The following is a 115,343-nucleotide window of genomic DNA, read 5'->3' as shown; positions in this document are numbered from 1 at the left end:
CAATGAAAAGATTTCGTCCACGCGCGCAAGGTCGTGCAAGTCAAATTAACAAACGCACAAGCCATATTACAATTGTGCTATCTGAAAAGAAGGAGGGGTAATACGTGGGTCAAAAAGTTAATCCAATCGGTATGCGTATCGGTGTCATTCGTGACTGGGAATCTAAGTGGTATGCCGACAAAGAATATGCAACGTTATTGCATGAGGATATTAAAATTCGCGAATACATTGCAAAGCGTTTAGCTGATGCATCTGTATCACGTGTTGAAATTGAACGTGCTGCAAACCGCGTAAACATCACGGTCCATACTGCCAAGCCTGGAATGGTTATTGGTAAAGGTGGTAGTGAAGTTGAAGCTTTACGTAAAGCTCTAAATAAACTTACGAACAAAAGAGTTCATATTAACATTATTGAAATTAAAAGGGCTGACCTTGATGCGAAATTGGTAGCAGAAAATATTGCACGCCAATTGGAAAATCGCGTATCTTTCCGTCGTGCGCAAAAGCAAGCTATCCAACGTACGATGCGTGCAGGTGCAGATGGAATTAGAACAATGGTATCAGGCCGCCTTGGTGGAGCTGATATAGCTCGTGCTGAACATTATAGCGAAGGAACTGTTCCACTTCATACACTTCGTGCTGATATTGATTATGCTCATGCTGAAGCAGACACTACCTATGGTAAACTTGGTGTGAAAGTATGGATTTATCGTGGAGAGATCCTTCCAGAAAAGAAAAAATCTGTGGAAGGAGGAAAATAACCATGTTAATGCCTAAACGTGTTAAATATCGTCGTGAACATCGCGGTAGAATGCGTGGCCGTGCAAAAGGTGGAACGGAAGTTTCATTTGGAGATTACGGTCTACAAGCTACAGAAGCATCTTGGATTACAAGCCGCCAAATTGAAGCAGCGAGAATTGCGATGACTCGTTATATGAAACGTGGCGGTAACGTGTGGATTAAAATTTTCCCTCACAAGCCATATACAGCTAAACCTCTAGAAGTTCGGATGGGTTCCGGTAAAGGGGCACCTGAAGGATGGGTAGCGGTTGTAAAACCTGGAAAGATTATGTTTGAAATTGCTGGAGTTCCTGAAGAGGTAGCAAGAGAAGCTCTTCGTCTAGCTGCACATAAACTACCTATTAAAACGAAATTTGTAAAACGAGAAGAAATTGGTGGTGAACCAAATGAAGGCTAAAGAAATCCGTGATCTAACCACTGCCGAAATTGAACAAAACGTAAAATCCTTGAAGGAAGAATTATTTAACCTTCGCTTCCAACTAGCTACTGGGCAACTTGAAAACACTGCCCGCCTTCGCGAAGTTCGCAAATCAATTGCTCGATTGAAAACTATCGTTCGTGAAAGAGAATTAGAAGCTGAAGTTAACAATTGATAACGGAGAGGAGGTAAGCGTAAAATGAGTGAACGCAATCAGCGTAAAGTTTATACAGGACGTGTGGTTTCTGACAAAATGGATAAAACCATCACTGTTATGGTTGAAACTTACAAAAAGCATTCTTTGTACGGCAAGCGCGTTAAGTATTCTAAGAAATTCAAAGCTCATGATGAACAGAACGAAGCGAAAATCGGTGATGTAGTTCGTATTATGGAAACTCGTCCACTATCAGCTACAAAACGTTTTCGTTTAGAAGAGGTTGTTGAGAAAGCAATCATTATTTAATGACATGATTCGGATACATGCTTTCCGAAGGGAGGTAAACTAGATGATTCAACAAGAATCTAGATTGAAAGTTGCTGACAATTCTGGTGCACGTGAAGTACTTACCATCAAGGTCCTAGGTGGGTCAGGCCGTAAAACAGCTAATATTGGTGATGTGATTGTATGTACAGTCAAAAATGCAACACCAGGAGGCGTTGTCAAAAAAGGCGAAGTAGTAAAAGCTGTTATTGTTCGTACAAAAAGCGGCGCACGTCGTCCTGATGGATCTTATATTAAGTTTGATGAAAATGCCTGTGTCATTATTCGTGATGACAAAGCACCTCGCGGAACGCGTATCTTCGGACCCGTTGCACGTGAACTGCGCGAAAGAAATTTCATGAAAATCATCTCTCTGGCTCCAGAGGTTCTTTAATAAAACCATGATACGGTTACTCAAGGAGGTGCGATGCAATGCAAATTAAGTCTGGCGATAAAGTAATGGTTATCTCAGGTAAAGACAAAGGGAAAACTGGTACAGTGCTTGCTGCTTACCCTCAAAAAAGCCGCGTGCTTGTTGAAGGGGTAAATATTGTGAAAAAGCACTCTAAGCCATCACAAGAAAACCCACAAGGTGGAATTGATTCTCGTGAAGCTACGATCCATGCTTCAAATGTTATGGTGATTGATCCAAAATCAAATGAACCAACAAGAATTGGTTATAAACGTGTGACTATTAAAGGCAAGGATGGCGTTGAAAAGCAAGTAAATGTCCGTGTTTCTAAGAAATCCGGTGACATCCTTGATAAAGATGTTGAGAAAAAGATTATAAAGTAAGCAGATGAAGGGAGGTACACGACATGAACCGCCTAAAGGAAAAATTTGATAAAGATATTACTCAAGCTCTAGTGAGCAAGTTTAATTATAAATCAGTAATGGAAGTTCCTAAGATTGAAAAAATCGTCATCAACATGGGTGTTGGGGATGCTGTTCAAAATGCAAAAGTACTTGATAATGCTGTAGAGGAGCTTGGTTACATCACTGGTCAAAAACCAGTTGTGACAAAGGCTAAACACTCTATTGCGGGCTTCCGTCTACGTGAAGGAATGCCAATTGGTGCTAAGGTAACACTTCGTGGAGAGCGTATGTATGATTTCTTTGATAAATTAATTTCAGTATCTCTCCCACGTGTACGTGACTTCCGTGGAATTTCCAAGAAAGCATTTGACGGTCGCGGAAACTACACACTTGGTATTAGAGAACAGTTGATCTTCCCTGAAATTGATTATGATAAAGTAAGCAAAGTCCGCGGTATGGACATTGTAATCGTCACTACGGCGAAAACCGATGAAGAAGCGCGTGAATTATTGACTGCATTTGGAATGCCATTCCAAAAGTAATCGCTAAATAAGGGAGGCGAAAACGTGGCTAAGAAATCAATGGTCGTAAAACAGAAACGTACACCAAAGTTTAAAGTTCAAGAGTATACACGCTGTGAAAGATGTGGTCGTCCACATTCTGTCATTCGTAAATTTAAACTTTGTCGTATTTGTTTCCGTGAACTAGCATACAAAGGTCAAATTCCTGGCGTTAAAAAAGCCAGCTGGTAAGACCGATACTGGGAAGGAGGTAATTCTAAATGGTTATGACTGATCCAATTGCAGATTTGCTTACACGTATCCGCAATGCGAATATGGTACGACATGAGAAATTGGAAATTCCAGCTTCAAATATTAAAAAAGGTGTCGCTGAAATCCTTAAACAAGAAGGATTTGTTCGTGATGTAGAATACATCGAAGATAGTAAGCAAGGTATTATTCGTATTTTTCTAAAATACGGTCCAGATAATGAGCGAGTAATTACAGGTCTAAAGCGTATTAGCAAGCCCGGATTACGGGTTTATGCAAAAGCTAATGAAGTACCGAAAGTACTTAATGGTCTTGGTATTGCAATAGTCTCTACTTCTCAGGGCGTGTTAACGGATAAAGAAGCAAGAGCTAAGCAAGTAGGCGGAGAAGTACTTGCGTATGTATGGTAATAATCTTCTGAAGAACGGAGGTGCGACAGCAATATGTCTCGTATAGGGAAAAAACCAATTGAAATTCCTTCTGGCGTAACAATTGAACAAAATGGGGACACCCTGATTGTGAAAGGGCCAAAAGGTGAATTAACAAATACATTTAATTCAGATATTAGTATTAATATCGAGGGCAGTATTATTAACGTAACTCGTCCGTCTGAGTCTAAACAACACCGCTCCATGCATGGAACAACCCGTTCTCTAGTAGCGAACATGGTTGATGGTGTTTCTAAAGGCTTTGAAAAAGGTCTAGAACTTGTAGGTGTTGGTTACCGTGCACAAAAACAAGGAAATAAGCTTGTTTTGAATGTAGGATACTCACATCCAGTTGAGTTCGAACCTGAAGAGGGAACTGAGATTGAAGTTCCAAGCAACACTAAAATTATTATTAAAGGCTACAATAAAGAAAATGTTGGTGCTTTAGCTTCAAATATTCGTGCCGTTCGTCCACCTGAGCCATATAAAGGCAAGGGAATTCGTTATGAAGGCGAAATGGTTCGTCGTAAAGAGGGTAAAACCGGTAAATAATGCCGCTTAGGTACTGAAAGGAGTGACTCGTATTGATCACCAAACAAGATAAAAACAAGGTGCGTAAAAAGAGACATGCTCGCGTAAGATCAAAATTGAGTGGTACTGAATTGCGTCCGCGTTTGAACGTATATCGTTCTAATCAGAACATCTATGCACAATTGATTGACGATGAAAAAGGCGTAACATTAGCAAGTGCCTCTACCCTTGATAAAGAGCTTAATCTAAAGTCTGCTGGGGATGTAGAGGGTGCTAAGGAAGTAGGAGCACTCATTGCGAAACGCGCTTCTGATAAAGGCTATACATCAGTAGTATTTGATCGAGGCGGATATTTATATCACGGAAGAATTAAAGCATTAGCCGAGGCTGCTCGTGAAAACGGCTTGGAATTTTAATTAAGAAGGAGGGAAATCATAGATGCGACAATTCGATGCGAACAAACTTGAACTAGAAGAACGTGTTGTAACAGTTAACCGTGTAGCAAAAGTGGTTAAAGGTGGTCGTCGCTTCCGTTTTACTGCACTTGTTGTTGTAGGAGACAGAAACGGACATGTTGGCTTTGGTACTGGAAAGGCACAGGAAGTTCCTGATGCAATTCGTAAAGCTATTGAAGATGCTAAGAAGAGCATGGTAGAAGTACCTCTTGTCGGTTCGACTATTCCACATCAGATCATTGGCCGTTTTGGTGGCGGGCAAATCTTACTTAAACCAGGTAGCGAAGGTACAGGAGTTATTGCTGGCGGTCCTGTTCGTGCGGTACTTGAGCTTGCAGGAGTTGCAGATATTACATCTAAATCACTTGGTTCAAGCACACCAATTAATATGGTTCGTGCTACTATTGAAGGAATCAAAAATTTAAAACGTGCTGAAGATGTTGCGAAATTACGTAATAAAACAGTAGAAGAGCTGTTAGGCTAAGGGGGGAATTATAATGGCAAATAAATTGGCAATTACCCTTACTCGCAGTCTTATTGGTCGTACAGAGGGCCAACGTGAAACGGTTAAAGCATTAGGGCTAAAGAAGGTTAACCAAACAGTTGAACATGATGATAATGAAACTATCCGTGGCATGGTCCATAAGGTTTCTCATTTAGTTTCTGTTAAAGAACAATAATCTTACTTTTTAAAGATAAGGAGGTGCCAACGATGAAACTTCATGAACTGAAATCTGCTGATGGTTCCCGTAAAACACGTAATCGTGTTGGTCGAGGTATTGGTTCTGGAAACGGAAAAACTTCCGGCAGAGGACATAAAGGTCAAAATTCTCGGTCAGGCGGTGGTGTTCGCTTGGGATTTGAAGGTGGTCAAACTCCATTATTCCAACGTTTACCAAAGCGTGGTTTTACGAATATTAACCGTAAAGAGTTTGCTATTGTAAACTTAGATACACTTAACCGTTTTGAAGATGGTACGGAAGTAACTCCGGAACTTCTTATTGAGTCGGGAATTGTTCGAAATGAAAAGTCAGGTATTAAAATTCTTGCTAATGGCAACATCGAGAGAAAGCTCACAGTAAAAGCGAATAAATTTTCCTCTGCTGCCAAAGACGCAATTGAAGCTGCAGGCGGTAAAACTGAGGTGATCTAATTCATGTTTCAGACAATCTCCAACTTTATGCGTGTAGGTGATATTCGCAAAAAGATTTTATTCACCTTACTAATGTTAGTTGTATTTCGTTTAGGAGCTTTTATTGTAGTTCCTGGTGTAGACCCTGAAGTGTTAAAGTTTCAGGATCAGGCAAGTCTATTTGGATTCATGAACATCTTTGGTGGTGGAGCACTTCAAAACTTCTCTATCTTTGCGATGGGAATTATGCCTTATATTACTGCTTCAATCATTGTTCAATTATTGCAAATGGATGTAGTACCTAAGTTTACAGAGTGGTCAAAACAAGGTGAAATGGGACGGCGTAAGCTCGCACAATTTACGCGCTATTTCACAATTGTGCTTGCCCTTATTCAAGCTGTTGGGTTATCGTTTGGTTTCAACCAAATGACAGGTCTGCAGTTGATTAAGAATCCTAGTATAATGACTTATGCCACTATTGCAATCGTGCTTACAGCTGGAACTGCATTTTTGATGTGGCTTGGTGAGGAAATTACGGCAAAAGGGGCTGGAAATGGAATTTCCATCATTATTTTTGCTGGGATTGTTGCGGCTATTCCCACTTCTGTAAACCAAATTTATGTACAGCAGTTTGAGAATCCTGGCAGTCAACTTTTCTTGCGTATTGTTGTTTTGTTACTGCTTGTATTAGTGATCATTGCGATTGTAGTAGGAGTTGTCTTCGTTCAACAAGCATTACGTAAGATTCCTATTCAATATGCCAAAAGGGTAGATGGACGCAATCCGGCGGGAGGGCAAAATACACATTTGCCGTTAAAAGTGAATGCTGCGGGTGTAATTCCAGTTATTTTTGCAAGTGCATTTATGGTTACACCGCAAACCATTGCTACTTTTTTCTCATCCGGAAACACAGCTGGTACCATTCAGAATATCTTTGATCATACAAAGCCAATCGGAATGGTTATCTTTTTTGCTCTTATCATTGCGTTTACTTACTTTTATGCATTTGTTCAAGTGAATCCCGAAAAGGTAGCTGAAAATTTGAAAAAGCAAGGTGGTTATATACCAGGGATACGTCCAGGGAAAAACACACAAACCTATTTAACAAATGTCTTATATCGAATGACTTTTGTAGGTTCGCTTTTCCTTGCAGCGGTTTCTATATTGCCAGTCTTCTTTATAAAATTTGCTGGGTTGCCGCAATCTGTACAAATAGGTGGAACGAGTCTATTGATTGTGGTGGGAGTTGCACTTGATACAATGAAACAATTGGAAGCCCAGCTGGTGAAGCGTCACTATAAAGGCTTCATTAAATAATCGAAATGGTTTTAGGAACAAGATGTCTTTTGTTCCTGTCTCCATTTAGATGCTTGGGGGCATAACGGATGAATTTAGTTTTAATGGGTCTTCCAGGTGCCGGAAAAGGTACTCAGGCCGATAAAATTGTAGAAAAATATGGAACACCACATATTTCTACTGGGGATATGTTTCGTGCAGCAATGAATGAAGGTACAGAGCTTGGACTAAAAGCCAAATCCTTTATGGATCAAGGCGCACTTGTACCAGATGAAGTGACGATTGGTATTGTTCAAGAGCGATTGAATAAGCCGGACTGTGAAGACGGTTTTCTCTTAGATGGTTTTCCACGAACTGTTGCTCAAGCTGACGCGCTTGAGGCGATTCTTGAGAAAATCGAAAAAAAAATAGATTTTGTCATTAATATACAAGTTGACAAAGAGATCTTAATAGAGCGTCTTACAGGCCGCCGAATTTGTGAGAATTGTGGGGCTACTTATCATCTTGTATTTAATCCACCAGCGGCAGAAGGTGTTTGTGACCGTTGTGGTGGTAAATTGTACCAAAGAGCAGATGATAATGCTGAAACTGTTCAAAATCGTCTTGAAGTAAATCTTCAACAAACACAACCATTGCTTGATTTCTATCAAGCAAAAGGATATTTGAAAAATATCAATGGTCAGCAGCATATTGATCAAGTTTTCGCAGATATTGATTCTTTGCTAAAAGGTTTGGTATAATGATTATTTGCAAAACACCTCGCGAAATTGATATTATGCGAGATGCTGGAAAGATTGTTGCACTTACGTTCCAAGAACTTAAGAAATCTATTCAGCCAGGAGTTACGACGAAGGAATTGGATATGATAGCTGAGAAGTTTATTAAGGAACATGATGCCTATCCTTCTTTTAAAGGATATAACGGATTTCCAGGTAGTATTTGCACTTCTGTTAATGAAGAGCTAGTACATGGCATACCAGGGAAACGGGTGTTAGAAAAGGGCGATATAATCAGTCTTGATATTGGGGTACGATACAATGGCTATCATGGCGATTCAGCCTGGACCTATGCAGTTGGCGAAATTGATGTTGATACCCAGAAACTTCTTGATGTTACAGAAAAGTCCTTAATCATGGGCTTAAATGAGGCTAAGCCAGAGGTTCGTCTTTCTAATATATCCCATGCCATTCAAGAATACGTAGAATCTGAAGGTTATTCGATTGTTCGTGAATATGTTGGTCATGGAATTGGCCAAGATTTACATGAGGACCCAGATATCCCTCACTATGGGCCGCCCAATAAAGGCCCTCGTTTGAAACCCGGAATGGTACTTTGTGTTGAACCAATGGTAAACGCAGGAACCCGTTACGTTAAAACGTTGGCGGATAACTGGACTGTCATCACAGTCGATGGAAAAGTATGTACGCATTTTGAACATACAGTGGCCATTACAGAAACAGGTTACGAGATTTTAACTAAAATTTGAGTGCAGGTGATTTGGTTGAATGACTCTGATTCGACACCCCGAATAGGTCAAATTGTGCTTATCAATAAGGGTCGAGATGCAGGACAATTCGCGATTATCATAAATAAAGCTGATGAGAAGTTTGTTCTTATTGCTGATGGCGATCGAAGGAAATTTGATCGTCCCAAGAAGAAGAATATCCAACATCTAACACTTTACGACTATGTTTCTTCAGAAGTTCGAGACAGCTTAGCAGAGGCGGGTAGAGTTACAAACGGGAAATTGCGATGGGCACTTACCAATTTTGTAGAAGAGATTCTGGATGTTGTAGAGAAGGGAGACGGATTTAATGGCGAAGGAAGATGTAATTGAAGTGGAAGGGACTGTCGTGGATACTCTGCCAAATGCTATGTTTAAGGTAGAGTTGGAGAATGGCCATACGGTACTTGCACATGTTTCAGGCAAGATCCGCATGAATTATATTCGCATATTGCCTGGTGATAAAGTAACTGTAGAGCTTTCCCCATATGATTTGACACGCGGAAGAATCACATACCGTTTTAAATAAATCATGTACTCCGACCATAAGGAGGTTTTAAACAATGAAAGTTAGACCATCAGTCAAACCAATCTGTGAGAAATGTAAAGTTATTCGCAGAAAAGGCAAGGTCATGGTGATTTGTGAAAATCCAAAGCATAAACAAAAACAAGGATAACAAGGAGGTGCGCATTATTATGGCACGTATTGCTGGTGTAGATATTCCGCGTGAAAAGCGTGTAGTCATCGCATTAACTTACATTTTTGGAATTGGTAAAAGCACAGCTTCTAAAGTCTTAGCTGAAGCAGGTGTTTCTGAAGATACACGTGTTCGTGACTTAACTGATGATGAACTAGGTAAAATTCGTGATGTTGTCGATCGTTTGAAAGTAGAAGGAGATCTTCGTCGTGAAGTGTCCTTGAACGTGAAACGACTAATGGAAATTGGTTCATATCGTGGTCTTCGTCATCGTCGTGGTCTTCCTGTTCGTGGACAAAATACTAAGAACAATGCTCGTACACGTAAAGGTCCACGTAAAACAGTTGCAGGTAAGAAAAAATAATTGATCGTAAAGGAGGTAACAGATTAACATGGCTCGTAAAACAAAAACTAACACTCGCAAGCGTCGTGTGAAAAAGCATATAGAATCAGGTATTGCTCACATTCGTTCTACTTTTAACAATACAATTGTTACGATTACAGATACGCAAGGGAACGCGATTTCTTGGTCTTCAGCTGGTGCGCTTGGTTTTAGAGGTTCTCGTAAATCTACTCCATTTGCAGCACAAATGGCAGCAGAAACTGCAGCTAAGGTTTCAATGGAGCATGGTATGAGATCTCTTGAAGTAACAGTTAAAGGACCTGGAGCTGGACGTGAAGCTGCGATTCGTGCATTACAAGCTGCAGGACTTGAAGTAACAGCGATTAGAGATGTAACACCTGTTCCACATAACGGATGCCGTCCACCAAAACGTCGTCGTGTTTGATTCTGTATAAATAATGTATTCCTTGGATATACTGGGGTACTATATGAATTTAGACTAGTAGAATCAATTCTTCATCCAGTTGTTGCACAAACGGGAATGTAACATGGGGAATTTCGAAAATACCTTTCGAAATTTCGACGTTTTGAAGGAGGGTATATTTGAATGATCGAAATGGAAAAGCCGAAAATTGAAACAATTGAGATCAGCGATGATGCCAAATATGGAAAATTTGTTGTAGAACCCCTAGAGCGTGGATATGGAACAACTTTGGGTAACTCCTTGCGTCGTATCCTGCTATCTTCTCTCCCAGGTGCTGCCGTAACATCGATCCAAGTGGAAGGTGTACAACACGAATTCTCTACAATTGAAGGGGTAGTCGAGGATGTGACCTCTATCATCCTGAATATTAAGAAACTCGCAATGAAAGTCTATTCTGATGAAGAGAAAACATTAGAAATTGATGCTCAAGGTGAGGGTGTTGTCAAAGCTTCAGATATTTTACATGATAGTGATGTAGAAATTCTGAATCCAGATTTACACATTGCTACACTTGGAAAAAATGCTAATTTCCGTTTGCGTATGTCTGCAAAACGTGGACGCGGTTATACACCGGCTGATCAAAATAAGCGCGAAGATTTACCAATTGGCGTAATTCCAATAGATTCAATCTTTACTCCGGTTTCCAGAGTGAACTATCAAGTTGAAAACACTCGCGTGGGTCAAATGACAAACTTTGATAAATTAACTTTGGATGTTTGGACAGATGGTAGTATTGGACCGAAAGAATCTATTTCTTTAGGTGCAAAGATTTTAATGGAGCATTTAAATATCTTTGTTAATCTGACAGATGAAGCTCAAAACGCAGAAATTATGGTTGAAAAGGAAGAGGACCAAAAAGAGAAAGTCTTAGAAATGACAATTGAAGAACTCGATCTTTCTGTTCGCTCCTATAACTGCCTAAAACGTGCTGGGATTAACACTGTTCAGGAATTATCCAATAAGTCTGAAGAAGATATGATGAAAGTTCGGAATTTAGGAAGAAAATCCTTAGAGGAAGTAAAAGTAAAATTGGATGATTTAGGTCTCGGCCTACGTAAAGACGATTGATTGTTTTACACCAATTTTATAGCTCAATCTACACTAACAGGATGAATTCAACAAGGGAGGGAAAAGGAGATGTCTTATAGAAAATTAGGTCGCACTAGCTCACAACGTAAGGCGATGCTTCGTGATTTAACGACTGACTTAATTATAAGTGAACGTGTAGAAACAACTGAAGCACGTGCAAAAGAACTTCGCTCTGTTGCCGAAAAGATGATTACACTTGGCAAGCGTGGGGATTTACATGCACGCAGGCAAGCTGCTGCATATGTTCGTAATGAAATCGCGGATCAGGAAACAAAGCAAGATGCTGTACAAAAGCTATTTGCTGATATTGCACCTCGTTACGCGGATCGACAAGGCGGTTATACACGCATCATGAAACTTGGACCACGTCGTGGGGACGGGGCTCCAATGGTAATTATTGAGTTAGTTTAATACACATTTGAAAAGCGGAGAGACGTATCGCCTCTCCCTTTTTTAAAAAATAAGAAAGTATTTCTTAAGATAATGTATTTTTTTGGGTATTATAAGTATGATAACGTTGGACAATTGATAAAGCTAAAAAGGAGCGTTACGATAGGCAGAGCAATTGGCTGTCCTGTCTAGCTCATGCGCCTCCTCCTCGTGCTTCAAGAATTGGAATGGGACCTAAGAATCCTGTTTCCTGGAGTGAGGTGCAGGCTTTTTTTCTATTTCCAGATTTTTTGAATTCTATCAGAGTGTAGCGTTAGACCAAATTTTTTTGTGTTATTAGTTGAGTTGAGAGGAGTAATGGAATGGGGACAGAAAAAGAACCAGTGATCTCGATTCAAAATATTTCTTTTAAATATGAAGGTCAAGAAAGGTATGCATTAAAAGATGTTTCCTTTTCAGTAGACAAAGGGGAATGGCTTGCGATTGTTGGACACAATGGGTCAGGCAAATCAACACTTGCGAAAATTCTTAACGGCTTGCAATTTCCTGAGGCTGGTAAGGTTCTTGTCGGTGACTACCAATTGAGTGATGAAACCATTTGGGATATTCGGAGACAAATCGGTATGGTATTCCAAAACCCCGATAATCAATTTGTTGGTTCAACCGTTCAAGATGATGTGGCTTTTGGCCTAGAGAACAATGGAGTGCCATTTTTGGAGATGAAAGAACGGGTCCAAAATGGATTGGAACGTGTTTCCATGGGGGAATTTCTTGACCAAGAGCCACATCATCTTTCAGGAGGACAGAAGCAAAGAGTGGCGATTGCTGGAGTAATTGCCCTGCAGCCGCAAGTCATTATACTTGATGAAGCGACTTCTATGTTAGACCCACTTGGGCGGGAAGAAGTCCTCAAGACAATTCGCCTTTTAAAAGAAGAACAGGATTTAACTGTTATTTCCATTACACATGATTTAGAGGAAGCGGCTAAGGCGGATCGAATGATTGTAATGAATAAGGGAGAGGTATACAAGGAGGGCACTCCTGACGAGATCTTCAGGTTAGATAGGGATTTGATTGAATTAGGTTTGGACTTGCCCTTTTCGATTAAAATGGCTCAGGCGTTACGTCAAAGAGGTTTTACTTTGCCAGATAAATATTTGCCAGATGCGGAATTGGTGGAGGAATTATGGACATTACACTTCGAGAGGTAGAATATAGATATCAAATCAATACTCCATTCGAACGGCTTGCTATTCAGGAGGTTAACCTGTCCATTCCTCAGGGGATTTTTGTTGCGATTATTGGTCATACAGGTTCGGGGAAGTCTACTATTCTACAACACCTCAATGCACTCATCCAACCAACAAAAGGACAAGTAATAATTGGAGATCGTGTGATTGATGCTGAAAAGAAGGAAAAGAATTTGAAATCGATTAGACAAAAAGTAGGGATCGTTTTTCAATTTCCTGAACATCAATTATTTGAGGAAACAGTAGAAAAAGATATTTGCTTCGGACCACTGAATTTTGGAGTATCTGAGGAAGAGGCGCAGAAACGAGCTAGAACGTTAATAAAAGAAGTGGGTCTATCAGAAGAAACGTTAGGAAAATCTCCCTTTGATTTATCTGGAGGGCAGATGAGACGTGTTGCCATTGCAGGTGTACTTGCGATGGAGCCAGACGTTCTAGTTTTGGATGAACCAACCGCCGGGTTGGACCCAAGGGGCAGGACGGAAATTATGGATATGTTCTACCACTTGCATAAAGAAAAGGATTTATCGACAATCCTTGTTACGCACAGCATGGAGGATGCCTCTAAGTTTGCAGATGAAATTGTCATTATGAACCAAGGAAAAGTCGAGCAAGTGGCTGATCCAAGAACAACCTTTTCAGACCCTCAATCTTTATTAAAATTAGGACTAGATGTACCAGAGGTCGTAAAGTTTCAGTATTTATTTGAACAGAAATCTGGAGAAAAACTAGATCGAACATGTTTAACTATTGAGGAACTAGCGGAGAGCCTAAAGGAATATCAGAAACGTGGTGCTTCCTCATGATGGAAAAAATGATATTTGGACGATTCATCCCGGGAAATTCTCTACTCCATCGTCTTGATCCACGAGCAAAACTACTATTTGTATTTGGCTTTATATGTATTATCTTTTTCGCAAATAACATTGTGACGTATGGGTTAGTGCTCTTATTAGTCTTAACAATTCTTCTTATATCACAGATTAATCTTAGGTTTTTATTTAATGGTTTAAAAATGATTTTATTTTTAATTGTGTTTACCTTCTTTTTACAGCTCTTTTTTAACCATGAAGGTGATGTTTTGTTTTCAATGGGCTTTATTAAGATCCATGAAGAAGGCTTGAGACAAGGTATTTTTATTTCTTTGCGCTTCTTCCTGCTTGTGCTGATGACATCATTATTAACTTTAACAACAACGCCAATTAGCTTGACTGATGGGCTTGAAAGCTTGCTGCATCCTTTAAAAAAGCTGCGCTTTCCAGTTCATGAACTTGCGTTGATGATGTCGATATCGTTGCGTTTCATTCCTACTTTAATGGATGAAACAGACAAAATTATGAAGGCGCAAATGGCGAGAGGAGTAGACTTTTCGAGTGGTTCCTTGAAACAAAGAGTACAAGCTTTTATCCCTTTACTTGTTCCTTTGTTTGTTAGTGCCTTTAAGCGTGCTGAGGAATTAGCTACAGCAATGGAAGCAAGAGGGTATCGTGGCGGCGAAGGCCGGACGAAATATCGAGTCTTACAGTGGCAATTAAGGGACACATTGGCCGAACTGCTTTTAGTGCTACTGACAGTGATACTGATCTTATTAAGGTCGTGATTTAGGATGGGAAAGATACAACGCTATAAGGCGATAATTTCATATAATGGTTCTGCTTACTCCGGGTTTCAGATTCAACCAAATGGACGTACGATTCAAGCTGAATTGGAAAGAGCCTTAGTCAAAATGCATAAAGGTCAGATTATAAAGATATTTGGCTCTGGCCGGACAGATGCGGGGGTTCATGCTAGAGGACAGGTGATTCATTTTGATTCCCCTTTAGAGATTCCTCCAAAAAGTTTGCAGATTGGGTTAAATACGCTACTATCAGATAATTTAGTGATAGTGGATATAGAAAAGGCTGATTTAGATTTTCATGCTCGCTTTGATGCAAAAGGGAAAACATACAGATATAGAGTATATACTCAAAAATCTAAAGATCCCTTTCGTCAGCAATTTGCAACTCATTATCCATATCCTCTGGACTTGCAAAGTATCCAATTGGCAACACATCATTTGATCGGTACCTATGATTTTACCAGCTTCTGCTCAGCCAAAACAGATAGGATCAATAAGGTGCGTACGATTACCGAGATTACCTTGGAGAAGGCCGATGATGAGCTGATCTTTACGGTTACAGGAAATAGTTTTTTGCGTAATATGGTGAGGATTATCGTTGGTACGTTATTGGAGGTTGGGGCTGGAAGGAAAAAGGCTTCCGCGATACCGCAAATCCTAGAAGGCCGTGATAGGAAACTTGCAGGAAAAACAGCGCCGCCTCAAGGATTATACTTATGGAAAGTGGAATATAATGGATAGATAAGCTAGTTTTCAGTATACTTAAGTAATATCTTGACAACTTATCCAGGTGTATTTATTTTTTTCTTGACTTTATGTCTAAAAAACGATAAGATATCCTATGGTATTGTTTTAATTCCATGATAAGCCCCGGAAACTTATTATGCTGAATATAAATACGAACTTGGAATATTTAATTTAGGAGGGTAATGAATGCGTACTACGTATATGGCTAAAGCCAGCGAGATTGAACGTAAATGGTACGTGATTGACGCCGAAGGTAAAACACTAGGTCGTCTTTCTACTGAAGTTGCGTCCATCTTGCGCGGTAAGCATAAACCAACTTTTACACCGCATGTAGATACAGGTGATCACGTTATTCTAATTAACGTTGAAAAGATCGAACTAACAGGTAATAAACTAAATGATAAAATGTACTACCGTCATACAGGATATGCTGGTGGATTAAAAACAAGAACTGCATTAGAAATGCGTACAAAATATCCAGAGAAAATGTTGGAGCTTGCTATCAAAGGTATGCTTCCAAAAGGATCACTTGGACGTCAAATGTTCAAAAAATTACACGTGTATGCTGGAGCTGAGCATCCACACCAAGCACAACAACCGGAAACTTACGAGCTTCGCGGTTAATAAAGGGAGGGAAATAGATTGGCACAAGTTCAATACTATGGCACAGGTCGCCGTAAGAGTTCTGTAGCTCGCGTACGTTTAGTACCTGGTGATGGCCACATCGTAATCAACAATCGTGAAGTAGAAGACTACATCCCATTTGAAACATTGCGCGAAGTGATCAAACAACCACTTGCAGCAACTGAAACACTTGGAAGCTATAATATTCTAGTCAATGTGAATGGTGGAGGTTACACAGGACAAGCAGGAGCAATCCGTCACGGAATCGCTCGTGCACTACTACAAGTAGATCCTGAATTCCGTAGCCCACTTAAGCGTGCAGGTCTCCTAACACGTGACCCACGTATGAAAGAACGTAAGAAATACGGACTTAAAGGCGCTCGTCGCGCACCACAATTCTCAAAACGCTAGGAACCCAGTCATATCAAGGGTTACGCCCATTTGGATTTTTATACTAAATGGGCGTTTTTAAATAAAAAACAGTCAAAAAAGCGAAAGTGAATGTAATTTGATATGTAAAAACACATCGCCAATGTTTACGGTGTGTTTTTTTATTTTATCTTTTGTAAGGGAACCTTTTCTAAATTTCTTCGTTTCTATTATTAAACAACAAGTATTGAAAATAATTAGGGAACTGGAAAGGATTGTTAATATGAACAAAACAAATTTTAAACTCGATGTTTGTGCTTCTTTTATCTTTAGCGGGTGCTGTCCAATATAGTACGTGAAGAATACTTCATTAACGAGTGAGGTGCGTCGGAATCGCAAAAAAGGAAATTTCGAATAGGCTGGACAAAAATAAAACAAAATCATTTAGCCGAAAATTTATATCCTATTTTTTTGCATTTTCTTATTTCTATAGTCTTATTAGTCATGCTGAACAAAAAAGAATTTGCGGAGCATCATTTTATTTGCTTTCTTTTTTTGTGTTATATAGCTCCAATAACAGTTGGTAGTATTGTATAAAAAGAGAAAAAGCCGTTAGATCAGCCCAGGTAGGATTAGATCAATGGCTAGTTTGTATAAATTTTTCTTTTCCTGACTTGAACGATAGCCAAGCAATTCTGCATTCGCTAATGATGTAATAAAATTATATAAAAGTACCGATACATCATCAATACGCAAATCTCCCTTGAATTCCCCGCGACTTATGCCTTCCTCTAAGATATCGCTCACAATTTGAAATTCAGGTTCATACAGTTTAAGCATATGGTCATAATTCTCTTTATTAGTTGAAACAAAATATTCTTGAATGGTATTCGTAATCGGCTTTTGCAGCATGATATTATTTAAGTTCGCCCAAATATATAATTTTTTTTCAGCGGATCGCTCAGTCTTTGACATAATGCCCCAATTTCGAATAAATTCATTAGATACTTGCTGAATACAGTAAAGATACAATTCCTCCTTATTTTTAAAATGGTAATAAATCGTTCCTTTACTTAAGTTTGTTTCATTTTTTATATCAGCCATAGATGTGGCACTATAGCCTTTATGTTCGAATATTTTCGTTGCGACATCCATGATAAATTGTTTCGTATCCTCACTATTCACGCCTGCTGGTCTACTCATACTTCCTCCAACCTTTTTTAATCCTATTTTAGCTTATTAAAGCCTATTATGCCAATTAATCGGACGATCATCTACTTAATTTCAGTTAAATATTTATTTGGTTTATTATTATTTTTTTAATTGACCAATTGTCCGAATAATATTGTTTTTTTATGAAGGGAGCGATTCGTTTGAAAAATAAAGTCATTATCATTGGTGGAGGCATTGCAGGTTTAGCAATGCCATTGTTTTTGAAGAAGGCAAATATTGAAAGTGTCGTGTATGAACAAGCTAAAGCGTATGGTAAAGTCGGCGGACATTTTGTTATCCATCCAAGTGGGGTACAAATGCTTGAAATGTTAGGACTAGCTGAAGAAATCAAGAAGAATAGCCATCCATTAGCTGATTTTGCAGTACTTGATAAGGACAACAACCCTTTATTTGAAGAAATAGAATTAGAAGATGAACTTGAATTAGAAAAAATGCCATATTTGATTAATATTGCCCGTTTCAATCTAATCGATGTGCTATATAAAGAGGCGATAAAACAAGGGCTTAACATTCAGTTCGGGAAACGTTTAAAAGGATATACACAGGAAGAAGAAGGTGTAATTGTAACGTTTGAAGACGGCACTGAAGATTTTGGTTCTATTTTAATTGGAGCGGATGGTGTTCGTTCGAAAACGCGTGAGCTTTTACTCCCGTTCCCAGCAAATCCATTAAAATACTTAGGAAAAACAGGTGTGTTCGGTATGATTGAAACGGAAAAATTAGGGAAGCTTAAGGAATACTTCATAACCGATATATCCCTTATGTATTTCCATGATAACTTTATTTTCTTCGTGTCGAAGCATCACCCAATAGAAAAAGAGATTTCATGGTCGCTTATTTCAACAGAGCCACGGAAAATTGCGAAAAAGAATTTTGAAGGAAAACCATTAGAGGAATTAAAAGCAGATTTAGCCGCACGTTTTGAAGGCTGGACAATGCCGATTCAGCATTTAATAGAAGCGACAGACCATATTATCGCAAACCAGCTTTACCGCATCGACTTAATGAAGCATTACTCACATGGTCGTGTTGTATTAATAGGTGATGCCTTGCATACAGCGGATCCGAACGCAGGTATGGGAACAACTTTAGCGCTTGAAGATGCGATGTATTTAGCAAAAATGCTACGTGATTACGATTATGAGGATGCCTTTTATTACTTTGAGCATGACCGCAAGCCCCGTGCAGAGCAAGTGTTCCACAGTACAAATTTAATAAACAACTTAAAGTTTGATAACGTAGAGGATTATGCATTTTTTAATGATGTGGTAGAGACTAGCTGGGATAAGTAAAATGAAACAAACCGTTGCTGTGCTCATGTTGTTCCACTTAGCTTCATGCCAGCTGAAGACAAATATAACCGGGAATATTAGAGTATATAGCCTTTAACCGTGATTTCACTTTAAAGGCTCCTATTTTTTGAAGGATAATTAATGGAAACTTTGCAACAAGATCTCATGAATAAACCGGTAAAAAAGATATTCTTTCATTTCCTTTTCCCTGCCGTTTTTGGCATGTTACTTATGTCAGTTCACATGCTACTCTATGGTATTTTTGTCGGACATGGCGTTGGTGAAATTGGCTTAGCAGGGGGGAATCTAGCATCACCTATTTTTACAGCTATTTTAGCAATAAGTTTATGGATTGGCATTGGTGGAGCTACATACTTTTCAACTGCTGTTGGTGAAGGAGCGATTGAAAAGGCACTAAGTAGTTTAATTATATAAGTACCCTTTTAATAATTATTTGACTGATTGTCCGATTAATGTTATCATATTTTATGAAAGGAAATTAGTACGTTTATATGGGTCACCCACTTCCACTATTATTGAGATAGCAGTATAAGGCATTCGTTTGTTTTTTGTTGGTAATTTATTTATCGGTATTAGTTTTGTCTAAATGATATCTCCAATCCACCAGGAAAGTGTGCTCCGCCACTGCGATTATTCTTTGCCGAAGTTTCGGATTATTTAAGGTTTTTATTTGTATTACCGAGAATATTAGGTGTCAAAGGTATCTAGCTTTCGATGCCGATTGCCGAGTTAACAATGCTAATCGTTTTAATTATCGGGAAGCGTGTACGAAAGTAGCTGGAGGTTAATCAAAACGATTACTAACGTCGAAATGATCTTCAAACATACTTTCTTATCTTGTAATAGCAGCGTGGCTAATCGGCATGTTGCTATTTATTTCGCTTATAGCGGTAATGGTTGGCTTGAAATAAAGATTCTATAATATTTGTTGGGGTGGTTTTGTGGAGCAGGATAGTCAAAAAGAGCAATTGCCGCAAGAAAAGACACATTTTTTCTCTACGAGGTTCATCCGATTTCTTGGGGGTAAAAATTTATTATTCTTATTAATTATCACGTTGTTAGTCGGGTGCGTCATTTTTGTCTTTGATAAAATATCGTTTATTTTCCAACCGATTCAGGTACTGTTCCAAGTAGTTATTTTACCTGGAGTACTAGGAGTCATTCTTTTTTATTTGCTACGTCCCTTCCTGAGAATTTTAATGCGTTGGAAAGTGCCGAGAATATGGGCAATTATAATCATTTTCATTGGTCTTATTGGCTTGCTAACAATACTAGTATTGTTAGTGTTCCCATTCCTCCGTGATCAGTTTGCTAATTTACTGCATGAATTTCCGATTTATTTTATGTCGCTCATTGATGATGTTACTACTTTTATAAATAATTCGAGGATCAATGAATATTTGGCGAATGCCAATATAGACTATAATCTGGTGCTACAAAATCTGACAGACAATCTGACAACTATGGTTAAGGATACGGCGACCGCACTGGCAAGCAATGTTGCTACAGGGTTGACAGATTTTGTTACAACATTGACAGATATCTTGCTATCACTTGTCATCGTTCCATTCATTCTGTTCTACTTATTATGGGAAGGCAAAAAGATGCCGTACTTTATTCTTCGTCTATTCCCGCCGCGTATGCGTAAATTCGTGGACGATGTAATGGTAGATATGGATAACCAAATCAGCTCATATATCCAAGGGCAGGTTTTGGTATCGATCTGTATCGGTGTCATGGTAACAATCGGCTTTTTCATTATTAAGCTGCCTTATGCACTGCTGTTGGGCGGGCTTGCTATGATTACAAGTGTCGTTCCGTATTTAGGACCTGTTATTGCTATTACACCTGCATTGATTATAGCTATCGTCACAGATCCATTAATGGTCGTTTATGTCGGCATTGTGTGGACAATTGTACAATTGATTGAAGGGAAGTTTATTTCACCACAGATTATGGGTAAATCTTTGCATATCCATCCCATTACGATTATATTTGTTCTGCTTACAGCTGGCTCCTTGTTTGGAGTGGTCGGAGTAATTCTTGGTATTCCTTCCTATGCACTATTGAAAGTGCTTATCCAACATTTTTATCAATTATTCAAACAACGTTATAATAAGTTCCAGATAAGTCCAGCAAATCAATACGAAGATATTCACTAATCGGTAGCCAAGGCTGCCGATTTTCTATATAGGTCAAAAATTGAGGTTATAACGCTGTAAACAAAAAGAGATAGCCCCTGACTAATACAGGGGCTATCTCATAGTTAGAACGAGGATTTACTATTTTAAACCGGTTAAAAATAAATCCACCGAATGTCTAAAGGCGTTTTCTAATTGCTCTTCATTTCCTAATAAGTATTTTGTGATAGTTAAGTTTGTAAACACTGTATAGATGACTAAGACGTATTCTTCTACGTTTCTTATATTGAACTCACCATTCTCTACGCCTTCGTGAAGAATTGTTGAGAAAAATCGAATTTCTTGCTTTAGTGTATCCTCGGCTTTTAATTTGTATTCCTCTGCCCCGACTGTTGCGATGTATTCAGGGACCGTTCTTTCTAAACCATAGTCCACATCTTTCGCATAATAAGCGGCTAAAGCATACAGCTTAGCTGTGGCGCTTTGTAAATGCTTCATCTCCTGTTCTACTTCCAGTAACCACTGCTTAACAAAAAGCTCTAGTACATATAAGTACAGCTCTTCCTTGCTAGAAAAGTGCGTATAAATATTTCCTTTACTAATTCCGATAAACTTTCGGATATCTTCAATAGACGTAGCGGTATAACCTTTTTTAGAAAATAATTGAACCGCTCCGTCTACAATTTTTTGTTTTGTAATTTCACCTTGTCCAGCCGGTCTCATATTAAACACACTTTCGTTTTATTCTAAACAAATAGCATAGTATTTAATGAACAAACAGTCAAGTAACGAATAAGCAAAGTACTGTCTATTTTGCTTTTGCTGTTTTTGGTTTTGCCTTCCTTTTTGCCGCAAAATAAGCAAAGCAAATTAATAAAATGAAGCCAGCCGCTATATAAGGAAGTATAAGTCCCATATCAAATAATACACCTGCTAATGCAGCGCCTATTATTGTACCGATACTGTTGTAAGAAGAGTTTAATCCAGCTACGTAACCTTGGTCATTATCACCGGCTTGCTTTGATAAATACGTACTTGCAGCGGGTCTAAGGATGTCACAAGCACTAAAAATAATAACTGTGACAATCATGATGCCCCAATAGCTGTCCGTTAATATAAGGGCGGGAATCGATAAAGCAGTCACAAGTAAACTATATAAAATAACTTTATATTCTCCAAGTTTACCAACAAGCAAATCCATTAGTCCTAACTGAACAACGACGCCAGCAATTCCTCCAACAGTTATAATAACTGCGATTTGTGACGCACTGTATCCGTAGCCATCGTCTAAATATAAACCAAATACCGTTTCGAAATTTGATAGTGCGAAGCCTAAAGCTAATAAAACAATCAATGTTGCTACATACGGTGCTTTGATTGATTGGATCAATCCCTTGAAAATACCCACTTCATTTTCAGTATTCACTTGCTCCGCTTTCCCTTTAATTTCAGGTAGTACAAACAATGTCAGAATGGCGGCTGTACCTGCACCAGCTGCAGCTGCATAAAACGGTACCCTTGTGCCGAACTCAGCTAAAAATCCACCAATACCTGGTCCAACAATAAAGCCTGTAGAAAGAGCCGCAGCTACATAGCTCATCCCTCTTGCACGTTCACGCTCCGTCGTTAGGTCTGCCGCATACGCCATAACTGCAGGGGAAACGAAAGCAATTCCGATACCGCCTAATAAACGAGAAATATATAGCCAAGTGACATTGGATGCCACAGCAAATATTAATTCTGAAATTGCTAAAATGAGCATACCAATCACAATAATTTTTTTCCTGCCACCGCGATCTGATAATTTTCCTGCGTAAGGTGAGATTAAAAATTGTGTAACGGCAAATGCCGCAGTTAATAGCCCAGCTGTCGTGCCGTCAAGCCCTAACATATTAATATACTCTGGCATAACCGGAACAACAAGTCCAAACGCAGCCATAGCTAAAAACAGATTAAGCATTAAAAATATCATTGCCCCACGATTTCTTAATAAAAGATCCATAAAGCCTCCTGAAGTTGTGTAAGACATTACCTGCTTAGAATAGATAGAAATGAAGTTTTTCCTATTTAGTGACCGTAAGTCCCTTTAATTTTAGTTAAGTGAGCGAATGGTCAATTAATATACAACATATTATAAGGCCACTGAAAAACCATTGATTATGAGCAGTTACCGTTGATTGTAGCGGAAGGCGGCGACTCCTGGGGGATTAGCGTGACAGGTGAGATCCCGCAGGAGCGTTAATGTACAAAGACTTAATACGCGCCGTCCTGGCGCAACGTCTTCGTGATCAACTTCCTGTTGACCTGAGGAAGCTCACCGCACGCCCCCCGGAAAGCGTCCGTCTAGAGCGGAAATCGACCGTTCCATAGAATTCCCTTTATTATCAGGACTTTTTCAGCAGCCTCCATATTATTTGTGAAATAATCGTTCCTTTCGTAAATGGATGGAACAAGTATACAATTAAACTTTTAATAGAGGGGATTAAGCTTTATCCGAACGGAGATCATCAATCATATAAGTTCGAACACTTTCACCTTGTACTTGGATAAAAACCCCTGACTCATGTGATTGCGCATTTTTCTCTTTAAAGAAAAATCCTGTGATGGCATTTTCGCTCTGTTCATCTAAGTAATAACCTGACTCATCTTTATATAAATAACTAATCTCCCCTTTTTCATATTTCCAATCTTCTATTGGAAAATGGTATCTTTTCGACACTAAATGTAAGTCGATTTCTGGGAAGTTTTTCACGAAATAATTGACAACGGATCCGTACATTATTTTAAAAAGCCATGATTCCTCAAAACCACGAATGACAACTTGTGAGATTTGAAACTCCTCTTGAAATGTCTTGACCTTTTGTTTGAATTTACACTCGGAACTTATCGAACCGACGATTAAATCGATTGCCCCATAATGAAGGCTTAGTAGCGTAGCTTCTGCAATATTGAATGCAGTTTGTTCGGATAATGTCGCTTCTTCTTGTTCTTCTAACCCATAGTAAACAACAAAACGGCAACCCATCGCTTTTGCTAGTTGAGCTCCACGAACAATTGTACTCGGATTGTATAATTCCGACTCTAACAAAATAAGCAAGTGTTCATTTTTTATGTTTATCGGTTTTGTATTCATCCATTTCACCTATGTTTCTATAAATATTTCTACTTGAATTGTTGTGATTGCGAGGAAAAAATCAATCCCGATTATTATTAGTTGAAATCGAGATGGGTTTTAAGGATCTGTTCATAGCTTTTGAGGTAGAAATGATTAATCGGAATTGCTCTTCCGTCATTTCTGCATTAAGAGCATATTCAGCAAACTTTCCCTTTTGTCTATATGGCAAGCTAATTTCAACATATACTTCGTTACAACAACAAAGGTGGGTTCACAATGACAGCAAATAATCATAAATTTATCTTTTATACAATCGAAATATCAAAAGTGAAATCAATCTTTGCTTTTTATTATAATTTTAAAGCAAGTGAAGTAATATCATTAGTTGGTTCGAATGTTGGAACTGAAGTAGTAAAAAGATTTCGAGACTACAGAATCCATAAACATCGGTTATCTTAACCTATCTCTTTATTTATAATCGAAATCTTTATCCGCATGTTTTCCACTAGCCATTTTTCTATCCGATTACCCTAATAAATCTTCCGATTGTAATAAAAATAAAACTCCATAAAAATGCACCGATTCCTGCATATAAAATATACGTCTTTAATCTCATGTGTGAAACACCACAAAAATAGCATGTAACATGACGAACACCAGGTATAAAATAGCTCAGTATTATTGAGTAAGAGCCATATTTACCTATCCATTTTTCCACTTTCATAATCCGTTTTTCCTTTAAACCAATCCATTTCCCGAACCTATCAATTAATGGACGCCCTGCTTTTTTACCAATAAAATAACTAATGAACATCCCTAATAGGGAACCCGCAAAACAGGTGATAATAGAGAATGAATAGTCAAGCGTTCCTATATGTGTAAAATATCCTATTAATAGCATCAGCAATTCATCCGGTATTGGTAACCCTATTATCCCTAGCGTAAGCATAAGAAAAGCAGCAATATAGCCATACTGCAAAATTAAATCATTAACTAGCTCCATTCTTTATCTCCCTTTTATCTCCATTATTTTTAAAATGGGGAAACTTAACTCCGCTCACCATAAGATAAGCTAATAAACACGTTCCCAACGCTAAAATAACAGGATCAAATACAAAAGTCATAGCCAGTAAACAAAATGCTGCAAGTGGGGCTGGCATACCAATAAACGTTGACAACCGACTTTGTTCCACATTGAATCGAGCAAGACGAATTAAGCCACAGATGCTAAAAGAAAGCGTAGCTAATAAGCCAATTAGTGATAGTTGATATAAAGAGACAGAATAGACAAGCAATGAAGGAGCTACACAAAATGTTACAATGTCTGAAAGGGAATCTAACTCCTTCCCGAAATCTGAAACAGCATGAAACTTCCTCGCAACTGTTCCGTCCAATAAATCAAATAACATGCCTAAAATGATAAATAAAATAGCTGCATCTATATCAGAAAATAACACAGCAAAAATCGACAAGACTCCACATGTAAAATTGCTTATCGTGATAAGGTTAGGTAATAAATACAATATTTAGCAACTCCTTTTTCCTGCTAAATTTCTTCAATAAAAAATGTCTGACTTTGTAGAATCAAAGCAACTAGTAACAACTAACTTGTAGGCTAAAAAACATATCGCTCTTTCTCAAAAATATAAATGAAAGGTTTCTCTTTACGATTTTTCATGAAAGATTTCATTAGTAACCTTAATTTTATTCTTCATCATCCTTTACAAATTTAGGCCTATAAATGTTTTTTTCTTCACTGAATGTTATTATAAAGTATGGAGTAACTCCATAGTAAAGAGGGGAATAAATAAAATGAATAAAAACTTACAAGAAATATTCTCCACAGGAGAATTTGCGAATTTATTTGGCATAAAAAAGGATACGTTATTATACTACGACAAAATTGACTTATTTAAGCCGGCGGGAACACACTCAAATGGTTACCGATATTACTCTTTAAAACAATTTGATAGTTTTAATGCAATACAGTCGCTTCGTTCAGTCAACTTTTCAATAAAGGATTTAAAAAAATATTTTGAAGAACCTTCTCCAACCAAATTAAATGAACTTGCAACAAGTCAAGTTGAAAAGATAGAAACGGAAATCAAAAACCTACAGGATATACAATTTTTTCTTTCTAGGCTGAAGGATATTACAAATGAGATAGGAACAGTAAAAAAGGGAGAGATAATATTAAAAGAGTTGCCCGAGGAATCAGTTATATTTAGTTCAGCGAAAAATGTTGATTGGAATGCGCCCTTGGATGAGTTATCGGATATATTAGGGGACTTTTTAAATGAAATTGGCATAAAAGGAGTAGCCTCAAATGGCTCGGTCATTAATAAGAACAATTTTTTAAATAAAAAGTATAACAAAGCAGATTGTTTATTTTGTCACATGGAAGGACCAAACGCAATCAAAAGACCTGCTGGCATGTATGCAATTGTTTATTATCAAGGAACGTATGAAAAACTTGAATCGATTTATTCATTTTTATTAAAAGAGTTAAAAACACGTCAGCTTGCTGTAGACGGAGATGTTTTTGAAGAATATTTACTCCATTCATTGATTTCCAAAAAAGAAGAAGAATATATTACCAAAGTTAGTGTGAAAGTAAAAAAACTATAAATAAATTATAAATAATTATGCTGTGTCATTGCATGACCTTTTGACGGACCTTGTTTAGTTAGGGGCTACTGTAGACTGTATCATGGGAAGGTGATGACAAAAGCTATTTCTGGTTAATACTATATGAAGGTGATGATGAATATACGATCAATTTTAAGGTGTCAGCCCCGGAATCCTTGCTAAAGGAATAGAATAGTCATCCCTTTATATCGCAATCGTGAAAAGGTCTTGGGAAAGCCTGGATACAAAGGCGGATTGAGAAAATTACACGTTAGGATATTGAAATGAACAATAGACAACCAGCCAAACCGAAGATTTGGCTGGTTGTTCATGACTTTTACTCTAAGGCTTTATTCTTTATTTTTGGATGTTGGTTCACTATTTTGATCTTTTCCAAATGGTTCCTTGCCTTCCCCACCATTGCCGCGGTCAAATGGGTTTCCACCCATCATCCCGTTTGAATTTCCTTCTGTCACACCATCCTCGTTCAAGTAAGTCATGATAGTGGAGATTGGAAATTCAACTGATAATGTGCCCTCCTCATAATTTGCATCTTGGTACAGGCCATTCTCAGCTTCTCCTGTTAAGGCTCCACCTGAGTGGAAGGAATAAGTTTGATTTGTTTGTATATCAGGTGTACTGATCAGAATGGATTGGAATGGTTTCTCTGGGGCGATGGCCATCACTTCTGCACCTTGTTCGCCCATTACATATACAGCAGTATTTGCTTCTTGGAATTCGGCGTAGTTCATCATGATTGCTGGTTGACCTGATTCTTCAGAGATACCTTGGGCCATTCCACTACTGCCCGAAGCAATTAAAGTGCCACCTTCTAAAATAAAAGAATCCTCGTAATCAAGTGGACCATTTCCATTATCTGTCGGGCCATAAACAATGACGGTGCCGTCTGTCATTTTTATAGAAGCATTGGAATCAAGTCCATCCCCATTAGCATTGACGAGTAAGTAGCCACCATTTATTAATAATAAACCTTCATCAGTTGAGTCTTCTTCTGTTTTATTTGCTGCATCACTTTCTGGCTTTGAGTTTTGATTATTATTTTCGGTGGTGGCTGTTGTATTTTCATTTTTCTCTGATGCCGTTGGATCATTTGTTCCTGGGGGAGTCATATTTCCAAACCCGCCTGGCAAACCAAATTCATTACTTTCGACATTTATGTTTACCCCATCATCCTCGGCAACAACATGGTAGGTGCCATCATTAATTGTTATATTAATCCCTTCTATCCCTTCATAGCTTTTATCTATTGAGACATTGCCACCATTTAATAAGACATCTTGATCTCCGTGAATTCCGTCATCACCCGTAGAAATGTTGATGGTTCCACCGGAAATTGTTACGTTTTGATTACTGTGGAGTGCATCATCCAAAGAATCAATCTTTAATTGCCCTCCACTAATATAAAGATCGGTCCCGGCTTTTATTCCCTTTGTGCTAATGCTATCATCTTTAGCCGTTTCAGTCTGATCATTCTCTGGTGTTTTCTCTTGAGTAGCTGGTGAATCACCAGTTGCTCCGGATTGCGGTCGTTGATCAGTTGGAGAGTTAGGTGGTTGAAATGTATTTTCATTTGAACTATTAGGCGGTGCATCCATTTGCATGCCGGGTCCGCGTATAGTATCGCTTTCTTGAATTTGTTCCAGCACATCTGGATAATCTTGTAATATCGTTTGGATTTCCTCCATGTTTTCGGCATTTTTTAGTTTTTCCTTCAGTTCATCTGAAACATCAATCCCTGCTAAAAAGCGGTCCACCATGGATTCCATATCTTGTGGATCAAAATTTCCAGGTCCTTTGCCTCCCATATCATCTTCACTAGTTTCAATTGTTTCTGGACTGCCGCCACCAGTAGTAATCGTATATTCACCATTAGCAACCGCTACTACTTTTTCAGCTTGGATTCCATCGCCATCAGCTTTAATGGTAAGTTTGTTATTTTCAAGCGCAATATTTCCTTTTGCTTCATCTTCAGCATTGGAGGCCTTCAATCCATCGCCACCAGCGGTTAATGTCATCGTGCTATCTTTTATAGCTAATAAATCTTTTCCGACAATGCCATCATCTACAGCAGTAACATTGAATGTGCCACCAGTGACTTTTAAATCATCATTACTCTTTATGCCATCGTTAAAATTCCCTTTGATCGTCAATGTACCTGAACCATTAATAGTTAGATCATCCTTACTATAAATTGTTGCAGAGGGCTCGTCTGTAGAATCATTCTCATATACATATTCGCTGGCATCAGAAAGAGAGTTCTCTGTGTCTTTTTCTAAAGAAATAATTGTCTTATCGGCTTGTTTTATAAAGATTGGTGCACTTGTTGAAGAGTTAATTGTAGCACCGTTCAAAATTAACCGAACATTACCTGAGTCCTCTGCATTGACGATGATTTGTCCATCATCCAGAGTACCCTTTATCACATAAGTTCCGCTTGTACGGATTAAAATTTGCTTATCTTCCACAATTACGCCATCTTCACCATCAACTGTTGCCGTTGCACCTTCTAAATTAATATAGGTAAATTGCTCATCTTCCCAACTTGTATAATCGTCACTATCTTTATAGGAAACTAGCTGACTAATGATATCCTCTTGATTTTCAGTGGCTGAATTTGGATTCGCATTACAGCCACTGACTAGCAAGAGGCTGCTAATCAGTAAAGGAAAGAGGAGCTTTGTTTTTTTCTTTGCCATATTTAATCATCCTTTATTAAGCGGTAAAGTTGCCATCATAGCTTAACATTACTGCAGAATATATACCGTTCAGTTCGGAAATCGCGGATACGATATTTGACTGGTTGTCTTTGACGCGAATCTCGTAAGTTACTTCTGTTTCATAGCCTTGCATGACTGATTTGGATTTTAATGAAGCTTTCAATGTATTATCTTTCACAATGGATTCAATTTCTTCACTAGTCATTTCTTTGCCATATTTCACAACTAATAGATATGGATTCTCTATTTTGATTTTGTTGGCGAATAAGATGATGACCCCGCCAATCACAAGAGAACCTAAGACTGCTAGTAAAATGAAGCCAGCTCCACATAAAATCCCAACAATTAATGTCCAAAATAAATATACTAGGTCCATTGGATCTTTAATAGGTGTACGGAAACGAACGATTGACAAGGCTCCAACCATACCAAGTGACAAAAGAACATTTTGACTAATCCCCATAATGACGAGTGACGTTGCCAACGCCATGATAATCAAGGATATATTAAAAGAATGAGAATAAATTACTCCATTAAAGGTTTTCTTATAAACAATATAAATAAATAAACCAAGTAATAATGCAAGTCCGAGACTAAGTATCGAATCGGTTAATGAAAAAGAAGTTGTCTTTTCTAAAAAACTTGATTTAAAAATATCTGAAAAGTTTGTTGTATCCATCTATCATTCTCCTAATCTATATTTTGTTTTCCTATCATTTCCATTTCTTACCCATACATTCGACTTAATTGGTATTTTGAATAAGCCTCCTGCCTTGTATCTGACAATTGAAGTAGCAATTTGATCACTTCAGGAATATATTCATCATATTTTACTTCCAAAATAACGAGGTTATCTTCCAACACATCAACCATGGGCAAGTGCTTATTGAACATATCCGTATTTTGTAAACTGGATTGTACCTTCATATCAAAAGTAACTCGGACATTGCCATACGGATATAATAATGCTTCCCGTTCATAGTCCACAGTGGTTTTTGGTTTAACTAGGTTGTAGGCCATTTCAAAGTGTAAATCCCGAATCAGCTGCCTTTCGTCATGTTCCATCCATTGAATATTCCCAACTCGTATTTTTTCATATTCTTCCCGAGTGATATTGATCTTTGCTTTGAAGGTTAAGTTATTTCGTTTACTTTTCCTTTCTAAATTGATCGTATGATCACTCATTCCATAAATACGGACACGATATTTATCACGATTTAAAAAGCCTTCTTTTTTCTCATTCAAGCTTTTGTTATCAAAATTATCAAAGTAAGTGGATCGAATATGGTATTTTCCATTTGTTCCAGCATTTGGGTCACACTGCATAAGATGTAGTAATTTATTGCGTAAGACATAATATTCTGCCTTGGAAATAGCATGTTTCAACTCTTTACGTCCTTGCGGATTAAATGAAGTTTGAATCGGCATTATTTTGAACCTCCTGAAAATTTTCTAATGATTAGTTTTGATTAATGCCAAGTATATAGGGGAAACATGTCAGACGGATGTCAAAGGTAGAGTTAATTTCGCTCAAAAGAGTTTTTTCCGATAACTTCCTTATTAATATAATTTAGAAGAACCTTTTGGGGATTTTCCCTCAAAAGGTTCTTGATAAGTTTAATTCTTATCTTTCAATTAACGGACTATTGACTTTTTCCTAACTTATTTCTGTGATAATGTTATGGAAGAAAAAAGCGCGGTTGAGTTAAACTTATGAAAAATTAGTTTTCAGGAGGTTCGGTGCTATTGAGAATTCTTGTTGTGGAAGATGAACATGCGATTAGCCGAGTATTAAAGGCTTATTTGCAAAGGGTTGGTTATGAAGTTGTCCAAGTATATGATGGGGATGATGTATTAAAGGAATTTCGCGAATGTTATCCCGATCTTATTTTGTTAGATGTTATGTTACCAAATAAAGATGGTTGGCAAATTTTAAAAGAAATAAGAACAGAAAGCAATTGTCCTGTTATCATGCTAACAGCTCTTGGTGATGTAAATGATCGGTTGGAAGGGTTAAAAATCGGAGCAGATGATTATATAATAAAACCCTTTGTCGCTGATGAGGTGGTTGCCCGTGTAAAAGCTGTATTAAGACGTTCTCAAGCAGATAGTGATAACCCCGTGAAACGTTTTGGGTGTTTAGAAATTAATTTAAAAGCACACCAGGTGATGGTGAATAAAAAGAATATCGCGCTAACCCCCCGTGATTTATCTGTTCTGTTATTTTTAGCAGAACATCCGAACCAAACATTCACGCGCGAGCAATTAATCGAACACATCTGGGGTTGGGATTACGATGGCAGCGATCGAGCCGTTGACCTTGCAATTAAACGAATTAGAAAGGCTTTGCAAGATTGGCCAAGTACAGAAGGTAAAATTAAAACACTCCGTGGATTGGGGTATCAGTTCAGTGTTTATCAAAAATAGAAACCATAAATCTCAAAAGAGCAAACGAGTTTCGCTACGCAGATATTGGACAAGCAGATATCTATTAACATTATGTATGGGACTTATTGTCGTTGCTCTTATTTCCGCTCTTTGGATCCGTCATACTACATTGGAAAATCGATTAGGCTTGATGTCAATACTTGCAGAGAATCTGGCAGATCAGATTGTTGCGACAAATAAGCAGGCACAACATCCTCCCGATTTTTTTCAAGAGAGAGAGATAAGAACCGAATTAGGTATCAATCCTTTTACTTATATAGTTAATACAGATGGACAAATCAGCTCAAGTAATCGGCCAACAGGCCCACTAGCACAGCAATTGGAACCTTCGATATTAAAAAATAAAGATACGTTTCAGAAATTGACCATTAGGGATCAAAAGTTTTATCTCGTGAAATCCTCTATTGAAATAGATGATTCAATCATTGGCTGGGTCGTCATGATCGAGTCCAAAGATAAATTAACCCATGTTAATCAAGAATACACTCAACTGGCCATTATGATTATTAGTCTGGCACTGCTTGGTTGGGGGGCAATCTATGTATTGTCAAACCGTTTAGCAAAACCGATTAAAGATGTAGCCGAAGCGGCAAAATTTGTCGCTGATGGAAATTATCAAATCAATATCGTAAATGAAAATAAAGAAAAAGAAGTTTATGAACTGATACATTCATTTAAAGAAATGACTAAAAAATTAGAAAGGCTCGAATCCTTGCGGAAAGAGCTACTGGCCGGTGTCACGCATGAATTGAAAACACCAGTAACTTCTATTAGTGGTTTATTACAGGCACTGAAAGATGAAGTGGTTACAGGAGATGAGGCGAAAGAGTTTTTAAACATATCATTAAATGAAGCAGAGAAAATGAAAACAATGGTTGAAGACTTACTTGCCTTCAATCAATTTGCCACAAATGCAGTTCCTGTCAATAAAGCAATCCATAATATTAGTGAAGTGGTGGATGATGCTATTTTTAGTTGGCAAGTCGCTCAAAAAGAGGTAGAAATTGAAATCAGCCTATATAAACTCAGTAATCCTGTTGAGATCTCTATTGATCCCATTCGCTTTCAGCAAATTATGACAAACTTGTTAAACAATGCCAAGCAAGCGATGGGGAATAAAGGTAAAGTTGTTATTACCTTGACAGAGGAGGAGACACAAATCGTTATCGATGTTTCCGATAGAGGAAGCGGGATACCAGAAACAGAACAGCCCTTCATATTCGAACGTTTTTTCCGTGGTGAAAAGAAAAAATATAAAATTAGAGGATTAGGTCTCGGATTAGCGTTAAGCAAAATGATAGCACAGGCCCTTGGTGGTGATTTAATTTTATTAAAAAGCTCTGTAGAAGGAACAACATTACGAATCACTTTACCCAAATGAACATTGGCTGTTATTTTATGAAAAGATTTTGGCTATCGATTATTTGATTATGTGCTTGAGCTAATCGTGGAGTAAACTCGAGTTTATAGGAAATAGAAGGAACAAATTCGAGTAGGGGGAAGGTAAAAACTCTCTATTCATCGTTTTTTTTGTTATAAATTATAAAGACGGCTTTTTCCTGGATGCTCTAATCGGAAAGGCCGTTAATTTATTATTCCCATTTTTTAAATTCATTCTGGTTCCATAAATCTGCAAATATATCTGTCCATTCTTTCGCTAGCTTTTCATTGGATAATGTTATAAGCTGTTCTAAATTTTCATTGGCAGATGCTTCAGTGTAATTATAAGAGCCAGTCACAATAAGACTCTCATCGATAACAGCCATTTTCAAGTGCATTTTTCGAGATGTATTTATTTTCACGTCAATCTGATTTCGCGAAAATTCATCCAGTATTGTTGCTCTGCTATCCTTTTCTGCTTTATTAGCATCTGTGATGACTCTAACATTAACTCCACGATTATTGGCATTAAGGACAGCTTGTGCAATCTCCTTATCTTCAAAATTATATATCGCAATGTCCAAACGATCATTCGCTTCATTGATAGCTTGAAGTAGAAGCGTTTTTGGATCATTCACAAGATCACTAAAAGCAAAATTGAATTCGGTCCTTTCAAAAGAATGCGGTGAATATTCCTTCGTCAGTAAGTTTATAAGAAGAAGCATATTCACAAGCAGAGAAATTGTGAACCCCCACAAGAGTAAAGTTTTAATATTAAACAATTCAACCCCTCCTAAATGAAGCAACTAAATTCATTATAAGTGTTCAATAAGTCGAGAAGATGTCTGTATAGCAAATAAATTATAGTGTCATTTCCTATTGTAGTACTTTCCTTTTTTGCATGTAAACTTTGGTTAGTGAATGTAGTAATAGTTTTCTCTCTTTAGAGGAAAGGCAAGAATAAGCTAAAAGAGATAAAAGTATCGGCGTAGTCGACACAGAACCTTGCCTACTGGAAAGGCTCTCATCCAGCGCTCAAAGTTTCCTCTCTGCACCCTCCCTGGAGGAATGTAGGGAAAATGTTTGCGAAAAGGAATCCCATGTTCTTTAGATATAGGAATGGTCAAAATGTTTATGAACACCTAGGAAATAAGGTAAACATCCTGCCTCAAAGAACGTAAAAATACGCCTTTAAAGGCGTATAAAGTGATCGTCAGTTCGCAGAAGGTTAATATCATTGTTGCCATTGGGGTAAGCCTGCTTGAAAGTCTGTTCCAAGCAGGCTTTTTCTATTAAAAAGCTGCAAAAAAGATAGTGAATGGGACTCTATTAGATTCACCACTGTATCTTTCGGGGATTACTATTTGTTGATTTATATGCTTGTCCTTTCCTTTTGTCAGATGGGGATAGGCAGCCATGATTGCTGCTAATCTAGCACGCTCTAATCTCATCTGTATACCATTTATATAAGCACTCATCAGCAAATAGCACTAGAAGCATGTGTACGTCTTAGCCATTATCAACATCAAATTTTTTACAAGCTGCCATGTTCTATTTTCGAATTCCCCAAATTATGTCCAAACTTCAATTAATACTTATATTTTATATCACTTGCCATCTCAGCTACAATTTTGCTCCAAATCGGCTAATTTAATCATATCGTTGCCAATTTTTAATTTGATCTGTGGGACTATTTATTTACGCGGTTGCAATGTATTACTGCACTATAAACAACTGATTATTTTTGGATGTTCGTTTACTACTTTCACCTGTTCCAAATGGATTTCCGTTCATCATTCCACGTGTATTTCCTTCACTAATACTATCTTTGTTCAAGTAAGTCATTACATTAGATAAAGTAATTCAACGGATAATGGACCTTTTATCTAGTTGCGTTCTGATAAACCCCATTCACATAATCACCCGTAAAGACGCTTCCCACGCGGAAAGTGTAGATTTAATTCTCATTCTGGTGGGCCCATGACTATTGTTTGGAATTTTTTTCTGAAGGGACATTAAAATTCGCAATAATCTTTCTGAAAATAAAGGTATTAAGTGTGACTTATGTTTGAAAACCTATAATTCTAAATACAAAAGATAAAATAAATTTTATAGAAAGGCTCATTGCTAACTAGCAACATGTGTATATAAGGCGAGAGCGTGTTAATAGGATGCAAGGTTAGAAAAACAAACGAAGGACTTAGTTACCAAATAGTAAAAAGACCATAAGTCCCTTGACTTCCTTTTTTTTAGCGTCTATCATGAATGACATTAAGTGATAATGAAAATCATTATCAATTAGACTGAGAAGTTATTACTTAAAATTGGACCTGGGAAAGGAATGGGCGAATGAATGAAAAAGGGGTTGCAGGAAAAATTGCTGTTGTTACAGGTGCGGCGGGAGGCATAGGGAAATTAATTGCTGAGCGGCTTGGTGAACATGGGGCAATGATAGCAGCAATTGATAAGAATGAGGGAGAACTCGCTAGATGTATAAAAAATTTGCAGGGAAAAGGATATCAGGCTTTAGCTTTTCCAACAGATATCTGTGATTTAGATAATGTAGAAGAAGCAATTTCTTTGATAGAAGCTAAACTGGGACCGATTGAAATTTTAATAAACGTAGCGGGAGCACTGCGGTTAGGATCAATAGATGTATTGGATAAAGAGGACTGGGGTATGAGCTTTGCAGTAAACGCGACTGGTGTATTTTATGTATCACAAGTAGTCAGCAGACACATGATTCCGCGTAAGAAGGGATCTATCGTTACTATAAGCTCTAATGCGGCTCACATGCCCAGAATGGAAATGGCAGCATATGGGGCTTCTAAGGCAGCGGCAACGATGTTTACAAAATGTCTCGGGTTGGAGCTGGCACAGCATAACATTCGCTGCAATGTTGTTTCTCCCGGTTCTACTGACACAAATATGCTAAGAAAGCTTTGGAAAAATGAAGCTGGCGCACAAGAAACGCTTGCTGGAAAACTAGAGGCATACCGTCTTGGTATTCCGCTGGGGAAAATTGGAAATCCGTCAGATATTGCTGAAGCCGTACTATTTTTTGTTTCTGATCATGCATCCCATATAACGATGCACGATATGGTTGTCGATGGAGGAGCAACCTTAGGTGTTTAATATAAAGGGAGGTAAGCAGAAAATGAGTAAAACAAGTGTTACTAAAACACGATCAATGCTGGATGCATATGAGCTGGGAGATTTCTTTCTGGCATCACCGAAGCGAACAATAATGGGTAAAGGTATTTTCTCAGTTGTTGATGAAGCGCCGAAGACTAAAAAACCCATATTAGGCCTAGCTGCACGGGTGGAAGAGGCCCTTGAACAAGCAAAGCGGGCAGGACATCCATATCCGATTGCTATGGGCGCAGTCCCTTTTGACTACTCCGAATATTCCGAAATAATCATTCCTAAAGAAGTGGACTTGTCTGGACCATTAGATATCACAGTAGAACAAAGGGGAAATTTTTCCTATATGCACCCTTATGAAATGCAGCCAATTCCGGAACCAGAGGAATATATGGACGGCGTTAACCAAGGGTTAGGGGAAATTTCCTTAGGGCATATCGACAAAATTGTTGTTTCCAGAGCTTTAGATTTTAAAACTGGGGAGCAAGTAGATGTTAAACAGCTTCTAAAAAATCTTGCGCAATATAACAAACAAGGTTATACATTTGCAGTTGATTTATCGGAAGAAAAAACATTAAGTAAAAAGAAGCGAACGGCAAATGGAAAACGTACACTAATTGGCGCGAGTCCCGAACTACTCGTATCAAAAAATGGCAAAACATTATTTGCAAATCCATTGGCAGGTTCTCGTCCTCGCAGTGATGATCCGGAGGAAGATCAGCGGAGAGCATTGGAACTGCTCAATTCTGAAAAGGATTTGTATGAACATGCTGTTGTTGTCGATATGGTCAGAGAAGCACTGACTCCTTTCTGTGAAACGATTGAAGTGCCAACTTTACCATCCTTAATTAAGACGGATGCGATGTGGCATCTTTCGACTGAAATATATGGAACATTAAAGCAAGCAAATACATCTTCTTTAGAGCTTGCTATCACATTGCATCCTACGCCAGCGGTATGTGGCTACCCAACAAGTTTAGCCCGTGACGCCATCTATGAAATTGAGCCATTTGACCGGGGTTTCTTTACTGGAATGGTAGGCTGGTGTGATGCGAATGGGGATGGAGAATGGATTGTAACGATTCGTTGTGCTGAGGTGAAAGAGCGTTCTATGCGTTTATTTGCAGGAGCGGGCGTTGTAGCAGGTTCGAAAGCGGAAGAAGAATTGAATGAAACAGAGGCGAAATTCAGAACAATGTTACATGCAATGGGCATAAAAGATTGAGTGACTGATCTAGGTATATTTATTAGAAAGTAAACAGGGAGGAATACACTTTGTTAGATGGATGTCAACCATGGCCTCACGAGGTTGCGGCCTTTTATCGTGAAAACGATTGCTGGCGAGGGGAAACTTTTGGACAAATCCTTCGGGAGAGAGCTGTAATTTTCGGTGATAACATTGCGATAACAAGCAGCGAAGAACAAATAAGCTATGCACAATTGGACGAGAGAGTAGATCAATTGGCTGCAGGTTTTCAAAGACTGGGTCTTAAAAAAGACGACAGGGTCGTAATCCAAATACCAAATACAGTAGAATTTTTTGAGGTTTGTTTTGCGCTGTTCAGATTGGGTGTACTACCAGTTTTTGCAATGCCATCACATCGATATAGTGAAATTCAATATTTTTGTGAGTTTTCAGAAGCAAAAGCTTATATCATGCCAGAACAACTGTCTGGATATGATTACCATCCCATGGCTAAAAAGGTACAGGAAAATACACCAACTTTAAAGCATATTATTACACTTGGTGAATCTAAAGAATTGGAGCGGTTAGCTGATCTATATATTAATGCTGATTATATACAGCCTGATGTATACCCGGATGACATTGCCTTTCTGCAACTGTCAGGTGGAAGTACGGGTCTTTCCAAGCTGATCCCACGTACACATGATGAATATATTTACAGTTTGCGCAGAAGTAATGAAATATGCGGACTAAACGAGCACAGTGTTTACCTGGCTACTTTGCCCATTGCACATAATTACCCACTGAGTTCACCAGGCGTGTTAGGCACACTTTATGCAGGAGCAAGGATTGTACTGTCATCGGGTCCAAGTCCGGATGAGACTTTTCCTTTAATTGAAAAGGAGAAGGTTACTATTACAGCACTTGTCCCACCGATAGCAATCATTTGGTTGGAAGCTATTAAAACTCGTTCGTATGATTTTTCCAGTCTGCAAGTTATTCAAGTTGGTGGTGCGCATTTCAGTCCGGAAACGGCCCGTCGCATCCAGCCGGCATTTGTCTGCAAATTGCAGCAGGTATACGGAATGGCAGAGGGATTAGTTAATTATACGAGACTTGATGATCCAGATGAAACTATCATTCATACCCAAGGACGTCCGATGTCACCTTATGATGAGATTCGCATTGTTGACGAAGAAGATCAAGAAGTTGCATTTGGAGAAGTAGGAGAACTGTTAACCAGGGGTCCCTACACCATTCGCGGATATTATAAAGCAGAAAGATATAATGCCAATGCATTTACTTCGGATGGATTTTACCGTACAGGAGATCTCGTCAGCCTAAATGAATCAGGTAACATTGTTGTGGAAGGTCGTGCTAAAGATCAAATTAACCGTGGCGGTGAAAAGATTGCTGCAGAGGAAGTTGAAGATCATATTATGGCACATCCCAATGTCTTGGATGTCGCGGTCGTCTCCATGCCTGACAAATATTTCGTTGAACGGTCATGTGCATTTATTATTCCATATGAGAAAACACTGTCTAAAGCAAAAATTAAGGAGTTTCTGAACGAAAGAGGTATTGCAGATTTTAAGATTCCTGATCGTGTGGAAATAGTTGATACTTTTCCACAAACACCTTTTGGAAAGGTTAGTAAAAAAGCATTGCGAGAAATAATTATAAAAAAACTAGCAAACGTATAAAAATAATAGATTGTTTTCTAAATGGTTGCTGTTTATGAAGAAACATATACCCTCACAAGCAGTGCGTATACACGTAGACTTTTAGAAGAAAGACCCGAAGTGCATGAGACGCCCATAGAAAGATGAGTATGCAGGCAGCAACAACTATGCGAAAGCAACCAAATAATAAAAGAAAAGGAAGTGTTTTAATGGGTATTCCTACTATCCAATCATATCTGATGCCAAGCGTATCGGAGTTTCCGAAAAATAAAGTATCTTGGCAGGTGGATCCGGACAGGGCCGTTCTGCTTATTCATGACATGCAACATTACTTTTTAAACTTCTATAATACAGAACAATCTCCGGTAACTGAACTGGTACATCATATTGAAATGCTGAAAAGAAAGTGTAAAGAACAGAATATTCCAGTTGTTTATACAGCGCAGCCAGGAGATCAGGATCTTGCAGACAGAGCCCTCCTTACAGACTTCTGGGGTGAAGGACTTGCAGATGATCCAGCTCAAACAGATATTATTAATGCGCTCGCGCCAGAACCGAATGATCTTATCCTTACAAAATGGCGGTACAGTGCATTTAAAAAGTCAGATTTTCTGAATGTTTTACAGGAGCAAGGACGTGACCAATTAATTATTTGTGGGATATATGCACATATTGGTTGCTTAATTACAGCTGCTGAAGCATTCATGTATGATATACAGCCTTTCTTCGTGGCCGATGCAGTTGCAGACTTTTCCTTAGATGAACATACCATGGCAATGGAATATGTAGCAAAACGATGTGCTGTGACCATTTCTACGGCCGATTTAATAAGAGCACTGCAAGGGGATACGGAAGAAGAATCAGACATGAAAGACACGTTTACATTTGAAACAATTCGTAAACAAGTTGCTGAAATGCTAGATGTACGGCCAGAGGAGCTTTCAGATACAGATGATTTAATCAGTATGGGACTGGATTCGATTCGACTGATGAGCTTAGTTGAACTATGGAGACAAGACGGATTAGAAATTAATTTTATGGAACTAGCTGAGAAAAAAACATTATCTGAATGGTGGAGTTTAATAGAACGAATGAAAGCAAAAGTATAAAACTTTAGGAGGTTGCTAGCTTATGTCTAACATGATGGCGGGGCATCAATCATTAACCGGTGCACAAGCCGGAATCTGGTATGCGCAGCAGTTGGAACCGGATAACCCTATTTATAACACAGCTGAGTACGTTGAAATAAATGGCAGGCTGATTCTGGAATACTTTGAGCAGGCATTACGACAGGCAATTGAAGAAGCCGACTCGCTCCATTCCAGATTTAGAGAAGATAAATCCGGACCTTGGCAGGATATTCGTGAAAAGAGAGATTTTTCATTGCAATTTATAGATGTAAGCGGTGAGGCGAATTCTCGTCAGGCCGCCGAAGTTTGGATGACGGCTAATCTTTCTAAACCGATAGATCTGACAAAGGATATGCTGTTTAAGCAGGCGCTGCTTAAGGTTGAGGAGGATCAGTATTTCTGGTATCAGCGTATTCATCATATTGCCGCCGATGCATTTGGATTTTCCCTTATCGTACAGCGCGTTGCGGGTATCTATACATCGCTCGTACAACACGAGCCTGTTGCAGGAGATAAATTGGGGGACTTCCAAGAAGTGTTGGATGAACATGCAACATACATTACCTCAGAAAAATACATACAAGATCGTACGTTTTGGATGGAGTGTTTTAGTGATCAACCAGAGGTAGTAAGCCTTGCTGATATTTCGCCGCGATTATCTAAAGAAATTATCCATGAGACAGGCTATTTGTCTGTAGATACAATGGATCAGTTGAAACAAGTCGCGCGAGCAAACGGTGGGAATTGGTATGAGGTTATTGTAGCAGCTATTGCCATGTATATGCAAAGGTTAACGAGCAGTGAAGATGTTGTCCTCTGTTTACCGATGATGTGCCGTATGGGGACATCTTCGGTAAGGGTTCCTGCAATGGTAATGAATTTACTGCCATTACGCCTAGCGGTACGTCCTGATATGAGCTTTTCAGAGTTAATGAAGCAAGTTAATCAGGAAATGAAACAAGTTCGGGATCATCAGCATTACAGGCATGAGACGTTGCGCCGTGATCTGAAGCTGTTGGGGGAGAATCAGCGCTTATTCGGTCCACAAATTAACATGATGCCGTTTGATTATGGATTGAATTTTGGCGGGATTAGAGGGACGACACATAAGCTTCATACAGGACCAGTGGACGATCTTTCATTGAATATTTATGATCAGCGTGACGGAAAAGGTGTGAGAGTCGACCTTGACGCGAATGCTGATATTTATCAAGTACAGGAAATAGAACTTCATCTTCAGCGTATACTGTATCTAATAGAAAATATTGCTAAGACAAATGCGGATTTGGCTGTTGCTAATATAAAGACAATTTTACCAGAGGAATACGATAATGTAATCAATAATTGGAACGAGACATATCAGAGCCTTTCTTATACAACTGTAGTTGAAATGTTCACAAGTCAGGTTATGCATACACCGTCGGCTGAAGCTTTGCGATTTGAAGGAAAGAAGCTATCTTATGAAGTGTTAAATGAGCAAGTGAATCGTTTGGCACATTTGCTCGAAGAACAAGGGCTTGGCCCGGAGAAGTTTGCTGCTTTGGCATTGCCAAGATCTGAAGATATGGTCATTGCCATGTTAGCTGTTCTGAAAACTGGCGCAGCCTATTTACCAATTGACCCAGATTATCCTTCTGACCGCATTGCTTATATGCTTGAAGATGCACAGCCTGTTTGTTTGCTGACGTATGAGGAGATACAACACGATTTGCCGGAAAGTGAAGTACCAAAGCTAGTGTTGGATAATCCAGTTGTCCGAGAAAAATTAGCTGCTTATGCTTATATCGACTTTTCTTGTAAACCAGTAGCACCACAGCATCCGGCATATATAATCTATACTTCTGGTTCTACAGGGCGTCCGAAAGGGGTTGTTGTTACGGGAGAGAGCTTGGTCAACTTCCTTCTCTCTATGCAGGATAGATTTAAATTAGATGGGATGGATCGGTTGTTGGCTGTTACGACAATCGCTTTTGATATATCCGCGTTGGAAATATTCCTTCCGTTAATTAGCGGGGCAATTTGTGTTGTTGCACAGAAGGAAACGATTAAAGATCCGGCTGCGTTAGCGTATTTGATTGAAGAAAATCATATCTCAATTATGCAGGCGACACCTACACATTGGCACGCCCTTGTTACCACCAATCCAGAAAAAATACATGGACTAAGGGTACTTGTCGGTGGAGAGGCAATTGCCGCTAATTTAGTAGAAGCATTGCATGACGTTGATTGTGAAGTAACAAATCTTTATGGACCGACAGAAACAACGATATGGTCTACAGCAATTACTTTGAAATCTGAGAGAGCGGCTGTTCCTTCCGTTGGCCACCCAATTGGAAACACGCAAACTTTCATACTGGATTCCGCGTTAATGCCTGTTCCACCCGGGGCGAGTGGAGACTTATATATCGCAGGCAAAGGGCTGGCGCGAGGGTATCTTAACCGCCCGGATTTAACTGCGGAAACTTTCATCGCTAATCCATACGGCGCACCCGGAGAACGGATGTATCGCACTGGCGACATTGCTCGCTGGCGACCAGATGGATCACTGGAGTATATTGGTAGATCGGACCATCAAGTCAAAATTCGCGGTTTTAGAATAGAACTGGGAGAGATTGAAGCGGTTTTGGCAAAAGTCGCTGCAGTCAATCAGGTAGTAGTTGTGGCTAGAGAAGATCAGCCTGGAGATAAACGTGTAATTGCATATCTTGTGCCTGAGGAAGAAGAAGTTATTGATCTTATTGAACTTCGTCAAACTGCGCAAACTCAGTTGCCAGCCTACATGGTTCCGTCTGCTTTCGTAACAATAGGCACATTTCCGCTGACGCCGAATAAGAAAATTGACCGGAAAGCATTGCCGGCTCCAACCTTTGAAAAAGGTGACTATAGTCGAGAACCAAGAACACCACAAGAAGAAATTTTATGTGATTTGTTTAAACAAGTGCTGGATGTTCCACAAATAGGAATTGATGACAATTTCTTTGATCTGGGTGGCCATTCCTTGCTCGCTGCTCGATTAATGAATTATATTCGTGAAGTGTTTGAGGTTGAACTTAGCATTGGTAAGCTTTTTGAAACACCAACAGTTGCAGGTCTAGTTAAAAAGTTGGCGCAAGGGAAACAAGTGAGACCCCCTGTTAACAGGACAGAAACTAAAGACATCATTCCACTATCATTCGCACAGCGTCGATTATGGTTTCTTTATCAGTTAGAAGGACCGAGCCCGACTTATAATATTCCGGTTGTTGTTCATTTATCAGGAAAATTGGAACAAGACGCGTTGCAGAAAGCGATCATTGATGTGGTTGCTCGGCATGAATCTTTAAGAACAATTTTTCCCGAACAAGCGGGTACTGCCCGACAGCTAATATTGGATGTAGAAGCTGCCAAACCGATGCTGCATGTACATCAAATAGAAGAATCGGAATTAACCGAACGATTAAACAAGGCTGTAAAACACTGCTTTAACTTAGCTGAAGAACCTGCATTTCGCGTAGAGCTTTTTAAAGTGGGAGCGAACAAGTATGTACTGGTATTGTTGCTCCATCACATTGTTGGTGATGGCTGGTCCCTAACCCCTTTGACAGAGGACTTGAAGGCAGCGTATATTGGCCAGCTTCAGGAAGAAGGAACACAATGGTCGGACCTACCTGTACAATATGCGGATTATGCATTGTGGCAGGAAAAGTTGCTTGAAAATAAACAGGATGAGGAATGTCTGGCTGAAGTGCAGCTTGATTACTGGGTGGAAACATTAGCGGACTTGCCCAATCATTTGGAGTTGCCAACAGACTATCCACGTCCATTAGAGTCGAGCTATCAAGGAGAGACATATCATTTTACGATTGATCCAAAAATGCATCAGCAGCTGCTTCATATTTCAGCAAAGAATGGGGTCAGCTTGTTTATGACACTGCAAGCAGGGCTTACTGCTTTGTTAACTCGGCTAGGAGCGGGCACTGATATACCATTAGGAAGTCCTGTAGCTGGAAGAAATGACGATGCATTAACTGACCTCGTAGGGCTGTTTATTAACACGTTGGTATTGCGTACAGATACATCCGGTGATCCAAGCTTTAAGGAATTACTTAACAGAGTGAGGAAGGTAAATATTAATGCTTATGAAAATCAGGATCTGCCTTTTGAGCGATTAGTGGAAGCACTTAATCCTGTACGATCCAGATCAAAGCATCCATTATTCCAGATCATGCTTGCATTACAAAATACACCTAATCCAAAACTTGATTTACCTGAACTTAAGAGTGATTTGTCTATTTATAGCGTCGGAGCAGCTAAATTTGATTTTACTTTAGAATTTCGTGAACGTGTGAATGAAACAGGGGAGGCCAATGGTTTAGACGCTTTTCTTGAGTATAGCACGGATTTGTTTACTAAAGAAACGATTGTATTGATGGTAAAGCGGCTCATCCGCTTACTAGAATCTGCAGTAATGGATCCTGACCAGTCGATTGGGCGTCTGGAAATATTGGAAAAGGAAGAAAAGCAAAAATTACTTATGCATGGAAATAAGAATCAGACTGTAGTAGAAGCATGCTTACCATCACAATTTGAGAAACAAGTAATGCTTGAACCGGCAAATATAGCTCTTATCTTTGAGAATGAGCAGATGACTTATGAATCTTTAAATCAAAAGGTGAACCGGCTTGCGCATTTATTAATAGAAAATGGCGTTGGTCCGGAGCAATTTGTAGCTCTAGCCTTACCAAGATCATTTGACATGGTAATCGGCTTGCTTGGCATATTAAAAGCGGGTGCCGGTTATGTGCCACTTGATCCGAATTATCCGAGTGAACGTATTGCATTTATGATGGAAGATGCAAAGCCGGTATTGGTCATCACGAATGAGGAATATATGGACAAGCTACCTGTCGGTGATTCCATACCATGCCTTGTTTTAGATGCAAAAGAAATAAATGAAAAATTAAGTGGACAGAAGGCTACTAATCCAACAGACTTGGAACGAATACAACCATTACAGCCGCTTCATCCAGCATATATTATTTATACATCAGGGTCCACCGGTTTACCTAAGGGCGTAGTAATACCACATCAAAATGTGAATCGCTTGCTTGGATCGACAGACAATTGGTTCCAATTTAATGGGGATGATGTATGGACATTATTCCATTCCTATGCATTTGACTTTTCTGTATGGGAAATGTGGGGTGCTCTTCTGTATGGAGGAAGACTTGTCATTGTTCCACATGAGATTAGTCGTTCACCTGTTGAATTTCTACAGTTACTTGTTAACGAAAGGGTTACTGTACTAAACCAGACACCTTCTGCTTTTTATCAATTAATGCAGGCGGATAGGGAGCAGCAAAAAATTGGTCAGCAATTGAAGTTAAGATATGTCATTTTTGGCGGGGAAGCACTTGAACTCAGTCGCTTGGAAGATTGGTATACAAGACACGCAGAGGATGCGCCAAAATTGATTAATATGTATGGCATTACTGAAACGACTGTACATGTTACCTACATGGAACTTGATAAAAGTTCGGTATCTTCCCGGGCGAACAGTATCATTGGAGAAGGTATACAGGATCTTGAGATATATGTATTGGATAAGTTTTTGCAGCCCGTACCTATAGGCGTCGTAGGAGAAATGTACGTATCCGGACCCGGATTGGCACGAGGTTATATTGGAAGACCAGATTTAACTGCAGAACGATTCTTGGCAAATCCATATGGTGAAAGAGGATCAAGGATGTATCGCACAGGAGATTTAGCCTGCTGGAAAGAATACGGAATGTTAGATTACATCGGGCGTGCTGATCAGCAAGTGAAAATCAGGGGATTTAGGATTGAGTTAGGAGAGATTGAATATGTGCTTTCCGAACATCCTGACATAGGGCAGGCAGCCGTCATGAGCAGGGAAGATCACCCCGGAGATCGGCGGCTTATCGCCTATATTATTTTAAAGGCAAATGCAAATAAAGAGAATACAGATATACGGCGCTGGACCGCAAAACGTTTACCTGATTATATGGTACCTTCAGCATTTATAATAATTGATGAATTTCCATTAACCCCTAATGGAAAGTTGGATCACAAGGCATTACCTCAGCCGGATTATTCAGCCGAAGCGACTGAGCGAGGGCCAAGAACTCCTAAGGAGGAAATGCTATGTGATCTGTTTATGGAAGTACTGGATTTGCCATATGTTGGGATTAATGATGAGTTTTTTCACCTTGGTGGTCATTCCTTACTCGCTGTACAGTTAATGACACGAATTAAAGAGGCCTTCGGGATTGAATTGAGTATTGGTAATCTGTTTGAGTCGCCCACTGTTGCCGGACTCGCTGAACGATTGGAGGTAGGTGACAATAACAGTGCGCTTGATGTTCTATTACCACTTCGTACAAGTGGGATTTTTTCGCCATTATTCTGTGTCCATCCAGCTGGCGGACTAAGTTGGTGTTATGCCGGTCTTATGAAAGAATTAAGTAGAGATTATCCAATTTATGGTCTGCAGGCACGAGGAATTTCTGAACCAGAAAGGCATCCAAACTCATTAGATGAAATGGTTGCAGATTATATTGAAGAGCTGCAAAGTATCCAGCCTGAGGGACCTTATTACTTGCTTGGCTGGTCATTGGGAGGGAATATCATTCAAGCAATGGCAACAAAGCTGCAAAAGCAGGGAAAAGAAGTCGCATTAGTTGCCATGTTAGATGCATATCCAAATCATTTTCTCCCAATTAAGAAAGCTCCTGATGAGGAGGAAGCGCTCATAGCTTTACTTGCCTTGGGAGGGTATGATCCTGAAAGCTTAAGCGAGGGGCCACTTGATCTTGAACATGCAATCGAATTGTTGAGAAAAGATGGAAGTGCATTAGCAAATTTAGATGATGTTACGATAACAAACCTGAAGGAAACATATGTAAAGTCCGTTCATAATCTAAGTGAATTTGAACCAAAAACGTTCACAGGTGATATTCTCTTTTTCCGTTCGACTATTACTCCTGAATGGTTCGAGCCTATTTCTATCAGTGCATGGGATCCTTATATTAACGGCAAGATTGAAGCATACGACATTCATTGCCGTCATAAGGATATGTGCCAGCCGGAACCATTGGCAGAAATCGGAGAAATCCTGTCTAAAAAATTAAGTGAATTACATCAATATACTCTAATAGATTCGTAGAAGGAGAGATAAATGATGAGCAATCCTTTTGAAAATTCGGATGGATCTTATTTCGTTTTAATAAATGAAGAAGGCCAATATTCTCTTTGGCCAGACTTTCTTGAAATTCCAGCAGGCTGGGATAAGCCTTATGGAGCAGCTAATCGTCAAGAGTGCTTAGATTATATAACATCCCGTTGGTGTAACTTAATGCCAAATAGCTTGAAATCAGTTGAAACTATCTACAACGGGAAGTAGTAGTGGAAAAATTTTCATGTTGAGGTTGCTGTACGCGTCGTATATGTATTGGCTATGTTTATGTCAGCCTTGGATAGTACGCAGCAATAGGGAGAGTGTTTCATGTTCCTCCTCCAGCCATGGGCACAATAAATATCGGCTATCTTATCAGTCTCGCTATGTTTCTTCCAGTAGCGGGCTGGATGGGTGACCGTTTTTGGAATAAAACGTATATTTCTAAGTGCACTAGGTATATTTACCATTGCATCAGTTTTATGCGGGTTCGCGTAAAATATGTCACGTTAAACCTATTTAGACTTCTTCAAGGTAGGGGGGCAGGTTTAATTCCTCCTGTAGGAAGGGCGACACTATTTAGAACATTTTCCAATGAAGAACGGCCAAAACTATCTTGGTTACTTATTATGCTGATTGCATTTGCACCTGCACTGTGGCTGGTGATTGGTGGATTTCTCGTAAGCGTTCTTTCTTGGTGGTGGATATTTTATATAAATATTCCAATTGGACATAGCTGATGTGAAAGGAGCAAATCGGTTTGGTTGAAGTATATATTTGTAAATTACCTGAAAAAACAAGCCAAGAGGAGTTAAAAGTGCTACTTGCACAAGCATCTTATGACAGACAAAAGCGTATACGACAATTTTTCCATCTTGAAGATGCGTATCGAACAATAATAGGTGATTTGTTACTAGATAATGTATTAAAAGAACGGACAGGTGCTAGATTGAAAGATATTACTGTGGAGAAAAATGCGTACGGCAAACCATTTTTGCCTAACTACCCTCATATTCAATATAATATCTCACATTCAGGTAATTATGTTGTCTGTGCAGTACACAACCAGCATGTGGGTATTGATGTGGAAAAAGTGCAGGTGTTTGATTTATGTATGGCTAAACAGCTTTTTACCGCGTTTGAATATCGGGATATACTCAATTCAAAAAATAGAATTCTTGCATGCTATGAAATTTGGACGCTAAAAGAGAGCTATGTTAAAGCATTAGGAAAGGGACTGGCAATCCCACTTCATTCTTTTCGGGTTAGAAAATCAGACAATAACGAGATAGAGGTTGTTGATATGGATAAAAATGAGAAGGTGCTAGACTACATGTACAAACAATACACGCTGGATACTGATTATAAGCTTGCTGTATGCGCACAAGATGCAGAAAAAAGTGATTTTGTTGAATACCCTTGCGAGGTACGTTTTGATATATTAAGTGAAAGAGTAAATTAGAATTTAAGTAGGCGTTAATGGATGGCGTAGTTGTTGTTCGCCAAAGCTTATCCTCTGCACCCTCCTGGAGGCTTGTAAGGAAAATGTCTGCGAAAAAGAGCGTTAATATCGTTGTCATATCAATTTTTACAGCCTCTTCTCGAGAGAATCGGGAAGGGGTTTAACTGTATTGAATCCTTTTTTTAAAAAGTCGAGAAAATCATTGATCGTGCCTGCTATTGATCATGATGTCATTTTTCCGTGTTAATCACCTTCAAGAAGTGTCACTAATTCCCTCTTTCTAATACCAGTAAACAGTAGCGTTCTGAATAAGGCATATTCCCTAAAAGCCTAAGAAAATACCGGGCCGTATCCTTTTTTCAATGAATTACACTTTTCATCTGCGCGATGGCCAGTGGAGAAGCCAAATTGTATAGGACCTTGCATCTTGCCGCTGGTTTCATAGCACCCTGGAGTTCCTCCCTGCGATTAGCGGTTGTTGGATTTCAAATTTAAACGGAATTTAACAATGAACTCACTTTTATTTAACTTTCGGTAATTAGTATAAGGGCAGGAGGTTGTTATGATGGCTGTTAATTCAGAGTGTCTACTTGAAACAGATACTGTAGCAATGGGGGAAATAAATATGGAACATATAAACTTAACCGGCAGGCAAAGAATGAATTTTTTTGAACGGTTAACAAAGTCATCGGTTTGGCCTGCATACGTTGGTTGTATTTACATCGAATAAAAGCAATCTTGGATAGTCTGGCATACGGGGAAGGGCTATGCTGCTTTACGTAGATGGAAAGCTTTTAAAACTAATAGGCTTCATATCTAAAAAGGGAGGAGAATGTCTTTTGAGCTTAATACATGAGAAATATGTAAGGAAAGAAAAAGCTGATAAAACTTATTTGACGAAAAGATGGGGCTATGTTGCAGCCGTTGTACTGTTGCCATATGCGATTTTGAAGTCGCTTTGGGCCTGGGGATCAACAATAGGACTTACAACAAAACAAGCTGTCCAAGATCTAGCGGGGTTTGGTGATACATTACAGGAAGGGCCTGCTTTCCTAAATACGTTATATATCTTCGGAATAGACTTTACAGCAATCTTGGCAATCTTGGCATCTTTATTTGCTTTAACTTTCGTGACTTCATGGGGGGAGAAATTGCCAAAATGGTTACTGATCATAGCTGGATGGTCAGTTGGGGTGTTGACTGTGCTAATTAGCTTCTTGACAGCCCTTCAATTTTTAGGAGTACTTCCAAAAGGGCACGCTGAAGGGCTAGCCATTTGGGTATATTTGATAACGTACGGAGGGCTGTTCTTGTGGGGTGTAACTCTGTTTATGGCAACTCTGTCGTTTCAGCAAAGGGTTAGAAACAAACAATAAATAAGGAACCGGTGTAAGTGGCAGGTGGCTTTCTCTGAACGAGCCCTTTGAACGGCAAATTGAATATACCGCCTTTATTTTAAAAATATTTCATTTAAACTTAACCCATACAACGATTAATCTTAAAAGCTTGAAATGAAGGCAAAGTATTGGCGAGTATCAGCTAAGGTTCAATATGCAGGTTTGAAGAAGGGGCTACAGATTCATTTGGTGACAAGCTAGAGCCTGTTACTTTCTCCGGTTCAAACTAGGTAAAATAATAAAGACCAATTTTATTTGGGATATTAACTAGGGAATGCATTGTGATTAAAAGACCTTAAGTATACATGATCAGTATGTGAAGGTCTTTTGCATATACAAAATAGAGTTTAAGTTGAAACATATACAATATCTACATATTTCTCAACTCATAAATTTTTTTCAAGGTATTTAGGTGTAGTGATTTATCTTCGGGTGACTCAGCGAATTTATGCCATTCTACAAGCCTGTATCCGAACATAGCAAGGATTAGTTCATAGATACAATGATCGGAGATATGGGCCACATCCGCATATTCCGAAAAACCTCTGTAATATGCTGGAATACATTTTTGGTAGTATTCAATCATATAAGAGATGTCTGGTTCATCCGTTATTAAACTTGCGATATCCTCGCCCATGTATCCCCAACCGGTGGTATCCCAATCGATAAGTACGATTTTCCCGTCCGCATAGAATATATTTTCCACCCAAAAATCTCTGTGACAAAGCACGATGGGGAGTTTTTCAATCTGACTAAATATCTCGTCCGCATTGCTATCTAAGTCTATGAGCATTTTACAGAGGTAATTCGGAATTTCGCAGTCATCAGAGCGTATATAATCATACAAAACATTCCATGACCGGTATCGCAAATAGTAGTTTTTCATATACTCAACCTTGCTTAAATTGGTCAAATTCTGCAATATGCTTGGTTGTTCGGTGTACATCCTGCCTTGAAATCGCCCTAATTCCTCGGCTATATGTTCATACATTTCTGGGGTTAGATTTAGGCCGGATTCCCCATCAATATACTCTATCCACAGTTGAATCTCATCACCATTTATTTCGGCGTGATAACACTCTGGGAAACGGAACGAATCGGAGAAGACCTTTTTGAAATCCGATGTATAGAGATCGTATTCCCTTCGCCATGAACCCGAATCACCATAACGCTCAAATTTTTTCTGTGTTTTCCAAACCATCTTATATGGCAGATTTTCACCATCGGAAGTTTCAACCATGCCTGTTACAAGCCGAACATCTCCTAGTGTCCCACCTTGCAACTCTTTGAGTCGATAATCTGCGCGGATTACCGTCTTATTAAACATTTTACTTAAAGCAAGCTCCAGTGTTTCGGGATTAACAAACTTCTCATCATGGTTGTTCATTTCTTATAACCTCCCTTTTTCCCCTTATGTCGCATGGCGATTGCCTTTTTCCGTGCTCGCTTATCCATGAGATAACCTGATTTATCATCCACAAATTTGTTTTCCCGCTTCTGTGCCTGGTAATGCTCCCAATGATCTGACGCCAATGATCCATCTGCAAGGGCGGCAAGGACTGCGCAACCCGGCTCCGTCTGATGGCGGCAATCATTGAAGCGACACTTTGTGAATAATTCCTCCACATCGTTAAATCCTGCACTGATGCCGTCGTCCGCACCGAATAGTCCAAGCTCACGCATACCCGGCGTATCAATAACCATTGCCCCTGAAGGGAGCATGAAAAGCTGGCGATGCGTTGTTGTGTGTCGCCCGCGGCTGTCAGCCTCACGAATATCCTTGACAGTCATCACTTCCTGATTCATCAAGGCGTTTAGCAGCGAGGATTTTCCTACGCCTGACATGCCGAGGAATACCACCGTTTTTCCTGGTTGCAGATATTCACTTAACTCATCTAAACCAATTCCCGTGTGACTGGAAACTGCGTGTACTGGTACATCAGGAGCAGTTTTCTGAACCTCAGCCAACGGTGCATTGTAATTTGGGACCAAGTCGGCCTTTGTTAAGATTACAACAGCCTGGCCGCTGCTCTGCCGTGTCTGTGTTAGGTAGCGCATGATGCGGCTGACATTGAAATCCCAGTTTAGGGACGATACGATAAATACGTAATCAAAATTTGTTGCTACGACTTGCTCCAGTATGGTTTTAACATACCCTGCTGCGTGTCCTGAATAGTCAGCACGGGAAAATTTCGAGCGGCGAGGCAGCAATTTAGCAATGAGAGAAGCGCCGTCTTCGTTGTATTGTAGAAATACAAAATCGCCAACGCACGGAAAATCCTCCCGAGTCACTGCTGTGTGATAAAAACTGCCCTTCAATACAGCCGTGACTTCTCCTTGTTCGGTGATGACGGTATATTGCTCTCGCTGCAGTTCGGTAACCCTTCCAGGGATTAAACCTAGTGGTGGTGTTTCGTCTTCGATATAGCCGTATTGTTTCAAATCAATCATTAAATTTATCCTCTCCTAAAAATTAATGTTGTTTTTGGATATAAACCGCAAACAAATAGCCTGCTAAGATGCTACTGTTGCGCTCAAAAGCCAAAAGTCGGCTTATAGTCAAAAAGGGATACGTCCTTCATTGTATCCCGCTAACAGCGTATTCACGAAAGATTGCTGTTTACGGCATAGCAAAAAAAGAATACAATCTCACTTCTATAGTTTGACTGAACCTCTTATGAGGGCTCAATAGAAAGTTTGATTATAAGCAAATTTTATCAGTCAGCTACTTCTCTCAAGCGATTTGAAGGTGGCCTCTTTTACAGAAAGAGTATTCTCTGCATATACTTCCCCGTACTTTCTAAAGCCAGGTATTATGGGTAACCAATTTCCTGATGATGGTAACTGCAAAGATTAGTGAATTAAGAATGCAGTGGAAAATGAGCTGGATAAATATCCTAATATACGGAAATTATAAAGAGTAAGGAAGTGATCCAAATTGGAGATGGTGACAAACAGCAGATCGCTGAACCTACTCATGCAAAATTCTAGCTTAATCTAGTCTAATGAAAAGCAAAGAACGCCTTTCTTTGTCTTAGAACATTTGCTTGTCGAAGGTAGAGAACCTCTTGCATTTTTATTGTATTTATATAGTATTTGGCGGAATCCCGGAGATTATTGAGGATATATAATGTATATTCGCCTCAAGAGAGATAGGACATCTATAACACAAATAATGCAGGAATATCATATGTGCTTCATCATAATCTTTACGTTAGACTAAACAGGTGCGAAAAAGGCCTGGCAAAATCGCTTTTCATTATTTATTTTATAAATAACCTCTATGCACCACCTCATCATCTTTTCACAGCTTACAAAGATGGTTGAAATTTTGCTCAAATGTAACGAATTAAGTTCAGTAAAACTTTTATTGGGTTATCTACTATTGCTTCAAAAAAACCTCGTATTATTTTATTGGTTTTACGTGTATATACTCTCTAATCGAAGTAAAGTCCACTCTGAACAAATCTAAAATGGGAGTTGTCAATTTAATATGAAAAAAGCTTCACTTGTTTTTTACGTTTCATTAGCGATTGTGGGAGGGTTAGTCCTCTTAGGCGTTATTATGCCTACATCGTTTGAAAGGATTACTAGTGTTGCACAAAGCTTTATTACAGATACCTTTGGCTGGTATTATTTGGTGTTAATAATGGTATTTGTTATTGCCTGTGTCTATCTATTTGTAAGTCCAATTGGTCGGATAAAGCTTGGTAAACCAGATGACGAGCCTGAGTTTTCAAGACCGACTTGGATATCAATGCTTTTTAGTGCAGGCATGGGAATTGGTTTAATCTTTTATGGAGCATATGAACCACTTAGTCACTATGCGATAAGTTCACCTACTGGGGAACTAGGTACTAATCAAGGTGCGAAGGATGCTCTAAGGTTTACCTTCTTTCATTACGGTATACATGGTTGGGCAATTTATGGAGTGATCGCGTTAGTACTTGCTTACTTTACGTTTAGAAAAGGTGAATTAAGTTTAATTAGTAGAACATTGAGACCGATTATTGGCAAACATGCAGATGGATTAGTAGGTCAAATCATTGATGTCATCGCGGTGGTTTCAACCGTTTTAGGGGTTGCGACATCACTTGGGTTTGGTGCGATGCAAATAAATGGGGGGCTTTCTTATTTATTTGACGTACCCAGCAACTTTACAATTCAAGCGCTGATTATTTTTGTTGTGACTATTTTATTTATGATATCTGCGTTAACTGGTTTGAGTAAAGGGATTAAAATATTAAGTAACGTGAATATGGGCCTTGCCGCCGTCCTTTTCTTGGCAGTATTTATTTTAGGGTCGTCTGTTTTCACTTTAAATCTCTTTGTCGATTCGGTAGGGGAATATTTCCAAAACTTCATTAATATGGGGCTACGAATGGCTCCGTTCGACAGAGAAATTCGTAGCTGGATTAATGATTGGACAATTTTTTACTGGTCATGGTGGATTGCATGGTCACCATTTGTCGGTGTATTTATTGCTAGGGTATCAAAGGGTAGAACCATCCGTGAATTTATTTTGTGTGTTCTATTAATTCCATCACTTATTGGCTTTGTATGGTTTGCGAATTTTGGAAGTGCAGCCATTACAACAGAAATGTCTGGGACGATGTCGCTATCTTCCTTGTTACCTGAAGAGACTCTTTTTGGCGTTTTTGAAGGATTTCCATTTAGTATCACGTTGTCGATTCTAGCAATGATATTAGTTGGCACGTTCTTTATAACATCAGCGGACTCTGGGACGTTTGTTTTAGGTATGATGACAGCTAATGGAGTATTAAATCCAGATAATAAAATAAAAGTGATTTGGGGCGTATTGCTTTCAATGACCTCTGCTGCGCTACTTTATTCAGGCGGTCTACAGGCATTGCAAAACACAATGATTCTTGCAGCTCTGCCGTTCTCGGTGATTTTGATCGTAATGTTGACTAGTCTCATGAAAGCTTTAAATCAGGAGGCAAAAGAACTGGGACTGGGAAAAGAAATTAAAAAGGAGAAAAAGAAACAAGCGGGAAAACATAGTGAAGAAGCCTCAAAAGTTACATAAATGAAAATGATGAAAGCCATGTATTTACTTTACTTAACTGATACATGGCTTTTTTAGTGAGAAATTGTAGATAAGGAAAAGCCATTCCGTTTATACTAGAATCTGAATGGAATACTGATTATAAAATACTTTAAAAAGTGTGGGGATACAATGATTGCAAAGACGGAAGAAGATTTTAATGGATTAAAAGAAATTGGTAAAATTTGTGGAATGATTCGCGATGAATTAGTTCATTGTACAAAACCTGGAATGACGACAAAAGAACTTGATGAAATGGCGAGAGAGATGTTTGAAAAAGCAGGAGCACAATCTGCACCAAAAGGAGAATACGACTTCCCCGGATATACATGTATTAGCATAAATGAAGAAGTAGCCCACGGGATTCCAGGGGAACGAATCATTCAAGAGGGGGACCTTGTTAATATTGATGTGTCAGGTTCGAAAAACGGTTATTTCGCAGATACAGGAATTTCGATTGTAGTTGGGAAAGGAGAGGTAATTTTACAGAAAATATGTGATGTTGCTAAAGAGGCATTCGACGCTGGACTTAAGGAGGCTAAACCAGGTTCGAAAAAAAGCGCGCTCGGAAAAGCTGCACACAATGTAGCAAAACAGCATGGCTTAACAGTCATAAAAAATCTTACTGGACACGGTATTGGACGCTCCATTCATGAAGCACCAGATCATATTTTCAATTACTACTCTCACTGGGATGATGAAATTCTAAAAGATGGTATGGTTATTGCCTTTGAACCGTTTATCTCTACATTTGAAGAGGAGGTTTATCAATCCGAAGATGACGACTGGACCTTCCTAACCGATGAAAGCTTTGTGGCTCAATATGAACATACGATTATTCTTACGAAGCAAGGGCCGATTATCACTACATTATGAACATTGCAAACACTGCAAAGATCCATCAGAAAAAATGGAGAGACTTACATTTTTTCTGATGGAAATAAAGGAGAATTCAATTTGGAACCAAAGTTATATGAAGGAGTTAGATATTGTTGCTTCGGATGAGAATTTAAAACTCTCTAAACTAAGACTTTTACACATTGGCCGTTCCCTTCACTACTTTATTCGTTACACCCAAAACATCCAGCAGAAAAACAAACACTGGAATCCCGATGATCAGTCCCCACACCCCGAAAAAGTTTTGTGAGAAGAGCAGGACGATAAACGTATAAAAAACAGGTAAATCTGTTTTTGAAGACATAAGCTTGGGATTTAATATATAAGCTTCTATAGCATGGATGACCATAACGGCGATAAATAAGTATACGACTTTTAGGAATCCCCCGATTGTAAAAGCAATGATTGTTAAAGGAACTAGTGAGATGATCACACCGGCAACAGGGATTAGGCCTAAGAAGAAAGTCATAAAGGCTAGCCCTATGATCTGTGGAAACCCAAGAATCATTAAGACAATGACTGTTAAGAAAGTATTGATGAGGGCAATGATGAATTGTGCTTCAATGACTTTTCCAAACGTTTGGGAAAACTTCTTACCAAAGAACTCAATTTCATTATAAAATGGAGCAATTTTACTGTTTTTAAATTTGTTCGTGAATTCGATTAAACGTGGTTTCTCAATTAGGAAAAATAAGCTTAATAATAATGCAATTAATACTTGGACGCTCGTTTTGCTAATATCGGAAAATGATCTTAATAAAAATGAAAAGCCATTTTCTATGTAAGTTGTAATTTGCTCGCTTGAAATAATTGATTCAATATAATTAACGATTATATTGTCATGCGGTTGGATGGAGAAATTTGTGATTTGTCTAATGAGCTGACTAATTTCTACTGAGATGATTGGCAAATACTTTACAATTCCAACTGTCAGCAAACCAACGATCATAGTGTACAGCAATAATACGAGCAGAGTGCGGTTTAAACGTATCCGAGCAATCGTAAATTCTACAAGGCCATTCATTAAAAACGAAAAGATAAATGTTAGTAGAATCAGATTCATCATGCTTCGCACACTAAAAAGAATAAATACGATTAAGGCAAAAATAATAAATCTCTTTACGCCCTTTTTTTGAAAAAAATCCGTCATCGCTTCCATATGAAATGCTTCCCCTTATACCCTAATTTTTAAAAATTTGTCAATATATTTAGTATCTACTTAAAGGGGAGAAAATACAAGTAAGACCATTGTCAAAATTTAAAAAAATAAACAGATTTTCTGAGCAGAACAAGGCTGGGACATAACTAAAATACTAGGCTTCAAAGACGAACAATGAGCGAAGTATATTTCGGTCCTATTAGTTCGGTTTTTCTTTGGTGAAAACACTTTTGCCCCGGCCTCGTTTTTAAAGATTATTATAGGTAGTCCTCGACGATTTTCTTTGTCCGCTCAATCCCTTCCCACATATCACCAGGTCCGTCATAAATGATGACGATAGGTCCATCGTAGTGAGCCTGTTTTAAAAGATCCAAACAACGTCTAAATTCATCTTGATCTGGTATTCCGTCCTTATCATATTGGGGTTTTGCGTGAATGGAGTCGCTATAAGGAATTATTCTCGCTAATTCATTGTATTTTTCTGCTCCACTCATATTTCCAAAATCCGTAATCAATCTAATCTGTTCATCAGACTGATTGACAATATAAAGGCAATTTTCACTTGTGCTTGAGAGAGTACGGAAATTCTCTGTTATGATCTTGACGCCTTTCTGTCCCGCATAAACAGCCAGTTCATGTAAATATTGAGAAACGCGAGACAAAGCATCTTGATCGTCAGCAGGGGCATCTCCCGCTACCACTCTTACACGCTCCGCTCCTACTTCTGCGGCTATATCAATCCATTCTTTAATAAGCTCCATATCCGCATCCACTCGTTGTGTATCCGTAGATGATAGATCTCCATAATCTAATAAAAGCGTATAAAGTCGCATGTTGGCATCCGTACAAGCCTTTTTTAATCTTTGTAGATAAAGGGAATCTGTAAAGGGAAAATGGAAATGGCAGAGCTCAAAAGCTGCAAATCCCTTCTCCTTTAAAATAGTCGGTAAATCCAATAGATCAATGACATTATCTTGCTGTTCTAGTTTGGTTATATGCTTTTTTTGTGCGTTGTCCCAAGCGGTCCAGCGTAGTGGTCCAAGCAGTCGATGTAAACTCCAAGTACTAACAGATAAATAAGACATAAACAAACCCCTTTCAAAAAGAAACTCTTTTGTAAAGATTCGTTCTAAACTCATGAATTCCTTTAAATTTATGAATATTCCTCACCTTAGACAGTATGCTTTTTTTATTTAAGAGGCCTCAAGTATGTTACGATTTAGGTAATTTCATATTTTATGTTTGGTGGGGATGCAAATTGAAAAAAACAATCATCGTTATTGCGATTATTCTTGGGGGAGCCTTCTTAATTTTTGTTCTTCCTGTTTTGGTAATAGGGTATATGATTTCCCATGAGGTTCAGAAAGTAAAAGATGAATATGGGTATTCAAATGAGGAAATTATCGAATATGTGGAGGAGGAACATGGATTTGTGGTAGAGGTGTTAAGCAATGAAGGTCGTGATCCAAGTAGCAAGGGACTGGTTGTTCAGGATGCGCGAGTTCGTCAAGTGGATGAGGATCAATTAGAATTTGATATCCAGATTAATACATTTGGCAAAATCAAGGGCGATAATTATAAGGAAATTAAGCAAAGGTTTGATCTCAATCTTGCTTATCAAAATTCCGAGTTGTTCCACGACCTTCAGCAATTGGGATTTACCAATCTTTCTTTTGGAGAGGAAGCAGATGACCCCGAATTTTATATTGCTTTGCCAACAAAACAGTATATGGCAGATCCAGAAACATTACAGATGCTATACGATGCCATTCCTTTACTTAAAAAGTTGCAGGCTGAAGTATCAAAAGAGGGATATGAATTTAATGAAGTGTCAGTCCATGGAGCCAATCTAGAAATAGGTACGTCTTACCAATCTCCAGAAGATCTAGGAAACAAATTCGCTGCAGATAATATTTCCCATTTCGAGTATCAGTTTATAGAGAATGACAGGGAACAAGTTCAAGAGATTTTACCTCAGCTGCAAAACCATGGCTTCAATAAAGATAACAATGATTCAATGTTGACATGCTATGAGATGGTAGAATATCAACAATGTCATGCTTATGAATTAACCCTACATTCGTACGAAAGCGCAGAAGATGATCATGATTCTCTTCAGTATGATGTTGAAAATGATAGAGACAATCTGTTCCAAGCAATCGAGGAAATCAATAAAGTAGAACTGCCAATTAAAAAGATCCGAGTAGACTCTGTGTATACTCCGGAAAATCCAGATGACCAGGTTTATACAGAGGAAGAACTGAGGGCAAGAGATGGGGTTGTACAATTCGCAAACAGAACGGTCGAAATTATCAACTTTGATAAACTAGAAACAGCGAAAGATATTGAATTTATTTATTGAGAAGAAAGCTGTAATTTGTAGCAAAGCCTATATTTATCACAGAAGACAACTATTATAATTCAACAAAAAACTACGGGGCTGAATTCAGCCCCGCAACAATCTTAAGCTATTCAGGATGACCAGAATCGTACTGCCTTCATGGCCGACTACTCCGAGCGGCAAAGATAGATCCTGCATGAAGTTCGCAGCAATGAGCATCACGATGATAGCAACGGAAAACACCATATTTTGTTTGACAATCCGGTTCATCTTTTTTGATAGACGGATTGTGTTGGGAATTTGGCGTAAGTCATTCTTCATGATTACAACATCTGCCGTTTCGAGAGCGGCATCGGTTCCTGCACCCATGGCAATTCCGACATTTGCCATCGCCAGAGCAGGTGTGTCATTTGTTCCATCACCCACCATTGCCACCCAATGGTATTTTTTTGTCAGTTCCTTGATCACTTCCAGTTTTTCATCAGGTAGGCATTCAGCTTTATACTGCTTTAAGCCTATTTCGTGTGCGATATCACGAGCGGTTTCCTCGCTATCACCCGTAAGCATAAATGTATCGATGCCTGCAGCATTGAGAGCTGATATGGCTTCTTTCACATCTGAACGTACTATATCTCTTAAGGCAAGCGCTCCGATAATTTCCCTATCTTGTTTTACAAACACAATCGTTTTTCCAATTGCCTCTAGACGAGTTGTGGTTAGAAATTCTTTAGCATCTTCCTTTCCGACAAAATCAGCTTTTCCGATATGATAGCGGGCTCCGTTTATCATTCCTTCTATGCCCCAACCGGGAACATCCTTAATCTCTTCAGCTTCAAGCAACGGGATCTCCGCCCTTTTTGCCCTGCTTATAATGGCTGAAGCGAGCGGATGATTGGAGTAGTGTTCTATGGAAACAGCGACCTGCAGAATTTTGTCTTGGTCCCATCCGTCGCGAGCGACAATATTTGTAACTTCGGGTTTACCGGCTGTTAGTGTACCAGTTTTATCAAAGGCAATCGCTGAGAGCTTCGCTAATCCTTCTAAATGTACACCGCCTTTAAACAGCACACCTTGGCGGGAACCGTTGGATATAGCCGAAAGGACCGCTGGCATTGTCGAGGCGACAAGCGCGCAGGGCGATGCGACAACAAGAAGAACGAGCGCTCGATAGATCGTCTCATTCCAAGACCATCCAAACAGGTAATGCGGTAAGAACATCATCAAACCAGAACCAATCAGCACAACCATAACGTAGGTATTTTCAAGTCTTTCAATTAAAAGATGTGCTGGCGGTTTTTCCTCCTGAGCGTTTTGAACAAGCTTGATAATCTTTTGAAACAGTGTATTTTCGTTTGTTTTGCTGACCTTGACGTGTATAACTCCATCGAGATTGACTGTACTAGCAAGGACTTCTTCACTTTCCCTTTTCGCCACTGGCATCGATTCCCCTGTGATAGCCGACTCATTGATGGAGGTTTTCCCTTTTACCACGATCCCGTCAGCTGGCATGAGTTCGCCTGGTTTGACAAGAATAACATCACCAACTGTCAAATCTTTGGCAAGTATGCTTACTTCTCTGCCATTACGAAGAACATGTGCTGTTTCGGGTTGAAGCGACATCAAGGCAGAAAGCTCATTTTTGCTTTTGTTCATTGTGTATGTTTCTAGTGCCCCACTCAGCGCGAAAATAAAGATCAACACAGCACCCTCTAACCAATAGCCAATAATCGCCGCCCCGATTGCGGCGAGAAACATAAGCAATTCGACGTTCAATGTTTTATGATTGATGGTTTCTACAATGCCTTCCTTCGCTTTTGCGAAACCACCAATCACGAAAGCCGCAATAAACAGGCTATTAATCACAAGGCCTGACATCACCATTGAAAGGCCCCAGCCTAATAGAATCAAGGCACCCGCGGCAAGCGCTGCAATCATTTCACCATGGTTTTGAAGTTGTTCTTTCCAATGAGTGTTCTTAGGGTTAGGGGGAATTGTCATAAATTGTTGTTCTGTGATTCCCATAATCATTTGCTCCTTTCTAATTGAGAATGAAATTCAAATTCATTAACCTTAAAAACGCCGAAAGCTGCCGCTAAATAGCGACAGCAATCTTTATTTAAAAACATTACAATATTATATTTGCTTTAATATAACACATATCTATATAAAAGAAAAGCAAATGCTAATAAAACAAGTGACTTCTTCAATGAGGTCTTTTTCTGAAAAGCCGCTTGACTTTATCCATAAGTGAATGGTAAATTTTATAATAGACCGACAGTCAGTCTATTATAAGAAAGAGGCGATGCTCTTGGAAAGTATCATTATTGTTCAAGACTTTGTGAAAAAGTATGGTGACTTTACAGCGGTTGATCATGTTTCTTTTGAGGTTGAAAAAGGAAGTATCTTTGCCTTTCTGGGGCCAAATGGAGCGGGGAAAAGTACGACAATTCAAACCCTTTGTACGATCCTAGAGAAAACTTCAGGTACGATGCTGATCGACGGCAAAGATGTTGACAGAGATAAAGATAAAGTAAGGGGGACAATCGGTGTTGTTTTTCAGGATTCTACCCTAGATAACAAAATGACAGTGGAAGAAAGTTTAAAAATGCATGGACATTTTTATGGTGTACCAAAATCGATAATCGGTGAGCGAATCCAATTTGTTTTGGAGCTAGTTGATTTGACAGATTGGAAAAGGGAAATGGTTAGTCGTTTATCTGGAGGAATGAAACGAAGAGTAGAAATAGCAAGAAGTCTTTTGCATTTTCCGAGAGTATTGTTTTTAGATGAGCCGACAACAGGTCTTGATCCACAGACGAGGGCTAATATTTGGGATTATCTTATCAAGCTGCAAAAGGAAAAGGAAATGACGATCTTCTTGACGACACATTATATGGATGAAGCAGAAATTTGTGATCAGGTTGCTGTCATGGATTATGGCAAAATGATTGCTTTTGATTCTCCTGCTGTTTTAAAACAAAAGTATACAAAGGATATAGCACAAATAACAAGCGTAGATACAGAAGGTTTAGAAACCCTTCTTCAAGAACATGAAATGAAATTTACAAAAAGGGGAAATACCTATTCTGTACAATTGACGGAGTTATCGAATTTAATTGCGATACTTGGTGAGCATCGCTCAGCCATTCAAGGGTTAGAAATAAAGAAGGGTACTTTGAACGATGTGTTTCTTGAATTGACAGGAAGGAATATAAGGGGGTAATTAGGTGAGGGTGATTGCTGCATTATGGGGGAGAAATGTAAAATTATTTATGAGAAATCGAACTCAACTAATTTTAATCTTTATTATGCCATTTTTTTACTTATATCTAATCAGTACCATATTTGAAAGTGCCTTTATTAGTAATCCAGAAAATTATGTTCTATCAGGTATTGTGATCATTGTTGTGTTTCAGACCTCACTCAATATTGCCACTTCAACAATCGATGACATTGTGTCTGGCTATATGAAGGAAGTCCTTGTTAGTCCGGTTAAACGAATCCAAATTGCTGCTGGACAAATATTATCGTCAACAACGATTGCCACGTTACAAGGGATCATTATCTTATTTATTGGCTATTTCATTGGTTTAAAATATACCCATATGATGACACCAGTTTTTGTGATTGCTTTTATGATTTTTGTCGGGCTTGTTTTTTCGGCATTTGGGTTATTTTTAGCGACAGCTGTAAAGAATTCCCAGACATTCCAAATTGCTTCGATGGCAGTCACGACTCCCATTACTTTTTTATGTGGTGTCTATGTGCCATTAAGCCTTTTGCCAAATGGTTTACAATTTCTGGCTTTATTCAATCCTATGACCTATGCAGCTGCTTTCTTTCGAACACTGAGCTTAGAAAAAATGTCTTTATCTGTAGAGGAGCTACTAGAGGAACAACTTGCTTTTAAAGTGAGTACATTCGTCATTACACCACAAATCAGTATGATTATTATTCTATTATTTGGTTTATTATTTTTATTCCTGTCAACTCTAGCTTTTTCTAAAGTTGATTTTTCAAGAATGAATCGTGCCAAGGGTCAAAAGGATATTTTTCAGCAATAATTATGAATAAAAAGGGGAGGTTAACATTTTATGAAGTGAGAGAGAGGAAGTCTCATCAACCATTGGGTTAGAAAACCAGGTTCTTCAATTAGAGGATACCTGGTTTTCTAGCTTTTCCCTTACCTTACTTGGGAGATCCTCCCATAATACTTCTTCCCACGTTTTAATATATTTTCCCTTCGCATCAACTCGGAGATAGGCTGAATCCCGCAATTCTCCTCCAGCATAGAAGGTGACTGTTCGTTCTTTTCCCGATTCATCAAAACCGGAAAGTGTATAATCATAACCACCTGGGGAACGAGGGGTGCCCTTTTCCGTTATTTGCACATAAACATCTTTCTTCGGAACAAGAGGATTAAATTGATCTGTAACCTCATTATGAAAGATGAGAGAGGCGGCCACTAATCCTCCGACTATTATGAGTATACTAAGTAAACCAATGTGCCAGCTTTTCATTCGCTCCATTCCTTTCTCTCCTTGTTTAAGCTAAGTTTAGCAAGGAGTGTCACAAAAGAGCGATCTAGATTGCTTACACATAAATTACATTTTTGTAAGATTATAAGAGTTCATACCTAGATCAAAATGGAACTGACGGTGTTTGTTCAGATAGCCATTTTTCCTCCTGGTAAGCCATTTCCCAAAAAGCTAGCTCATACTCTTTAGCGATAACAAATTGTTCCTTGATTTTCTCCTTTTCTGCCACGCTAGCAGTGGCAACAACGTGGTTTAGCAAGTCAATTTGCTCTTGTGTGGAGCTTTGGAACCATTCGCTTGCATAAGTTTCAATCCATTTTTTGTAGATCGGCTCATTCGAAGTTGCATGCTCATATGTTTTCCCAATATCAGCATAAAGCCAATAGCAAGGTAGCATTGCAGCAATCGTTTGGGCAAAGCTTCCAGAAAAAGCGGCTCGGTATAAATGCGATGTATAGGCATAGGCAGTTGGAGCTGGACGAAAATGTTCCAGTTCTTCTTTCGTAATATTCAGGACTTTGGCGTGTTCTTCGTGAACTGTAAGCTCAGCCTGAGCGGTCAATTGAGCCTTTTTAGCTAAAAGTGCAGTATGGCTAAAGTCGTCTGCTTGTGCAGCCGCCATCGCGTGAATTTTTCCGTAATGTTTTAGATAGTAAATGTCCTGCAGAATATAATATTTAAATTTTTCTAAAGGTAAATCTCCTTGGACAACCCCTAGGACAAAGGGATGCTTTAAGCTAAGTTCCCAACTGTGTTCAGTGGCTTGTCTTAATTCCTCTGTAAATAGCATAAAAAAATCCTCCTCTAATGCATCGTTTCCGACTGATGGGAGAAGGGTGGTTGCTTTCTTATCCAAAGAGAATGCTCTGTTTTCATAACTAATACACATATCCTCTAAGAATGAAAAAATTCCACTTCCCTCCGCTGGTATTAACCAGTTCAGGTTCTAAGGGTCCTAAAGAATACTTTAATCTCAGCCATAATGGCTCCCCTAGTAGAAACAAATGATTTAATTTTTTTAAAATTTCTATTAATATTATCACACAAAATATGAATGTCAAATGTCAGTTAATGATGATCTAGGAGGAATAGCTTTTAAAAGAGGAACAAGGGTTTTTCTTAGCCTTATTCCTTACGTTAGACCACTCGATAGCCTTTATCGTGTTTTCTCGCAAAGCTCTCATCGCTGGATACAAGATAAATAATTCCCTCAATAAACCCTACAACAGCGGGGATATAGGTCCAAAAGAAAACTAGGTAAATCAGCCCTTGAACCCATTTTCCTATATAAAATTTGTGCGCGCCAAGAGAGCCGAGGAAAATCCCAAGAAGTCCAGCAGCTACTTTACTTTTTGTGTATACAGGTACACCGTGATGTCCGCCAGTAGCACTGGATGAACTGCTGGAGGCACTTGAACTTGCGCCTCCAGCATTCATAAATACCATTGGTTGCTGTTGATTTCGACTGGAATCTTCAAGCTTTTCAACCTTTTTTTTATTCTCATCAAATAATTCCTCAAGGCAAGTCTTACAATAATTTTTGCCTTTAATCTCGGTATTACATGATTCACAGATAAATTTTCCACAACCAATACAAACGCCGACAGACGGATTCTCGTTATGTAAATAACAATTAGACATAAAAACACCTCCCTTTCCAATAAATGTATATTAAGTCCTAGTTCTATTTTACTGTTAACCGATTAGAAAGTAAATGGAATAATTGCCGGTTTTAACCAAATTAGAATAAGGCATCTAGAATGTACTTTACTAAAATTTATCGTTGTCTGGCTCCTTTTAAAATTCAGCGTCTCGTCAAACTGGTTGTTTTAACTTTCATGCCTTATCAGCTATAGATAATAGTTTGAGAGAATGAAAAAGTGGATATAGATGGGTAATGAGAATCAGAGGAGGATCCAAATGTTAAGTGATAGGGACTGCGAAAAATTAGCACTTGAAGTCGTGGAATGTATTAACAATGAAAAGTTTTGGGAAGTGAATGATCTCTTGGAGGAGAAGCATCCCTATAATTTGAGCGTGATCTTTCAAAGCTTACCAGAAAAATATAGAGCGCCATTCTTAGATAATTTGGACGTTTCAATGATCGCCAGTATGATGAAAAAACTTGGCACAATGCAACAAATGGAAGCATTGGGGAAGATTGGTCCTAATAAGGCGAATAAGGTGTTAGCTCTACTCGATGGGGATATTCTAGCTCATCTGTTAAAAGTATATCCAGACGCCCGCTTAAAACGTTATTTGTCAGGATTAGGGACAGGACAAGCTGACTTTATCCAGAAGAAATTAGGATTTCCAGATGGATCTGCAGGTCGTTTAATGAGTAATCAATATATTGCTTTACAAGATTCTATAAATGTAGAAGAGGCTATTCTTCAGGTGCGCGAACTAGCCTTTTACTCTGAGTCTTTACAATATATTTATTTACTCAATAAATATAATCAATTAACAGGCATTATCGCTTATCGGGATTTAATTATCGCTGCACAAGGTGAAAAGCTTGAAGACATTATGAATAGACAAGTGATTTGTATATCAGCTTTAATGAAACGAGCAGAACTTGCTCGGTATTTACAGCGATATGACCTGAGTGCTTTACCAGTTTTGGATGAAGAAGGGTGCCTTATTGGGGTTATTAAGTTTGAAGATATTATCAATGTACTCATTCATGAGGCACGTGAGGATTATGGTAAGTTTTCGACTGCTAGTAAAGAAATTGATTTTCAGACCAAGCCCTTGACAGCAACGCTTCGTCGTTTGCCCTGGTTGGTTGCTCTTTTATTTATTGGGCTTGTTTCGGGAAGTATTATTTCGAAATTTGAAGGAACGTTAGAACAAGTTGTGGCCCTGGCTTTTTTTATGCCTCTCATTGCTGGTATGACTGGTAACACTGGCACACAGTCACTTGCTGTTGTTGTAAGAGGATTAGCTGACCAAGAGGTTGGATTGAAAAAAGCAGCAAGGCTTCTATTACGAGAGGCTTGGGTTGGTGTGATGATAGGGATTATCTGCGGATTATCCATTGCTCTAATCGCCTTTATATGGCAAGGAAATTTGTATCTTGGCATTGTTGTGGGAGGCTCCTTATTACTAACCTTAATCATTGGAACTTTAGCTGGTACGCTCATTCCCTTGGTATTATACAAGTTTGGCATCGATCCAGCGGTTGCCTCTGGCCCACTTATTACTACGATCAATGACATCTTCTCGTTATTCATTTACTTTTCAATCGCTTCTTTCTTTTTGGACAAACTCATTTAGTTAAACAATAGCGAAAAGGAGTTATGTGAGCATGCCCCATGTACTCCTTGATGTAAACCAATGAAATTAAAAAAGCTAGGGCAAAATGGTATATTACCAAATCTTTTGCCGAAGCTTATTTTTAATCCTGAAATGGTGTGGCATAAAGGATATACCGATCAGGAGCATTTCCAATGTAATGAAAGGGGTAGCAGGTTGTCACTGTGAGCATTTCTTCTTCGTATTCATCAGGTCTGATCACAGAAAGATCATCTTCTGGAACAATTTCTGAATCTTGAATTGTATATTCAAATGAACCATAGGGCATTTCAACAATAAAGCGATCACCAATTTCTAATTCGCCAAATTGACGGAATACGGTATCGCGATGCCCGGATAACACAATTTGACTTTCCTCTCCAGGGTAAGATGTTCCTGGATAATGGCCAACCCCGCGTTCAAGGTCTTCCTCATCAACTCCCGCTATAATGGGTAGTTCCTTGTCTAGAGAAGGGATTTTTAGAATGCCAATGACATCTCCTTGGTCTGCTTGGAAGTCAACAGTCTCTATTTTATCTGCTTGTGAAGCTGGCTGCTTTTGACTGGATGAGGTAATTCTCTCTTTTGCTTCTTGAATCGCATTGGCTTGTAATCGATCTGCTTGCCATATTTGCCAAACGCTAAAGAGAATTAAAACGCTGCCTCCTACAATAAGCAAGAGAGGAAGGATTTTTTTCATCTAACAATCTTCCTTTACATTTGAAATGGTAAAAAAGTAAGTACGACTTGCCAGAACGATAGGTAGTTATGTATATTATACATGTTTATCGTTTCAATGTGAATCAAGAAAAGAAGTGGTACACTAGAGAGAGAAAGGACTCGAAAGTGTTCATTTCCGTAATCGTTTCCAGTTAGATCAGGAAGGTCTGTTTCTCTTGCCAAAAAACTATGGAGAGTTTGCTGGGAAGAAGATCTAAAGATGATTTGAAATAGAAGGGTTTGAGAGATAATGAGTAAGAGAATAGCAGCTTTTGGAGAAGTCATGATGCGATTGCAAGTACCGAACTACGAACTATTAACCCAAGCGAACACCTTACAGTACTCCTTTTCAGGTACAGGTGTAAATATTGCAGCAGCACTGGCACGTATGGGTCATAAAGGATATCTTATTTCTACCTTACCAGAAAATGCATTAGGAGATGCCGCATTTAGTTATATTAGAAAATTAGGTATTGAGACTGATTTTGTCCAGCAACATGGTCCTTATATCGGCATGTATTTTTTAGAAGATGGTTTTGGAAGTCGTTCGAGTCGTGTGACCTATTCAAATCGTCAGGAAAGCAGTTTTAACACAGCCTCAGAACCCCTTTATTCATTTAAGGAAATAGCTGGCTCAATTGATCTTGTTCATTTTTGTGGTATTACTTTAGCTATGAACGATGAAGTGCGCACCCAGATGAAGAGGTTAGCTAGAGAGGTAAAAGCAGCGGGGGGAACGGTTGTATTTGACTGTAATTATCGTCCGTCACTATGGGGCGATAATGGGTATGAAATGGCAAAGCCTCATTATGAGGAAATGTTGGAACTAGCAGATATGGTGATGATGAATGAAAAAGATGCCATGCTGACACTTGGTATGGAGACCAATCAGCAGGACCGTCAAACTCAATTAGAGGAGTTGATCCCAAAAGTGGCGCAGAAGTATGATATCTCAATGATTGCTGGAACCCATCGGCATATTCATGATCATCAGCTTCATACTTTGAAAGGCTTTCTATACAAGAATGAACAGTTTACCTATTCAAAATTCCTCCAATTCTCAGTATTAGATCGAATTGGGGCAGGGGATGCTTTTACAAGCGGAGTGATCCACGGTATGCTCCAAAATGAGTCCCATCAGTGGATCGTTGACTATGCTGTTACCGCTGCTAAGTTAGCCCACACTATTGTGGGGGATACCCCTTTATCTACGGAACGAGAGATTATGCAAGCAATGGATCATGGAGTGGGTGATGTGGAAAGATAAAAGGGATACACAAAAGTTTATTAGACTGTTTTAGACACTTCTTAACACAATGATTGAATATAGCAAAGTACTACAATAAACATAAGGATTGGTTTAATAGATGGGGATAAGTTTTAAACGCTTTTTTAGAGAAGAGCTGTCCATAAATGAGATTCAAGTAGCTATGGATCGCGGGGAAATTACTTCAAAAGAATTAGTAATGTATTATTTAGATAGAATTGCAAAATATGATCAGGCTGGGCCTAACATTAATTCCATGCTTGAAATAAATCCAGAAGCGATATTTATGGCAGAAGCGCTCGATAATGAAAGAAAAATAAAAGGGGGTAGGGGACCTCTACACGGTATACCGGTTGTACTAAAAGATAATATAGAAACAAATGATTCAATGCATACAAGTGCAGGAGCAATTGCTCTAGAGAACCATTTAGCTAGCCAGGATGCATTTCTAGTGAAAAAGCTCCGTGAAGCCGGTGCGGTTATATTAGGTAAGACAAATATGACAGAATTAGCAAATGGAATGTCTAGCGAAATATGGGCAGGATAAGTTGGAACGTAGAGAGGGTTTTCCTAATACACTAAGAAATCCCGAATATTTAAACGCAAAAGTAGAGGATTTATATTTTTCTCAAGAACAAGGAATTGATTATGCGCTGAAAAAGTATGGACTTGATGCCATTCTATTCCCGTCATATATTGGGTCAACAATAAGTGCAAAAGCTGGATATCCATCCATAGCCGTACCAGCTGGTTATATGAAAAGTGGAAGACCTTTTGGTATAACTTTTGCCGGCACTGCTTTTAGTGAAGAAACCTTAATAAAACTTGCATTTGCATTTGAACTGGCAAGTAAGCTGCGGAAAGCTCCCAAGTTTTATAAAAAATGAATTTTCCTTTGTGTAAAAACCTAGAATTATCAGTGGGGCATAAGAAATCCCCACTGATTTAGGATCACTTAGTTTGTTCAACCTGATCTTCATTGCGTAGTATGTTATAGGCCCAATTTACTTTTTCATCCGATGGTGTTTCTACACCCTTTAGTTTATATTCGATTCCCATAGCCTCATATTTATAAACGCCTAATTGATGGTAAGGGAGGATTTCAATTTTTTCAACATTGTTTAAGCTATGAATGAAAGTGGACAACCGTCGCAAATCATCTTCATTATCTGTCCAGCCGGGTACAAGAACGTGGCGAACCCAAATAGGTTTTTGTTTTTCTTCCAAATAGTGGGCAAAATCAAGAATATGTTGATTGGATACACTGGTTAATGCTTTATGCTTTTGTGGATCGATTTGCTTTAAATCTAATAATACAAGATCTGTTACTTCCATTAGCGCATCTAGTGAGCGCATAAATCTTTCTTTTCTCGTGAAACACCCTCCTGAACTATCGATACATGTATGGATCCCAAGTTTTTTACATTCAGTAAATAACTCTGTGATGAACTCTGTGTGCAACAGCGGCTCACCCCCACTTACTGTCACCCCTCCATTTGATGCTTGTAGAAAGGGAAGATAGCTACGTATGTCCTTCATTAACTCGTCTATGGAGATTTCTTTCCCTTCTCCTCTGCCAAAAGCCCAAGTGTCTGGGTTATGACAGTATAAGCATCGTAATAAACAGCCTTGTGTAAAAATGACATATCGTAAACCAGGGCCATCGACTGTCCCGCAAGACTCTACAGAGTGAATCCTTGTTTGCACTTTCATCCTTCTAACCCCCTCTTCAGTAAAATCGAAAATAGATCTGACACGTCTTGGATGCATAGGCGTGATAGACATTGTCTTCCTAATCTAATGCCCCCCACTTTTGTTCTGCTTTGGGAACTTTAAAATTCTTGGCTTGTGGATAAGTTGTAATCTTGAGTTTTGTCATCCAGCTCCAGCGCCCAGCGACTAGCAAACTTTCAGCTTCTTCCTACGATAAGTCAACATCGGCTCATGTTTCGCCGTGTATCCTTTATCTCAGGCATACAGGATGTATGTCAGAACAGCGTTGCGCCAGGACGGCGCGTTTTTAGCTGTTCATCCTTACTATGAAAGTTTGTACGTCGCTAAACGGGCGCATGCGCTTTTGTTCTTACATCGTTTCATGGAAGGTGCGGTTAATGACGTCGATTTGTTGTTCCCGTGTTAATTTTATGAAGTTCACCGCATATCCAGATACCCGAATCGTTAATTGCGGATATTCTTCAGGATGCTCCATTGCGTCTAGTAATGTATCTCTGTTGAAGACATTAATATTTAAGTGATGACCTTTCTTCACCATGTACCCATCCAGAATAGCAGCAAGGTTTGTATTTCTTATTTTTTCTTCTTTTCCCAGAGCTTTTGGCACGATGGAGAAAGTATTGGAAATACCGTCAAGGGCATAATCATAAGGTATTTTAGCAACAGAGCTAAGAGAAGCTAGAGCACCTTTCTGGTCTCTTCCATGTAACGGATTTGCACCTGGTGCAAATGGCTCTCCTTTACGTCTGCCATCTGGCGTATTTCCAGTTTTCTTGCCGTATACAACATTAGATGTAATCGTTAGTACAGATAAAGTTGGAGTCGCCCCCCGGTAAGCTTGGTGCTTCTGGAATTTGTTCATAAATGTTTTAACAACTTCAACGGCGATTTCGTCGACACGATCATCATTATTTCCATATTTAGGGAAGTCACCTTCAATATCAAAATCAACGACAAGACCATTTTCGTCACGAATCGTTTTTACCTTGGCAAATTTGATGGCACTTAAAGAGTCAGCTACAACCGATAATCCAGCAATCCCTCCGGCCATTGTTCTTATGATATGTCGATCATGCAAGGCCATTTCAATCCGTTCATAGCTGTATTTATCATGCATGTAATGAATCACATTCAATGCATTCATATACAGCTTTGCGAGCCAATCCATCATTTGATCAAACTTCTCCATGACTTCGTCAAATTCTAGGTATTCTGTTGTAATCGGAGCGAATTCAGGGCCAACCTGAAGATTTTTCAATTCATCCCTTCCGCCGTTGATAGCGTAGAGCAATGCTTTAGCCAAGTTTGCACGTGCCCCGAAGAATTGCATTTGTTTTCCAATTCGCATCGCTGAGACACAACAAGCAATCCCGTAATCGTCCCCGTAATGTTCCCTCATTATATCGTCGTTTTCATATTGAATTGAACTTGTTTGAATGGACATTTGGGCACAGTAATCTTTAAATGCCTCCGGAAGTTTTGGTGACCATAAAACCGTTAAATTAGGTTCAGGAGCTGGGCCAAGATTCTCTAAAGTATGCAAGAAGCGAAATGAATTTTTCGTGACTAGTGGTACGCCATCAAGGTTGATTCCGCCAATTGATTCTGTTACCCATGTTGGATCCCCACTAAATAACTCATTATAATCAGGAGTTCTTGCAAATTTTACAAGTCGTAGTTTCATTACAAAATGATCAACAAGTTCCTGAGCTTCTCTTTCATTCAACGTTCCGTTCTGCAAATCTCTTTCAAGATAAATATCAAGAAACGTAGAGACACGCCCTAAACTCATGGCAGCACCATTTTGTTCCTTAATCGCAGCTAAATAGGCGAAATATAACCATTGGAAAGCCTCACGTGCATCCTGAGCTGGTTTGGAAATATCAAAACCATAGCTTTGAGCAAGCTCTTTTAATTCTTGCAAAGCCCTAATTTGTTCGGCCGTTTCCTCCCGCTCTCGAATGATTTCTTCTGTCATTGTGCCATCATTAAGCATTAAATCCTTTTGTTTCTCCTGGATGAGGAAATCGACACCGTAAAGGGCAACCCGGCGATAATCACCTATAATTCTCCCACGTCCATATGCATCTGGAAGCCCTGTGATAATGCCCGCTTTTCTAGCCATTCTCATTTCAGGAGTATAAACGTCAAAGACACCTTGATTATGAGTCTTTCTATACGTTGTAAAAGTATCATGGACTTCGTCCGCCACCTTGTAGCCATATGCTTCAGCAGCCGCTTCCGCCATACGAATACCGCCATAAGGCTGGAGAGAACGTTTAAAAGGCTGATCCGTTTGAACGCCTACTACTTTTTCTAAGTCTTTGTTTAAATAACCAGCTCCATGAGAGGTGATAGTTGAGACAATCTGGGTATCCATATCTAGAACGCCGCCATTGTCTCTTTCTTGTTTGGTTAGGTCCATAACCTGATCCCATAGAGTTTCAGTTTCCATTGTCGGCCCCTCTAGAAAATCGCCATTGCCCTCATATAAATTATAATTAAGCATGATAAAATTTCGAACATCTACTTCTGATTGCCAAGATCCTTCTATAAAATTTTCCCATTGTTCCATTATGAAACCTCCTCAATTTGTGAAATAGTGAGCAAAAAAGGGAAGAAATGTTTGTGAAACATTGAACAATTGATTCATTTATAGTATACCATATCTTGACGAAAAAAGGGGGAGCATTTATTACATTCCTTATGAAATTTTTTTTTGATGTCTAAGAACTTTTTGGTGCATACCGTAGTCTTAAAAGCATTTAATTTTAAATGATTTAATAAAAAATTATGAAATGGGGTTTACAAATAAGGGGAGAGAGCGTATAGTATAATTAAAATTTGGACTAGGGAAACTTATTGTCATATAACTAACAAATGAGGATTCACCCAATAAAATATATATAGGAATGATCAAGAGGTGAGCGTGATGGAAACAGCAGTAAGGAAATCCATATAGATGAATAACAACTTGGGTTAAAGCTGAGTGACAATCATATATAAATACATTTTAAAATCATTTCAGAAAAATGTTAGATGAATCATACGAAAACAGAAGTATGAAGATAGGCTAACTTATAGAGGGAGTGCATAGACATGACGTCTGCCTTAAAAGTAAAAAAGTTATTCGTTTCTTATCACGGGACGGAAGCTTTACATGATATCAGCTTCACTGTTGAGAAGGGAAAATTAGTTGGAATTATCGGGCCTAATGGAGCAGGGAAATCAACGCTCCTTAAATCTATGCTTGAATTAATTTCTAAAGATTATGGAGAGGTCGAAGTATTTGGCCAACCGATAAAAGCCGTTCGGAAAAGAATAACGTATGTTCCGCAACGCTCAGATATTGATTGGACATTTCCTATTAATGTGATTGATACGGTCCTTCTCGGCACTTATCCAGAACTAGGAGTTATTCGTCGTCCGAGGAGAAAACACAAAGATTGGGCGTATGAATGTCTTGAAAAAGTGGGAATGGAAAAATACAGTAACCGCCAAATTGGAGAACTTTCGGGGGGACAGCAGCAACGTGTTTTCATGGCAAGAGCACTTGCTCAGAAAGCCGACTTGTTTTGTTTAGATGAGCCATTTGTTGGAATTGATGCAACAAGCGAAGAAACAATCGTGAATATATTAAAGGATTTAAAGAATGAGGGGAAAACCGTGCTTGTCGTCCATCATGATTTAAATAAAGCTTCCACTTATTTCGATGATGTCATCTTATTAAACAAGGAATTGATTAAAGATGGGCCTGTAGAAGAAGTGTTACGTCCAGAAATAATGATGAAGGCATATCAATCACAGCTGCCTTTCTTATCTGCGGAAGGGGTGACAGTCTGATGGAATTTATACACGCCGTGTTTGAATATGGTTTTTTGCAAAAGGCATTATTAACTTCAATTATGGTAGGGATTATAAGTGGAGTGATTGGAAGCTTTATTGTTTTGAGAGGAATGGCCTTGATGGGAGATGCTATCTCACATGCTGTATTACCAGGTGTAGCGATTTCCTATATGTTAGGTGTTAACTTTTTCTATGGAGCAGTTATTACAGGCATACTCGCGGCTCTAGGGATCGGTTTTGTTAATAGTAATAGCAATATAAAGAATGATTCATCGATTGGGATTGTCTTTACCGCCTTCTTTGCTCTGGGGATTGTGCTAATAACCTCCTTAACAAGTTCGACAGATCTATATCATATTTTGTTTGGTAATGTATTGGCCGTCCGTTCTTCTGATATGTGGCTAACATTAATCATTGGGATTATTATACTAGCTTGCGTGTATCTATTTTATAAAGAACTTTTAATAAGTTCGTTTGATCCAACCATGTCGGCAACATATGGGTTACCAAACCAATTTATCCATTATTTTTTAATGACTTTGTTAACCTTAGTGACAGTTGCTTCATTGCAAACAGTGGGAGTTATTTTAGTTGTTGCCATGTTAATTACACCTGCTTCAACAGCCTATCTTTTAACTAACCGGCTGTCGACGATGATCTTTTTAGCAATGGGCTTTGGGGTAATTGCAGCTATTGTTGGTTTATACCTAAGCTTTATACACAATTTATCTTCAGGTGGTTCGATTGTTCTAGTTTCAGCAGCATTATTTGTCATCGTTTTTATCATATCACCCAAACATGGAGTGCTATTTAAGAAGCTGGCAAGCAATAGAAAAAGAAATGAAGTTCGAATGAATAATGGGTAACATGGCATCCTAAGCATTCGTTACTTTAGAAAGCAAGAGGAAGATCTACATGAACTGACTTTTACCCATTCAAAGGGAGAAGAAATATTAGGGGAAATGAGGAGATAATTCAATGAAGAATGTTTTTAAACTAGGGATTACAGCGTTAATGGCACTATTGTTGATAGTGGGTTGTTCATCTAACGACACTGGTGCAAACGATGGATCGGATACTGGAGATACTGCAGATTCATTAAAGGTGGTTACCACCTATTCAATCCTTTACGATATGGTACAGGAAGTAGGCGGCGATCGTGTTGACGTATACTCTATTGTTCCGATTGGGCAGGATCCACATGAGTATGATCCACTACCTGAAGATGTTAAACAGACTGCAGACGCGGATATGGTTTTTTATAACGGTTTAAACCTTGAGGAAGGGAATGGATGGTTTGACCGATTACTTGAAACAACGGATAAGGATGGGGATGATTCCTCAGTCTATGTTCTCAGCGAAGGAGTCGAACCGAAATATTTAACGACTGAAGGACAAGAAAATGAACAGGATCCTCATGCTTGGCTAAATATTGAAAATGGAATTAAATATGTAGAAAATGCCCGAGACATGTTGATAAAAGAAGATCCAGAAGGTGAAAGCTATTATACGGAAAACGCGGATAAATATATTGAGGAATTGCGAAAATTACACGATGAAGCCATCGAACGCTTTGAGGGCCTTCCTGATGAACGTAAAGCATTTGTAACAAGTGAAGGAGCCTTCAAATATTTTGCTGACGCATATGGTCTCAATGGGGAATACATTTGGGAAATCAATACAGAGGATGAAGGTACGCCGGACCAAATGAAACGAATTACTGACATTGTCAAAGAGCAAAACATCCCTGCTTTATTTGTAGAAACTAGCGTTGATCCTCGAAGCATGGAGGCTCTTGCGGATGAAACAGGAAAAGAAATAAAAGGAAATCTGTTTACGGATTCTTTAGGTGAAGCCGGTGAAGATGGGGACACTTATTATAAAATGATGGAATGGAATTTTGATACCATTTATGATGGGGTAAAGGAATAGTTGCTAAAATGGAGAAGCGAACAAGGGGTTTGTAGATCTTAATGTATCTCTGAGCTATAAACAACTCTAATAAAAAAGGGCTCTCGTATCATAGTGATATGAGGGTTCTTTTTTAAAAGATAAGAAAGCCTAGCCTTAAGATTGCCCTAAGGCTAGGCAGTTGTTGTCTAGCTGCAGGCGCCATCGGCTCGAGGCTCGCAGGAGCGAGTCCATTGGTGTTGCGACGTACAGGATGTACTAGTGCAGACGAAGCGAATTTAGCCGATGTTCTGCATAATAACCTGAGCCACTGAAAGGCAAAGAACGCCTTTCTTTTCTTGACTCAGAACATTTGCTTGTCGCCGATAGGCGGGCGCCTTGCGCTTTTCTTATAATGCTGTCCATATACTAGTAAACCTTTATGTAATCGATTTTATTCAAGGTGTCTTTCGTCCACCTCTTCTGTCCCCACAAGAAATTCTTCAATCTCTTTTGATAAAACATGATGGTTCTTATCAAAGTAATTTTCGCCATTAAAATAAATTGCATGCTTCTCTGCAATGGGAGAAGTCGAATACAAGATAAAAGTGAACGCTTTTGATTGCGGATCTTCTTCCTGATAAACAATGGTGTCATCTGTTTGGTTTGATTGTAAGATAGCAATTAATGTTTGTAATTCCTCGCTTTGTTCAATTAACTTTTTAAAAAGAAACTGATTGTAATCAACCTCTTCATAAACCTCTATTTTTTTAAACGCTGGCGGATCACCTTGTTCAAGTATACGTTTATCTGGCACGTATCCTTCCTTCACATAGATCTTAAATCCATTAATGTTATTCGAATCTTTAACCGCGATCAGGTGAGAATGATTAATAACGGAGTATAATTTCGTTCCTGCTTTTAAATAGGCTGCATCACCATTTTTAGGAGTGTATTTTGTGTTTTTAACATGGTCTTTTAACTTTTTCTTAATTTCCCCAATTGGCTCCCCAATAAAATTGGGATCTGAAATTTCAACATACTGAGTTGCTAGGTATTGATTACCTTGAAATTCTAGAAAGTCTGTCCACTCAATATTTGTCTCAGAGCATCCCGCTAATAAGATGAGGATTGTGAATATGAACCATCTCTTCTTCATAGGCAATTCTCCTCCTATTATATAGACGTTTATTTTAAATAAATGTTTCAGATAAATGGAAAAAAACTGCACTTTTTTTTTATGATCAGTTATGTATGACTTTTATTTGAACGTTGAGACTATAAATAGGAGGCTGAATACAACATGAATAATGTCGCATCTTTTTCAGAGAAAAAGCGAGAAAAGCAGTTAACTTATGAAAGGAAGTTATTACGCAATCTTTCAATAGATGAATTAAAGAAAAGTGTTCTTCAGCATATAAAAACTGTTGGAGTAGGAATGTTTGGTGACGATGGGGTAGAAGAGGCGTGCTTTGATATTGCCATTGAAGCGTACTTAAACGGAGGCGAATACAGTCGTTTTGTTCTCTATGGGGAAACATTGGAGATGATTAGCAATCGATGTGGAGAAGATCGGGTACATTTTATGAACACCTTATACAATTTTTGGCTTTATTGGGATTATGGGCAAAAGCTTATCGAAGAAAAGTCTACCTATGCTGCTTGTGAACAGTTTATTAATGAGTGGTGGAGGAGAGGCTTTCAGCAAGGGGAGCAGCGTTACAAACTTCGCCTACATTAAAGTTCTAAAAGAGATTCTTGTCCCATAAATTAAAAAAAGAGGATGTTCAAAAAGTCCGGTAAAAATGACACTTCGAGATAAAGGATCTTCGACTAAGCACCGAAACGCCTGTGTCGAACGTCGAAGCCACCACACGCGCGCAAGTTCATTGGCTTGTTTCTCCGCTGCTTTCTTCGTGCGATGCAGGTTCAGGGTAGCTTTCCTCGTGCTCATGTATCAGGATAAGGATCTTCTACTAAATCCGCCCACGCCCTGTGGGCAACGTAGAAGTCAGCACGTCAGCGCCTTTAGCCGACTTGGTCCTTTTTATCATCCTTTTTGAACTTACATTAGGAGAAAGTATGAAGGAGTTTTGGGGATGAGAAAAAGTCTAAAAGTGGCCTTATTTTTTATCGGAGCGGCTGTATTGTTTCTTTTATTGCAATATAAGTTTATACCAAAGGATTCCTTTGATGCTTGGAGCTTACCTTTATCAGGGAAGATTATTTATTTAGATCCAGGCCATGGTGGTCCAGATGGGGGAGCAGGAGATTCAGAAGCATTAGAAAAGGATATTGCATTAGATGTCTCACTGAAACTGCGTGATTACCTTCAAGAGCAGGGCGCTTTAGTATTAATGACAAGGGAAACAGACAATGATCTGGCTGGTAGTGATGTAAAGGGGTATAGCAGGAGAAAAACAGAAGATCTACATCAAAGAGTGAAGCTGGTGAATGAGTCAAAGGCAGATCTTGTCATTAGTATTCATCTGAATGCTATTCCGTCACCACGCTGGAGTGGTGCCCAAACATTTTATACGCCACATTATGCAGCGAATAAACGAGCTGCGACTTTTATCCAAGCCGAATTGGTTGAGACTTTAGAAAATACGGACAGGAAAGCAAAGATCATTGAGAATGTATATTTATTGAAAAAAACTAAAAAGCCAAGTGCATTAGTGGAAATTGGTTTTTTGTCTAATCCAACAGAACGAGAAAATTTACTTTTAGATACGTATCAAGATAAAGTTGCCTTTTCAATCTATAAAGGTATTACTCGCTATTTTACAGAAGAGCCATCCCTTGAATCAGACATGTAAGGATGGAACTAAATTCATTACAACAATCGTCACACGTTTGTGACCACGTCCTGCAGGCCTCGATAAAAATGATACTGCGAGCGAGATAGGGTACCGACACGTTGAACGTTGAAGTCACCACAACACGCGCAAGGATGTACTAGCATTACCGACAGGATGTCAGCATAGTCGCAGACTTGGTCCTTTTTTATGCACCTTTCTTTCTGTTATTTTCCTCTCAAGCGTATAACAATCTGATCAAAGTGAAGTATGTTATACTGAGTGTAGAAAGCGAATCCACAAAAAGGAAGGTGCCAATTTTGGTTACGAACGAGCAAGCTATTGAAATACTGAATAAAATGGAAGATCCATTACTACATAAAACGCTTAAAGAGACAAATGGGATTCTTGAGGTGAAAATCAAAGAAGAGAAATCTCATATTAGTGTAAAAATTGCGCTTGCCAAGACAGGAACGCCTGAACAATTACAATTCCAAATGAAAATTGTGGAGGCTTTGAAAGAGGCAGGTGCAGAAAGTGTTGGCATTCGTTTTGATCAATTAACTGAAGAAGAATTGGACAAGCATCGGGCTGCTGGGGCGATTCCAGGAGAAGAACCTGGAGGATTGCTGTCTCCTAATAGTTCAACAACCTTTATTGCGATCGCGAGTGGGAAAGGCGGAGTTGGAAAGTCAACTGTTTCCGTTAATTTAGCGGTTGCTTTAGCACGTCTCGGGAAAAAGGTTGGTTTAATTGATGCGGATATTTATGGCTTTAGTGTTCCAGATATGATGGGAATCGAAGACCGTCCAAAATTACAGGGAGATCGAATATTACCTGTTGATCGCTTTGGGGTCAAAGTCATATCGATGGCCTTCTTCGTAGAAGACAATGCGCCTGTTATCTGGCGTGGACCTATGTTAGGGAAGATGTTAAATAACTTTTTTACCGAGGTGGAATGGGGAGACCTTGATTATTTACTGTTAGATTTACCACCTGGAACAGGCGATATGGCTTTGGATGTGCACACAATTTTACCAAGCTGTAAGGAGATTATTGTGACAACTCCACATCCTACTGCTGCTTTTGTTGCTGCTAGAGCCGGTGCTATGGCTTTAAAGACAAACCATGAAATTCTTGGCGTGATTGAAAACATGGCCTATTTCGAAAGTAAGGTGACTGGAGAAAAGGAATATGTCTTTGGTAAAGGTGGAGGGGATAAGCTGGCTGAAGAATTGCAAACCGAGCTTATTGGCAGACTTCCATTACAGCAGCCTGATTGGAATGAAGAAGAATTTGCTCCATCGGTCTATGCTCAAGATCACCGAATTGGTAAGATTTATTATGAAGTAGCTGAAAAAGTGGCGGACCTTTTAGAGGAACGTTGAATTGCCTATTTTTAAAACGAGCCCCTGACGTCCTTCATAAAAGGATGATTAGGGGCTTCATGTTTGAGCTTGGAAAAAGGATGCCAGCTTAGTTAGGTGTCTTCCTTTTTACTGTCGTTCCCTTCTTCTCCCGCTTTTTTCGCTTCCTTCTGTAAAATATCTTCAATTTTGGCTTTATATAAAGGACTTTCTAATGTTTCCGAAATGACCTGTTGTAAATGTTCACGAAATTCCTTACTTTTAACGACTGTGGCATATTCCTTTTGCAACTCAGGATCTTTAAGAACATCAATAAATAATTGTTGATATTGTGGATCCTTCATTAAATCTGTAAGTAACTTTTCATGCTCTGTCTTCAAACTTTTGGCCATTGCCTCAGCAAATTTGGGGTCTTGAAAGGATTTTTTCCAAAAGTCCTCCGCTTTTTTGGAAGTCAATGCCTGCTCAATTGAAATCTTGACAATATCTTCATTCATAATCAATTGTTGCTTTATATCTTCATCACTAATAATTTCTTGGATGGCTTTTTTTCCGTCATCTGTTTTTAATATGTCTACAATCATCTTTTTCGTTTGATCGTAGTCCAGTTTTTCATTCCCTCCATCGGCTCCACCACAGGATGCTAATAAAAAAACAGATAGTATGAGGAGCAGAAAGACTCTTGTTTTCATGAGTGAGGAACGCTCCTTTCGTGAATGTAAAACGGTAAATGGATCCCCATTTTCCCTTACCTTTAATATGGTGGTTTGTGAAGATTTTATGCACAATCTGTCCAAACATAGCTTTTTTGCGCGAAGACTGATAAAATCGGTGTGATAAGGATATGTTATGGAGGATTAAACAGTGACGATACGCAACCTGATTAAATTTTTATTTAACTCCCTTTTACTGGGCGGTCTTATAACAGGAATTTTAGGGTTTTTAATTCGCTGGAATGAATTTCAGCCATATTTTACTGAGGTGAAAATCGGTGCCATTTTATCTACATTTATTTGGCTAGTTGGTGTTGGCTTAATCTTCGCTGTTGTAAGCCAAGTAGGATTTTTTGCTTATTTATTTATTCATCAATTTGGATTAGGTATTTTTCGGTCTATTTCATTATGGAATGCTGTCCAGCTTGTGCTGATTGTATTTGTCTTATTTGATCTCATTTATTTTCGCTTTCAAGCTTTTGCTGGAGCAGGGGAGAGTATTCTGCCCTATGTGGGATTGGCCATCTTTCTCCTTATAGCCGCATTAATTGTTGCGTACTTTAAAGCAAAAACGACCAACCGTGCAACCTTTGTGTCGGCACTCTTCTTTATGGTCGTTGTTACGATTTTAGAATGGCTCCCAGTATTACGAGTGAATGAAGTCAGTTGGGTTTATTTAATGATTTTTCCGTTGATTGCCTGCAATGCTTACCTCATTCTAATGTTGCCTAAATACAATAAATTATCAGCTGAAGAACGGAAAAGAAAGTCGTCTCAGAAAAACACTGTAAAAACTGAACATAAGAAACAAACACAAAAAGCGAATCGCTAATCGACTCGCTTTTTGTGTTTTGATAGGCGCCTTGCGCTTCTCTTATGGAACGAGCTTTGTTTTGACATTGCCATTGGTAATTAGGACGGAGAGATTAACTAAATCGTCTTTTTCTTTTAAGATCGATAAGATTTCAGGTAAGGCATCGGCAGTTTGTGTTGCTGCATCAGAAGCGTGCATCAAGACGATATCTCCTTTTTTTGCCTTTTTTACATTCTCGATGATTTCCTTTGTACCGGGGTTTTTCCAGTCTTGTGAATTTACGCTCCAGTGTACGACTGTTAATTCCAATTGCTCAGCTATTTTCAGTGTGCGTTCATCAAAATGACCTGTTGGGGAACGGAGAAGTGTTACTTCTTTTATCTCCTGTTTCTTTAAAATTTCAATTGACTTTAACATATCTCTTTTCACATCTTCGTCATCCAGTTCGGTGTAATCCTCATACGCGTAACCTAGGCTTCCGATTTCGTAGCCTAACTCAACAATCCGCTTAACCGTGTCAGGGTGTTTCTCTGCCCATGCCCCTGATAAAAAGAAGGTGGCAGATCGTATCTCCTTCTCTTCTAATACGTCCAGTATTGGCTCAGCTTGTACATCTCCCCAACCAATATTAAAGGTTAAACCAATCCCTTTATCGCCCTTGTATATCGCCTTTGGCCCGTCCTTTGTGCTAAATACAGGAATATATAAAGAGGATTGGGAGAAAAATAATACAGCTGTAAAAAATGAGATTAAGACAATAAACATTCCTTGTTTTACTTTTCGACCATTGACTGCTAAAAAGAATTTCATCTTCTTTCCTCCCTCATGCCCGTCCATTATCTAATCTATGCATGAGAAGTCGGTAGATATGATTATAAAAGTGATGAATGGAAAAAATAAAAAGGGTTGAAAAAAGTGGAAAATTGGTTATAATAGAAGTTGTCTATTGAATAAACTATATTCCGCAGTAGCTCAGTGGTAGAGCTATCGGCTGTTAACCGATCGGTCGTAGGTTCGAATCCTACCTGCGGAGCCATGCTTCCATAGCTCAGTTGGTAGAGTGCATCCATGGTAAGGATGAGGTCACCGGTTCAAGCCCGGTTGGAAGCTTACTATATAAACATTGATTTGAAGCGATTCTTGGTTACTCCAGGGGTCGTTTTTTCATTTGTAATCGATAGAATCGGGGCGATCACACTCATGCCCCGAATGGATTATAAAACCGACTCCCGTCATGAAAAGTAATCATTAGTGAAAGAACAAACGCAATTCCTACCAATATAAGCGTGATATAATCAATCCGTTTAAAGGGGCGGGCGCTGTACCAAGAGCGCTTTTTGTTTTTTCCAAAACCACGAAGCTCCATTGCATTGCTGACGGTTTCGATGCGGTCCAGGCTGGATAGAATTAACGGTATGACAATGGAAGCGATGTTTTTGACACGCTTTCCTAATTTCTCTTTGCGCGACATATCGATTCCACGGGCTTGTTGGTTGATGGAAATGTTGTGAAAGTCACGTTGAATGTCAGGGATATAGCGTAAGGCTAAGGCCACGGCATATGAAATTCGATAACTGACGCCGATTTTGTTCAATGAAGCTGCGAATTCACTTGGATTTGTCGTGACGATAAACAAGATGGCCACGGGAATAATTGTAAAATATTTTATTGTAATATTGAATTGATAAAATAGCTGCTCCCACGTTACATTATATCGTCCAACCAATTCAAACCATACATGGCTTGTCCCGTAAATTTTAACCCCTTCTTGTGGTGAAAAAATATAGATGGCAATATTATTCAGTAGTAAAAAAGCCAAGATAAAAATCAATATAAAAGAGATTTCACGAATTTTCACCTGTGACGCGATAAAAATTGCGATACTTGCTATCAATAAAAATAACAAAACTCGTGTATCGTATGTCAGCATGGCTGCGGTCGACCAGAGAATGAAACAGATGAGTTTTGTGACACCCGTCAGCCGGTGAATAGGAGAGGGACGATCGATATATCCAAGCATTTCTACTGCCATGTTTTTCGAACCTCCTTATCGAAGGTAATAAATCTTCTAACGAATTCTCTTGGTTCATGAATTTCCGCTTTAACAGCAAGATCGAATAATGAAGTTTCCTTCAGATTTGCCTTTTTGATTATTTCTCGGTCTGTAAGAATATTCGCCGAAGTGTCATCAGCGATCTTTTCTCCATCAGCAATGACAATCGCGCGAGGTGTGTACTCAAGCATTAAATGCATATCATGTGTGATGATTAAAATGGTGACGCCTTGTTCATTTAGTTCCATTAAAAATTCCATGATTTCTGTATAGTGTTTGAAGTCCTGACCCGCGGTTGGCTCATCTAAGATTAGGAGTTCGGGTTCCAACACCAATATAGAAGCGATCGTGACACGCTTCTTTTGCCCAAAGCTGAGAGCAGAAATCGGCCAGTTGCGAAAGGGGTAGAGTCCACATATTCGCAAAGTTTTTTCAACACGTTCTTTGATTTCATCTTCAGGTACACCACGTAAAACTAATCCTAATGAGACCTCTTCAAAAATCAGATGCTTTGAAATCATTTGGTTTGGATTTTGCATGACAAGTCCTATTCGCTCGGCACGTTCTTTAATCGTATCATTCGTAATATCTTCACCTTGAAAAAGAATTTGGCCGGAAATCGGTTTTATAAAGCCACAAATAAGGCTGGCCAAGGTTGATTTTCCCGCCCCGTTTTTCCCCGCAATACTGATCATTTCACCTTTATCAATGGAAAAGGAAACATGACGAATCGTTTCCTGGATGGGTGAATAACGAAAACAGATATCATCTAGTTCTAAAATGGTCTCCGTTTTCGCCTTTTCTTCAGGAGGATGGGTTGCTTTGAACCATGTGAGCAGCTTGTCCTTATCAACGGTGAATGTATTGATATGGGATGGCCTTGTTTCTGCAGTTACTTCAGACCCAGCATATTTGGCCGCTTTTACATAAAGTGGTTCACGAATATTACATTCTTCTAGAATGGAAGAAGCGAGTAGTTCATCAGGAGTTGAATCAGCTACAATTTTCCCTTCGTTGACAACGATAATTCGATCGACATGACAATCAAGGACATCTTCAAGACGATGTTCAATGATGATGACAGTAGTATCTGTTTCCTTTTGTATCTTATCTATGAGTTGAATCGCATGTTTTCCGGTAGCCGGATCTAGATTGGCGAGTGGTTCGTCAAATAGTAAAATATTAACATCATCTACCATAATTCCAGCAAGGGACACACGTTGTTTCTGTCCCCCTGACAATTGATGGAGCGAAGACTGTAAATAACGATCCATATCGACCATTTTGGAAACATCTTTTACAATAGAGACCATTTCATTTTGCGCACGGACATCATTTTCAAGAGCAAATGCAATATCCTCGCCAACTGTCAGCCCAATGAATTGCCCATCAGGGTCTTGGAGAACTGTTCCGACCATTTTGGATAATGTAAAAATATCGAGGTTATTCGTTTCTTGCCCCATTATTTTCAAATTTCCACTCATGTCACCTTTATAAGAAAAGGGAACTAACCCATTGAGACAATGACCAATCGTACTTTTACCTGAACCTGAAGGACCAACAATCAATACTTTTTCCCCTTCATAAATCGTTAAATTGATATCATGGAGGGTGGGATCAACTTGAGTGCGATATTTAAAATTAAACTGTTCGAATTGAATAACGGGCTTTTTCATTTTGATCTCCTTAAATACATTCAAAATGAGGAAATCGAGTTGCGATTTCCTCTCTATCATTTATACATTCTTTTTTAAGATTCCACTTTGAGGCTACCGCTCTTCACCCTTGTTTTAGCATAGGCTGCTAGTAGGATCGTACCAAGGACAGCAACCGTTACGATATTCGCAAGACCAGCGACAATTCCTTGTGTCCATACTTTGTTGGCTGGTTCTGCATAAATTAGTATATCGAGTGTAGGGGCAATAAGACCCCATCCAATAATTTGGGCAATGGCTTGAATAATATTAAAAGAAATGATTTTCTTTTTGCCAAATTCTCCGGATTCAATATTGATTCGTTTTGCAGCCAATCCAATTGTCAAACCAACAAAAGCAGAAACAATGACCCAGCTCCACCAAATATTACCATACGTGAGTGAATCCTGTAAGGCGTGCCCGATCAATCCAATCAGGCCTCCCGCAATAGGACCGAAAACAACCGCCATTAAAGCTAAAAATGCATACGCTGTATTGATCGATGTATTCGGGATTCCTGTTGGGATGGAAGCAAATCGTCCTAAAATAGCAAAAACGGCCGCTCCTATCCCAATCGCTACGATTGTTTTAATCGCTAATTGTTTCCCCATTTTTCCTTCTCCTCCTCCACTTTCTTTGCTCCTATTATCCCTGATTATATATGACTTTTGACACCTTGCGTAGTGAAATTTTCCAATTTGCCCCTGTTTCGATATGATACGCTTTGGCGAATGAACCTTGGTTGATGGCTATTCCAAGATTATCGAGTGAATTTACATATATTAATGGTTCACCTAAATGGCTATCCGCAAAAGAACGCCCATATGTCATGATGTTTTTGTACACTTGACGCGTATCATTTTGAATCGTCACTTCGAAATTATCTCCATATTCGATGCCTAATTGCAGGAAGAGTTTCCGGCTAATATTGGTCCATAGATTGCCAAAACGAATATCAAGAATATCAATATTTCCAGTGACTGAGGTCTCATCAATAGCCGGCTCATATTTTCGGAGTCCAATGATTGAATCCACGGGAACTTCTGGACCAACTTCCTCAAGTGAAATAACACCAGAGGCAAGTCTTGCTCCTGTATAGGCATAGACATCCCTTCCGTGAAATGTATACGATTCCCCAGATTTTGGTAGGCGATTGATGGTCTCATCAATTATTCTTACTTCAACAATCCCAGTAGTATCTTTTATATGGGTTAAGGTTCCGTTATCAGGAGTGACGATGTATTGACCTTCAGTGGTTTTCGCAACAACGCTGCGGCGGTCTGAGCCAACTCCTGGATCGACAACCGATACGAAGACCGTTCCTGCCGGCCAATATGTGATGGTTTGATAGAGGCGATATGATGCTTCCCATATATTATATTGCGGAATGTCATGAGTTAGGTCAAAGATTCTAAGTGTCGAATCGACTGAAGTCGCCACACCGTACATAGCACTGACGGCACCATCACTTAAACCAAAATCTGTTTGAATCACTAAACTGTTTGTCATTGTAAATTCCTCCATCTGAATAAAAATGTTTTAGAAAAGCAAAAAACCACGCCCGTATCTTTATGAAAAGATAAGGACGTGGTTAAATTTCACGTGGTACCACCTTAATTCACCGTTTGCTCACACAAAACAGTCTCTGCAAGTACTGGAGCCTAAATACAATCATGGCTCGAAATACTGTGGTATTGATAACGAGTACCAAATCTCGTCGGCACCTAATAATCCATAAGGACGTTCAGCTCGCAACTCAGAGGCCATTGTTCAGATCGTGATTTTTGCTTCTTTTCAGCTACCGAAGCTCTCTGTGTAAAACCCGTAATCCTACTTCTTCTCTTCATCGTCTTTAAAAAAAGTTAAGTATGGTTGATTGAAATTGATTATAAACATAACAAATAAAAAATGCAAGAGGGAAATTGAAAAATATTTTGGTTGAAGACTGATGAACTAGGGAGACAATCCCGGATATAATCAGTCGCCTATTTTATTTCACATTTCCATAATACGGACCAACACCATTCTGTCCCCCCATCTCTAACAATTGAGAAACGGTCACGAATTGGTATCCTTGGGATTCCAACCAGTCCAGTAGCTGAGGCAGGGCGTCAGCGGTTGATGGGTGGATGTCATGCATTAGCACAATGGCACCAGATGCGATTTCTTTTTGAATTTCGCTGATCACTGCATTGGCATTCTTGCTCTGCCAATCGAGTGAATCGACCGACCATTGAATGAGTGTGTCCCCTTGATTGGCGACATCATTGATCACTGCATCGTTGTATGCCCCGTAAGGTGGACGGACGAAATAGGGGCGAATTCCTGTTGCCTGTTCAATACTGTCAGCGGATTGGCCGATTTCGTTACGGATGCTTTCTGGATCAAGCTTAGATAAGTCGGCATGATCCACGGTGTGATTGCCGATTTCATGGCCGGCTGCTGCAACTTGCTGGGCTATTTCAGGATACGCCTCTACCTGGTTCCCAATCATGAAAAAGGTTGCCTTGGCATCATGCTGTGCCAGCGTTTCTAGAACCCTTGGTGTTACCTCTGCGCTCGGTCCATCATCGAATGTTAGGGCCACATACTTGCCGTCACTATTATGAGCGGGCGAATTTTTTTGTTGTTTTGCTCTTTCTTCTGCCTTCCGTTTCTCCTGCTCTTTGCGCTGCTCTTCCTCCTTACGAATTCGCTCCTTTTCTGCTTCAATGGTGTCATTCATTTCTTGCTTTTGTTCAGCCGACATATTGATAATCTCGGAAATACCGTCGGTGAAATTCAGATATAATTTTTCGTTTGGAATCGGTGCTTTCAAAGCTGAAGAATCATTATCACCATCGATATACAACGTGAATGCCTTCTTGTTAATGGTCCAGTTCCAAGCAGACGAATCATTGAAAAAACGATCCAGCGCTTCGTCACTTACAGGGGAATCCTGTAGAGAATCTTTCATCTGTTTACGAAGTGTTTTCATTGTTGCATGATCCATTTTTAAAATATCATCCAGTTCCAGCTCTCGCTCCTGCTTGACATCAATGTTAAACACCTTTGTTTCGGTATGCTGATCAGACTCCTCCCGGGTGAAGATGAAGCTGTACGAATCGCTGGCTATTTGTTCAGTTTTTACACTGATCTTGAGGGAAGGGGCTTCTTTTTTGTTATCATCTGATGTGTCTGCAAATTTGTCTATGAAACTATCTTTTTGGCTATCAATCCAATCCCGTAAAATGTCGTTCATGGCCGTGCTTTTTGTAGATGGTCGCTGAATCCGTATTTGATAATCATCGTTTATCTTCATTTCGAATCCTAAGCTGATGTCGGGATACTTACTCGGTAACTTATCTTTTAATTGTATATCTGTTTGCCGATCGGGTAGGTTTGCAATAGTTTGTGTTTGGCCACTCGCCAAATGGCTTATTCCAGTTAAAAACAACCCCATAATAGCAAGAATAACAAGCCAACCCAACGGTTTAATTCTCCTTAACATTTTGACGCCCCCATTATGTATCTATCAATCTCTCTTTTTTCTCCTTAAATTCAACGTTATTCGACAAAATTTAGTTATAGTGAGGCGACTTTTCCAAAAAACTGAAAAAGTTAATCCCATATGGGAGTGACCCCCAATTAAATTGGGGCCACTCCACAACATATCAATGTTATTTGTCTTTTATCCCGCATTAACGGGCAGTAATCCCCCCACCTCAAGCCATTAGAGAATACGGAGAAGCATAGGTGGGGATACACTGCCCGTAAAAGCCCGATTGGTTCAACTAACAATCAGTAGGGGATGAAAGAACCCCCAACTGATTGAAGGTTCACTTTATCTCTAACCATCCCATACAAAATCCGAAGCATTCTAGCTCTGGTCCTTTACTCAAAATGTACCGCCATATTGAGCGCAGTCATCACATCATCTGTTTGATCGATCGTATAAACTGTCTTATTCCTTTGCCACATGATGTGGGTGCCGTTCTGATCGGCATCCAGATGGGCATAGCCGTTTGCTTGAGGGATTGGCAATGCTTCTTCCGTGAGATACTTTACTACTTCTTTTGCAAGCAATACATTATTTTCGGATTGCTCTGTACTACTCTTGAGAGAAAGGGCCCAGCGTCCGACGTTCCAACTTGTATGCAGGCTGCCAGCTGCTCCTTCTTGATACCCAGTCATCCCATACCCAAGGTCAATCCTCTCACCGCCGAGTTCACTGAAATTCTCGTAGGCAATCGCCTCATCAGCCTCTTCCTGGGTGTTGTATTCCTTGATCGTTACACGCCCGACTACCTCTGCTGGATTATCGTTACGATACAGTTGCTCGTTGTTGATCGGGATCGTCCCAGTATGTTGGTAAAATACAATCTCAGCATTTGTTGCATTTGAATTGGTGGTGGCAGTTAGATGGTAACCATCCTTTAGTGGTACTTCCGTTGGTAATTTGATGTCCAAGTCCGTTTCCATCTGTCCTTTCACCACATTCATAATCTCTTCCTGTGTCAAAAAGCGCTCCTGAGATCCATCTGAATCGTCTCTGTCATTTGAATCACTGCTCTCAGGTTCTTTTTGTTCATCTGAAGCATCTGGCTGATTTTGGTCATTTTCATTATCCTGTGAATTGTCTTTATTCTTCTCTGCTTCAGAATTTTGGTTGTCTTGAGCAGTTGAGTCATCAGGATTGTTTGCTGGCTCCTTCCTATCTTCCACTATATGCGGTTGAATGTCGCCATTGCCATTTGGCGTATTATCCATGCTATCTTGTCTAGTGAACATATTCAGTGCAAGCGTCGTGACGATTGCTACAAACATCAGTGCAGAGAAGGCTGGTATAAATCTTCGCTTAAACCATGAAGTGGATTTGTCTCGATCCTCATTCATTTGGTTGATAAGGCGCTGCCGGACTCGCTGTTGTCGGCGGGACCCCCATGTAATATCACGATCCAGTTCCTTTAACTTCTCATCCAGATTGCTATTATATTTCATTCGTCGCACCACCTTTATGGATTTCGTTCGCAAGTGCCTGAAGCCCACGGGACAATGTTGTCTTAACCTTAGTTTCCGACCAGTTCAAAATCTCGGCTGTCTCCCGGACAGAAAATTCCTCGACTTTCCGTAAAATAATGACTTGTCGATAATTTGCTTTCAATAGAGAAAGTGCATCATATAATTCTTTGGAAGACTCCTTGATTTCGACCATCGCTTCCACGGATGGCCCAGGGTCTTCCCTAGTAGTAAAAAAATCCTTTATCATCTGGATGGGCTTATTTTTGCGGATATGATCCACAGTCAAATTATGTGCGATACGATATAAGAAAGTTTTTGGATAGGTTATTTCGTTCCCCTTTTTGACATATGTGTATACTTTTATAAAAGTATCTTGCGTCAAATCTTCTGCTTGCTGGGGATCTTGAATCATTTTTAAAATATATTTGAATAGCGCCATGCTATATTTGTCATACCACTCGATGATTTGATCCTGGTGTCTAGCATTATCTTGCAACGATATCTGCCTCCCCTCTGGAAAATCTCCACATGTTCCTTGTTTTTAATCTCTTTATTGTTAAGACGGTTAAACTTAGTTTTGGTTGCAGAAATTAGCAAACTATTTTTAATGATTTTGGAAAAAATAATGTGTCCTATGATAGGTATTGAGCTGACTTATGAATTTAGCTAATGAGAAATAGTAATTTGAATGTTGGAGTATACGTTACTTTTCTATGTGAGAACAGAGGAGAGACTAATGGAGAGATTGGATACTTCTTGGCTAACTTAGCTAGATATATTTTTTGAAAATAAAAATTTCCTTTTTTTGCTTGACTAAATTCTCACTTTCCACTATACTCTTTTTTGGGTCGTTAAAAGCCTGTTCAACAAAACTAAATAGAGTTAGGCCCCTTGGTCAAGCGGTTAAGACACCGCCCTTTCACGGCGGTAACACGGGTTCGAATCCCGTAGGGGTCACCATCTAAATAAGTAACACAAGGAAACGAAGAGAGAAGGAGCGAGCGTACATCAGTACGTGACCGACTGATCGAAAGAGTTGACGCAGTAAGCGCCGCTCATCGCAAATCCCGAAAATTGGGAGGAGCAAGCAGAACAAGGAAACGAAAGAGAGAAGGAGGAGCGTACATCAGTACGTGACCGACTGATCGAAGGAGTTGACGCAGTAATGCGCCGCTCATCGCAATTTTCCATGGAGGATTAGCTCAGCTGGGAGAGCATCTGCCTTACAAGCAGAGGGTCGGCGGTTCGAACCCGTCATCCTCCACTCAATATGTGCTACATTTAAATGAGCGCAATACCTTTTAATGTAGCGATCTAGCTCCAGCGCCTAGCCCCGAGAAGCTCACAGGATGTGAGTTCATCGGCGTTGCCACAGGACGTGGCGACCTTAGCCGATGTTCTGATTAATAACCTGAGACAATAAAAGTCAAAATCGTACTTTTCTTGTCTCAGAACATTTGCTTGTCGGGGCTGACCAAGGCGCTTGCGCTTTTCAAATGGTGGGGTAGCGAAGTGGCTAAACGCGGCGGACTGTAAATCCGCTCCCTCAGGGTTCGGCGGTTCGAATCCGTCCCCCACCACCATTTTTTATTTGCATGAATATTTTCTACCCGTATGGAGAAGATACATATATCATCGTTGGGCTATAGCCAAGCGGTAAGGCAACGGACTTTGACTCCGTCACTCGTTGGTTCGAATCCAGCTAGCCCAGCCATGAGCCATTAGCTCAGTTGGTAGAGCATCTGACTTTTAATCAGAGGGTCGCAGGTTCGAATCCTGCATGGCTCACCAGTTAAAGTTGTCTTGAGAAACTCAAGGCTTTTTTATTTGCTTTTAAAAAGACGATCTTATATAAAAAATAGACGAGTAGCAATCTTCCAAGGATTGTTACTCGTCTATATTTGTTGTAAGAGCGTGATATTTATTTAGAAGCTTGTCCAATTGATCACTTGTATGAACAACACGTTCGTCCGCAAAAGAAAAGGTTAAACCGAGTTCAATCATTTGTTGTCTTTGTTTTTCAATTTTATTTAGCAAATCTGCTCTCCTTCCCATATGTATCACCTTCCCACTCATTTTTTGTTATTTTTTGTATTCCCAATTTTAGTTAAAATTAAACAAGTGGCGATAAATTTGGTACTATAAGGGTAGTGTGTGCCTATATTTTAATAAATATGAAAAAAGGTGTTTTTTTTATTTTAGTTTGAAACCTTTTTTTGTGAGATACGTATACAAGGATAACCGCATGAGCGGGGGGTAAATTAGGGATGGATTTGATTATCAACCAACGGGTCAAAGAGGTTTTAAAAGGTGATCGGGAAGCGTTTGGCGAAATCGTAGAATTATTTAAAGATAAGGTATTCCAGCTATGTTATCGAATGTTGGGAAATAGGCATGAGGCAGAAGATATTGCTCAGGAAGCCTTTGTCCGAGCATATGTCAACATTCATAGCTTTGACCAAAAGAGGAAATTTTCGACATGGTTATATCGGATTGCCACAAATCTTTGTATTGACCGGATTCGTAAAAAGAAACCCGATTATTTTCTTGATGCAGAAGTGGCGGGAACGGAAGGTCTGACTATGTACTCGCAAATTGCGGCTGAAGGAAAATCCCCTGATTCCGAAGTGGAGACGCTGGAGCTTCAAGAGCTTGTTCAACGGGAAATAATGAAATTACCGGACAAATACAGAGTTGTCGTCATTTTAAGATATATTGATGAGCTTTCTCTGAATGAGATAAGTGAAGTTTTAGAAATGCCACTGGGAACAGTGAAGACGCGGATTCATCGGGCGCGGGAAGCGCTTCGTAAACAGCTGAACAATTTGTAGGAAAGGTGAGAAGGAAATTGAAGGCGTGTCCTAAAGAAATCGTTCTCTATATGCATGATTACTTAGATGGTGACCTGCCTTACGAGAAGGAGCAAATTTTAAAGCAACATTTACAGCAATGTTCTAGCTGTCAAGCTCATTTTCAAGAGCTAAAAAGGACTATTGCATATATACAAAGTCCGTCAAATTTACAACCTTCAAGTGATTTTGCTAAAAATGTGATGGCTAATCTCCCTAAGGAGAAAAGCGGTGCGGGTGTTAAACGCTGGTTCCGTCATCATCCGCTTCTTGTCGCAGCCTCACTATTCCTTGTTTTGATGGCTGGGAGTATTTTTAGCATGTGGAGTGATGATCAAAGATTTTCAGTGACAAAGCAAGCTAATCTAGTTGTTGAAAATAATACCGTCGTCGTTCCAGAAGGAAAAGTGGTGGATGGCGATATTACGGTTAAGAATGGCGATATCCGGATTGAAGGGGAAGTAAAGGGGAATGTAACCATTATTAATGGTGAGAAATATATGGCATCTGCTGGAAATATTACAGGAGATGTAGAAGAGATCAATGAATTATTTGAATGGCTTTGGTACAAAATGAAAAGCGGAGGAAAGTACATCGTTCATCTGTTTGAAAGTGATTAAATGGGACTGTTGGCAGATCAGCAGTCCTATTTTTTTTTGAACCACTCTCTATAATGGAGATTAGCAAATAATCTATGTTATAATGTATAAGCTATAATACATAGTATAATGGAGAATAAACACCATTTTGAATAAACAGATGGAGGAAAGATAATGCCGTTTGCCGACCTTCCCATCCTAAAATATTTAGCGCAAATCGTTGATATATTTCTTGTTTGGTTTGTTGTCTATAAATTGATCATGGTTATACGTGGAACAAAAGCAGTTCAACTGCTTAAAGGTATTTTTGTGATTATTATTGTTAAATTATTTAGTGACTTTTTCCATTTGAATGCATTGAGTTTAATGATGGACACGGTCATTACCTGGGGCTTTTTAGCCATCATTATTATTTTTCAGCCTGAATTAAGACGTGCCCTAGAGCAATTAGGGCGTGGGAAATTTTTTGCTAGGAGTGGAATTCAAGAGGAAGAGGAGCAAAAGCATCGTGTGGATGCCATTATAAATGCAACAAATTATATGGCGAAAAGGCGAATTGGTGCTCTCATTTCGATTGAAAAGGAAACGGGCATGGGGGATTATATCGAGACGGGAATTCCAATGAATTCTACCTTAACCCATGAATTATTAATTAATATCTTTATTCCGAATACTCCTTTGCATGATGGAGCTGTGATTATCCAAAGAACAAAGATTGCAGCAGCAGCTTGCTATCTACCTCTATCCGAAAGTCCGTTTATCTCGAAGGAGTTAGGCACGAGACACCGGGCAGCATTGGGAATTAGTGAGGTGACAGATTGTTTGACCATTGTCGTTTCAGAAGAAACAGGTGGTATATCTGTGACAAAAAACGGTGAGCTTCTTCGTGATTTGTCGAATGAAAAATTCAAGGAAATTTTAACGAAAGAGCTTATTGATGATCCGAAAACGAAAACAACCTCCCCATCAATCTGGAAGAGAAGGGAGAAGACAAAGAATGGATAATTTTATGGAAAACCCTTGGTTTGTTCGTATTATCGCTTTGTTGCTAGCTGTTTTCCTTTTTGTAACAGCTAATGGTATTGGAGGGAAAAATAAAAATTCTACCCCGAATAGTATGGAGAACAGTGATGTCGATACGATTGTCGATGTTCCTGTTGAGGTATATTATGACTCCGAAAATTTAACTGTTTCTGGTGTTCCAGAAACAGTTGAAGTAAAATTGGAAGGGCAAAGGAGATTTGTTGAAGCTGCAAAAAGGCAGCGTGATTTTACAATCTATGTGGATCTCTCAGATTTAGAAATTGGGAAACATCGCGTTCCTATATTATATAGTGATATTTCGGACAAATTAAAGGTGACAGTTGACCCATCGTATACAGAAGTGAATTTACAAGAAAAGGTCACAGAAGATTTCAGAGTGGAGGCCGAATTTAATCGGAGTATCTTGGCTGAGGGCTTTGAAGCAGAACAACCAGAGGTAAGCCCCAAAACCGTTAAAGTCACAGGGGCCAAGGATGTTATTGAAAGAATCTATTATGTAAAAGCGACAATCGATGCGAGTGGCTTGATTAACGATACAATAAAAAGAGAAGCAAGGGTCACTGTACTTGATCGAGAGTTGAATAAATTAAGTGTAACTGTAGAGCCAGAAACGGTTTCCGTGACAATTCCTATTACGAATCCGCGGAAAACTGTCCCGATAAAAATTAATAAAGAGGGAGAAGCTCCTGAAGGAATCGATATTAAAGCTGTTAGCACGGTGACCCCTGAAGTGATGATTTTTGGGACAACCGACGTTTTAAAAGAGATTGACGAGCTGGAGGTATCCGTGGACATTAGTAATATACATGAGGATGCTGAAATTGAAGTGCCGATCGAAGGACCTGAAGGAGTAAATAAAATAACGCCGGAGAATATTCTAGTTAAAGTAACAGCAGATGAGCAGAAACATGAAAAGACTTTTAATGACCTCCCGATTGAGGAAAAGGGCTTAAAATCAGGAATGGATTTTGAACTAGTATCACCAGCGAAGGATTCTGTAAATTTAAAAGTGCTTGGTGAGGAAGAAGATATAGAGAAGGCGAAAAAAGAGCAATTCCATGTCACGATGGATTTAGCGGGCCTGAGCGCGGGCACTCATGAGGTTGACCTTAAAGTGGAAGCACCTGAGAAAGTAGAATGGGAACTATCACAAAAGAAGGTAAAAGTGCGAATAAGAGATAAAGAAAATGGATAATTCATTTTCTTCAGAAGGAGCGAGAATCAGAATGGGTAAATATTTTGGAACTGATGGAGTAAGAGGGGTTGCAAATAGTGAACTTACACCAGAATTAGCATTTAAGTTGGGAAGATTCGGTGGCTATGTTTTGGCTAACCAAACAGAACGCCCTAAAATTCTCATCGGCCGAGATACCCGGGTTTCAGGCCATATGCTAGAAGGTGCCCTTGTATCTGGATTATTATCAATTGGGGCAGAGGTTATGCGTCTAGGGGTCATTACGACTCCTGGAGTCGCCTATTTGACAAAGGTCTTAGGGGCACAAGCAGGAATCATGATTTCTGCTTCTCATAATCCTGTTGCAGATAACGGTATTAAATTTTTTGGACCAGATGGCTTTAAATTATCAGATGAACAAGAAAGTGAAATTGAACAATTATTAGATGCTGACGATGAGCTACCTCGTCCAACAGGTGCGTCATTGGGAGTGGTCAATGACTATTTTGAAGGTGGACAAAAGTATCTGCAATTTTTAAAGCAGTCAGTTGATGAAGACTTTACAGATATACATATCGCATTAGATTGTGCCAATGGGTCTACGTCATCTTTGGCAACTCATCTGTTTGCGGACTTGGATGCAGATATCTCGACAATGGGTTCATCTCCGAATGGCCTTAACATCAATGATGGAGTGGGTTCAACCCATCCGGAAGCTCTTGGTGCCTTTGTGAAGGAAAAAGGAGCTGATATCGGTCTAGCCTTTGATGGAGATGGCGACCGAGTTATTGCGATTGATGAAAATGGACAAGTCGTAGATGGAGATTATATTCTCTATATTTGCGCGAAACATATGCAAGCAGAAGCACGTTTGCAACAGTCAACTGTTGTGTCAACGGTTATGAGCAACCTAGGCTTCTATAAGGGGCTGGAAGAGCTGGGGATCCAGAGTGTTCAAACAGCTGTGGGTGACCGTTATGTAGTAGAAGAAATGAAAAAGAATGGCTATAATTTGGGTGGAGAACAATCAGGCCACATTATTTTCTTGGACTATAATACAACAGGTGATGGACTTCTAACCGGTCTTCAGCTTGTGAATATTATGAAGCTGACAGGAAAACCATTGTCAGAGTTAGCAAAGGGCATGCAGAAGTTTCCACAAACACTGATCAATGTGCGTGTAAAGGATAAATATCATGTAACTGCTAATGAGAAGGTCAAAGCAATTATAGAAGAAACAGAGGCAGAAATGAATGGAAATGGCCGTATCCTTGTCCGTCCATCTGGTACTGAACCGCTGGTACGGGTCATGGTAGAGGCAGCAACAGAAGAAGATAGTGAGGCATTCTCAAATCGGATTGTCGCTGTTGTCCAGGAAGAAATGGGTCTTCCAGCAGAAGAATAGATGAAAAGGTTGCGAAAAAGCTGACGGTTAGCATTTTTCGCAGCTTTTTTGTTGCTATCGATAGCGAGTTGGCGGAGGATCAAGCAATTTTAGGATTGAGTAAGCCTGTTGCATATGAAGACGCATAACATATTGATTGGCTTGTAATAAAATCATCGCCTTCGTGTAATCCATCATTTCCTTTGCTAAATCAGCATCACGAATTCTTGATGCTGCTGCAACCAGGTTTTCTTCCATTGTGGAGACATTATTATAAGCATGCTCTAATCGATTCGTATAGGCACCCATTTTAGAGCGTTCAGAGGAGACTGTTTGAATCGCTTTGTCGAGAGCATCAATGGCTTTATCCGCGTCTTCTCGATTGTTGATAGAGATATCGTCCAAATTGAGGGCTCCCACATTCATATTTCCAAAGGATAACTCAATCGTTTGCCCGGCATTGGCCCCTGCTTGAATGTGTACACTGGTTCTAGAACCGTCTAATAACGGCATGGTATTAAATTCGGTATCTCTCGCAATCCGGCCAATCTCCTCCTTTAATTGGTCAAATTCAGTAGCAAGTGCTTCCCGATCTGCGTTTGTTAATGTGTCATTGGCTGCTTCGATACTCAGCTCGCGCATTCTTTGCAGGATAGAATGGGTTTCGTTTAAAGCGCCTTCAGCTGTTTGTAACATTGAAATGCCATCTTGAATATTTCTTCCAGCCATCTGTAAGCCGCGAATTTGAGCGCGCATTTTTTCAGAAATTGCGAGGCCGGCGGGATCATCTGCAGCTCGATTGATCCGCATTCCTGTAGAAATACGCTCTAGTGCCCGTTGGGATACCGTTAAATGGCGATTCATCTGATGGACGAGCGATAACCCTGTACTATACCATTTCCCCAGCAAATAACTCCCTCCCTTATACATGTTCTATTGTTAATATCGGCAGAGAATATGAATTTTAAAGTAAAGGCATCATATATAGATATTAGTCGGCACGGAATCAGCGTTTTAAAGCAAAAGCATAGAGAATCGGCTGGATTCTCTATGCTTTAGTCAAATATTTTTATCCCCAAACTTCCTTAGCAATGTCTACAATAAATTTAAGTTTTTCCCATTGCTGTTCTTCGGTCAATTTGTTCCCATGATGGGTGGAGGCGAACCCACATTGTGGGCTTAGGCATAGTTGTTCTAATGGAACATATTGAGAAGCCTCTTTTATACGCGCAATAATTGCATTACGATCTTCTAATTCTCCATTTTTGGAAGTGACTAGCCCAAGAACGACTTGTGCTCCACCATTTGGAATATGATCAAGTGGTTTGAAATCACCCGAACGATCATCATCATATTCTAAGAAGAAGCCATTCACTTTTTCCTTGGCAAATAAAGTTGGTGCAATTAATGCATAGCTTCCTTCAAAAGCCCAGTTAGAACGATAATTTCCACGACATAAATGAGTCGTTATCACGAGATCTTCCGGTTTTCCCTCTAACACCCCATTGACTACTCGTAAAGCTAAGTCAATTAAGTATTCACGAGAAAACTCTCCATCATTGAATGGGATATCTGGTGAAGATAAACCAGCGATATAAACATCATCAAATTGTAGATAGCGGCAGCCTGCATCATAGAAGGCTTTTAGCGCATCACGATAAGTTTGGATCACATCTTTAGCATAGTCTTCGATATCTGGGTAGATCGTCACATCCCGAATGCCCTCATTAAATAATTGGTTAGGACTTGGAATCGTTTGTTTAGCGACTGCACGTCCACCGACAATTTCATTAAATTCAATAAAGTCCTTCACATGAGGATGATCAGGGTTAAAAGAGACCTTTCCGGTGTTTCGTACATTATATTTTTCGGTTTCTTCTTCTCCATTAAAAATATAGCCAACTTCTGGCACATAGCCTTCAATGCCAGTAAGATGTTCTTGAAAATCTGTATGCCAGAAACGGCGTCTAAACTCACCATCTGTTACAAGTTCTAGGCCTGCTTCAATTTGTTTATCAACAATACGTTTAATTTCTTTGGTTTCAATTTCATGTAATTGTTCCGCTGTAATGGTTCCAGCTTTAAAATCCTTTCTCGCTTGATGAATGCTATCTGGTCGTAATAGACTTCCTACATGGTCCGCTCTGAATGGAGCTTTTGTTTTTGTAATAGTTGTCATGGTTTGTTATCTCCCTTTAATAAGTTTGGATCGTTACTTCAGCTCTTGGCAAAAGTTTGACTTGCTGCTTGAAAGGCTTGTTTTACATCAGCGATTAGGTCATCAGCCTTTTCTACACCAACTGAGAAACGTAATAATCGTTCACATACGCCCCTTTTGATTCGTTCTTCTCGTGGGATATCTGCATGGGTCTGAGTCGTTGGATACGTGATAAAACTTTCAACCCCTCCTAGACTTTCAGCAAAGGCAATGAGCTGTAAATTTTGTAGAAAAGGGTCTACCCATTCACTGTCTTGAATCCGGAAAGAGATCATTCCGCCTTTCCCGGCGTAAAGAACATCTGTAATAAAGTCCTCGTTTTCTAGATATTTGACGATTTCTCTCGCATTTTCTGTATGCTTTTCCATTCTGAGATGAAGTGTTTTTAATCCCCTCACGAGCAGCCAAGAATCAAGTGGTGATAAAATTGCTCCTGCTGCATTATGGTTGTTCGCAAGCTGCTCGCAAATCTCTCCACCTTTTGCGACTAGAATCCCAGCCACAACATCATTATGTCCACCGATATACTTGGTCGCGCTATGAACTACAATGTCAGCGCCTAATTCAAGTGGACGTTGATAGTACGGTGTTAAGAAAGTATTATCGACAATCAATAATAGGTCATGTTTTTTCGCTAGTTTCCCGCATTGTTCAATATCGATTTCCTGCATTAATGGGTTTGTGGGAGTTTCGATGAGCAATGCTTTTGTTTTCGGTGTAATGAGCTTTTCCGTTGCTTGCAGATTATCAAAATCAGAGTAAGTGGTTTGAATCTGATAGGATTCTTCGTATTGTTTGAGTAAACGATACGTACCACCGTATAAATCAGTGCAGGCAATAATTTCGTCGCCTGATCGGAATAGGGAGAGGGCTAGTTGAATGGCTGCCATCCCCGAGCTACAGGCAAATCCAGCATCACCGGATTCGAGATTCGCCATTCCTTCTTCTAGTACAGAGCGAGTAGGATTTTTCGTCCTCGAGTAATCATAACCTGTGGAAAGACCAAGTCCTTGGTGTTCATAAGCAGTTGATAGATAAATAGGTAGATTGATAGCACCAGTTTTTTCATCTGTGCGGTTTCCTAGTTGTGCAAGTTTTGTTTCAATATTATTGACTGGCATAATCTTCATCCTCTTCTAAAAAAATTAAAGACCTTCTTGTGATAAGAAGGTCTTCATAATTGAAAACGAACTTCTTATCTTCTAGGTTTGAAAACCTATTGGAATTAGCACCATTGCCTTATAGGCCGGTTGCTGAGACATCAAAGGGCCAATCCCTCCGTCTCTCTGGATAAGAAAAACACTATATAATTTTTCGAAAGGTTTAATGATTTATACTTTAGTACATATTTCCGAAAAAGGCAAGGGTTTTTTCTATTCATCTCAAAAGGAATTTTAAATGGCTAAGAATGAAGGACTAGTTTCGCTTATGTTAAAATAGAAGAAGTGGAAAAGGAGGGCTCTAGATTGAATTCAAAATGGCATGAACGTTTTTCAATGGATGAGTATTTCTATGGCAAAGAGCCTAATTTGTTTTTAGTACAGGCGACAAAGCAATTACCTAAGGGGAAAATTCTTTGTATTGCCGAGGGAGAGGGGCGGAATTCGGTCTTTCTCGCCTCCCGAGGATATGATGTAACCGCGTGGGATTTTGCCCAATCTGGGATTGAAAAGACGAAAAGATTGGCTGAAGATCGCGGCGTGATTGTCAACACTGAATGGCATGATTTAGCTGACGTAGCATGGGAAGAGGAAGAATGGGATGCGATTATACATATATTTGGGCATTTCCCAACTCCTATTTTTGAAAGGACAGTAGAGGGTATTCGTAAGGCCTTAAAGCCTGGGGGCTATTACGTAAGTGAATTATACACAAAGGAACAGATTGAATATGGAACGGGCGGTCCTAAGGAAATTGAAAATCTTTGCGACCCAGCAACACTATTGAGCCGATTTTCAGATTATTTTATCCAACATTTTTATATTGGTGAGGTAGAAAGAATTGAGGGACAGGGACATACAGGTGTAGCGCATGTTGTCCAAAGTATTTTTCGAAAAAGAGGTTCTGCTAAAGTAGAGAAGAATAAATTCTAGTTTGTGATGAATAAAGATAGTGTGAAGAGAATGACCTACTTTTTGAGCGGCTATCTGGAATAGCCGCTTGTGTATGGAAAGGATGGAACAAATGAATGTAAAGGAAACACTGCAGCCTATTACGACAGCCTATGATCCATGGGAAGCGTATATGGATGTGAACGAATTTGGGGAGATGGTGTTATCCAATATTGAATTTACGACAACAACGCTATGTAATATGCGCTGTGCTCACTGTGCAGTTGGCTACACATTGCAAGATCGTGACCCTGATGCCTTACCGATCGAATTGCTGTTAAAACGACTTGATGAAATTCCTCATCTTCGAACCCTGAGTATTACGGGTGGGGAACCAATGATGTCTAAGAAGTCGGTGCGGGAATATGTGCAACCTCTTTTGGAATATGCGCATACCCGAGGAGTGAGGACGCAAGTAAATTCAAATTTAACTCTTCCGTTTAGCCGCTATGAATCAATTATCCCCTATTTGGATGTCATGCATATTTCACATAACTGGGGAACGGAAGATGAATTTGTCGATGTAGGCTTTGCGAATATGGATCGAAAGCCATCGAGAGAAAATCGTGGTAGGTTTTTAAAGCAAATGTTTGAGAACGCAAAGAAATTATCTGAAGCGGGAGTGTTAGTTTCTGCAGAAACGATGTTAAACAAACGGACCTTTCCTTATCTCGAAAAAATCCATAATGAGGTAGTGGAGATGGGGTGCGCCCGCCATGAAATCCATCCAATGTACCCAGTTGATTTTGCTAGTAAACTAGAAACATTAACTTTAGCTGAAATGCGGACAGCGATTGAGTCTCTATTAGATCATCATGACCAATCGACTTGGTTGATGTTTGGAACTCTTCCCTTCTATCCATGTAGTGCTTCTGAGGAAGATCTCACGTTATTAAAACGATTATATCAATCGCCCAATGTGACAATCCGAAATGACCCGGACGGGCGCTCACGGCTTAATGTGAATATATTTAATGGGGAGATCATTGTAACGGACTTCGGAGATGAGCCATCGTTAGGGAATGTACAAACCACTTCCTTGCCCGATGCTTATGAAACATGGATGAAAACAAAAACAGCAACATCATTAAATTGTCATTGCCCTGCAGTAAAATGTTTGGGCCCTAATCTACTTGTGAAAAATACGTATTATCAAGATGAGAATTTTCAAGAAAAGGAAGAGAGAATCACCTCACAAGGTTAAGATTACCATTTATTTTCCTCTCCCAATAAAAAAGAAAGGCAGGATATCAATGGTTTTTGTTGAACGGTAACAACAGGATCATTGAAGAGGAGGGGGAATGTTGAAAAAGTTGAACTTGTTCTTGCTGATGTTTGTTCTGTTTAGTGCGCTTTTTGTATATGGATTGCCTATCCCAGTGCAGGCTTGTTCTTGTGCGGAATTACCAGAGGTAGAAGAAGGACTTGAACAATCAAAAGCTGTCTTTTCAGGAGAGGTTTTAAATATAAAAGAAAAAGTGAACAGATCGGGATACAGATACAAATCAGTTTTACTTCAGGTAAATAATACCTGGAAGGGTGTAAAGGAATCACAAGTCATCATTTCAACAGGTCTAGGTGGTGGCGATTGTGGGTTTGATTTTGCAAAGGGACGGGAGTATTTAGGTTACGCATATAAGTCGGACACAGACTTGTATGGTGCCGATACATTATCGACGAACATTTGTGACCGAACAAATACAATTCATGCCGCACAAGAAGATTTAGAAATATTAGGTGAAGGGGAAAGTCCGACAGATAAGATCAGTCTAATAGAAAAAGAGAACGAAAGGGAAAGTATACCAAAAGATATTGATCATACAGAAAATCAAAAAGAGGGGAAGCGTATTCCCTTCATTATCTGGCTGCTAGCTCCAATAGGTCTGCTATTCCTTGTAGCTTTGATCTCTTTCCTATTTCGGAAAAGGGAAAACTGATTAATTTAAAAATTTTAGGTTGAAATGATAAAAAAGCAGGGAGATGCTATGTCCTGCTTTTTCTTATTGGGGCATTTGCACAAATAGCCCGATTAAGGAAACAATGGGGATGCTTACAACTAAAGCAAAACCAATCATTGCAAAGGTCATCACTACATTTTTCGTTTCCTCGACAACATCTACCTTTGTTTGAAGAAAAACAAAGGTAGGTCCAATCAAAATGCAAAAGAGAATAATGATGAAAGGGGCGAATAAATCGCTCATAGCTTGAACAGTTTGCATCGTTGCAAACCCACTGAACACGAGTATAAGTGGAATGACCTCGCTGATTGCGATTCCGATAAAAAACTTTGTTTGTATTTCCGCTTGTTTTTCAGGTTTTTCCTTTAGCTTATCCAAATGAAGTTTGAACGTAATAATAATACTAAGTACTGCAATAATCGAAGCGATCGCAAATAAATATGGAGACAATAGAATTCCCCCCTACATGAATGGATATATATATCATTACACCCTAATAATGCCACTCTGTAAAGGTTTATTTTGAATAAGCAGAGAAGGTTCTCTTAAGCAAATCTTGACTAAAATGGAGGACCGTGAAGTACTACGAAAAAAAGAATAAATTTCCCTCTAGTCAACAACCTCTTTTGGTGGTAAGATACCTCTTGGTTTGATTATGAAGAAGGAGGGCTGATGACAATGGAGAGAACACATACGAACGAGAAACAACTTCATTTATTGCATCTTACTTGGCCCATTTTTTTAGAGGTCTTTTTATTTATGTTTATGGGGATCGCAGATACATTAATGCTGAGTTCATTATCAGATGATGCCGTCTCTGGTGTAGGGGCAGCGAATCAGTATTTGCAAATCGCCATTTTAATCTTAGAAGTCGTCGGGAATGGAGCGGCTATTGTCGTATCTCAATATCTCGGTTCGAAAAGATATAAAGAAGCAGCAAAAATTTCTGCATTGGCAGTTACGCTTAATTTGTTAGTAGGGATTGCGATTAGCATCGGTTTTCTCATATTTTCTAATCATATGATGACAGCGATGAATTTGCAGGGGGATGTGCTTTATTATGCCACCCATTATTTAGGTATTGTAGGAGGAGCCATTTTCCTGCAAGCGATCATTAATTCGTTAGCAGCGATTGTTCGTGTCCATGGCTGGACGAAGCAAGCGATGCTTGTATCATTAGGGATGAATATTATCCATATTGCTGGTAACTATGTACTGATTTTCGGGAAATTTGGTTTTCCGGAATTGGGTGTACAAGGAGCGGCCATCTCCTCAGTTGTCAGCCGTTTTCTTGCGCTCCTTGTTTTCTTTTGGCTTTTATACCAAGCTTTGGATGTGCGGATTAAAATACGCTATTATATGACACTGTCAAAAGAATACGTCATGAAAATCTTAAAAATTGGTGTCCCATCTGCCTTTGAACAAGTGATGTATCAGGGATGTCAGCTCATGTTTCTTTACTATGCGACATTTCTTGGCGCGGAGTCATTAGCAGCGCGACAATATGCGATGAATATTTCGATGTTCACCTATTTATTTGCGATTGCGATCGGGATGGGTACCTCTATTATTGTCGGTCGACTAGTCGGAGCTAATGAAAAGGGGCTGGCTTATACACGGGTGTTGAGTAGTGTAAAGTGGTCGGCAGGCATTACGTTTGGAATGGTGCTGGTGGTGATGATTTTCCGGAAACCCTTGATGGGTGTATTTACTGATAATCCCGAGATCATTGAGATAGGTGCATCTGTATTATTACTAAGTATCATTCTGGAAACAGGACGTTCGATGAATATAGTACTCGTAAACTCTTTACGTGCTTCAGGGGATGCGAAATATCCACTCTTTATTGGCTCTTTTTCGATGATCCTTATGAGCTTGCCACTCGGTTACTTCCTGGTATTTCATTTAAATATGGGTATTGCGGGCATTTGGTTAGCCATTGCAGCAGATGAATGGACACGAGCTCTCATCTTCTTCTTCCGTTGGCGCAGCCGAGCCTGGGAACGACATTCACTTGTAGAACCAGAGGTGACAGAGAAACCGGCACCGATTTAAAAGAAAAGTAGTTAGCAGGATTCGTATAAAGGATTGATGAGATATGAATCCTACCATATCTAGTTAGAAAAATAAAAACATGGGTCTTATGTTAGTACAATAGACGGGCCTGTCCAAAAAATCGGAAACGCCAAAAGGCATCACTTCAGCCTCTTGCTGTGGGGTCTTTAGCTGATGCCTTTTCCGCAGGCGTGTCACCGTTTTTGGAGGTTTTCTTAACATTTACTCAAAGAAGGATGGAGAATTTTCCATCCTTCTTTCGTTGTTGAGACTTATTGGACAGTCCTGCCTATTTTTTAAGAATTAAAACATCAAGAATGCTTGAAAGAGGGCAACTCTTTTACCAGATACGTTTGAATGAGTTGCGCAACCCCGTTTTCCTCATTTGTTGCTGTAACGGCATTAGCAGTCATTTTAACTGCTTCTTGGGCATTGCCCATCGCGATACCTAGACCGGCGGCACGAATCATTTCCAGATCATTCAAACTGTCTCCACAGGCGACCACCTCGTCCATTTGAATGTCAAGGAGCTGGCAGATCTCCCGAATCCCACTGGCCTTGTTGATTCCGTGCGGATTGATTTCGATATTACGCGGGCTAGAATTGGTCAATTCATATCGGCCCGTTGCTGCCAGTATTTCGTGCATTTCCTGCAGACAGATGGGATCATCGCAATGAATTCCGAATTTGAGCCATGGATCTCCCTCGGGTCGTTCCAGCTGATCCGTCCAATCCATTGAAGTATATACATGATTCACAGTATATGCCCAATATCTGCATTCCTTCTCCTCTGCGAGCACTTGTAATTCCTTAATCCAGTCATCCTTAAGGGTATGACGAACCAAAAGTGATCCGGGAGCTGACCACACCTCACTTCCATTGACGGAGACAAGAGGGGATTCCAGACCAAGCTGTTCTACATAAGGATTGATACTCTGGACTTCCCGTCCTGTTGCGAACATAACTACAATTCCACTTTGTATTGCTCGATGTATCCATTTAAAAGTCTCCTCGGATATTTCATGGTTACGATTTAAAACTGTTCCATCCATATCTAGAGCGAGTAACTTATACTTTGCCAATATCCACTTCTCCTTCCATGTTCATGTTTATCCCATACTTAGGACAGTAATATCCCTATCTTAAAAGCGTTAGAGAATATGGAGAAACGCATGTGGGAGATAAACTGCCTTAAACTAGTTCCAGCGCTTAACTAATTTACGATTTCTGCTTGGGTAAGTCAATATCGATTCACATCGTGCCTCTTGTATTTCAGGCCTGCTGGATGTAGCGCCAGCCTTATTTTTTAAATGTGTAAGTCGTTGGACAGGTGCTTCCGCCTTTTTGAAGTAACATCCCGATTGGTTCAACTAACAGTCAGTGGGAAACCCACTGATTGAAGTTTCACTTTATTCCCATATTAACTATCAGTCTATACAATCTGTCCATGACCTTCAAACGGATAATCGATTGTAATACGTCCCGCTTGGCAGTCGCCCACACCACTGTATAGATCTGCTTTGCCATCCGGCCGCATTACAATACCCGAAGTAAATACACAATCTATTAGAGCTGGCATTTTTGCAGGCCCTGGAGGATAGCATGGGCGGCTGCCAATTAGATGAACATCAGTGGCTTCGCGTGTCTCAGGATCGAAGATGAAGGACATATTAAGATAGACCTTCACTTCTTCTCCTTGAGCATCTGTATCTCGGTAACAAATATGTCCAATGATGCCGATTTTTCCGCTATCTAGCAGGTAGGCTTGGTTGACCCCGCCCCATTCTCCTTCTCCGAAGATTCCATCGATGTATGGGGCATGTTCAATGACATCAGCCGTAAGCTGATCCAAGTTGTCGATTACCGTAAAGCCAATCATGGATTCACTACCATATTTCCCACGCGTTTTCTCTCCGCGTGGTCGAGAAAACACGCCAATTTTTCCATCTGTCAATTCAACCAAGCGAATATCCTTCATTTTATTTGGACCGGTTGTAAAATAATACAAATTACTAAGGTCGGTCCCACGGTGGAAATATCCGAAGTAGGTATTCACACGTCCAGCTTCATATTGAACATGGGTGCCGCCCATAACAAGCTCGTCGCCAATCAAACTGATATAAGGGTCTTCAAGTGTATAAATCATACTATCCGGCACTAGAGTCCATTCATCCTGACCGCTTTCCTCAAAGAGGCGGACCCAAGAACGCGCCCATTCTTCGCGCCGTTCGACTCGTCCAAACAGATAGCGCTTACCATCTCTTGAAAATGGGATGGAGATGTTGTAGACGTCAAACCCCTCTACCCCGCGAAAGGTCAGGGTCGCACTGTCATAAATTTTTTTCACTTCTTCAAAGTGGATTCTTTTTTCAAGTAAGGACATTTTATTTCCTCCAACTCTCTTTTTTTTTTCGATTCAATCTTTAGCTTGGTATTCTTCGAATTGACGTTGATATTCAGCGACAACCTTGTCGAGTCCAGCCTTCTTCATTTTATCAAGAGCTGCTGGGAACGCTTTGTCGTATTCCTGTACACCCATATAGATAGGTGTGATGCTGGCAGATGCCTCTGAGATAATGTTTGTGTATTCGGTTCTAACATCAGTAGGATCAAAGGCAAAGTTTGCGGCGACGCTGTTGACGGCATCCGGATTTGCCTCAAACAACACTTGGTTATTTTCAGGAATGCTGTTTTCCAAATCGAAACGCATAAAGTTCACGTTGCCATTCTGGGATTCGGAGCCTTTATAACCTGGACTATCATTATTGTCAGGGTCATTGATGGCTTGTATGCCTTTGTCCCCGTCTTTGTTGTAATGCTTGCCTTCGATGCCATACTGAACAAGATCGTAGTTTTCTTGACTCGCAAGCATCCAATCCATAAATTTCACTGCTTCCTCTGGATGCTTACTGTTCGTTGGAACGGCATTGCCGTTTTTAAATGTAAGTGGTCGCAGATATTCTTTATCAGGATTGAACCAAACAACTCCAATGTCATCCACTGTTGCATCAGGATTATTCTTTTTGAGCGACTTGAGGCTGCCACCCGTACCTAGATTGACAAACCAGTCCCCATTGTCAAGTTGTGCTGAAACCTGTTCTTTCTTCATAACCAGTATATCAGGATTTGTGAGACCTTTTGTGTATAACTTTCGCATGAATTCGGCATCCTTTTTAAATTCCTCCGTCTCAATCCAGGATTTAACTTCTCCATTTTGATTTACGTAGAAAAATTTATCCCTGACAGTAAACGGAAATGAATCGTACGTGCGATGAAGAATTGTTGTATGGAGGCTGACTGGGTCGAAATCTGCACTTGTTCCGAAATATGGTTTATTGGCGCCCTCCCAATTCTCCATCACCGTTTCCCAAGCACTAATCAATTCATCAGGAGTAGTTGGTTCCTCAAGATTGTTCTGCCGAAGAATGTCCCGACGAATGTTAAACTCACCCTCACTTGCCATTTCCACCCAGTAGGAGGGAACAGCATAGTATTTATCATCGATTTTGGCTCCGTCAAAAATGTCATCTGGAATATGTTTTTTTAAATTTTCTCCGTATTTCTCAATCGCATCACTGATATCAGCCAGAGCGCCACGGTTGTAGTAGCTAGAGAATGGTGTGCGATCCTGCATGATATGGAACAGATCGAATTCTTCGCCGGTTGATAGCATTAGATTTAGTTTCTGGTCCCAGGCATCACTCGGGATATAGACTTTTTCCACCTCGACGCCCACGCTGTCTGCAGCTAGCTTTTCATTAACTTTTTGGAAAACTTCTGCATAATCCTTTTGTTCGGTACCAGGTACGACGTATTTAATTTTTACGATTTCCCCATCTGCCTCTACTCCCTTATCAGTCGTAGCGTTTGTTGAGCTATTGGAGTTGTTGCTACTACAACCAATGAGGGATGTAATGATAAGCAAAATCATAAACATTCGTGTAATATTCTTTTTCATATAAAATTGACCTCCCTAAATTTTTGTATATAAATCCCGAAGGATTATATCAGCTTTTAACCGATCCAATGACAAGTCCCTTTACAAAATATTTCTGTAAAAATGGGTAAAGGAAAATAATGGGTCCGATTGTGACGATGGCAGTGGCCATCTTGACTGATTCAGATGGCAATGTGACATCATCTGCTCCACCTAGCATAGTCATCTCATTGATCATACTAATCTCGGATTTCAATTGTAATAGCATAAATTGAAGCGGATACAAATCCTTGTTATCGATTAGCATGATAGCATTCCACCAGTTGTTCCAGTACTCTAGTCCGTAAAAAAGCGCAATTGTGGCTAGGACGGGCTTGCAAAGCGGAAGATAGATGCGAAAAGCAATTGTAATGTCATTTGCCCCGTCGATGGTTGCTGATTCTCTTAATGAATCCGGTACCCCATTCATGAAGTTGCGTACAAGAAAGAGATTAAACGGACTGAACAGAAGCGAGGGAATAATCAGCGCCAGAAGATTGTCTGTAAGCCCAAGGGATCGGTTCATTAGATACCAAGGAACAATCCCAGCTGAGAAAATCATTGTAATAAAAAAATAGAGTGCTAGTGTATTGCGGAATTTCACGTTTTTATTAGCCAAAGTATAACCCGCCATGCCTGTGATTAGGACGGCAAGAAGGGTGCCAACAACGGTAATGAAGATCGAAACCATGTAACTTTGTATAACTTGGGACCCGCCGGTAAAAATGACCTCGTATGCATACAGAGATAACTTTTTAGGAAACAGGCTATAGCCGTTCTTCAGAATCGAGTCTTCATCTGTAATGGAGATCATCAGCACCAGTATCATCGGAAATAGACACATCGCCGAATAAAAGGTAATGCCAATATACATGATTGCTTTACTGATAGAACCTCTTCTCATTTCTACGCCTCCTTATATACATTTTTAAGCACATAACTATGCTTCCATATGTGGCATGCTGCCAAAAGCAAATGGTGTTAATAGAGAGCCCCATCCTTGAAATATTTTCTCGTAATGGTGTTGGTGCCAAAGACAAGAATAAAGCCGACCACGGATTGAAATAGACCGACTGCCATGGCCTCGGAAGGATCACCGATCTGGCGCAAGGAACGGAACACGTAGGTGTCGATGATGTCCGTCGTCTGATAGAGGGTTCCGTTATCCCCAATCAAAGCGTAGATCATTCCAAAATCACCGTACATGATCTTACCGATGGAGAGGAGAGTTAAAATCACAACCGTCGGCATCATCAAGGGAATGGTAATTTTCTTGCACATCTGCCATCGATTTGCCCCATCAATCTGGGCTGCCTCGTACAAGGTTTCATCAATTCCGGTAATGGTAGCTAGGTAAATGACGGCACTCATTCCTGCTCCTTTCCAGACATGCATAAGGGTCAGGATCCATGGCCAGACATTCGGTTCAGTAAACCAGTTGATGGAGGGTATCCCCAATATATTTAACAGTTGGTTCACAATGCCCATATCCATAGAAAAGAACGCGTAGACCACATAGCTAATAATGATCCAAGAGATAAAATTAGGGAACAGCATAACGGATTGGCTGATTTTGACGAACAGTTTCTTTCGCAGTTCATTCAACACTAATGCGATGATGATTGCCATCAGGGTACCAAAGGTAATGAACAAAATGTTCAGGAAGATCGTATTAAAGGTAACCGTGAAGGCTTTATTGGAACGAAAGAAAAACTCGAAATTTTTAAAGCCGACCCATTCGCTATGGAAGATTCCTTTTGTATAATCAAATCGTTGAAAGGCGATCAACATATACGGATATGTCATATATCCAAAAATAAAAGTGTATATCATGGCCGGTAGGACTAATAGGTAAGAAGTACCGTTTTTTTGAATATCAAATATAAGTCCTTTTCGCTTACGTGGTCTTTTTTCTTCTTTTTCAAATCTCTCCTTGGTTGATATTGTTTCTTCTGTTTGTGTTGTGAGTTTCATTATTGTTCAACCCCTTTCATATTTTGAAGTCTGTGATTCTTTCACTCTCCTTCACAGCGTTCTTACTTCTTCCATCGTAGGGTGGAGGCCCTTTCCTGGTCAATTTCAAAAATGCAGAAAGGCTTTCACAATGTGACGAAAACCTTTCAAAAAAGGTACATGACTTTCAATTTTGAATAAAGCGGTACTTTTTTTACCATTTTTGCTATATAGTTTAAATTGTTATCTCAAGGGCAATGGAGGAATCTTCATGCGAGTTACTCTAGGACGATTTACCCGCTACAAAACGTTCCAAAAACTCACAATTTCATATTTTTTACTTATTTTCATCACTGTCAGCATGCTATCAGGGATTCTCTTCTATTTATTTTCCAACAGCGCCATCAAGGAGATTGATCGCAATTCCAAGGCGATGTTGTCACAAATTAGCTACGCATCGGACGATGTCTATAATCAAGTCATGACGATCGGTAATGCCCTAATCAACGAACCGAAGGTGATCTCCTTTCTAAATGACAATAGGGAAGATAAGACGAGGAATTATCATGTCTTTCGACAACTATCACAGATCAAGAGCGCATATCCGAATATTCATAGCATAGGGATATACCGTCCTTCTACTGATACAAATGTGGATACTTCTGGACTACCGTTTGATCCATCCTTGTATACGATCAGCGCCGAACAATATATGGAGTTTTATCCGCGTACACTGTCTATCAAAAATATGAATAACAATCGTCCGTTTCAATTTTTGACGTTTTTACTCTATCCGAACTATTCGCCACTTTCATCCGATAATCCACTTATTTACATCAATGTGGAGGAGCAGTCTATCCTGATCACGATTCGAAAAATTAGTAAAGCGGATTCGGCCAACAATGTGTTCGTGATGAACAAGGAAGGAAAAGTTCTGTCCCATACAGATTCAAACCTTTTTCTAAAGGATTTGTCCCAAGAGGACTATGTTCAGCGAATCCTCAATGATGAGAAACCTAAACATAGCTTTACTATGCCGATTAATGAGGAGAAGCACCTTGTTACATACGTGAAGTCAGTGGAAATGGATTGGTATTTTGTAAGCGTTATCCCCTATGAAAATCTAATTTCTAATATTCATGAACTACGAATCTTTACTCTAATGGTGACTGCAGCTATTGTGCTTGTAGGCCTATTGTTCTCTGTCTTTTTAACCCAAAACATGTATAAGCCTTTATCATCTCTTTTTGAAAAAATTAAATTAAGTTCTCCTTCTTCACTGAAATCCTCTGTCATTGATGAATACCAGATTTTATCGGAGGTTTTTACAACACTAGAGGAGAATGAAAAAACAATGAAATTTGTCATTAATCGATCTTCAAGGACGATTCGGAAGCATTATCTTCAAACGATTCTGAAGGGGTATACTCAAGATATCGCCGCCCCGGAAGAAATGATTCGGGATATAGATAAACAGATATCTGGTCCGTATTTTTGCGTCATGTTGTTCAAGCTTGATGATTTGGAAAAAGTAAAAGAATGGGTTAGCACGGACCAACAGTCCCTTTTGCGCTTTGCTCTCGGAAACATTGCGAACGAGTTATTGGGGAAATTTGGAACCTGTGATCTCTTAATTACAGGCGAAAATGAGGTGGTGGTGGTCAGCCAATATGAAAGAAATGAACACCCAGAGGAATTAAAAACCGCTCTGCGAGACGTACAAAGTTTTCTGAGGCACTATTTTAAGTTGACAACCTCAATCGGAGTTGGAGAAATAGTGTGTGGTAAGAAAAACATCCAACATTCTTATAGTTCCGCTCAACAGTTTGTGAAATATCGACTTATATATGGAAATGAATCAATCCTAGATGCCTCGACAACGCGCTCCCATCTCATGACATCCTTGAGCTATCCGACTGATTGTGAGAAAAAGTTGATTGAGGCGATTCAATCTGGGAAACCTGAAGTGATACGGGAAAGAATTGAGCAATTTACTGGGGTGATTTCTACAGGCTCATACAACCAGGTGATTACGTATAGTACCCAACTGTTACTCTCGTTGCTAAAGCATTTTGATTATCTGCAATCTTTGCCGGATACGAACTTTAATGATTATCTTGATGCAATTATGGATATTGAAGCTGCGGAGAGGATGGAGGACATTGAATTAATTGTCAGTGACTACTGTTCAAATATATGTTTCTTGATAGAAGAGAGAAACCATTGGATCAATGTGCAAAAACATAATAGCGTCATCGAGAAGGTAAAGAACTATATTCAAGAACATTATGCAGAGCCGAATCTATCTCTAAAATTCGTTTCCAACATTGCAGATCTCTCACCAAGATATCTTGGCAAGTTATTCAAAGAGTCCACACAACAGTCTTTCAGTGAGTATCTTAACCATACG

At 39.4% G+C, this 115,343-nt stretch carries 113 protein-coding genes, 7 tRNA genes, 1 pseudogene, 2 riboswitches and 1 other annotated feature (2 of these 124 running past the window's edge); of the genes and pseudogenes, 80 read left to right on the top strand and 41 right to left on the bottom strand.

The annotated features are described in order from the left end of the window. The 31 genes from rplV to rpsI form a co-directional block, all read left to right on the top strand. A protein-coding gene (rplV, locus tag KI375_RS13140) for a 50S ribosomal protein L22 (RefSeq protein ID WP_207451769.1) crosses the window boundary here: on the top strand, positions 1–101 show its 3' portion. It extends 241 nt beyond the left edge of the window; 101 of the gene's 342 nt are visible here — the last part of the coding sequence; its start codon lies off the left edge, out of view; it ends in the stop codon at positions 99–101. A 3-nt stretch (positions 102–104) separates the two neighbouring features. Then, positions 105–761, top strand: a complete 657-nt coding sequence (gene rpsC, locus KI375_RS13135; RefSeq protein WP_212973928.1) for a 30S ribosomal protein S3 — start codon at positions 105–107, stop codon at positions 759–761. Positions 762–763: 2 nt separating this feature from the next. Then, positions 764–1,198, top strand: a complete 435-nt coding sequence (rplP, locus tag KI375_RS13130; RefSeq protein WP_212973927.1) for a 50S ribosomal protein L16 — start codon at positions 764–766, stop codon at positions 1,196–1,198. Then, a complete protein-coding gene (gene rpmC / locus KI375_RS13125) occupies positions 1,188–1,394 on the top strand; it encodes a 50S ribosomal protein L29 (protein ID WP_207451749.1) in 207 nt (68 codons plus the stop codon). Before rplP ends, rpmC begins: the two co-directional genes overlap by 11 nt. 24 nt (positions 1,395–1,418) lie before the next feature. After that, positions 1,419–1,682 carry a 30S ribosomal protein S17 gene (rpsQ, locus tag KI375_RS13120; RefSeq protein WP_207451748.1) on the top strand — a complete coding sequence of 88 codons (264 nt, stop codon included), beginning with the start codon at positions 1,419–1,421 and terminating at the stop codon, positions 1,680–1,682. A gap of 43 nt (positions 1,683–1,725) precedes the next feature. Further along, positions 1,726–2,094 (top strand): 50S ribosomal protein L14, encoded by a 369-nt coding sequence (gene rplN, locus KI375_RS13115; protein ID WP_207451747.1) that lies wholly within the window; start codon positions 1,726–1,728, stop codon positions 2,092–2,094. Between the two features lie 38 nt (positions 2,095–2,132). Next, positions 2,133–2,495, top strand: a complete 363-nt coding sequence (gene rplX, locus KI375_RS13110) for a 50S ribosomal protein L24 (RefSeq protein WP_212973926.1) — start codon at positions 2,133–2,135, stop codon at positions 2,493–2,495. A gap of 23 nt (positions 2,496–2,518) precedes the next feature. Continuing rightward, complete coding sequence (gene rplE / locus KI375_RS13105; protein WP_212973925.1) at positions 2,519–3,058, top strand: 50S ribosomal protein L5; 540 nt, start codon at positions 2,519–2,521, stop codon at positions 3,056–3,058. Between the two features lie 24 nt (positions 3,059–3,082). Further along, on the top strand, positions 3,083–3,268 hold the full coding sequence (rpsN, locus tag KI375_RS13100; RefSeq protein ID WP_212973924.1) for a 30S ribosomal protein S14: 186 nt from the start codon (positions 3,083–3,085) through the stop codon (positions 3,266–3,268). Positions 3,269–3,297: 29 nt separating this feature from the next. Beyond that, entirely contained in the window at positions 3,298–3,696 is a 399-nt protein-coding gene (gene rpsH / locus KI375_RS13095) for a 30S ribosomal protein S8 (RefSeq protein WP_207451743.1), read from the top strand. A 33-nt stretch (positions 3,697–3,729) separates the two neighbouring features. Next, positions 3,730–4,266 (top strand): 50S ribosomal protein L6, encoded by a 537-nt coding sequence (gene rplF, locus KI375_RS13090; RefSeq protein ID WP_207451742.1) that lies wholly within the window; start codon positions 3,730–3,732, stop codon positions 4,264–4,266. A 32-nt stretch (positions 4,267–4,298) separates the two neighbouring features. Next, positions 4,299–4,661 carry a 50S ribosomal protein L18 gene (gene rplR / locus KI375_RS13085; protein ID WP_212973923.1) on the top strand — a complete coding sequence of 121 codons (363 nt, stop codon included), beginning with the start codon at positions 4,299–4,301 and terminating at the stop codon, positions 4,659–4,661. A 22-nt stretch (positions 4,662–4,683) separates the two neighbouring features. Continuing rightward, entirely contained in the window at positions 4,684–5,184 is a 501-nt protein-coding gene (gene rpsE / locus KI375_RS13080; protein WP_207451740.1) for a 30S ribosomal protein S5, read from the top strand. Positions 5,185–5,197: 13 nt separating this feature from the next. Next, complete coding sequence (gene rpmD / locus KI375_RS13075; protein ID WP_207451739.1) at positions 5,198–5,380, top strand: 50S ribosomal protein L30; 183 nt, start codon at positions 5,198–5,200, stop codon at positions 5,378–5,380. A 32-nt stretch (positions 5,381–5,412) separates the two neighbouring features. Continuing rightward, entirely contained in the window at positions 5,413–5,853 is a 441-nt protein-coding gene (rplO, locus tag KI375_RS13070; RefSeq protein WP_212973922.1) for a 50S ribosomal protein L15, read from the top strand. Between the two features lie 3 nt (positions 5,854–5,856). After that, positions 5,857–7,149 carry a preprotein translocase subunit SecY gene (gene secY / locus KI375_RS13065; protein ID WP_212973921.1) on the top strand — a complete coding sequence of 431 codons (1,293 nt, stop codon included), beginning with the start codon at positions 5,857–5,859 and terminating at the stop codon, positions 7,147–7,149. A gap of 68 nt (positions 7,150–7,217) precedes the next feature. Next, complete coding sequence (locus tag KI375_RS13060) at positions 7,218–7,868, top strand: adenylate kinase (protein WP_212973920.1); 651 nt, start codon at positions 7,218–7,220, stop codon at positions 7,866–7,868. Continuing rightward, positions 7,868–8,614, top strand: a complete 747-nt coding sequence (map, locus tag KI375_RS13055) for a type I methionyl aminopeptidase (protein WP_212973919.1) — start codon at positions 7,868–7,870, stop codon at positions 8,612–8,614. The genes KI375_RS13060 and map (KI375_RS13055) overlap by 1 nt, the downstream gene beginning before the upstream one ends. 15 nt (positions 8,615–8,629) lie before the next feature. Next, positions 8,630–8,965 carry a KOW domain-containing RNA-binding protein gene (locus KI375_RS13050; protein WP_207451734.1) on the top strand — a complete coding sequence of 112 codons (336 nt, stop codon included), beginning with the start codon at positions 8,630–8,632 and terminating at the stop codon, positions 8,963–8,965. Continuing rightward, a complete protein-coding gene (gene infA, locus KI375_RS13045; RefSeq protein ID WP_057985584.1) occupies positions 8,943–9,161 on the top strand; it encodes a translation initiation factor IF-1 in 219 nt (72 codons plus the stop codon). The genes KI375_RS13050 and infA overlap by 23 nt, the downstream gene beginning before the upstream one ends. A gap of 34 nt (positions 9,162–9,195) precedes the next feature. Further along, entirely contained in the window at positions 9,196–9,309 is a 114-nt protein-coding gene (gene rpmJ, locus KI375_RS13040) for a 50S ribosomal protein L36 (RefSeq protein ID WP_003156543.1), read from the top strand. Between the two features lie 19 nt (positions 9,310–9,328). Continuing rightward, complete coding sequence (gene rpsM, locus KI375_RS13035; RefSeq protein WP_207451733.1) at positions 9,329–9,694, top strand: 30S ribosomal protein S13; 366 nt, start codon at positions 9,329–9,331, stop codon at positions 9,692–9,694. A gap of 28 nt (positions 9,695–9,722) precedes the next feature. After that, positions 9,723–10,118 carry a 30S ribosomal protein S11 gene (rpsK, locus tag KI375_RS13030; protein ID WP_212973918.1) on the top strand — a complete coding sequence of 132 codons (396 nt, stop codon included), beginning with the start codon at positions 9,723–9,725 and terminating at the stop codon, positions 10,116–10,118. Positions 10,119–10,280: 162 nt separating this feature from the next. Next, on the top strand, positions 10,281–11,225 hold the full coding sequence (locus KI375_RS13025) for a DNA-directed RNA polymerase subunit alpha (protein ID WP_207451731.1): 945 nt from the start codon (positions 10,281–10,283) through the stop codon (positions 11,223–11,225). Positions 11,226–11,294: 69 nt separating this feature from the next. Further along, positions 11,295–11,657, top strand: coding sequence for a 50S ribosomal protein L17 (gene rplQ / locus KI375_RS13020; protein WP_212973917.1), 363 nt, complete (start codon positions 11,295–11,297; stop codon positions 11,655–11,657). A 341-nt stretch (positions 11,658–11,998) separates the two neighbouring features. Next, complete coding sequence (locus tag KI375_RS13015; protein ID WP_212973916.1) at positions 11,999–12,847, top strand: energy-coupling factor ABC transporter ATP-binding protein; 849 nt, start codon at positions 11,999–12,001, stop codon at positions 12,845–12,847. Then, positions 12,823–13,692 carry an energy-coupling factor ABC transporter ATP-binding protein gene (locus KI375_RS13010; RefSeq protein WP_207451728.1) on the top strand — a complete coding sequence of 290 codons (870 nt, stop codon included), beginning with the start codon at positions 12,823–12,825 and terminating at the stop codon, positions 13,690–13,692. Before KI375_RS13015 ends, KI375_RS13010 begins: the two co-directional genes overlap by 25 nt. Continuing rightward, positions 13,689–14,486 (top strand): energy-coupling factor transporter transmembrane component T family protein, encoded by a 798-nt coding sequence (locus tag KI375_RS13005; protein WP_207451727.1) that lies wholly within the window; start codon positions 13,689–13,691, stop codon positions 14,484–14,486. The genes KI375_RS13010 and KI375_RS13005 overlap by 4 nt, the downstream gene beginning before the upstream one ends. Positions 14,487–14,492: 6 nt before the next feature. Continuing rightward, complete coding sequence (truA, locus tag KI375_RS13000; protein ID WP_212973915.1) at positions 14,493–15,245, top strand: tRNA pseudouridine(38-40) synthase TruA; 753 nt, start codon at positions 14,493–14,495, stop codon at positions 15,243–15,245. A gap of 192 nt (positions 15,246–15,437) precedes the next feature. Then, positions 15,438–15,875: a 50S ribosomal protein L13 gene (rplM, locus tag KI375_RS12995; protein WP_212973914.1), complete on the top strand. Its 438-nt coding sequence runs from the start codon at positions 15,438–15,440 to the stop codon at positions 15,873–15,875. An 18-nt stretch (positions 15,876–15,893) separates the two neighbouring features. Next, positions 15,894–16,286, top strand: coding sequence for a 30S ribosomal protein S9 (gene rpsI, locus KI375_RS12990; RefSeq protein WP_207451724.1), 393 nt, complete (start codon positions 15,894–15,896; stop codon positions 16,284–16,286). 570 nt (positions 16,287–16,856) lie between these two features. Here the strand turns inward: rpsI and KI375_RS12985 are convergent. Then, complete coding sequence (locus KI375_RS12985; RefSeq protein ID WP_212973913.1) at positions 16,857–17,447, bottom strand: TetR/AcrR family transcriptional regulator; 591 nt, start codon at positions 17,445–17,447, stop codon at positions 16,857–16,859. Between the two features lie 170 nt (positions 17,448–17,617). Between KI375_RS12985 and KI375_RS12980 the strand changes: the two genes are divergently transcribed. From KI375_RS12980 to KI375_RS12970, 3 genes are all read left to right on the top strand, one after another. Next, entirely contained in the window at positions 17,618–18,769 is a 1,152-nt protein-coding gene (locus tag KI375_RS12980; RefSeq protein ID WP_212973912.1) for an FAD-dependent oxidoreductase, read from the top strand. 141 nt (positions 18,770–18,910) lie between these two features. Then, positions 18,911–19,204, top strand: a complete 294-nt coding sequence (locus KI375_RS27405; protein ID WP_244852606.1) for an MATE family efflux transporter — start codon at positions 18,911–18,913, stop codon at positions 19,202–19,204. A 527-nt stretch (positions 19,205–19,731) separates the two neighbouring features. Further along, positions 19,732–20,952: an AI-2E family transporter gene (locus KI375_RS12970; RefSeq protein WP_212973911.1), complete on the top strand. Its 1,221-nt coding sequence runs from the start codon at positions 19,732–19,734 to the stop codon at positions 20,950–20,952. A 120-nt stretch (positions 20,953–21,072) separates the two neighbouring features. Here KI375_RS12970 and KI375_RS12965 read toward each other — a convergent pair whose 3' ends face one another. From KI375_RS12965 to KI375_RS12955, 3 genes are all read right to left on the bottom strand, one after another. Beyond that, the gene (locus tag KI375_RS12965; RefSeq protein ID WP_212973910.1) at positions 21,073–21,654 is read right to left on the bottom strand and encodes a TetR/AcrR family transcriptional regulator; all 582 of its coding nucleotides are present in this window, start codon (positions 21,652–21,654) and stop codon (positions 21,073–21,075) included. An 85-nt stretch (positions 21,655–21,739) separates the two neighbouring features. Next, positions 21,740–22,933 carry an MFS transporter gene (locus KI375_RS12960; protein ID WP_212973909.1) on the bottom strand — a complete coding sequence of 398 codons (1,194 nt, stop codon included), beginning with the start codon at positions 22,931–22,933 and terminating at the stop codon, positions 21,740–21,742. 480 nt (positions 22,934–23,413) lie between these two features. Beyond that, positions 23,414–24,064 carry an adenine nucleotide alpha hydrolase family protein gene (locus KI375_RS12955; RefSeq protein WP_212973908.1) on the bottom strand — a complete coding sequence of 217 codons (651 nt, stop codon included), beginning with the start codon at positions 24,062–24,064 and terminating at the stop codon, positions 23,414–23,416. A 258-nt stretch (positions 24,065–24,322) separates the two neighbouring features. On the opposite strand from KI375_RS12955, the gene KI375_RS12950 reads away from it, so the two are divergent. Further along, the gene (locus KI375_RS12950) at positions 24,323–24,505 is read left to right on the top strand and encodes a hypothetical protein (RefSeq protein ID WP_212973907.1); all 183 of its coding nucleotides are present in this window, start codon (positions 24,323–24,325) and stop codon (positions 24,503–24,505) included. 58 nt (positions 24,506–24,563) lie between these two features. Here the strand turns inward: KI375_RS12950 and KI375_RS12945 are convergent, their stop codons facing one another. Both KI375_RS12945 and pssA read right to left on the bottom strand, forming a co-directional pair. Then, positions 24,564–25,049 (bottom strand): DedA family protein, encoded by a 486-nt coding sequence (locus tag KI375_RS12945; RefSeq protein ID WP_212973906.1) that lies wholly within the window; start codon positions 25,047–25,049, stop codon positions 24,564–24,566. Then, positions 25,036–25,569, bottom strand: a complete 534-nt coding sequence (gene pssA, locus KI375_RS12940) for a CDP-diacylglycerol--serine O-phosphatidyltransferase (protein WP_212973905.1) — start codon at positions 25,567–25,569, stop codon at positions 25,036–25,038. Before pssA ends, KI375_RS12945 begins: the two co-directional genes overlap by 14 nt. Positions 25,570–25,858: 289 nt before the next feature. Here pssA and KI375_RS12935 point away from each other — a divergent pair, with 289 nt between their 5' ends. Continuing rightward, positions 25,859–26,674 carry a MerR family transcriptional regulator gene (locus tag KI375_RS12935; protein WP_212973904.1) on the top strand — a complete coding sequence of 272 codons (816 nt, stop codon included), beginning with the start codon at positions 25,859–25,861 and terminating at the stop codon, positions 26,672–26,674. 350 nt (positions 26,675–27,024) lie between these two features. On the opposite strand, the gene KI375_RS12930 is transcribed toward KI375_RS12935, so the two are convergent. Genes KI375_RS12930 through KI375_RS12920 form a run of 3 tightly spaced genes read right to left on the bottom strand, consistent with a single transcriptional unit; the run spans position 27,025 to position 30,840 of the window. Beyond that, on the bottom strand, positions 27,025–29,391 hold the full coding sequence (locus tag KI375_RS12930) for a carbohydrate-binding domain-containing protein (protein ID WP_212973903.1): 2,367 nt from the start codon (positions 29,389–29,391) through the stop codon (positions 27,025–27,027). A 16-nt stretch (positions 29,392–29,407) separates the two neighbouring features. Continuing rightward, complete coding sequence (locus KI375_RS12925; RefSeq protein WP_212973902.1) at positions 29,408–30,091, bottom strand: DUF4956 domain-containing protein; 684 nt, start codon at positions 30,089–30,091, stop codon at positions 29,408–29,410. Positions 30,092–30,138: 47 nt separating this feature from the next. Then, positions 30,139–30,840: a polyphosphate polymerase domain-containing protein gene (locus KI375_RS12920; protein ID WP_212973901.1), complete on the bottom strand. Its 702-nt coding sequence runs from the start codon at positions 30,838–30,840 to the stop codon at positions 30,139–30,141. Between the two features lie 312 nt (positions 30,841–31,152). Here KI375_RS12920 and KI375_RS12915 point away from each other — a divergent pair, with 312 nt between their 5' ends. Together KI375_RS12915 and KI375_RS12910 are read left to right on the top strand one after the other, a co-directional pair. Continuing rightward, entirely contained in the window at positions 31,153–31,839 is a 687-nt protein-coding gene (locus tag KI375_RS12915; protein ID WP_212973900.1) for a response regulator transcription factor, read from the top strand. Then, complete coding sequence (locus tag KI375_RS12910; protein WP_244852604.1) at positions 31,823–33,241, top strand: HAMP domain-containing sensor histidine kinase; 1,419 nt, start codon at positions 31,823–31,825, stop codon at positions 33,239–33,241. Before KI375_RS12915 ends, KI375_RS12910 begins: the two co-directional genes overlap by 17 nt. 211 nt (positions 33,242–33,452) lie before the next feature. On the opposite strand, the gene KI375_RS12905 is transcribed toward KI375_RS12910, so the two are convergent. Further along, positions 33,453–34,022 (bottom strand): phospholipase D-like domain-containing protein, encoded by a 570-nt coding sequence (locus KI375_RS12905; RefSeq protein ID WP_212973899.1) that lies wholly within the window; start codon positions 34,020–34,022, stop codon positions 33,453–33,455. Positions 34,023–35,589: 1,567 nt separating this feature from the next. On the opposite strand from KI375_RS12905, the gene KI375_RS12900 reads away from it, so the two are divergent. The 10 genes from KI375_RS12900 to KI375_RS12855 all read left to right on the top strand — a co-directional run bounded on the left by KI375_RS12900 (position 35,590) and on the right by KI375_RS12855 (position 50,394). Continuing rightward, a complete protein-coding gene (locus KI375_RS12900) occupies positions 35,590–36,375 on the top strand; it encodes a 2,3-dihydro-2,3-dihydroxybenzoate dehydrogenase (protein ID WP_212973898.1) in 786 nt (261 codons plus the stop codon). A 22-nt stretch (positions 36,376–36,397) separates the two neighbouring features. Next, on the top strand, positions 36,398–37,609 hold the full coding sequence (gene dhbC / locus KI375_RS12895; RefSeq protein ID WP_212973897.1) for an isochorismate synthase DhbC: 1,212 nt from the start codon (positions 36,398–36,400) through the stop codon (positions 37,607–37,609). Between the two features lie 50 nt (positions 37,610–37,659). Then, a complete protein-coding gene (locus KI375_RS12890) occupies positions 37,660–39,273 on the top strand; it encodes a (2,3-dihydroxybenzoyl)adenylate synthase (protein WP_212973896.1) in 1,614 nt (537 codons plus the stop codon). A 188-nt stretch (positions 39,274–39,461) separates the two neighbouring features. After that, positions 39,462–40,361 carry an isochorismatase gene (locus tag KI375_RS12885; protein WP_212973975.1) on the top strand — a complete coding sequence of 300 codons (900 nt, stop codon included), beginning with the start codon at positions 39,462–39,464 and terminating at the stop codon, positions 40,359–40,361. Positions 40,362–40,383: 22 nt separating this feature from the next. Beyond that, complete coding sequence (locus KI375_RS12880) at positions 40,384–47,547, top strand: amino acid adenylation domain-containing protein (protein WP_212973895.1); 7,164 nt, start codon at positions 40,384–40,386, stop codon at positions 47,545–47,547. A 15-nt stretch (positions 47,548–47,562) separates the two neighbouring features. Beyond that, positions 47,563–47,784 (top strand): MbtH family protein, encoded by a 222-nt coding sequence (locus KI375_RS12875; protein ID WP_280528645.1) that lies wholly within the window; start codon positions 47,563–47,565, stop codon positions 47,782–47,784. Positions 47,785–47,879: 95 nt separating this feature from the next. Continuing rightward, positions 47,880–48,296, top strand: a complete 417-nt coding sequence (locus KI375_RS12870) for an MFS transporter (RefSeq protein ID WP_212973893.1) — start codon at positions 47,880–47,882, stop codon at positions 48,294–48,296. Positions 48,297–48,316: 20 nt separating this feature from the next. Further along, complete coding sequence (locus KI375_RS12865) at positions 48,317–49,018, top strand: 4'-phosphopantetheinyl transferase family protein (protein WP_212973892.1); 702 nt, start codon at positions 48,317–48,319, stop codon at positions 49,016–49,018. 565 nt (positions 49,019–49,583) lie between these two features. Further along, the gene (locus KI375_RS12860; RefSeq protein WP_212973891.1) at positions 49,584–49,748 is read left to right on the top strand and encodes a hypothetical protein; all 165 of its coding nucleotides are present in this window, start codon (positions 49,584–49,586) and stop codon (positions 49,746–49,748) included. A gap of 109 nt (positions 49,749–49,857) precedes the next feature. Beyond that, positions 49,858–50,394 (top strand): hypothetical protein, encoded by a 537-nt coding sequence (locus KI375_RS12855; protein ID WP_212973890.1) that lies wholly within the window; start codon positions 49,858–49,860, stop codon positions 50,392–50,394. A 391-nt stretch (positions 50,395–50,785) separates the two neighbouring features. Here the strand turns inward: KI375_RS12855 and KI375_RS12850 are convergent, their stop codons facing one another. Both KI375_RS12850 and rsgA read right to left on the bottom strand, forming a co-directional pair. Further along, positions 50,786–51,802, bottom strand: coding sequence for an aminoglycoside phosphotransferase family protein (locus tag KI375_RS12850; protein WP_212973889.1), 1,017 nt, complete (start codon positions 51,800–51,802; stop codon positions 50,786–50,788). Continuing rightward, positions 51,799–52,866 (bottom strand): ribosome small subunit-dependent GTPase A, encoded by a 1,068-nt coding sequence (rsgA, locus tag KI375_RS12845; RefSeq protein ID WP_212973888.1) that lies wholly within the window; start codon positions 52,864–52,866, stop codon positions 51,799–51,801. The genes KI375_RS12850 and rsgA overlap by 4 nt, the downstream gene beginning before the upstream one ends. A gap of 1,042 nt (positions 52,867–53,908) precedes the next feature. On the opposite strand from rsgA, the gene KI375_RS12840 reads away from it, so the two are divergent. Continuing rightward, positions 53,909–55,465, top strand: coding sequence for a BCCT family transporter (locus KI375_RS12840; RefSeq protein WP_212973887.1), 1,557 nt, complete (start codon positions 53,909–53,911; stop codon positions 55,463–55,465). A gap of 150 nt (positions 55,466–55,615) precedes the next feature. Then, positions 55,616–56,359 carry a type I methionyl aminopeptidase gene (gene map / locus KI375_RS12835; protein ID WP_212973886.1) on the top strand — a complete coding sequence of 248 codons (744 nt, stop codon included), beginning with the start codon at positions 55,616–55,618 and terminating at the stop codon, positions 56,357–56,359. A gap of 157 nt (positions 56,360–56,516) precedes the next feature. On the opposite strand, the gene KI375_RS12830 is transcribed toward map (KI375_RS12835), so the two are convergent. Together KI375_RS12830 and KI375_RS12825 are read right to left on the bottom strand one after the other, a co-directional pair. Beyond that, positions 56,517–57,539 carry an AI-2E family transporter gene (locus KI375_RS12830; RefSeq protein ID WP_212973885.1) on the bottom strand — a complete coding sequence of 341 codons (1,023 nt, stop codon included), beginning with the start codon at positions 57,537–57,539 and terminating at the stop codon, positions 56,517–56,519. A gap of 257 nt (positions 57,540–57,796) precedes the next feature. After that, on the bottom strand, positions 57,797–58,624 hold the full coding sequence (locus tag KI375_RS12825; protein ID WP_212973884.1) for a sugar phosphate isomerase/epimerase family protein: 828 nt from the start codon (positions 58,622–58,624) through the stop codon (positions 57,797–57,799). A gap of 173 nt (positions 58,625–58,797) precedes the next feature. Between KI375_RS12825 and KI375_RS12820 the strand changes: the two genes are divergently transcribed. Further along, complete coding sequence (locus KI375_RS12820; RefSeq protein ID WP_212973883.1) at positions 58,798–59,901, top strand: hypothetical protein; 1,104 nt, start codon at positions 58,798–58,800, stop codon at positions 59,899–59,901. An 84-nt stretch (positions 59,902–59,985) separates the two neighbouring features. Here KI375_RS12820 and KI375_RS12815 read toward each other — a convergent pair whose 3' ends face one another. Beyond that, positions 59,986–61,878 (bottom strand): heavy metal translocating P-type ATPase, encoded by a 1,893-nt coding sequence (locus KI375_RS12815; RefSeq protein WP_212973974.1) that lies wholly within the window; start codon positions 61,876–61,878, stop codon positions 59,986–59,988. Between the two features lie 304 nt (positions 61,879–62,182). Here KI375_RS12815 and KI375_RS12810 point away from each other — a divergent pair, with 304 nt between their 5' ends. Continuing rightward, positions 62,183–63,103 (top strand): ABC transporter ATP-binding protein, encoded by a 921-nt coding sequence (locus tag KI375_RS12810; protein WP_306419820.1) that lies wholly within the window; start codon positions 62,183–62,185, stop codon positions 63,101–63,103. Positions 63,104–63,107: 4 nt separating this feature from the next. After that, positions 63,108–63,944, top strand: coding sequence for an ABC transporter permease (locus tag KI375_RS12805; protein ID WP_212973881.1), 837 nt, complete (start codon positions 63,108–63,110; stop codon positions 63,942–63,944). An 84-nt stretch (positions 63,945–64,028) separates the two neighbouring features. Here the strand turns inward: KI375_RS12805 and KI375_RS12800 are convergent, their stop codons facing one another. The 3 genes from KI375_RS12800 to KI375_RS27395 form a co-directional block, all read right to left on the bottom strand. Continuing rightward, the gene (locus KI375_RS12800; RefSeq protein WP_374706844.1) at positions 64,029–64,409 is read right to left on the bottom strand and encodes a YxeA family protein; all 381 of its coding nucleotides are present in this window, start codon (positions 64,407–64,409) and stop codon (positions 64,029–64,031) included. Positions 64,410–64,521: 112 nt separating this feature from the next. Further along, positions 64,522–65,208: a thiaminase II gene (tenA, locus tag KI375_RS12795; RefSeq protein ID WP_212973880.1), complete on the bottom strand. Its 687-nt coding sequence runs from the start codon at positions 65,206–65,208 to the stop codon at positions 64,522–64,524. 109 nt (positions 65,209–65,317) lie between these two features. Then, a riboswitch (TPP riboswitch) is annotated at positions 65,318–65,421 on the bottom strand. A 134-nt stretch (positions 65,422–65,555) separates the two neighbouring features. Next, the gene (locus KI375_RS27395; protein WP_244852602.1) at positions 65,556–66,059 is read right to left on the bottom strand and encodes a TM2 domain-containing protein; all 504 of its coding nucleotides are present in this window, start codon (positions 66,057–66,059) and stop codon (positions 65,556–65,558) included. A 279-nt stretch (positions 66,060–66,338) separates the two neighbouring features. Here KI375_RS27395 and mgtE point away from each other — a divergent pair, with 279 nt between their 5' ends. Beyond that, positions 66,339–67,697, top strand: a complete 1,359-nt coding sequence (gene mgtE / locus KI375_RS12785) for a magnesium transporter (RefSeq protein ID WP_212973879.1) — start codon at positions 66,339–66,341, stop codon at positions 67,695–67,697. 121 nt (positions 67,698–67,818) lie between these two features. Here mgtE and KI375_RS12780 read toward each other — a convergent pair whose 3' ends face one another. Beyond that, on the bottom strand, positions 67,819–68,415 hold the full coding sequence (locus KI375_RS12780) for a class D sortase (protein WP_212973878.1): 597 nt from the start codon (positions 68,413–68,415) through the stop codon (positions 67,819–67,821). A 270-nt stretch (positions 68,416–68,685) separates the two neighbouring features. Here KI375_RS12780 and KI375_RS12775 point away from each other — a divergent pair, with 270 nt between their 5' ends. Together KI375_RS12775 and KI375_RS12770 are read left to right on the top strand one after the other, a co-directional pair. Then, the gene (locus tag KI375_RS12775; RefSeq protein ID WP_212973877.1) at positions 68,686–69,702 is read left to right on the top strand and encodes a sugar kinase; all 1,017 of its coding nucleotides are present in this window, start codon (positions 68,686–68,688) and stop codon (positions 69,700–69,702) included. Between the two features lie 100 nt (positions 69,703–69,802). Next, positions 69,803–70,589 (top strand): annotated as a pseudogene (locus tag KI375_RS12770) (amidase family protein). Positions 70,590–70,653: 64 nt separating this feature from the next. Here the strand turns inward: KI375_RS12770 and pflA are convergent. Both pflA and pflB read right to left on the bottom strand, forming a co-directional pair. Continuing rightward, on the bottom strand, positions 70,654–71,415 hold the full coding sequence (gene pflA, locus KI375_RS12765) for a pyruvate formate-lyase-activating protein (protein ID WP_212973876.1): 762 nt from the start codon (positions 71,413–71,415) through the stop codon (positions 70,654–70,656). Positions 71,416–71,785: 370 nt separating this feature from the next. Continuing rightward, complete coding sequence (gene pflB, locus KI375_RS12760; protein WP_212973875.1) at positions 71,786–74,011, bottom strand: formate C-acetyltransferase; 2,226 nt, start codon at positions 74,009–74,011, stop codon at positions 71,786–71,788. 524 nt (positions 74,012–74,535) lie between these two features. Between pflB and KI375_RS12755 the strand changes: the two genes are divergently transcribed. From KI375_RS12755 to KI375_RS12745, 3 genes are all read left to right on the top strand, one after another. Then, positions 74,536–75,279, top strand: coding sequence for a metal ABC transporter ATP-binding protein (locus KI375_RS12755; RefSeq protein WP_212973874.1), 744 nt, complete (start codon positions 74,536–74,538; stop codon positions 75,277–75,279). Further along, positions 75,279–76,148: a metal ABC transporter permease gene (locus KI375_RS12750; RefSeq protein WP_212973873.1), complete on the top strand. Its 870-nt coding sequence runs from the start codon at positions 75,279–75,281 to the stop codon at positions 76,146–76,148. The genes KI375_RS12755 and KI375_RS12750 overlap by 1 nt, the downstream gene beginning before the upstream one ends. A gap of 112 nt (positions 76,149–76,260) precedes the next feature. Then, positions 76,261–77,214 (top strand): metal ABC transporter substrate-binding protein, encoded by a 954-nt coding sequence (locus KI375_RS12745; RefSeq protein ID WP_212973872.1) that lies wholly within the window; start codon positions 76,261–76,263, stop codon positions 77,212–77,214. A 412-nt stretch (positions 77,215–77,626) separates the two neighbouring features. Here the strand turns inward: KI375_RS12745 and KI375_RS12740 are convergent, their stop codons facing one another. Next, complete coding sequence (locus tag KI375_RS12740; RefSeq protein ID WP_212973871.1) at positions 77,627–78,331, bottom strand: hypothetical protein; 705 nt, start codon at positions 78,329–78,331, stop codon at positions 77,627–77,629. 144 nt (positions 78,332–78,475) lie between these two features. On the opposite strand from KI375_RS12740, the gene KI375_RS12735 reads away from it, so the two are divergent. From KI375_RS12735 to KI375_RS12725, 3 genes are all read left to right on the top strand, one after another. Then, on the top strand, positions 78,476–78,913 hold the full coding sequence (locus tag KI375_RS12735; protein ID WP_212973870.1) for a DUF2521 family protein: 438 nt from the start codon (positions 78,476–78,478) through the stop codon (positions 78,911–78,913). Between the two features lie 358 nt (positions 78,914–79,271). Next, a complete protein-coding gene (gene cwlD, locus KI375_RS12730; protein ID WP_212973869.1) occupies positions 79,272–79,991 on the top strand; it encodes an N-acetylmuramoyl-L-alanine amidase CwlD in 720 nt (239 codons plus the stop codon). Positions 79,992–80,290: 299 nt separating this feature from the next. Beyond that, the gene (locus KI375_RS12725) at positions 80,291–81,358 is read left to right on the top strand and encodes an Mrp/NBP35 family ATP-binding protein (RefSeq protein ID WP_212973868.1); all 1,068 of its coding nucleotides are present in this window, start codon (positions 80,291–80,293) and stop codon (positions 81,356–81,358) included. A gap of 92 nt (positions 81,359–81,450) precedes the next feature. On the opposite strand, the gene gerD is transcribed toward KI375_RS12725, so the two are convergent. After that, the gene (gene gerD, locus KI375_RS12720; protein WP_212973867.1) at positions 81,451–82,029 is read right to left on the bottom strand and encodes a spore germination lipoprotein GerD; all 579 of its coding nucleotides are present in this window, start codon (positions 82,027–82,029) and stop codon (positions 81,451–81,453) included. Positions 82,030–82,201: 172 nt separating this feature from the next. Between gerD and KI375_RS12715 the strand changes: the two genes are divergently transcribed. Then, positions 82,202–82,882 carry a KinB-signaling pathway activation protein gene (locus KI375_RS12715; protein ID WP_212973866.1) on the top strand — a complete coding sequence of 227 codons (681 nt, stop codon included), beginning with the start codon at positions 82,202–82,204 and terminating at the stop codon, positions 82,880–82,882. Between the two features lie 42 nt (positions 82,883–82,924). Here the strand turns inward: KI375_RS12715 and KI375_RS12710 are convergent, their stop codons facing one another. Beyond that, the gene (locus KI375_RS12710) at positions 82,925–83,674 is read right to left on the bottom strand and encodes a polysaccharide deacetylase family protein (protein ID WP_212973865.1); all 750 of its coding nucleotides are present in this window, start codon (positions 83,672–83,674) and stop codon (positions 82,925–82,927) included. A gap of 151 nt (positions 83,675–83,825) precedes the next feature. Here KI375_RS12710 and KI375_RS12705 point away from each other — a divergent pair. Together KI375_RS12705 and KI375_RS12700 are read left to right on the top strand one after the other, a co-directional pair. Beyond that, a tRNA-Asn gene (locus KI375_RS12705) sits at positions 83,826–83,900 on the top strand. Between the two features lies 1 nt (position 83,901). Further along, a tRNA-Thr gene (locus KI375_RS12700) sits at positions 83,902–83,974 on the top strand. Between the two features lie 88 nt (positions 83,975–84,062). Here the strand turns inward: KI375_RS12700 and KI375_RS12695 are convergent. The 7 genes from KI375_RS12695 to KI375_RS12665 form a co-directional block, all read right to left on the bottom strand. Beyond that, complete coding sequence (locus KI375_RS12695) at positions 84,063–84,896, bottom strand: energy-coupling factor transporter transmembrane component T family protein (protein WP_212973864.1); 834 nt, start codon at positions 84,894–84,896, stop codon at positions 84,063–84,065. Beyond that, entirely contained in the window at positions 84,887–86,593 is a 1,707-nt protein-coding gene (locus KI375_RS12690; protein ID WP_212973863.1) for an ABC transporter ATP-binding protein, read from the bottom strand. Before KI375_RS12690 ends, KI375_RS12695 begins: the two co-directional genes overlap by 10 nt. Positions 86,594–86,667: 74 nt before the next feature. Further along, positions 86,668–87,222, bottom strand: a complete 555-nt coding sequence (locus KI375_RS12685) for an ECF-type riboflavin transporter substrate-binding protein (RefSeq protein ID WP_212973862.1) — start codon at positions 87,220–87,222, stop codon at positions 86,668–86,670. A 34-nt stretch (positions 87,223–87,256) separates the two neighbouring features. Then, positions 87,257–88,120: an SAM hydrolase/SAM-dependent halogenase family protein gene (locus KI375_RS12680; protein ID WP_212973861.1), complete on the bottom strand. Its 864-nt coding sequence runs from the start codon at positions 88,118–88,120 to the stop codon at positions 87,257–87,259. A 69-nt stretch (positions 88,121–88,189) separates the two neighbouring features. Next, positions 88,190–88,467: a binding site (T-box leader), on the bottom strand. 134 nt (positions 88,468–88,601) lie between these two features. Further along, the gene (locus KI375_RS12675) at positions 88,602–90,101 is read right to left on the bottom strand and encodes a polysaccharide deacetylase family protein (protein ID WP_212973860.1); all 1,500 of its coding nucleotides are present in this window, start codon (positions 90,099–90,101) and stop codon (positions 88,602–88,604) included. A 383-nt stretch (positions 90,102–90,484) separates the two neighbouring features. After that, positions 90,485–91,591, bottom strand: a complete 1,107-nt coding sequence (locus tag KI375_RS12670) for a hypothetical protein (protein ID WP_212973859.1) — start codon at positions 91,589–91,591, stop codon at positions 90,485–90,487. Next, positions 91,581–92,108 (bottom strand): RNA polymerase sigma factor, encoded by a 528-nt coding sequence (locus tag KI375_RS12665; protein ID WP_244852600.1) that lies wholly within the window; start codon positions 92,106–92,108, stop codon positions 91,581–91,583. Before KI375_RS12665 ends, KI375_RS12670 begins: the two co-directional genes overlap by 11 nt. A gap of 389 nt (positions 92,109–92,497) precedes the next feature. On the opposite strand from KI375_RS12665, the gene KI375_RS12660 reads away from it, so the two are divergent. The 5 genes from KI375_RS12660 (at position 92,498) to KI375_RS12640 (ending at position 93,403) form a co-directional block, all read left to right on the top strand. After that, positions 92,498–92,572: transfer RNA gene (locus tag KI375_RS12660), tRNA-Glu, on the top strand. 231 nt (positions 92,573–92,803) lie between these two features. Then, positions 92,804–92,876: transfer RNA gene (locus KI375_RS12655), tRNA-Val, on the top strand. 234 nt (positions 92,877–93,110) lie between these two features. Next, positions 93,111–93,195 (top strand) — tRNA-Tyr (locus KI375_RS12650). A 56-nt stretch (positions 93,196–93,251) separates the two neighbouring features. After that, a tRNA-Gln gene (locus tag KI375_RS12645) sits at positions 93,252–93,326 on the top strand. A 1-nt stretch (position 93,327) separates the two neighbouring features. Further along, positions 93,328–93,403 (top strand) — tRNA-Lys (locus tag KI375_RS12640). 96 nt (positions 93,404–93,499) lie between these two features. Here KI375_RS12640 and KI375_RS12635 read toward each other — a convergent pair. Beyond that, positions 93,500–93,667: an aspartyl-phosphate phosphatase Spo0E family protein gene (locus KI375_RS12635; protein ID WP_212973858.1), complete on the bottom strand. Its 168-nt coding sequence runs from the start codon at positions 93,665–93,667 to the stop codon at positions 93,500–93,502. A 212-nt stretch (positions 93,668–93,879) separates the two neighbouring features. Here KI375_RS12635 and sigW point away from each other — a divergent pair, with 212 nt between their 5' ends. From sigW to glmM, 5 genes are all read left to right on the top strand, one after another. Then, entirely contained in the window at positions 93,880–94,443 is a 564-nt protein-coding gene (sigW, locus tag KI375_RS12630; protein ID WP_212973857.1) for an RNA polymerase sigma factor SigW, read from the top strand. A gap of 17 nt (positions 94,444–94,460) precedes the next feature. Further along, positions 94,461–95,081: an anti-sigma factor family protein gene (locus tag KI375_RS12625; RefSeq protein WP_212973856.1), complete on the top strand. Its 621-nt coding sequence runs from the start codon at positions 94,461–94,463 to the stop codon at positions 95,079–95,081. 153 nt (positions 95,082–95,234) lie between these two features. Further along, complete coding sequence (gene cdaA / locus KI375_RS12620; RefSeq protein ID WP_212973855.1) at positions 95,235–96,065, top strand: diadenylate cyclase CdaA; 831 nt, start codon at positions 95,235–95,237, stop codon at positions 96,063–96,065. Then, positions 96,058–97,299 (top strand): CdaR family protein, encoded by a 1,242-nt coding sequence (locus KI375_RS12615; protein ID WP_212973854.1) that lies wholly within the window; start codon positions 96,058–96,060, stop codon positions 97,297–97,299. The genes cdaA and KI375_RS12615 overlap by 8 nt, the downstream gene beginning before the upstream one ends. 31 nt (positions 97,300–97,330) lie before the next feature. After that, positions 97,331–98,683, top strand: coding sequence for a phosphoglucosamine mutase (gene glmM, locus KI375_RS12610; protein WP_212973970.1), 1,353 nt, complete (start codon positions 97,331–97,333; stop codon positions 98,681–98,683). A 54-nt stretch (positions 98,684–98,737) separates the two neighbouring features. Here glmM and KI375_RS12605 read toward each other — a convergent pair whose 3' ends face one another. From KI375_RS12605 to KI375_RS12595, 3 genes are all read right to left on the bottom strand, one after another. Beyond that, positions 98,738–99,571: a flagellin N-terminal helical domain-containing protein gene (locus KI375_RS12605; protein ID WP_212973853.1), complete on the bottom strand. Its 834-nt coding sequence runs from the start codon at positions 99,569–99,571 to the stop codon at positions 98,738–98,740. A 160-nt stretch (positions 99,572–99,731) separates the two neighbouring features. Next, the gene (locus KI375_RS12600) at positions 99,732–100,832 is read right to left on the bottom strand and encodes a 5-methyltetrahydropteroyltriglutamate--homocysteine S-methyltransferase (RefSeq protein ID WP_374706845.1); all 1,101 of its coding nucleotides are present in this window, start codon (positions 100,830–100,832) and stop codon (positions 99,732–99,734) included. 47 nt (positions 100,833–100,879) lie between these two features. After that, entirely contained in the window at positions 100,880–102,001 is a 1,122-nt protein-coding gene (locus tag KI375_RS12595; RefSeq protein ID WP_212973851.1) for a methionine biosynthesis PLP-dependent protein, read from the bottom strand. A gap of 71 nt (positions 102,002–102,072) precedes the next feature. Beyond that, positions 102,073–102,177: riboswitch (SAM riboswitch) on the bottom strand. Between the two features lie 169 nt (positions 102,178–102,346). On the opposite strand from KI375_RS12595, the gene KI375_RS12590 reads away from it, so the two are divergent. From KI375_RS12590 to KI375_RS12580, 3 genes are all read left to right on the top strand, one after another. After that, the gene (locus KI375_RS12590) at positions 102,347–102,973 is read left to right on the top strand and encodes a class I SAM-dependent methyltransferase (RefSeq protein WP_212973850.1); all 627 of its coding nucleotides are present in this window, start codon (positions 102,347–102,349) and stop codon (positions 102,971–102,973) included. A gap of 91 nt (positions 102,974–103,064) precedes the next feature. After that, complete coding sequence (gene yfkAB / locus KI375_RS12585) at positions 103,065–104,195, top strand: radical SAM/CxCxxxxC motif protein YfkAB (RefSeq protein WP_212973849.1); 1,131 nt, start codon at positions 103,065–103,067, stop codon at positions 104,193–104,195. 100 nt (positions 104,196–104,295) lie between these two features. Beyond that, entirely contained in the window at positions 104,296–104,928 is a 633-nt protein-coding gene (locus KI375_RS12580) for a hypothetical protein (RefSeq protein ID WP_212973848.1), read from the top strand. A gap of 63 nt (positions 104,929–104,991) precedes the next feature. Here the strand turns inward: KI375_RS12580 and KI375_RS12575 are convergent, their stop codons facing one another. Beyond that, entirely contained in the window at positions 104,992–105,399 is a 408-nt protein-coding gene (locus KI375_RS12575; RefSeq protein ID WP_212973847.1) for a hypothetical protein, read from the bottom strand. Positions 105,400–105,621: 222 nt separating this feature from the next. On the opposite strand from KI375_RS12575, the gene KI375_RS12570 reads away from it, so the two are divergent. Further along, positions 105,622–107,004, top strand: coding sequence for an MATE family efflux transporter (locus KI375_RS12570; RefSeq protein WP_212973846.1), 1,383 nt, complete (start codon positions 105,622–105,624; stop codon positions 107,002–107,004). A gap of 311 nt (positions 107,005–107,315) precedes the next feature. Here KI375_RS12570 and KI375_RS12565 read toward each other — a convergent pair whose 3' ends face one another. From KI375_RS12565 to KI375_RS12545, 5 genes are all read right to left on the bottom strand, one after another. Further along, positions 107,316–108,086: a Cof-type HAD-IIB family hydrolase gene (locus KI375_RS12565; RefSeq protein WP_212973845.1), complete on the bottom strand. Its 771-nt coding sequence runs from the start codon at positions 108,084–108,086 to the stop codon at positions 107,316–107,318. 350 nt (positions 108,087–108,436) lie between these two features. Further along, entirely contained in the window at positions 108,437–109,387 is a 951-nt protein-coding gene (locus tag KI375_RS12560; protein ID WP_212973844.1) for an MTP-1 family protein, read from the bottom strand. Between the two features lie 33 nt (positions 109,388–109,420). Beyond that, positions 109,421–110,962: an extracellular solute-binding protein gene (locus KI375_RS12555; protein WP_212973843.1), complete on the bottom strand. Its 1,542-nt coding sequence runs from the start codon at positions 110,960–110,962 to the stop codon at positions 109,421–109,423. Between the two features lie 49 nt (positions 110,963–111,011). After that, positions 111,012–111,884 carry a carbohydrate ABC transporter permease gene (locus KI375_RS12550; RefSeq protein WP_212973842.1) on the bottom strand — a complete coding sequence of 291 codons (873 nt, stop codon included), beginning with the start codon at positions 111,882–111,884 and terminating at the stop codon, positions 111,012–111,014. 77 nt (positions 111,885–111,961) lie between these two features. Further along, entirely contained in the window at positions 111,962–112,954 is a 993-nt protein-coding gene (locus KI375_RS12545; RefSeq protein ID WP_212973841.1) for an ABC transporter permease, read from the bottom strand. A gap of 250 nt (positions 112,955–113,204) precedes the next feature. On the opposite strand from KI375_RS12545, the gene KI375_RS12540 reads away from it, so the two are divergent. Further along, positions 113,205–115,343, top strand: partial view of a helix-turn-helix domain-containing protein gene (locus tag KI375_RS12540; protein WP_212973840.1) — the 5' portion only. 174 nt of this gene lie beyond the right edge of the window; 2,139 of the gene's 2,313 nt are visible here — the first part of the coding sequence; the start codon lies at positions 113,205–113,207; the stop codon falls past the right edge of the window.

It is taken from the genome of Bacillus sp. J14TS2, from assembly GCF_018333015.1.
In the GTDB taxonomy this organism is placed as follows: domain Bacteria; phylum Bacillota; class Bacilli; order Bacillales; family Bacillaceae_C; genus Lederbergia.
Note: the sequence above shows the minus strand (reverse complement) of the source record. Positions and strands in the feature narration are given on the sequence as shown.

Coding starts and splice junctions, on each gene's coding strand:
- rplP (WP_212973927.1), top strand. CDS start 764: ATGTTAATGCCTAAACGTGTTAAATATCGTCGTGAACATCGCGGTAGA.
- rpmC (WP_207451749.1), top strand. CDS start 1,188: ATGAAGGCTAAAGAAATCCGTGATCTAACCACTGCCGAAATTGAACAA.
- rpsQ (WP_207451748.1), top strand. CDS start 1,419: ATGAGTGAACGCAATCAGCGTAAAGTTTATACAGGACGTGTGGTTTCT.
- rplN (WP_207451747.1), top strand. CDS start 1,726: ATGATTCAACAAGAATCTAGATTGAAAGTTGCTGACAATTCTGGTGCA.
- rplX (WP_212973926.1), top strand. CDS start 2,133: ATGCAAATTAAGTCTGGCGATAAAGTAATGGTTATCTCAGGTAAAGAC.
- rplE (WP_212973925.1), top strand. CDS start 2,519: ATGAACCGCCTAAAGGAAAAATTTGATAAAGATATTACTCAAGCTCTA.
- rpsH (WP_207451743.1), top strand. CDS start 3,298: ATGGTTATGACTGATCCAATTGCAGATTTGCTTACACGTATCCGCAAT.
- rplF (WP_207451742.1), top strand. CDS start 3,730: ATGTCTCGTATAGGGAAAAAACCAATTGAAATTCCTTCTGGCGTAACA.
- rpsE (WP_207451740.1), top strand. CDS start 4,684: ATGCGACAATTCGATGCGAACAAACTTGAACTAGAAGAACGTGTTGTA.
- rpmD (WP_207451739.1), top strand. CDS start 5,198: ATGGCAAATAAATTGGCAATTACCCTTACTCGCAGTCTTATTGGTCGT.
- rplO (WP_212973922.1), top strand. CDS start 5,413: ATGAAACTTCATGAACTGAAATCTGCTGATGGTTCCCGTAAAACACGT.
- secY (WP_212973921.1), top strand. CDS start 5,857: ATGTTTCAGACAATCTCCAACTTTATGCGTGTAGGTGATATTCGCAAA.
- KI375_RS13060 (WP_212973920.1), top strand. CDS start 7,218: ATGAATTTAGTTTTAATGGGTCTTCCAGGTGCCGGAAAAGGTACTCAG.
- map (WP_212973919.1), top strand. CDS start 7,868: ATGATTATTTGCAAAACACCTCGCGAAATTGATATTATGCGAGATGCT.
- infA (WP_057985584.1), top strand. CDS start 8,943: ATGGCGAAGGAAGATGTAATTGAAGTGGAAGGGACTGTCGTGGATACT.
- rpmJ (WP_003156543.1), top strand. CDS start 9,196: ATGAAAGTTAGACCATCAGTCAAACCAATCTGTGAGAAATGTAAAGTT.
- rpsM (WP_207451733.1), top strand. CDS start 9,329: ATGGCACGTATTGCTGGTGTAGATATTCCGCGTGAAAAGCGTGTAGTC.
- rpsK (WP_212973918.1), top strand. CDS start 9,723: ATGGCTCGTAAAACAAAAACTAACACTCGCAAGCGTCGTGTGAAAAAG.
- KI375_RS13025 (WP_207451731.1), top strand. CDS start 10,281: ATGATCGAAATGGAAAAGCCGAAAATTGAAACAATTGAGATCAGCGAT.
- rplQ (WP_212973917.1), top strand. CDS start 11,295: ATGTCTTATAGAAAATTAGGTCGCACTAGCTCACAACGTAAGGCGATG.
- KI375_RS13015 (WP_212973916.1), top strand. CDS start 11,999: ATGGGGACAGAAAAAGAACCAGTGATCTCGATTCAAAATATTTCTTTT.
- KI375_RS13010 (WP_207451728.1), top strand. CDS start 12,823: ATGGACATTACACTTCGAGAGGTAGAATATAGATATCAAATCAATACT.
- KI375_RS13005 (WP_207451727.1), top strand. CDS start 13,689: ATGATGGAAAAAATGATATTTGGACGATTCATCCCGGGAAATTCTCTA.
- truA (WP_212973915.1), top strand. CDS start 14,493: ATGGGAAAGATACAACGCTATAAGGCGATAATTTCATATAATGGTTCT.
- rplM (WP_212973914.1), top strand. CDS start 15,438: ATGCGTACTACGTATATGGCTAAAGCCAGCGAGATTGAACGTAAATGG.
- KI375_RS12985 (WP_212973913.1), bottom strand. CDS start 17,447: ATGAGTAGACCAGCAGGCGTGAATAGTGAGGATACGAAACAATTTATC.
- KI375_RS27405 (WP_244852606.1), top strand. CDS start 18,911: ATGGAAACTTTGCAACAAGATCTCATGAATAAACCGGTAAAAAAGATA.
- KI375_RS12965 (WP_212973910.1), bottom strand. CDS start 21,654: ATGAGACCGGCTGGACAAGGTGAAATTACAAAACAAAAAATTGTAGAC.
- KI375_RS12960 (WP_212973909.1), bottom strand. CDS start 22,933: ATGGATCTTTTATTAAGAAATCGTGGGGCAATGATATTTTTAATGCTT.
- KI375_RS12955 (WP_212973908.1), bottom strand. CDS start 24,064: ATGAATACAAAACCGATAAACATAAAAAATGAACACTTGCTTATTTTG.
- KI375_RS12950 (WP_212973907.1), top strand. CDS start 24,323: ATGACAGCAAATAATCATAAATTTATCTTTTATACAATCGAAATATCA.
- KI375_RS12945 (WP_212973906.1), bottom strand. CDS start 25,049: ATGGAGCTAGTTAATGATTTAATTTTGCAGTATGGCTATATTGCTGCT.
- KI375_RS12935 (WP_212973904.1), top strand. CDS start 25,859: ATGAATAAAAACTTACAAGAAATATTCTCCACAGGAGAATTTGCGAAT.
- KI375_RS12930 (WP_212973903.1), bottom strand. CDS start 29,391: ATGGCAAAGAAAAAAACAAAGCTCCTCTTTCCTTTACTGATTAGCAGC.
- KI375_RS12925 (WP_212973902.1), bottom strand. CDS start 30,091: ATGGATACAACAAACTTTTCAGATATTTTTAAATCAAGTTTTTTAGAA.
- KI375_RS12920 (WP_212973901.1), bottom strand. CDS start 30,840: ATGCCGATTCAAACTTCATTTAATCCGCAAGGACGTAAAGAGTTGAAA.
- KI375_RS12900 (WP_212973898.1), top strand. CDS start 35,590: ATGAATGAAAAAGGGGTTGCAGGAAAAATTGCTGTTGTTACAGGTGCG.
- dhbC (WP_212973897.1), top strand. CDS start 36,398: ATGAGTAAAACAAGTGTTACTAAAACACGATCAATGCTGGATGCATAT.
- KI375_RS12885 (WP_212973975.1), top strand. CDS start 39,462: ATGGGTATTCCTACTATCCAATCATATCTGATGCCAAGCGTATCGGAG.
- KI375_RS12880 (WP_212973895.1), top strand. CDS start 40,384: ATGTCTAACATGATGGCGGGGCATCAATCATTAACCGGTGCACAAGCC.
- KI375_RS12875 (WP_280528645.1), top strand. CDS start 47,563: ATGAGCAATCCTTTTGAAAATTCGGATGGATCTTATTTCGTTTTAATA.
- KI375_RS12860 (WP_212973891.1), top strand. CDS start 49,584: ATGGCTGTTAATTCAGAGTGTCTACTTGAAACAGATACTGTAGCAATG.
- KI375_RS12850 (WP_212973889.1), bottom strand. CDS start 51,802: ATGAACAACCATGATGAGAAGTTTGTTAATCCCGAAACACTGGAGCTT.
- rsgA (WP_212973888.1), bottom strand. CDS start 52,866: ATGATTGATTTGAAACAATACGGCTATATCGAAGACGAAACACCACCA.
- KI375_RS12840 (WP_212973887.1), top strand. CDS start 53,909: ATGAAAAAAGCTTCACTTGTTTTTTACGTTTCATTAGCGATTGTGGGA.
- map (WP_212973886.1), top strand. CDS start 55,616: ATGATTGCAAAGACGGAAGAAGATTTTAATGGATTAAAAGAAATTGGT.
- KI375_RS12830 (WP_212973885.1), bottom strand. CDS start 57,539: ATGGAAGCGATGACGGATTTTTTTCAAAAAAAGGGCGTAAAGAGATTT.
- KI375_RS12825 (WP_212973884.1), bottom strand. CDS start 58,624: ATGTCTTATTTATCTGTTAGTACTTGGAGTTTACATCGACTGCTTGGA.
- KI375_RS12815 (WP_212973974.1), bottom strand. CDS start 61,878: ATGACAATTCCCCCTAACCCTAAGAACACTCATTGGAAAGAACAACTT.
- KI375_RS12810 (WP_306419820.1), top strand. CDS start 62,183: ATGCTCTTGGAAAGTATCATTATTGTTCAAGACTTTGTGAAAAAGTAT.
- KI375_RS12800 (WP_374706844.1), bottom strand. CDS start 64,409: ATGGAGCGAATGAAAAGCTGGCACATTGGTTTACTTAGTATACTCATA.
- tenA (WP_212973880.1), bottom strand. CDS start 65,208: ATGCTATTTACAGAGGAATTAAGACAAGCCACTGAACACAGTTGGGAA.
- KI375_RS27395 (WP_244852602.1), bottom strand. CDS start 66,059: ATGTCTAATTGTTATTTACATAACGAGAATCCGTCTGTCGGCGTTTGT.
- mgtE (WP_212973879.1), top strand. CDS start 66,339: ATGTTAAGTGATAGGGACTGCGAAAAATTAGCACTTGAAGTCGTGGAA.
- KI375_RS12780 (WP_212973878.1), bottom strand. CDS start 68,415: ATGAAAAAAATCCTTCCTCTCTTGCTTATTGTAGGAGGCAGCGTTTTA.
- KI375_RS12775 (WP_212973877.1), top strand. CDS start 68,686: ATGAGTAAGAGAATAGCAGCTTTTGGAGAAGTCATGATGCGATTGCAA.
- pflA (WP_212973876.1), bottom strand. CDS start 71,415: ATGAAAGTGCAAACAAGGATTCACTCTGTAGAGTCTTGCGGGACAGTC.
- pflB (WP_212973875.1), bottom strand. CDS start 74,011: ATGGAACAATGGGAAAATTTTATAGAAGGATCTTGGCAATCAGAAGTA.
- KI375_RS12755 (WP_212973874.1), top strand. CDS start 74,536: ATGACGTCTGCCTTAAAAGTAAAAAAGTTATTCGTTTCTTATCACGGG.
- KI375_RS12750 (WP_212973873.1), top strand. CDS start 75,279: ATGGAATTTATACACGCCGTGTTTGAATATGGTTTTTTGCAAAAGGCA.
- KI375_RS12745 (WP_212973872.1), top strand. CDS start 76,261: ATGAAGAATGTTTTTAAACTAGGGATTACAGCGTTAATGGCACTATTG.
- KI375_RS12740 (WP_212973871.1), bottom strand. CDS start 78,331: ATGAAGAAGAGATGGTTCATATTCACAATCCTCATCTTATTAGCGGGA.
- KI375_RS12735 (WP_212973870.1), top strand. CDS start 78,476: ATGAATAATGTCGCATCTTTTTCAGAGAAAAAGCGAGAAAAGCAGTTA.
- cwlD (WP_212973869.1), top strand. CDS start 79,272: ATGAGAAAAAGTCTAAAAGTGGCCTTATTTTTTATCGGAGCGGCTGTA.
- gerD (WP_212973867.1), bottom strand. CDS start 82,029: ATGAAAACAAGAGTCTTTCTGCTCCTCATACTATCTGTTTTTTTATTA.
- KI375_RS12710 (WP_212973865.1), bottom strand. CDS start 83,674: ATGAAATTCTTTTTAGCAGTCAATGGTCGAAAAGTAAAACAAGGAATG.
- KI375_RS12695 (WP_212973864.1), bottom strand. CDS start 84,896: ATGGCAGTAGAAATGCTTGGATATATCGATCGTCCCTCTCCTATTCAC.
- KI375_RS12690 (WP_212973863.1), bottom strand. CDS start 86,593: ATGAAAAAGCCCGTTATTCAATTCGAACAGTTTAATTTTAAATATCGC.
- KI375_RS12685 (WP_212973862.1), bottom strand. CDS start 87,222: ATGGGGAAACAATTAGCGATTAAAACAATCGTAGCGATTGGGATAGGA.
- KI375_RS12680 (WP_212973861.1), bottom strand. CDS start 88,120: ATGACAAACAGTTTAGTGATTCAAACAGATTTTGGTTTAAGTGATGGT.
- KI375_RS12675 (WP_212973860.1), bottom strand. CDS start 90,101: ATGTTAAGGAGAATTAAACCGTTGGGTTGGCTTGTTATTCTTGCTATT.
- KI375_RS12670 (WP_212973859.1), bottom strand. CDS start 91,591: ATGAAATATAATAGCAATCTGGATGAGAAGTTAAAGGAACTGGATCGT.
- KI375_RS12635 (WP_212973858.1), bottom strand. CDS start 93,667: ATGGGAAGGAGAGCAGATTTGCTAAATAAAATTGAAAAACAAAGACAA.
- sigW (WP_212973857.1), top strand. CDS start 93,880: ATGGATTTGATTATCAACCAACGGGTCAAAGAGGTTTTAAAAGGTGAT.
- cdaA (WP_212973855.1), top strand. CDS start 95,235: ATGCCGTTTGCCGACCTTCCCATCCTAAAATATTTAGCGCAAATCGTT.
- KI375_RS12615 (WP_212973854.1), top strand. CDS start 96,058: ATGGATAATTTTATGGAAAACCCTTGGTTTGTTCGTATTATCGCTTTG.
- glmM (WP_212973970.1), top strand. CDS start 97,331: ATGGGTAAATATTTTGGAACTGATGGAGTAAGAGGGGTTGCAAATAGT.
- KI375_RS12595 (WP_212973851.1), bottom strand. CDS start 102,001: ATGCCAGTCAATAATATTGAAACAAAACTTGCACAACTAGGAAACCGC.
- yfkAB (WP_212973849.1), top strand. CDS start 103,065: ATGAATGTAAAGGAAACACTGCAGCCTATTACGACAGCCTATGATCCA.
- KI375_RS12570 (WP_212973846.1), top strand. CDS start 105,622: ATGACAATGGAGAGAACACATACGAACGAGAAACAACTTCATTTATTG.
- KI375_RS12560 (WP_212973844.1), bottom strand. CDS start 109,387: ATGTCCTTACTTGAAAAAAGAATCCACTTTGAAGAAGTGAAAAAAATT.
- KI375_RS12555 (WP_212973843.1), bottom strand. CDS start 110,962: ATGAAAAAGAATATTACACGAATGTTTATGATTTTGCTTATCATTACA.
- KI375_RS12550 (WP_212973842.1), bottom strand. CDS start 111,884: ATGAGAAGAGGTTCTATCAGTAAAGCAATCATGTATATTGGCATTACC.
- KI375_RS12545 (WP_212973841.1), bottom strand. CDS start 112,954: ATGAAACTCACAACACAAACAGAAGAAACAATATCAACCAAGGAGAGA.